Source organism: Fructilactobacillus sp. X7R9C1, from assembly GCF_059901005.1.
The window spans coordinates 1-115343 of record NZ_JBWXVG010000003.1 but is presented as its reverse complement, the minus strand read 5'-3'; the positions used below and the strand labels follow the sequence as shown (position 1 = coordinate 115343).

Annotated in this window: 113 protein-coding genes, 11 tRNA genes and 5 riboswitches (1 of these 129 running past the window's edge); of the genes, 46 read left to right on the top strand and 78 right to left on the bottom strand. The window is 39.7% G+C overall.

The window, feature by feature from the left end; translation table 11 throughout:
- From rpoB to AC6UD0_RS03200, 18 genes are all read right to left on the bottom strand, one after another.
- Positions 1–412, bottom strand: partial view of a DNA-directed RNA polymerase subunit beta gene (gene rpoB / locus AC6UD0_RS03285; RefSeq protein ID WP_500695232.1) — the 5' end (the start) only. Its footprint begins 3227 nt before the window's first position; 412 of the gene's 3639 nt are visible here — the first part of the coding sequence; the start codon lies at positions 410–412; its stop codon lies beyond the left edge, outside the window.
- Between the two features lie 258 nt (positions 413–670).
- A complete protein-coding gene (locus AC6UD0_RS03280) occupies positions 671–3169 on the bottom strand; it encodes an ATP-dependent Clp protease ATP-binding subunit (protein WP_500708144.1) in 2499 nt (832 codons plus the stop codon).
- 47 nt (positions 3170–3216) lie between these two features.
- Positions 3217–3690: a CtsR family transcriptional regulator gene (locus AC6UD0_RS03275; protein WP_500693535.1), complete on the bottom strand. Its 474-nt coding sequence runs from the start codon at positions 3688–3690 to the stop codon at positions 3217–3219.
- Between the two features lie 97 nt (positions 3691–3787).
- Positions 3788–3861 (bottom strand) — tRNA-Pro (locus tag AC6UD0_RS03270).
- A 29-nt stretch (positions 3862–3890) separates the two neighbouring features.
- Positions 3891–3964: transfer RNA gene (locus AC6UD0_RS03265), tRNA-Pro, on the bottom strand.
- Between the two features lie 5 nt (positions 3965–3969).
- A tRNA-Arg gene (locus tag AC6UD0_RS03260) sits at positions 3970–4043 on the bottom strand.
- A 109-nt stretch (positions 4044–4152) separates the two neighbouring features.
- A complete protein-coding gene (gene ppk1 / locus AC6UD0_RS03255; RefSeq protein WP_500708142.1) occupies positions 4153–6357 on the bottom strand; it encodes a polyphosphate kinase 1 in 2205 nt (734 codons plus the stop codon).
- Position 6358: 1 nt separating this feature from the next.
- Entirely contained in the window at positions 6359–7753 is a 1395-nt protein-coding gene (locus AC6UD0_RS03250) for a DUF2252 domain-containing protein (protein ID WP_500708140.1), read from the bottom strand.
- A 204-nt stretch (positions 7754–7957) separates the two neighbouring features.
- Positions 7958–8043: transfer RNA gene (locus tag AC6UD0_RS03245), tRNA-Leu, on the bottom strand.
- A gap of 17 nt (positions 8044–8060) precedes the next feature.
- Positions 8061–8132: transfer RNA gene (locus AC6UD0_RS03240), tRNA-Gly, on the bottom strand.
- Between the two features lie 3 nt (positions 8133–8135).
- Positions 8136–8209: transfer RNA gene (locus AC6UD0_RS03235), tRNA-Thr, on the bottom strand.
- A gap of 10 nt (positions 8210–8219) precedes the next feature.
- Positions 8220–8301 (bottom strand) — tRNA-Leu (locus AC6UD0_RS03230).
- A 21-nt stretch (positions 8302–8322) separates the two neighbouring features.
- Positions 8323–8395, bottom strand: a tRNA-Lys gene (locus tag AC6UD0_RS03225).
- A gap of 3 nt (positions 8396–8398) precedes the next feature.
- Positions 8399–8471: transfer RNA gene (locus AC6UD0_RS03220), tRNA-Val, on the bottom strand.
- Positions 8472–8641: 170 nt separating this feature from the next.
- Positions 8642–9931, bottom strand: a complete 1290-nt coding sequence (gene serS / locus AC6UD0_RS03215) for a serine--tRNA ligase (RefSeq protein WP_500693532.1) — start codon at positions 9929–9931, stop codon at positions 8642–8644.
- A gap of 252 nt (positions 9932–10183) precedes the next feature.
- The gene (locus AC6UD0_RS03210; RefSeq protein ID WP_500693531.1) at positions 10184–10822 is read right to left on the bottom strand and encodes a deoxynucleoside kinase; all 639 of its coding nucleotides are present in this window, start codon (positions 10820–10822) and stop codon (positions 10184–10186) included.
- Positions 10823–10896: 74 nt separating this feature from the next.
- Positions 10897–12372, bottom strand: a complete 1476-nt coding sequence (locus AC6UD0_RS03205) for an amino acid permease (RefSeq protein WP_500693530.1) — start codon at positions 12370–12372, stop codon at positions 10897–10899.
- 106 nt (positions 12373–12478) lie between these two features.
- Positions 12479–12648, bottom strand: a riboswitch (Lysine riboswitch).
- A 63-nt stretch (positions 12649–12711) separates the two neighbouring features.
- Positions 12712–13377: a phosphatase PAP2 family protein gene (locus AC6UD0_RS03200; RefSeq protein WP_500708139.1), complete on the bottom strand. Its 666-nt coding sequence runs from the start codon at positions 13375–13377 to the stop codon at positions 12712–12714.
- A 135-nt stretch (positions 13378–13512) separates the two neighbouring features.
- Here AC6UD0_RS03200 and AC6UD0_RS03195 point away from each other — a divergent pair, with 135 nt between their 5' ends.
- Positions 13513–14364: a sulfite exporter TauE/SafE family protein gene (locus AC6UD0_RS03195; RefSeq protein WP_500693528.1), complete on the top strand. Its 852-nt coding sequence runs from the start codon at positions 13513–13515 to the stop codon at positions 14362–14364.
- Positions 14361–14762: a DUF1634 domain-containing protein gene (locus AC6UD0_RS03190; protein WP_500708138.1), complete on the top strand. Its 402-nt coding sequence runs from the start codon at positions 14361–14363 to the stop codon at positions 14760–14762. Before AC6UD0_RS03195 ends, AC6UD0_RS03190 begins: the two co-directional genes overlap by 4 nt.
- 60 nt (positions 14763–14822) lie before the next feature.
- On the opposite strand, the gene AC6UD0_RS03185 is transcribed toward AC6UD0_RS03190, so the two are convergent.
- Genes AC6UD0_RS03185 through lysA form a run of 7 tightly spaced genes read right to left on the bottom strand, consistent with a single transcriptional unit; the run spans position 14823 to position 21993 of the window.
- Positions 14823–15995, bottom strand: a complete 1173-nt coding sequence (locus AC6UD0_RS03185) for an aminotransferase class I/II-fold pyridoxal phosphate-dependent enzyme (protein WP_500708137.1) — start codon at positions 15993–15995, stop codon at positions 14823–14825.
- A gap of 42 nt (positions 15996–16037) precedes the next feature.
- Positions 16038–17090 carry an aspartate-semialdehyde dehydrogenase gene (locus AC6UD0_RS03180; RefSeq protein ID WP_500700806.1) on the bottom strand — a complete coding sequence of 351 codons (1053 nt, stop codon included), beginning with the start codon at positions 17088–17090 and terminating at the stop codon, positions 16038–16040.
- 14 nt (positions 17091–17104) lie between these two features.
- Positions 17105–17884 (bottom strand): 4-hydroxy-tetrahydrodipicolinate reductase, encoded by a 780-nt coding sequence (dapB, locus tag AC6UD0_RS03175; RefSeq protein WP_500708136.1) that lies wholly within the window; start codon positions 17882–17884, stop codon positions 17105–17107.
- Positions 17877–18773, bottom strand: a complete 897-nt coding sequence (dapA, locus tag AC6UD0_RS03170; protein WP_500708134.1) for a 4-hydroxy-tetrahydrodipicolinate synthase — start codon at positions 18771–18773, stop codon at positions 17877–17879. Before dapA ends, dapB begins: the two co-directional genes overlap by 8 nt.
- A 14-nt stretch (positions 18774–18787) precedes the next feature.
- A complete protein-coding gene (locus tag AC6UD0_RS03165; RefSeq protein WP_500708132.1) occupies positions 18788–19972 on the bottom strand; it encodes an N-acetyldiaminopimelate deacetylase in 1185 nt (394 codons plus the stop codon).
- Positions 19972–20679 (bottom strand): 2,3,4,5-tetrahydropyridine-2,6-dicarboxylate N-acetyltransferase, encoded by a 708-nt coding sequence (gene dapD, locus AC6UD0_RS03160; protein ID WP_500693521.1) that lies wholly within the window; start codon positions 20677–20679, stop codon positions 19972–19974. Before dapD ends, AC6UD0_RS03165 begins: the two co-directional genes overlap by 1 nt.
- 3 nt (positions 20680–20682) lie before the next feature.
- Positions 20683–21993, bottom strand: a complete 1311-nt coding sequence (gene lysA / locus AC6UD0_RS03155; RefSeq protein WP_500708131.1) for a diaminopimelate decarboxylase — start codon at positions 21991–21993, stop codon at positions 20683–20685.
- A 98-nt stretch (positions 21994–22091) separates the two neighbouring features.
- Positions 22092–22265, bottom strand: a riboswitch (Lysine riboswitch).
- Between the two features lie 147 nt (positions 22266–22412).
- Between lysA and AC6UD0_RS03150 the strand changes: the two genes are divergently transcribed.
- A complete protein-coding gene (locus AC6UD0_RS03150) occupies positions 22413–23783 on the top strand; it encodes an aspartate kinase (protein ID WP_500708129.1) in 1371 nt (456 codons plus the stop codon).
- Positions 23784–23794: 11 nt separating this feature from the next.
- Complete coding sequence (gene dapF, locus AC6UD0_RS03145; RefSeq protein ID WP_500708128.1) at positions 23795–24772, top strand: diaminopimelate epimerase; 978 nt, start codon at positions 23795–23797, stop codon at positions 24770–24772.
- Positions 24773–24809: 37 nt separating this feature from the next.
- On the opposite strand, the gene AC6UD0_RS03140 is transcribed toward dapF, so the two are convergent.
- Positions 24810–25268 carry a threonine/serine exporter family protein gene (locus tag AC6UD0_RS03140; RefSeq protein ID WP_500708126.1) on the bottom strand — a complete coding sequence of 153 codons (459 nt, stop codon included), beginning with the start codon at positions 25266–25268 and terminating at the stop codon, positions 24810–24812.
- 8 nt (positions 25269–25276) lie between these two features.
- Positions 25277–26062, bottom strand: coding sequence for a threonine/serine exporter family protein (locus AC6UD0_RS03135; RefSeq protein WP_500693516.1), 786 nt, complete (start codon positions 26060–26062; stop codon positions 25277–25279).
- 152 nt (positions 26063–26214) lie between these two features.
- Between AC6UD0_RS03135 and AC6UD0_RS03130 the strand changes: the two genes are divergently transcribed.
- On the top strand, positions 26215–26565 hold the full coding sequence (locus AC6UD0_RS03130; RefSeq protein WP_500695246.1) for a hypothetical protein: 351 nt from the start codon (positions 26215–26217) through the stop codon (positions 26563–26565).
- Positions 26566–26622: 57 nt separating this feature from the next.
- Here the strand turns inward: AC6UD0_RS03130 and AC6UD0_RS03125 are convergent, their stop codons facing one another.
- The 9 genes from AC6UD0_RS03125 to helD all read right to left on the bottom strand — a co-directional run bounded on the left by AC6UD0_RS03125 (position 26623) and on the right by helD (position 36682).
- A complete protein-coding gene (locus tag AC6UD0_RS03125; RefSeq protein WP_500693514.1) occupies positions 26623–27516 on the bottom strand; it encodes a cation diffusion facilitator family transporter in 894 nt (297 codons plus the stop codon).
- Between the two features lie 22 nt (positions 27517–27538).
- Positions 27539–27979 (bottom strand): nucleoside 2-deoxyribosyltransferase, encoded by a 441-nt coding sequence (locus AC6UD0_RS03120; RefSeq protein WP_500696518.1) that lies wholly within the window; start codon positions 27977–27979, stop codon positions 27539–27541.
- A 21-nt stretch (positions 27980–28000) separates the two neighbouring features.
- Positions 28001–28402 (bottom strand): hypothetical protein, encoded by a 402-nt coding sequence (locus tag AC6UD0_RS03115; protein ID WP_500699251.1) that lies wholly within the window; start codon positions 28400–28402, stop codon positions 28001–28003.
- A gap of 57 nt (positions 28403–28459) precedes the next feature.
- Positions 28460–29344, bottom strand: a complete 885-nt coding sequence (locus AC6UD0_RS03110; RefSeq protein WP_500699250.1) for an RluA family pseudouridine synthase — start codon at positions 29342–29344, stop codon at positions 28460–28462.
- Positions 29345–29398: 54 nt separating this feature from the next.
- Positions 29399–30586 (bottom strand): MFS transporter, encoded by a 1188-nt coding sequence (locus AC6UD0_RS03105; RefSeq protein WP_500693510.1) that lies wholly within the window; start codon positions 30584–30586, stop codon positions 29399–29401.
- A 106-nt stretch (positions 30587–30692) separates the two neighbouring features.
- Positions 30693–32855: a heavy metal translocating P-type ATPase gene (locus AC6UD0_RS03100; RefSeq protein ID WP_500708124.1), complete on the bottom strand. Its 2163-nt coding sequence runs from the start codon at positions 32853–32855 to the stop codon at positions 30693–30695.
- A gap of 14 nt (positions 32856–32869) precedes the next feature.
- Positions 32870–33322 (bottom strand): CopY/TcrY family copper transport repressor, encoded by a 453-nt coding sequence (locus AC6UD0_RS03095; protein WP_500708165.1) that lies wholly within the window; start codon positions 33320–33322, stop codon positions 32870–32872.
- A gap of 134 nt (positions 33323–33456) precedes the next feature.
- Positions 33457–34371, bottom strand: coding sequence for a type I pantothenate kinase (coaA, locus tag AC6UD0_RS03090; protein WP_500695250.1), 915 nt, complete (start codon positions 34369–34371; stop codon positions 33457–33459).
- A 10-nt stretch (positions 34372–34381) separates the two neighbouring features.
- Positions 34382–36682, bottom strand: a complete 2301-nt coding sequence (gene helD / locus AC6UD0_RS03085; RefSeq protein WP_500708123.1) for an RNA polymerase recycling motor HelD — start codon at positions 36680–36682, stop codon at positions 34382–34384.
- Positions 36683–36772: 90 nt separating this feature from the next.
- Between helD and AC6UD0_RS03080 the strand changes: the two genes are divergently transcribed.
- The 4 genes from AC6UD0_RS03080 to AC6UD0_RS03065 all read left to right on the top strand — a co-directional run bounded on the left by AC6UD0_RS03080 (position 36773) and on the right by AC6UD0_RS03065 (position 42372).
- Positions 36773–38638, top strand: a complete 1866-nt coding sequence (locus AC6UD0_RS03080; RefSeq protein ID WP_500708122.1) for a cation:proton antiporter domain-containing protein — start codon at positions 36773–36775, stop codon at positions 38636–38638.
- A gap of 186 nt (positions 38639–38824) precedes the next feature.
- Positions 38825–39481, top strand: a complete 657-nt coding sequence (locus tag AC6UD0_RS03075; RefSeq protein ID WP_500708121.1) for a histidine phosphatase family protein — start codon at positions 38825–38827, stop codon at positions 39479–39481.
- Between the two features lie 10 nt (positions 39482–39491).
- Positions 39492–40754, top strand: coding sequence for a GTPase HflX (gene hflX, locus AC6UD0_RS03070; RefSeq protein WP_500708120.1), 1263 nt, complete (start codon positions 39492–39494; stop codon positions 40752–40754).
- A 271-nt stretch (positions 40755–41025) separates the two neighbouring features.
- Positions 41026–42372 (top strand): APC family permease, encoded by a 1347-nt coding sequence (locus AC6UD0_RS03065; RefSeq protein ID WP_500708119.1) that lies wholly within the window; start codon positions 41026–41028, stop codon positions 42370–42372.
- A 20-nt stretch (positions 42373–42392) separates the two neighbouring features.
- On the opposite strand, the gene AC6UD0_RS03060 is transcribed toward AC6UD0_RS03065, so the two are convergent.
- The 7 genes from AC6UD0_RS03060 to AC6UD0_RS03030 form a co-directional block, all read right to left on the bottom strand.
- A complete protein-coding gene (locus AC6UD0_RS03060) occupies positions 42393–43211 on the bottom strand; it encodes a DUF6681 family protein (RefSeq protein ID WP_500708118.1) in 819 nt (272 codons plus the stop codon).
- Positions 43211–43759: a hypothetical protein gene (locus AC6UD0_RS03055; protein WP_500708116.1), complete on the bottom strand. Its 549-nt coding sequence runs from the start codon at positions 43757–43759 to the stop codon at positions 43211–43213. Before AC6UD0_RS03055 ends, AC6UD0_RS03060 begins: the two co-directional genes overlap by 1 nt.
- A 91-nt stretch (positions 43760–43850) precedes the next feature.
- A complete protein-coding gene (locus tag AC6UD0_RS03050) occupies positions 43851–44420 on the bottom strand; it encodes a guanylate kinase (protein ID WP_500707215.1) in 570 nt (189 codons plus the stop codon).
- The gene (locus AC6UD0_RS03045; protein WP_500707298.1) at positions 44410–44832 is read right to left on the bottom strand and encodes a bis(5'-nucleosyl)-tetraphosphatase; all 423 of its coding nucleotides are present in this window, start codon (positions 44830–44832) and stop codon (positions 44410–44412) included. Before AC6UD0_RS03045 ends, AC6UD0_RS03050 begins: the two co-directional genes overlap by 11 nt.
- 49 nt (positions 44833–44881) lie before the next feature.
- Positions 44882–46021 (bottom strand): cation:proton antiporter, encoded by a 1140-nt coding sequence (locus AC6UD0_RS03040; protein ID WP_500708114.1) that lies wholly within the window; start codon positions 46019–46021, stop codon positions 44882–44884.
- 59 nt (positions 46022–46080) lie between these two features.
- Positions 46081–47748, bottom strand: a complete 1668-nt coding sequence (locus tag AC6UD0_RS03035; protein ID WP_500708113.1) for a glycosyltransferase family 39 protein — start codon at positions 47746–47748, stop codon at positions 46081–46083.
- 114 nt (positions 47749–47862) lie between these two features.
- On the bottom strand, positions 47863–49470 hold the full coding sequence (locus tag AC6UD0_RS03030; protein WP_500708112.1) for an ArnT family glycosyltransferase: 1608 nt from the start codon (positions 49468–49470) through the stop codon (positions 47863–47865).
- Positions 49471–49631: 161 nt separating this feature from the next.
- Here AC6UD0_RS03030 and AC6UD0_RS03025 point away from each other — a divergent pair, with 161 nt between their 5' ends.
- The gene (locus AC6UD0_RS03025) at positions 49632–50546 is read left to right on the top strand and encodes a proline-specific peptidase family protein (protein ID WP_500708111.1); all 915 of its coding nucleotides are present in this window, start codon (positions 49632–49634) and stop codon (positions 50544–50546) included.
- 35 nt (positions 50547–50581) lie between these two features.
- Here AC6UD0_RS03025 and AC6UD0_RS03020 read toward each other — a convergent pair whose 3' ends face one another.
- Positions 50582–52129, bottom strand: a complete 1548-nt coding sequence (locus AC6UD0_RS03020) for an ABC-F family ATP-binding cassette domain-containing protein (RefSeq protein WP_500693494.1) — start codon at positions 52127–52129, stop codon at positions 50582–50584.
- Between the two features lie 118 nt (positions 52130–52247).
- Between AC6UD0_RS03020 and AC6UD0_RS03015 the strand changes: the two genes are divergently transcribed.
- The 8 genes from AC6UD0_RS03015 (at position 52248) to AC6UD0_RS02980 (ending at position 59103) form a co-directional block, all read left to right on the top strand.
- Positions 52248–52628, top strand: a complete 381-nt coding sequence (locus tag AC6UD0_RS03015; RefSeq protein WP_500693493.1) for a VOC family protein — start codon at positions 52248–52250, stop codon at positions 52626–52628.
- 112 nt (positions 52629–52740) lie between these two features.
- Positions 52741–54387 carry an APC family permease gene (locus tag AC6UD0_RS03010; protein WP_500693492.1) on the top strand — a complete coding sequence of 549 codons (1647 nt, stop codon included), beginning with the start codon at positions 52741–52743 and terminating at the stop codon, positions 54385–54387.
- Positions 54388–54467: 80 nt separating this feature from the next.
- Positions 54468–54998 (top strand): hypothetical protein, encoded by a 531-nt coding sequence (locus AC6UD0_RS03005; RefSeq protein ID WP_500696503.1) that lies wholly within the window; start codon positions 54468–54470, stop codon positions 54996–54998.
- A gap of 74 nt (positions 54999–55072) precedes the next feature.
- A complete protein-coding gene (locus tag AC6UD0_RS03000) occupies positions 55073–55582 on the top strand; it encodes a YbhB/YbcL family Raf kinase inhibitor-like protein (RefSeq protein ID WP_500708109.1) in 510 nt (169 codons plus the stop codon).
- 16 nt (positions 55583–55598) lie between these two features.
- Entirely contained in the window at positions 55599–56066 is a 468-nt protein-coding gene (locus AC6UD0_RS02995; protein WP_500693489.1) for a universal stress protein, read from the top strand.
- 162 nt (positions 56067–56228) lie between these two features.
- A complete protein-coding gene (locus AC6UD0_RS02990; RefSeq protein ID WP_500699226.1) occupies positions 56229–57032 on the top strand; it encodes an alpha/beta fold hydrolase in 804 nt (267 codons plus the stop codon).
- Between the two features lie 16 nt (positions 57033–57048).
- Positions 57049–58233, top strand: a complete 1185-nt coding sequence (locus AC6UD0_RS02985; RefSeq protein ID WP_500708107.1) for an O-antigen ligase family protein — start codon at positions 57049–57051, stop codon at positions 58231–58233.
- Between the two features lie 102 nt (positions 58234–58335).
- A complete protein-coding gene (locus AC6UD0_RS02980; protein ID WP_500693486.1) occupies positions 58336–59103 on the top strand; it encodes a flavodoxin family protein in 768 nt (255 codons plus the stop codon).
- A 50-nt stretch (positions 59104–59153) separates the two neighbouring features.
- On the opposite strand, the gene thiM is transcribed toward AC6UD0_RS02980, so the two are convergent.
- The 6 genes from thiM to AC6UD0_RS02950 all read right to left on the bottom strand — a co-directional run bounded on the left by thiM (position 59154) and on the right by AC6UD0_RS02950 (position 63509).
- The gene (gene thiM / locus AC6UD0_RS02975; protein ID WP_500693485.1) at positions 59154–59945 is read right to left on the bottom strand and encodes a hydroxyethylthiazole kinase; all 792 of its coding nucleotides are present in this window, start codon (positions 59943–59945) and stop codon (positions 59154–59156) included.
- A 4-nt stretch (positions 59946–59949) separates the two neighbouring features.
- The gene (gene thiE, locus AC6UD0_RS02970; RefSeq protein WP_500708106.1) at positions 59950–60588 is read right to left on the bottom strand and encodes a thiamine phosphate synthase; all 639 of its coding nucleotides are present in this window, start codon (positions 60586–60588) and stop codon (positions 59950–59952) included.
- A 5-nt stretch (positions 60589–60593) separates the two neighbouring features.
- Complete coding sequence (gene thiD / locus AC6UD0_RS02965) at positions 60594–61400, bottom strand: bifunctional hydroxymethylpyrimidine kinase/phosphomethylpyrimidine kinase (protein WP_500707225.1); 807 nt, start codon at positions 61398–61400, stop codon at positions 60594–60596.
- A 19-nt stretch (positions 61401–61419) separates the two neighbouring features.
- The gene (locus AC6UD0_RS02960; RefSeq protein ID WP_500708105.1) at positions 61420–62061 is read right to left on the bottom strand and encodes a TenA family protein; all 642 of its coding nucleotides are present in this window, start codon (positions 62059–62061) and stop codon (positions 61420–61422) included.
- 64 nt (positions 62062–62125) lie between these two features.
- Positions 62126–62216: riboswitch (TPP riboswitch) on the bottom strand.
- A 45-nt stretch (positions 62217–62261) separates the two neighbouring features.
- Positions 62262–62825: a cysteine hydrolase family protein gene (locus AC6UD0_RS02955; protein ID WP_500708103.1), complete on the bottom strand. Its 564-nt coding sequence runs from the start codon at positions 62823–62825 to the stop codon at positions 62262–62264.
- Between the two features lie 15 nt (positions 62826–62840).
- Entirely contained in the window at positions 62841–63509 is a 669-nt protein-coding gene (locus AC6UD0_RS02950; RefSeq protein ID WP_500700831.1) for an SDR family NAD(P)-dependent oxidoreductase, read from the bottom strand.
- 224 nt (positions 63510–63733) lie between these two features.
- Here AC6UD0_RS02950 and AC6UD0_RS02945 point away from each other — a divergent pair, with 224 nt between their 5' ends.
- Entirely contained in the window at positions 63734–64798 is a 1065-nt protein-coding gene (locus AC6UD0_RS02945) for a DUF4352 domain-containing protein (protein ID WP_500708102.1), read from the top strand.
- Between the two features lie 152 nt (positions 64799–64950).
- Here AC6UD0_RS02945 and AC6UD0_RS02940 read toward each other — a convergent pair.
- The 3 genes from AC6UD0_RS02940 to AC6UD0_RS02930 form a co-directional block, all read right to left on the bottom strand.
- Positions 64951–65022, bottom strand: a tRNA-Arg gene (locus AC6UD0_RS02940).
- Between the two features lie 46 nt (positions 65023–65068).
- Positions 65069–65395 (bottom strand): hypothetical protein, encoded by a 327-nt coding sequence (locus tag AC6UD0_RS02935; RefSeq protein ID WP_500695279.1) that lies wholly within the window; start codon positions 65393–65395, stop codon positions 65069–65071.
- Positions 65396–65452: 57 nt separating this feature from the next.
- Positions 65453–66073, bottom strand: a complete 621-nt coding sequence (locus AC6UD0_RS02930; RefSeq protein ID WP_500695281.1) for an LVIS_2131 family protein — start codon at positions 66071–66073, stop codon at positions 65453–65455.
- An 83-nt stretch (positions 66074–66156) separates the two neighbouring features.
- Positions 66157–66246, top strand: a riboswitch (TPP riboswitch).
- A gap of 63 nt (positions 66247–66309) precedes the next feature.
- Between AC6UD0_RS02930 and AC6UD0_RS02925 the strand changes: the two genes are divergently transcribed.
- The 3 genes from AC6UD0_RS02925 to AC6UD0_RS02915 all read left to right on the top strand — a co-directional run bounded on the left by AC6UD0_RS02925 (position 66310) and on the right by AC6UD0_RS02915 (position 68576).
- Positions 66310–67674, top strand: coding sequence for an ATP-binding cassette domain-containing protein (locus AC6UD0_RS02925; RefSeq protein ID WP_500708101.1), 1365 nt, complete (start codon positions 66310–66312; stop codon positions 67672–67674).
- Complete coding sequence (locus tag AC6UD0_RS02920) at positions 67664–68308, top strand: energy-coupling factor transporter transmembrane component T family protein (RefSeq protein WP_500708100.1); 645 nt, start codon at positions 67664–67666, stop codon at positions 68306–68308. Before AC6UD0_RS02925 ends, AC6UD0_RS02920 begins: the two co-directional genes overlap by 11 nt.
- Positions 68309–68378: 70 nt before the next feature.
- Positions 68379–68576 carry an LBP_cg2779 family protein gene (locus tag AC6UD0_RS02915; protein ID WP_500693476.1) on the top strand — a complete coding sequence of 66 codons (198 nt, stop codon included), beginning with the start codon at positions 68379–68381 and terminating at the stop codon, positions 68574–68576.
- A gap of 32 nt (positions 68577–68608) precedes the next feature.
- Here AC6UD0_RS02915 and AC6UD0_RS02910 read toward each other — a convergent pair whose 3' ends face one another.
- Entirely contained in the window at positions 68609–69766 is a 1158-nt protein-coding gene (locus tag AC6UD0_RS02910) for a hypothetical protein (protein ID WP_500695284.1), read from the bottom strand.
- A gap of 165 nt (positions 69767–69931) precedes the next feature.
- Between AC6UD0_RS02910 and AC6UD0_RS02905 the strand changes: the two genes are divergently transcribed.
- The 11 genes from AC6UD0_RS02905 (at position 69932) to AC6UD0_RS02855 (ending at position 80789) form a co-directional block, all read left to right on the top strand.
- Positions 69932–70276 carry a hypothetical protein gene (locus tag AC6UD0_RS02905; RefSeq protein ID WP_500693474.1) on the top strand — a complete coding sequence of 115 codons (345 nt, stop codon included), beginning with the start codon at positions 69932–69934 and terminating at the stop codon, positions 70274–70276.
- 47 nt (positions 70277–70323) lie between these two features.
- Positions 70324–72693 (top strand): helicase C-terminal domain-containing protein, encoded by a 2370-nt coding sequence (locus tag AC6UD0_RS02900; protein WP_500708163.1) that lies wholly within the window; start codon positions 70324–70326, stop codon positions 72691–72693.
- The gene (locus tag AC6UD0_RS02895) at positions 72690–73187 is read left to right on the top strand and encodes a GNAT family N-acetyltransferase (RefSeq protein ID WP_500708099.1); all 498 of its coding nucleotides are present in this window, start codon (positions 72690–72692) and stop codon (positions 73185–73187) included. The genes AC6UD0_RS02900 and AC6UD0_RS02895 overlap by 4 nt, the downstream gene beginning before the upstream one ends.
- Before the next feature lie 84 nt (positions 73188–73271).
- A complete protein-coding gene (locus AC6UD0_RS02890) occupies positions 73272–73796 on the top strand; it encodes a Fur family transcriptional regulator (protein WP_500699208.1) in 525 nt (174 codons plus the stop codon).
- A gap of 158 nt (positions 73797–73954) precedes the next feature.
- Entirely contained in the window at positions 73955–74644 is a 690-nt protein-coding gene (locus tag AC6UD0_RS02885) for a VIT1/CCC1 transporter family protein (protein ID WP_500696489.1), read from the top strand.
- Positions 74645–74655: 11 nt separating this feature from the next.
- A complete protein-coding gene (locus AC6UD0_RS02880) occupies positions 74656–75360 on the top strand; it encodes a VIT1/CCC1 transporter family protein (protein WP_500708097.1) in 705 nt (234 codons plus the stop codon).
- Between the two features lie 205 nt (positions 75361–75565).
- Complete coding sequence (locus AC6UD0_RS02875) at positions 75566–76774, top strand: quaternary amine ABC transporter ATP-binding protein (protein ID WP_500696488.1); 1209 nt, start codon at positions 75566–75568, stop codon at positions 76772–76774.
- Positions 76774–77655, top strand: coding sequence for an ABC transporter permease (locus AC6UD0_RS02870; protein WP_500693468.1), 882 nt, complete (start codon positions 76774–76776; stop codon positions 77653–77655). The genes AC6UD0_RS02875 and AC6UD0_RS02870 overlap by 1 nt, the downstream gene beginning before the upstream one ends.
- Complete coding sequence (locus tag AC6UD0_RS02865) at positions 77655–78563, top strand: glycine betaine ABC transporter substrate-binding protein (protein WP_500708096.1); 909 nt, start codon at positions 77655–77657, stop codon at positions 78561–78563. Before AC6UD0_RS02870 ends, AC6UD0_RS02865 begins: the two co-directional genes overlap by 1 nt.
- A 91-nt stretch (positions 78564–78654) precedes the next feature.
- Entirely contained in the window at positions 78655–80583 is a 1929-nt protein-coding gene (locus tag AC6UD0_RS02860) for a M13 family metallopeptidase (protein WP_500708095.1), read from the top strand.
- Between the two features lie 38 nt (positions 80584–80621).
- A complete protein-coding gene (locus AC6UD0_RS02855; RefSeq protein WP_010022596.1) occupies positions 80622–80789 on the top strand; it encodes a hypothetical protein in 168 nt (55 codons plus the stop codon).
- A gap of 50 nt (positions 80790–80839) precedes the next feature.
- On the opposite strand, the gene AC6UD0_RS02850 is transcribed toward AC6UD0_RS02855, so the two are convergent.
- The 5 genes from AC6UD0_RS02850 to AC6UD0_RS02830 all read right to left on the bottom strand — a co-directional run bounded on the left by AC6UD0_RS02850 (position 80840) and on the right by AC6UD0_RS02830 (position 87797).
- Complete coding sequence (locus tag AC6UD0_RS02850) at positions 80840–81646, bottom strand: alpha/beta hydrolase (RefSeq protein WP_500693465.1); 807 nt, start codon at positions 81644–81646, stop codon at positions 80840–80842.
- A 134-nt stretch (positions 81647–81780) separates the two neighbouring features.
- Positions 81781–82827 (bottom strand): WxL protein host-binding domain-containing protein, encoded by a 1047-nt coding sequence (locus AC6UD0_RS02845; protein WP_500708094.1) that lies wholly within the window; start codon positions 82825–82827, stop codon positions 81781–81783.
- An 85-nt stretch (positions 82828–82912) separates the two neighbouring features.
- Positions 82913–85906 carry a pectate lyase-like adhesive domain-containing protein gene (locus AC6UD0_RS02840; protein ID WP_500708093.1) on the bottom strand — a complete coding sequence of 998 codons (2994 nt, stop codon included), beginning with the start codon at positions 85904–85906 and terminating at the stop codon, positions 82913–82915.
- 25 nt (positions 85907–85931) lie between these two features.
- Positions 85932–86960, bottom strand: coding sequence for a WxL protein host-binding domain-containing protein (locus tag AC6UD0_RS02835; protein ID WP_500708092.1), 1029 nt, complete (start codon positions 86958–86960; stop codon positions 85932–85934).
- 18 nt (positions 86961–86978) lie between these two features.
- Entirely contained in the window at positions 86979–87797 is an 819-nt protein-coding gene (locus tag AC6UD0_RS02830) for a hypothetical protein (RefSeq protein ID WP_500708091.1), read from the bottom strand.
- Positions 87798–88148: 351 nt separating this feature from the next.
- Here AC6UD0_RS02830 and map point away from each other — a divergent pair, with 351 nt between their 5' ends.
- Entirely contained in the window at positions 88149–88949 is an 801-nt protein-coding gene (map, locus tag AC6UD0_RS02825) for a type I methionyl aminopeptidase (protein ID WP_500695297.1), read from the top strand.
- A 127-nt stretch (positions 88950–89076) separates the two neighbouring features.
- Positions 89077–89679, top strand: a complete 603-nt coding sequence (locus AC6UD0_RS02820) for a matrixin family metalloprotease (protein ID WP_500700847.1) — start codon at positions 89077–89079, stop codon at positions 89677–89679.
- A 45-nt stretch (positions 89680–89724) separates the two neighbouring features.
- Here the strand turns inward: AC6UD0_RS02820 and AC6UD0_RS02815 are convergent, their stop codons facing one another.
- The 5 genes from AC6UD0_RS02815 to AC6UD0_RS02795 form a co-directional block, all read right to left on the bottom strand.
- Positions 89725–90354 carry a DNA-3-methyladenine glycosylase gene (locus AC6UD0_RS02815; protein WP_500708090.1) on the bottom strand — a complete coding sequence of 210 codons (630 nt, stop codon included), beginning with the start codon at positions 90352–90354 and terminating at the stop codon, positions 89725–89727.
- A 38-nt stretch (positions 90355–90392) separates the two neighbouring features.
- The gene (locus AC6UD0_RS02810; protein WP_500693457.1) at positions 90393–90839 is read right to left on the bottom strand and encodes a universal stress protein; all 447 of its coding nucleotides are present in this window, start codon (positions 90837–90839) and stop codon (positions 90393–90395) included.
- A gap of 94 nt (positions 90840–90933) precedes the next feature.
- Positions 90934–92649: a BCCT family transporter gene (locus AC6UD0_RS02805; RefSeq protein ID WP_500708089.1), complete on the bottom strand. Its 1716-nt coding sequence runs from the start codon at positions 92647–92649 to the stop codon at positions 90934–90936.
- A 94-nt stretch (positions 92650–92743) separates the two neighbouring features.
- The gene (locus tag AC6UD0_RS02800) at positions 92744–93301 is read right to left on the bottom strand and encodes a sugar O-acetyltransferase (protein ID WP_500708088.1); all 558 of its coding nucleotides are present in this window, start codon (positions 93299–93301) and stop codon (positions 92744–92746) included.
- A gap of 42 nt (positions 93302–93343) precedes the next feature.
- Positions 93344–94018, bottom strand: coding sequence for a ribonuclease H family protein (locus tag AC6UD0_RS02795; RefSeq protein WP_500708086.1), 675 nt, complete (start codon positions 94016–94018; stop codon positions 93344–93346).
- A gap of 107 nt (positions 94019–94125) precedes the next feature.
- On the opposite strand from AC6UD0_RS02795, the gene AC6UD0_RS02790 reads away from it, so the two are divergent.
- Positions 94126–94566, top strand: coding sequence for a hypothetical protein (locus tag AC6UD0_RS02790; RefSeq protein WP_500693453.1), 441 nt, complete (start codon positions 94126–94128; stop codon positions 94564–94566).
- Between the two features lie 90 nt (positions 94567–94656).
- Here the strand turns inward: AC6UD0_RS02790 and AC6UD0_RS02785 are convergent.
- The 3 genes from AC6UD0_RS02785 to AC6UD0_RS02775 all read right to left on the bottom strand — a co-directional run bounded on the left by AC6UD0_RS02785 (position 94657) and on the right by AC6UD0_RS02775 (position 96291).
- Positions 94657–94730: transfer RNA gene (locus AC6UD0_RS02785), tRNA-Asn, on the bottom strand.
- 125 nt (positions 94731–94855) lie between these two features.
- Positions 94856–95956, bottom strand: coding sequence for an NAD(P)-dependent alcohol dehydrogenase (locus tag AC6UD0_RS02780; protein ID WP_500693452.1), 1101 nt, complete (start codon positions 95954–95956; stop codon positions 94856–94858).
- A 212-nt stretch (positions 95957–96168) separates the two neighbouring features.
- Positions 96169–96291, bottom strand: coding sequence for a hypothetical protein (locus tag AC6UD0_RS02775; protein ID WP_010022570.1), 123 nt, complete (start codon positions 96289–96291; stop codon positions 96169–96171).
- A 110-nt stretch (positions 96292–96401) separates the two neighbouring features.
- On the opposite strand from AC6UD0_RS02775, the gene thiD (AC6UD0_RS02770) reads away from it, so the two are divergent.
- From thiD (AC6UD0_RS02770) to AC6UD0_RS02740, 7 genes are all read left to right on the top strand, one after another.
- Positions 96402–97202, top strand: a complete 801-nt coding sequence (gene thiD / locus AC6UD0_RS02770; RefSeq protein ID WP_500707254.1) for a bifunctional hydroxymethylpyrimidine kinase/phosphomethylpyrimidine kinase — start codon at positions 96402–96404, stop codon at positions 97200–97202.
- 221 nt (positions 97203–97423) lie between these two features.
- Positions 97424–97993 carry a 5' nucleotidase, NT5C type gene (locus AC6UD0_RS02765; protein WP_500708085.1) on the top strand — a complete coding sequence of 190 codons (570 nt, stop codon included), beginning with the start codon at positions 97424–97426 and terminating at the stop codon, positions 97991–97993.
- A 13-nt stretch (positions 97994–98006) separates the two neighbouring features.
- Positions 98007–98885, top strand: a complete 879-nt coding sequence (gene fba, locus AC6UD0_RS02760) for a class II fructose-1,6-bisphosphate aldolase (protein ID WP_500708083.1) — start codon at positions 98007–98009, stop codon at positions 98883–98885.
- Positions 98886–99225: 340 nt separating this feature from the next.
- Positions 99226–100737 (top strand): glycerol kinase GlpK, encoded by a 1512-nt coding sequence (gene glpK, locus AC6UD0_RS02755; protein WP_500708081.1) that lies wholly within the window; start codon positions 99226–99228, stop codon positions 100735–100737.
- Positions 100730–102547, top strand: a complete 1818-nt coding sequence (locus tag AC6UD0_RS02750; RefSeq protein ID WP_500708080.1) for an FAD-dependent oxidoreductase — start codon at positions 100730–100732, stop codon at positions 102545–102547. The genes glpK and AC6UD0_RS02750 overlap by 8 nt, the downstream gene beginning before the upstream one ends.
- Entirely contained in the window at positions 102540–103325 is a 786-nt protein-coding gene (gene tpiA, locus AC6UD0_RS02745; RefSeq protein ID WP_500696475.1) for a triose-phosphate isomerase, read from the top strand. Before AC6UD0_RS02750 ends, tpiA begins: the two co-directional genes overlap by 8 nt.
- Positions 103326–103327: 2 nt before the next feature.
- Positions 103328–104032, top strand: a complete 705-nt coding sequence (locus AC6UD0_RS02740) for an MIP/aquaporin family protein (protein WP_500708078.1) — start codon at positions 103328–103330, stop codon at positions 104030–104032.
- A gap of 115 nt (positions 104033–104147) precedes the next feature.
- On the opposite strand, the gene AC6UD0_RS02735 is transcribed toward AC6UD0_RS02740, so the two are convergent.
- Both AC6UD0_RS02735 and AC6UD0_RS02730 read right to left on the bottom strand, forming a co-directional pair.
- Positions 104148–104327 (bottom strand): hypothetical protein, encoded by a 180-nt coding sequence (locus AC6UD0_RS02735; RefSeq protein ID WP_500708077.1) that lies wholly within the window; start codon positions 104325–104327, stop codon positions 104148–104150.
- 1 nt (position 104328) lies between these two features.
- On the bottom strand, positions 104329–105033 hold the full coding sequence (locus AC6UD0_RS02730) for an NAD(P)H-dependent oxidoreductase (RefSeq protein WP_500708075.1): 705 nt from the start codon (positions 105031–105033) through the stop codon (positions 104329–104331).
- A 202-nt stretch (positions 105034–105235) separates the two neighbouring features.
- Between AC6UD0_RS02730 and AC6UD0_RS02725 the strand changes: the two genes are divergently transcribed.
- Positions 105236–105436, top strand: a complete 201-nt coding sequence (locus AC6UD0_RS02725; RefSeq protein ID WP_010022560.1) for a cold-shock protein — start codon at positions 105236–105238, stop codon at positions 105434–105436.
- Positions 105437–105505: 69 nt separating this feature from the next.
- On the opposite strand, the gene AC6UD0_RS02720 is transcribed toward AC6UD0_RS02725, so the two are convergent.
- From AC6UD0_RS02720 to AC6UD0_RS02710, 3 genes are all read right to left on the bottom strand, one after another.
- Positions 105506–106030: a TetR/AcrR family transcriptional regulator gene (locus tag AC6UD0_RS02720; protein ID WP_500695318.1), complete on the bottom strand. Its 525-nt coding sequence runs from the start codon at positions 106028–106030 to the stop codon at positions 105506–105508.
- 75 nt (positions 106031–106105) lie between these two features.
- Complete coding sequence (locus AC6UD0_RS02715) at positions 106106–106387, bottom strand: hypothetical protein (RefSeq protein ID WP_500693441.1); 282 nt, start codon at positions 106385–106387, stop codon at positions 106106–106108.
- A gap of 71 nt (positions 106388–106458) precedes the next feature.
- Positions 106459–106623 (bottom strand): hypothetical protein, encoded by a 165-nt coding sequence (locus AC6UD0_RS02710; protein ID WP_500693440.1) that lies wholly within the window; start codon positions 106621–106623, stop codon positions 106459–106461.
- Between the two features lie 192 nt (positions 106624–106815).
- Here AC6UD0_RS02710 and AC6UD0_RS02705 point away from each other — a divergent pair, with 192 nt between their 5' ends.
- Complete coding sequence (locus tag AC6UD0_RS02705; RefSeq protein WP_500706265.1) at positions 106816–107847, top strand: YczE/YyaS/YitT family protein; 1032 nt, start codon at positions 106816–106818, stop codon at positions 107845–107847.
- Between the two features lie 67 nt (positions 107848–107914).
- On the opposite strand, the gene AC6UD0_RS02700 is transcribed toward AC6UD0_RS02705, so the two are convergent.
- From AC6UD0_RS02700 to purB, 3 genes are all read right to left on the bottom strand, one after another.
- A complete protein-coding gene (locus tag AC6UD0_RS02700) occupies positions 107915–109300 on the bottom strand; it encodes a class II fumarate hydratase (protein ID WP_500696471.1) in 1386 nt (461 codons plus the stop codon).
- Positions 109301–109333: 33 nt separating this feature from the next.
- The gene (locus AC6UD0_RS02695) at positions 109334–109897 is read right to left on the bottom strand and encodes an ECF transporter S component (protein WP_500693437.1); all 564 of its coding nucleotides are present in this window, start codon (positions 109895–109897) and stop codon (positions 109334–109336) included.
- Between the two features lie 68 nt (positions 109898–109965).
- A riboswitch (TPP riboswitch) is annotated at positions 109966–110056 on the bottom strand.
- Positions 110057–110137: 81 nt separating this feature from the next.
- Positions 110138–111433: an adenylosuccinate lyase gene (purB, locus tag AC6UD0_RS02690; protein WP_500708074.1), complete on the bottom strand. Its 1296-nt coding sequence runs from the start codon at positions 111431–111433 to the stop codon at positions 110138–110140.
- 204 nt (positions 111434–111637) lie between these two features.
- Between purB and AC6UD0_RS02685 the strand changes: the two genes are divergently transcribed.
- Positions 111638–112906, top strand: coding sequence for an adenylosuccinate synthase (locus tag AC6UD0_RS02685; RefSeq protein WP_500708073.1), 1269 nt, complete (start codon positions 111638–111640; stop codon positions 112904–112906).
- Positions 112907–112951: 45 nt separating this feature from the next.
- Here AC6UD0_RS02685 and AC6UD0_RS02680 read toward each other — a convergent pair whose 3' ends face one another.
- From AC6UD0_RS02680 to AC6UD0_RS02670, 3 genes are all read right to left on the bottom strand, one after another.
- Positions 112952–114049 carry a M24 family metallopeptidase gene (locus AC6UD0_RS02680; RefSeq protein WP_500695330.1) on the bottom strand — a complete coding sequence of 366 codons (1098 nt, stop codon included), beginning with the start codon at positions 114047–114049 and terminating at the stop codon, positions 112952–112954.
- A gap of 75 nt (positions 114050–114124) precedes the next feature.
- A complete protein-coding gene (locus AC6UD0_RS02675) occupies positions 114125–114907 on the bottom strand; it encodes a biotin--[acetyl-CoA-carboxylase] ligase (RefSeq protein ID WP_500695332.1) in 783 nt (260 codons plus the stop codon).
- A 3-nt stretch (positions 114908–114910) separates the two neighbouring features.
- Positions 114911–115343 (bottom strand): 4'-phosphopantetheinyl transferase family protein (locus AC6UD0_RS02670; protein ID WP_500708071.1); only part of this gene is annotated, 433 nt, incomplete at its 5' end.

Genomic DNA, 115343 nt, shown 5'->3' with positions numbered 1-115343 from the left:
CGATAACACGCTCTGCACCGTTAATGATGAAAGTTCCTTGGTCAGTCATAAGTGGAAAGTCACCAAAGAAAACATCTTGAGTCTTAATCTCACCGGTTTCATGGTTGGTTAACTTGAGAGTAACGTGTAATGGGGCTGAATAATTTGCCTCATGAGCACGTGCTTCATCAACCGTGTACTTAGGTTCCAATAGTTTATAATCAACGAAATCTAGTGAAAGCTTTCCCTGAAAATCCTCAATTGGCATAATATCTTTAAACATTTGACGCAAACCTTCGTCTAAGAACCAGTTATAAGAATTTGTTTGAATCTCAATCAAATTTGGAAGATCCAATACCTTCTTAATTCTGGAATAACTTCTACGGGTCCTGTGTTTTCCATACTTTACAATGTGTCCTGCCAAGTTATTCACCTCTCCCTAAAATTCCACGAAAAAGAAATGTTACATTTCTGTTACAAAAAGCCATATTGCTGGTTTTTGAGCAAAAAAAATCCAAAAATAAGATCTAAATCTTACTTTTGGTTCTTATAAACGCCATCACGGACAATAGATCGCAACGACTCATTTCAATTCCCAGTTACATACTCTACGTATAATACAAAGAATCAAAGTAAAAGTCAATCAATATGCACAAAAACTCACAGTAAAATTTTACTGTGAGTTTTAACGTTATTTACTTAGAATTTCTTCTTTGGGATTCTTAACTTCACGTCTATTAATCGTAATCTTGTTTTTATGCGCACCGATCGTAATCTGATCACCAGGTTTGAACTTACCCGCTAGTAAGTCTTCACTCAGTGGATCTTCAACCTTATCCTGTAAAGCTCTTCGAATTGGTCTTGCACCATAAGTTGGATTGTAGCCAACTTCAGCAACTAAATCAATGGCAGCTGGAGTCATTCTAACTTTGTAACCCAATCCATTGGCACGATCAATCAGTTCTTGTGACATTAACTTAACGATTCGGTGTAATTCCGACTTAGTCAAGGAATGGAAGATCACCGTATCATCAATTCGGTTCAAGAATTCTGGTTTAAAGAATTTCTTCAACTGTTCTTGAATCGTGGCCTTCATAGCATCGTAGTTATCATCATTACCGGATTTTTCAGCGGCAAATCCAACGGTGTTCTTGTATTGCAGCTCTGTAGCACCAATGTTGGAAGTCATAATGATGACAGTATTTCGAAAGTCTACTTTTCGGCCCTTGGCATCAGTTAAGTACCCATCATCTAGAACTTGAAGTAGCAAGTTAAAGACGTCAGGATGAGCCTTTTCAACTTCATCAAGTAAAACAACTGAATATGGATGCTTTCGAACTTTTTCGGTCAGTTGACCACCTTCATCGTAGCCAACGTAACCAGGTGCAGAACCGACCATTCGGCTAGTCGAATACTTCTCCATGAATTCACTCATGTCAACTCTGATCATGTCATCTTCTGAGCCAAACATTGCTTTTGCCAAATCTTTGGCAAGTTCAGTTTTACCAACTCCAGTTGGACCAAGAAACATGAACGATCCAATGGGACGGTTTGGATCTTTAAGTCCACTTCGTGCCCGACGAATTGCTCTTGCAACCGCTGAGACAGCTTCATCTTGTCCCACAACTCGTTCGTGTAAAATCTTTTCTAAGTTTACTAAACGCTTCTTGTCAGATTGTTTCAAATGAGTAACTGGAATTCCAGTCCATTCGGAAACAATTTGAGCAATGTCTTCAGCATTTTCTTTTAATTGATAATTGTGAGTCTTGTTAGCATCATTTTCTTTAATGCGTTGTTTTTGGGTTAAATTCGCAATCTCTTTTTGTAACTTTTGTTCTTGCTTACGAATTGAAACCGCATCTTCAAAGCGCTGTTCCTCAATGGCTTTGTCCTTATCATTTTTAACGGAACTAAGTTTTGATTCAGCACTTGCCAATTTGTCATCTTTTCCGGTTGAATCCAGTCTAACTTTAGCGGCACCTTCGTCCATCAAGTCAATTGCCTTGTCAGGAAGGTAACGATCACTAATGTAACGACTAGATAAATCAACGGCTGCATTAATGGCATCATCGGTGATTTGAACGTGATGGTGTTCTTCGTATTTGGGACGTAATCCCTTAAGAATCTTACGTGATTCATCCTTACTTGGTTCTTCAACTTCAACCGTTGCAAAACGACGCTCCAATGCTTCATCAGATTCAATGTACTTCTGATATTCATCTAAGGTAGTAGCACCAATAACTTGAACCTGACCACGAGCAAGAGATGGCTTTAAAATATTTGAAGCATCAACTGATCCCTCAGTTCCACCAGCACCAATCAAGGTATGCAACTCATCAATAAAGAGAATGACATTGCCACTATCTTCGACTTCCTTTAAGACCTTTTTTAAACGATCTTCAAATTGGCCACGATACTTAGTGCCAGCAACCAGTGATCCCATGTCTAATTCCATTACCCGCTTATTTTGCATATCCGCAGGAACAGATTTATTCACAATTTTTTCCGCTAAACCTTCAGCAATGGCAGTCTTACCAACACCGGGTTCACCAATTAAAACTGGATTATTTTTAGTTCTTCGGCTTAAAACCTGGATGACACGACGAACTTCAGCGGTGCGTCCAACCACTGGATCGAGCTGATTATCTCGAGCAGCTTTAGTCAAATCACGTGCCAGTGAATCTAAAGTTGGAGTTTCACTTTGTTCTGACTCACCATTCGAATTATTTTCAGAAGCCATATTAGTATCTGCAACCCCCATCTTTCGGATCGTTACTTTTCGGACTTGTTCTGGGCTAACTCCCAAGTTAGTCAAAATTCTTGAAGAGAGCATCGCATCATCACTAGTTAAAGCTAGCAAAATGTGCTCAGTACCCACTTTAGTTGATCCATACTGCTTGGCAATCTTTCCAGCTAAAGCTAAAATTTCTTTCATCTTTGGAGAATACGGCAGATACGTGTTTCCATCGACCTTTAAATTACCGTATCCAGCCAACTGCTCAATTTCTTCTCTAACGTCCGCCTCACTGACGGCAAGTTGTTGGAGAGTTTGATAAGCAATCCCATTCTTCTCAATGGTAAGTGCCAGTAACATGTGTTCGGTTCCGACAGCTTGATGCTGGAAACTCTTAGCTTGTTCTTGGGCAATTACCAAAACGTTTTTTGCACTAGGGGTAAATAAATTATGCATATGCAAATCTCCCTTCATTTCTCTTTAAATCATAATCCATAATCAAACTAACACTCATATTTAAGCCGGTAAAGTAAAGCCTCTAAAACACTCGCTCTAACCTGATATTCCATTGCTTGATCAGGCAGTCTAATTGCCTCTTTCTTTAAAATAGCAGCAATCATGTTCTCCTCTTTCTCGGTAATGACTCCATTAGCATATAAGGTGGTTAAAATTGATTCTTCATCCTTTTCGGAAATTTCATCACCAATTGAATCAATCAAACTGTCTAGGACATCCGAATTATCCATTAAGTTGATTTTTTCAATCCTGATATAACCACCACCACCACGTTTGCTCTCAACTAAATAACCATTACGCAACGTAAAACGTGTCTTAATTACATAGTTAATTTGCGAGGGCACCACGTCAAAATGATTGGCAATGTCTGATCGACGAATCTCGACTCGTTCTTGATCATTATCACCTAGCATATCCTTCAAATAATCTTCAATAATGTCCGATATATTACGGCTTGCCATAAACTCATCTCATCTCTGACTAATGTTGACTATTATTATACAAAGAAGATTTGTAAATTCCAAGTAAATACTCTTGGAAACCAAGGTAATAAAAAAATCGGGAAAACAAGATTCGAACTTGCGACCTCCACGTCCCGAACGTGGCGCTCTACCAAGCTGAGCTATTTCCCGATGCTTAAATATTAAAAAGTATATAAAAATCGGGAAGACAGGATTCGAACCTGCGACCCCCTGGTCCCAAACCAGGTGCTCTACCAAGCTGAGCTACTTCCCGATGAATGCACCTAGTAGGAGTCGAACCTACAACCTTCTGATTCGTAGTCAGACACTCTATCCAATTGCGCTATAGGTGCATATAAGCATTAAACGTTCACATTCATCAGCGAACATATATTATTATACCAGAAGTATCCGATTTTGGAAAAGAAAAATAAAAAAATAACCAGAAACATCTGGTTATTTTCACCACCACAATAGCACGCTCACTACTACGATAATCGTAACGACTAGAATCGAAACATAAAACCACTCGTTTTTTAATTTGGAATCGTTTTTAACGTTAATCCGAATGTCATGACGTTTAGAAACGTGCTTTTTATTATTTAATTTGGGATCATCGATAATCTTTAAGAAGGTCTGTTGGGCGGACTTCCCTTTGGGATGCTTGAATTTAAAGTACTCACCATCAGGCTTTAAAAAACTCCCATCCACATCATCTTGAGCGTAAATGTCGATGATGTTTAAAAGCTGTTGTTTTAGTTTTGGATCGAGAATTGGCGCCGCTAGCTCGACACGGTTATCCATGTTTCTTGTCATTAAATCAGCAGAAGATATCCACAATTTAGAATCATCCTGAGTGAAGAATCCATAAATTCGACTATGTTCCAAAAACTCACCAACAATGCTTGAAACCACGATTTTTTCTTTTTTCCCGCAAATTCCAAGTTTAAGACAGCAAGCTCCTCTAACAACGAGCCTAAATGGTACACCCACTCTAGCTGCATCGTAAATGGCTGAAATCACTTCTACATCAGTCAACGAATTAATCTTTAAGAATACTGCTCCCTTTCCAGTTCTTAAATAGCTTTCTTTAACTTCTTGAATCCCATCAATCACTTGATCCTGGATTTGATGGGGAGATGCCGATAACACTTGATAACTTGGCTGAGCAGCGTCCGGAGCCTGTAAATAATCGAAAAACTTCGCCAAATCCTGAACATAGTCATCCTTACTGGTAAAGAAACTAAGATCGACAAATCCCTTCGCCGTCTGCATGTTGTAGTTTCCCGTTCCAACTTGGATATAACCCCTTGGATGATCGCCATCTTTTGTTAAAACCAAACAAGTTTTGCTGTGAACTTTCATGTCTTTCTTTCCAAAAATAACATGAACGCCAGCATTTTTCAGTTTTTCAGTCACTTTCAAGTTGTTCTTTTCATCAAATCGAGCTCTTAATTCAACCACAACGGTGGTTTTAATTCCCTTTTGAGCGGCTTTTGCTAGTAAATCAACCACTTCAGAGTGTTTGGAAACACGGTACAAGGTTTGTTTAATCGCAACTGTTTTAGGATTTTCGACCGCTTCTTTTAAGAATTGCAAAAACTGACTAAACGAATCATACGGGTACTGGATAAGCAGATCCTTTTGATCCAAGTACGAAAGGATTGAGGCGGAAGTCGGCCAAGTTCGAGGATTAAATTTTGCGTAACAATATTCTGGATAATCAGGTGAATACTTACTGACGATCTCAAATAGATAAGTTAAATCAACCGGACCAGGAATCTTAAAAATAGCATTCTTTTCAATCTTAAACTTATCAATAAAATCGTTTAAGAAATCACTATCGGTATTACCATCAAATTCCTCAACTTCAAATCGAGTTACCTTCCCCTTTTCCCGGTCAACCAGATACTGACGCATCCGAGAAATTGTTTCAAAATTATTATCCTCTTTTTCAACATCTAAGGTGGCATCAAGGTCTCTGGTGACTCTAAAGACGACCGTTCCACTAATTTCTTTTCCATTAAAGAGACGTTTGAGATTATGGTTAATCAAATCTTCAAGTAAGATATACGTGTCAATCCCGTTCGACTTAACCGAAACCAAACGATCAAACTTAGAAGGAATGGGAATAATCCGAATGGCTTTTTTATCATCACCCTTAACCAGGACACCAATTGCAATTTGTTTATTGGAAAGAAATTTTAACCCATAATTTTCATAAAACTCTTTAAAAACGAGTGACGGCTGAATTTTTTGAATAAAATATTGATTGACCTGATCCTTCTGTTTGTCATTCAGTTCTTCATAGGACTCAATTGAACAAATGTCTTTATCGTTTAACTCTTGATTTAATTTATCGTAATCATTGTATTGGATCTTAAAATTCTCGTTATTACGATCATGAATCTGGTCCAGGATCTGGCTATAATGAAGCCCCGACTTTTTTTCAATCCCATTATCACTAAGCTCCATTTGTCCCTGAACGCTTGGAACCCTGACACTATAAAATTCATCTAAATTATTTGACCCAATTGCTAAAAACTTCAGCTTTTCCAAAAACGGAGTGAACGATTCAGTCGCTAAATTAATCACTCTTCGATTAAATAAAGTCCAACTCAAATCTCGGTTATAGCATGAGTCAACGTACTCTTCATTTCTCTTCATGTTATTTCAAATCCTTAATAAACGTATCATAATCAATCTCAACTTGTTTCATGTATTCATTAGCGAACTCAATGAATGACTTTTTGACTTTGTCACTATTTTTTAGGTAACCGATAATCATTGGAAATGTTGGTGATTGACTGTGTGCTCGTGCAAGTAAAATCACACAAACTAACACGTAATCCTTAAAAGCGTCTAAATCCAACTTATTAAGATTTACGGAACCCTTCATATCTTTAAACTGACGAACGTAGTAACTCTTATTACTAGTATTAAACCACCCTAAAAACGGATCCGAGGCAGTTTGAAGAATCAGCTGACAATCAACAATATTTTCACCCAGTGAATCATTTTTATTCATACCAATAACGTTATTTTTATAAATTGGAAGTGCTTGTTTAATCTGCAAAACCAAGTAATTATTGTTAGCGTCCTCTAGTAAAACTAAAAAGCAAAGGGTTCCAACACTTCCCACTCCCACACTGTGTCTTACAATGTCGACAATCTGGAAGTTAGAGAGAAAGAAACGAATATCACTCTTGGTATGATTGTAGTAACGATCGAGTCCATCACTAATTTTTTGATAATCTTTTTTTCCTATGTGAACCGTAACTGGTTCATTATCAATAAAACGCCGCTCCCCGTTTTTCAGAACGGTCGTATACTTTTCCACAGCGTAGTCAGAAGTACTTCTAAGGGCCTTGTTAATACTCTTAGCGGTGATTTTTTGAAACGATTTTTTGAAATGCTTCTCACCGTCTTTTAATGTACCAAAAATCTTAGAAATATTTCTGATGGAATTAGGCAATGTCAGTTTATCCATGGCGGGAATCTCCGTCATTCTGACCAATGCACTACGATATGCTTCCAAGACATCCCTTAAAAACGGATTGACTTCATTTTCGACGTCAAATCCCTGCTGTTTAGCAACAAGTAAGGCGCTTACCAGAAAACGTAATAAGTCATCTTCAAAGTGACCTACGTGAGATTCGTCAAAATCATTTAAATCGAACAAAAGTTGATGCTCTGGAGAACCATAAAAACCAAAGTTGCCAAGGTGAGCATCACCCGCAATTAACAGATTGATGTCACTCATGGGAATGATACCTAAATCATGGTTCATTAGCTCAACGCTTCCCCGATAAAAAGAAAATGGATTTTTGGCCATTCGTTCTCGTTTTAATCCTAGAAGTCCACTAAGTAGCAGTGAATCACGCTCAGTCAAAATTGGTTTAATGTCCCGCTTTCTAGCTTTGAAATTCCGCATGGCTTCTATGTTGGCATCATTACTCATCTTCTCACCAACATGAATTAATTGATCATCATTCATTGAAACGTCATTAAGTAAAGCACTTACGTTATTAAGCCCATAAGGCGATTTTTTCTCGAGTTTCATATCGCTTCTCCTTTATTTGATCAATCATACCGTTATCGTAATTCTAACTTGTCATGTAAATGGAAATCAACTTATTACCCACATCACAACATCAATTTAACTCTATGATAGCGCTGTCGGACCCGTATTTCTACCTTGAATCAATATTTTAAATAAAAAAGAGAGTCCTATTACTAGGACTCTCTTACTGTTTTAAATTTTAAATGCCGGGGACCGGGATCGAACCGGTACGGTCATCACTGACCGCAGGATTTTAAGTCCTGTGCGTCTGCCAATTCCGCCACTCCGGCAGTATGATAACAAAAAAAGCGGAAGACGGGATTCGAACCCGCGACCTCCACCATGGCAAGGTGGCGTTCTACCACTGAACTACTTCCGCATATGCCGACTATAGGATTCGAACCTACGACCTCTTCATTACTAGTGAAGCGCTCTAGCCAACTGAGCTAAGTCGGCGAAAAATCAATGCGGGCGAAGGGATTCGAACCCCCACGTCCTAAGACACTAGAACCTAAATCTAGCGCGTCTGCCAGTTCCGCCACGCCCGCATAATAATGTGTTACTGGCAATGAGCCGTGGCGGGTTCGAACCGCCGACCCTCTGATTAAAAGTCAGATGCTCTACCAACTGAGCTAACGGCTCAAATGGAGGATACAGGGATCGAACCTGTGACCTCCTGCTTGTAAGGCAGATGCTCTCCCAGCTGAGCTAATCCTCCATTGATAGATATCATTGCGATAAAGCGCAACGACAACTATTAAATAATATCATTTTGATGTTTAAGCGTCAAGAACAAATTGGTTACGCTTCAACGATCAATTCTTCTCAAACCAGTCATACAACAAATATTATTATACCGGAATGTCTTATTGATTTCTACTATTTTTGTTAAAATTTTTCATTTTTTACAATCTTCTTCATCCCATGCATATAAGGTTGAAGAACTTCGGGCACATTCACCGTTCCATCTTCATTTTGATAGTTTTCAAGGATAGCTGCAACCGTTCTACCAACGGCTAAGCCAGAACCATTTAACGTATGAACGTACTGCAATTTGCCGTTCTCATCTCTGTACTGAATGTGAGCCCGTCTTGCCTGAAAATCAAGCGTGTTAGAACAACTTGAAATTTCGCGGTACCGATTTTGAGCTGGCATCCATACTTCAAGATCATGAGTTTCAGCGGCAGTGAAGCTCATGTCACTTGACGTTAGCGTGATGACATGATAAGGCAGACCGAGTTTCTGAAGTAATGTCTCTGCTTGATGCGTAATTTCCTTTAAAGCATCCCAAGACTCCTCGGGCTTAGTAAACTGAACCATTTCAACTTTGTTAAACTGATGCAATCGAATTAAGCCCCGGGTATCTTTTCCGGCACTTCCTGCTTCTGATCTAAACGCTGGGGTCAAGGCGGTGAATTTCACTGGTAACTTCTCTTCAGAAATGACTTCGTCGCGATAGAAATTAACCAGTGGAACTTCAGCAGTCGGAATCATGGTCAAGTCACTATCTTTAATCTCAAATCCAGCCTTATTTTCTAGGAATTTAGGAAACTGCCCGGTCCCAAACATTGAATCAGAATTAACCATGTATGGGGGTAAGACTTCGGTGTATCCAGCATCGGTGTTTTGATCCAAATAGAAATTATATACCGCACGTTCTAATTTGGCTCCTGCACCTAGATAGTATACGAAACGACTTCCTGATACCTTAGCACTTCGCTTGAAATCTAAAATATCTAAGTCTTCGCCAATTTCCCAGTGGGGTTTAGGGGTGAAATCAAACTTCCGTGGTTCACCAATTCGTCTTAACTCTTTTGAACCCTCTTCGGTGAGACTAACGGGAACTTCATCAGCAGGAACATTGGGTAAATGAGCCTCAATATCATGTTGTTCGGCTTTGATAGTTTCTAGCTTTTCATCCAGCGCCTTGATCTCTTTTCCAACTTCACGCATTCTGGTAATTTGATCATTTGCGTCCTCTTTATTGCGCTTGAGCTGTGAAATTTTCTCAGATACCTCATTTCGTTCCGCTTTAAGCGACTCACTTTTAACGATTAGATCACGCCGTTCTGAATCTTTTCTAAGTAAATTGTCAATCACTTCGCCAGGCACATTTCGCTCGGCTAGCTTTCCTTTATACCAGTCTGGATTACTTCTAATCAACTTCATATCTAACATTTTAATTTCCTCCCTTAAAAGACACAAAAAGACCCTCGTCATATTGGGACGAAAGTCTTTTCGCGGTACCACCCAAGTTCCAATTAAGGCACTCGATTAATTAATAACGGTAATTGCCGTGCGGGATTGGCCGCCCGAAATACGTGCTGGAATTTTCAAATGACAATTTTCACCAACATTGTCTCTCTGTGATTCTACTTAATGGGCACGTCACGTTTATTTGTTGCGTCAATTATACAATAATCTCTTAAATTATCCTAATACTTCTTGAATTTTGTCAGAAAGTCTCTTTAAAACTTTGTTTCTGGCGTCCGCATCTTCGACAAAATCATACTTATCCCCGTTAATCCTAATCTTGGGAGACAAGTTATAATCCTCGTACCATTTTGAATATCTCTGGTTTAATTCACGATAATATTCATACAAACTACCGTCATTATCGATTTGTTCGTATTTTCTTCCACGCTTCTTAATTCTTTTAAGCATCGTATCAAAAGAAATATCAATATAAATCAGTAGGTCCGGTATTTTCTTATATTTACCGTTAGGGATCGGTTCCATCATGTTCTTTAATAAAGAATCATAAATTTGAACTTCTGTTTCAGTTGCTCGACCAAGGTCAGCATTTAGATGAAACAGTAATGAATCTTCAAAGATTGAACGATCCATCACACTGTACTTATCAGAAGAAGCTTCCTTAATGCTGTCCAAACGTTTATTTAAAAAATAAATCTGAAGCAAAAAAGCATACTTTTTTGGGTCTTTGTAAAACAACGGAAGAATCTTATTATCATCAACGGACTCGTAATAGGCTGGTGAGTTTAATTTTTCAGCCAATAATGTCGTTAACGTGGTCTTCCCTGCTCCAATAGTTCCTGATAATACAATCATTTATTTGATCCCCTTAGACTAATTTAAAGAATTTGCAATTGTAATTGTACCATTTAAAAATCATGAATTTAAGACTAGCTTTCATTCTTTTTAATTTCATCCGTATAATCTTCTGAAGGCGAAACATCCACTTGATCGAGGGGAATGATATGAGTATGATGAACAAATTTGTACCCAAAATACAAGATGATAACCAACGGAACACTCATATACGTGACCGCAATCTCAAATAAGTTGAAGTGAGCAAAAGCACCAATATCTTGACCACAAATAACAACGATACACAGGATTAAAGTGATAATTGGACCAACCGGGAACCAAGTCGCATGGTATTTAAGTTCTGAAACTTTGTGTCCTTGTTTTATAAACGCCCTTCTAAATCGATAATGTGAAAGAGCAATCCCGAACCAAGCAATAAATCCAGTCAACCCGGAAGCAGCCACTAACCACATGTAAATCTTAGATCCAAAGATACTTGTCATAAAAGTCAACAACGAAATCACCATGGTTGCTAGGAGCGCTAACACTGGAATTCCACGCTTAGATACTTTGCCAAAAACTTTTGGAGCATAACCTTCATCGGCCATCGAATACAACATTCGCGTTGAGGCATACATTCCAGAGTTGGCTGAAGAAATCACGGAGGTCAAGATGACCGCGTTCATAATACTTGCAGCTCCAGCTAATCCGGCACGTTCAAACACAATCGTGAACGGACTAATGGCAACATCTGAAGCACTTGATCCCAACAAATCGGGACTAGTATATGGAATAATTGCAGCAATCACAACAATTGCCAGAATATAGAATAAAATGATGCGCCAAAATACTTCATGAATCGCTTTTGGGACCGTTTCCCGTGGGTTTTCTGACTCTCCAGCTGTAATTCCAACTAACTCAGTTCCTTGAAATGAGAATCCAGCAATTACGAAAACACTCAGAATGCCGGGAATCCCGTTTACGAAGGGAGCCTGCTTATAGGTAAAGTTCCTCATTCCAATAAAGTGACCACCCATAATTCCAAAAATGGTCAAAATTCCGACGGCTAGAAAGATAAAAATCGTGATCACTTTGATCAAAGACATCCAGAACTCAGTTTCTCCAAACGCCTTGACGGACAAGATGTTAATCAACAAAATCAGTGACAGAGCCGCTAAACTCCAAATCCAACTCGGAAAATGTGGCAGCCAGAATTGCATGACGATTGCCACCGTACTAACGTCAACCGCCACCGTAATTGCCCAGTTAAACCAGTAGTTCCAACCCATTGCAAACCCTAAAGCCGGATCAACGTACTTAGCTGAATATGTAGCAAATGATCCAGAGACTGGCATATTAGTGGCCATTTCTCCCAAACTAGTCATCAAAAAATAAACCATGATTCCCATACATACATATGCTACTAACGCACCACCGGGACCAGCATTGTGAATTGCTCCACCACTAGTCACAAAAAGACCGGTTCCAATACAACCACCAAGGGCGATCATAGACACATGACGAGACTTTAATCCCCGCTTCACCTGTCCGTTTCCATTTTTTTCAGACATAAATTATCCTCCTAAATAATTAAGAAGAAACCCAATAACAAAACGACAAAGAAAAAGACCCTCTTGAATAACTTCCAAAAGAGTCCACAAATTCTTACTAATCGTAATCTTAGAAAGCTCTCCGTGCAACACACGACAGTCCTTGACTTATTAAATCAAAACCCAACCAATCATTTACCACGTGATCAGTTTCGGCAACTTTCCCTTTCATAAGCCCTCATCGATTAAGTGAATCTCTGGCAAATTACTGATAAAAGTCGCGCCTCTTCTTAGAATTCATATTTCATTATAGGTAAAGTATAAGTGATAAGTTAACGATTATCAATCACTTTCATGAAATTAGTAAATTGTATTCTGAAAAATCTTTGTTGTACTTAGCTCCTTGGCCCACTTTACGTACCCATATTCACAAACTTGAAGCCATGTGTAAGCAATTAAGGCGGCACCAACGGTATCTGAAGGAAAATGGGCATTCAGATAAACCCGTGAGATCATCACTAGGAAAAGAACAATTGCTAAAATAGTTCTAATAATCCATTTAGTTGATTGTCGATTAATCATTGGAACCACTATGATCCACAGGACGCTAATCACTAGAAAAGCTCCTAAAACATGTCCACTAGGATAACTAAAGCCAGTGTCCCCCGGCAAATGCATTGAAGGACGGGGCTTGGCTACGATGTGTTTAATCACAAATCCAATGGCATCTCCACCAAAAACCAGTACCAACGAAAAGAATGCCGGTATTTTATACTTAAACCACCACAACAAAACAGCAATTATAAGTATCCACACAATATCCATCTTGGGACTCGCGACAAAACTAATCATTGAGAAAATGGTTTCTTCAAATGAGGACTGGTACCCTTGAATGGTTCCAATTATCATTGAATCTAAAAAGTCAACGTAGCCAAAACTCATTTTGACTCCAATCGTCAGGATTAACGATAAGAGAAACGCAATTGTTAATTTGTACGGACGACTAACGTCCCTTCCAATCATCATAAATGCCATACCTCCAAGAATTCATATAAAAAAAGTATAACATAATATCGATTAGCCGATTGAGAGAAGCGCCAAAATCGCCGTGATTAGTGTGATATAATTGCACCATGAATTTTACAGATTGGAGTTTTATTAATGATTCATAGCCTTATTATCATGTTACTGGTAGGAGTTTTTGCGGGTGTTCTGGGTTCAATCCTAGGAATCGGTGGTGGGATGATCATTACCCCGGTTTTAACCATCGGATTTAATCTCGACATTAAGTATGCGATTGGTGCAAGTATCATTGCCGTGATTGCTACCAGTTCAGGAGCAACGATCGCCTATCTAAAAGACAACGTCTTAAACTTACGGGTAGCCATGTTTCTAGAAATTGCTACTTCCATTGGGGCCGTTGCCGGTGCTTTACTAACTGGAGTGATCAATCCAATCTTTCTCTACATTTTATTTGGCCTGTTACTCTTCTTTTCCGGTTTAAATATGGTTAAAAAGATTTGGGGTAAACAGGTTCAAACGAATACAACCAGTGAAGATAAAATTGCAAAAGAACTCAAGCTAAATGGTTCTTACTACGATAAAAACCTAAAAAAGCAGATTGACTATAAGGTAACAAACGTTCCAGCTGGTTTAACCGTAATGTTTGGCGCCGGAATTGCCAGTGGCTTACTGGGAATTGGATCCGGTGCCTTTAAGGTAATTGCGATGGATACTTTCATGAAGATGCCACTCAAACCATCGAGTTCCACCAGTAATTTAATGATGGGGGTCACGGCAGCAGCGAGTGCCACCATTTACTTTTTTAACGGATCAATTTTACCTCAGATTGCCGTTCCACTGGCACTCGGAATTATCGTTGGAGCAACCGTCGGGTCACGTGTGATGCAAATCATGCCTTCCAAATTAATTCGAATTATCTTTATTCCAATCCTAATTTACCTCGGCGTTCAAATGATTCTTAAAGGATTTGGGGTGAACTTCTTATCATGAGCACTCAAAATAATGTAAATCAAAGTGAAAAAAATCAAGAAGCTGAAAATATTCGAATCGAAAAACTTATCGGAAAAATCATGCGTATTGGAGTGATTGTTTCTGTCATCATCATGGTCTTTGGACTTTTCTTGTACCTTGTTACCGGAACAACGGGGTTTGGCAGTCACTATTACCTAACCTCCTTTGGTCAACTGCTAAGGGGAATCATTCAATTAAAACCCTATTCCATCATGATGTTAGGCGTTTTTGCTTTGATCCTAACGCCGGTTCTAAGGGTGGTTGTATCAATCTATTCATTCTATAAAGAACACGATAAGATGTACGTCATCATTACTACCATCGTCTTCATCATCTTGATGATTAGTTTTTTCCTTGGAACGTACCTGCATCTTTAAACAATTTTAAACAAAAGCGGAATTAGACAAATGTCTAATTCCGCTTTTTTAATAATTACATTAACTTAAATAATTTTCCATCCGACTTAGCGCTTCCTTTAAATCATCACTAGAAGCAGCGTAGGAAATTCGCACGTGGCCTTTACCAGCATCACCAAACGCTGATCCGGGAATTACCCCAACTTTAGCATTTTGCGCTAAATCCTTGGCAAAACGAATGTCATCATTTCCATAATTTGCTGGAATTTTTACGAAAATATAAAACGCCCCGGTAGGATCAATCGGGTCAAGTCCCATTTTCTTTAAACGTGGAATGGCCTCATTACGATTTTTCTGGTATTCATCTCGCATCGGAAAAGCATCATCCATCCCATTCTTAAGTGCCTCAAGTGCACCATACTGAGCAGGGTCTGATGGTGAAGAAACTAAATAACCATGCATCTTATTAGCCTGAGTGATAAATTCAGCGGGTCCAACCGTGAACCCCAGTCGATAACCAGTCATTGCGTGAGATTTAGACACTCCATTAATTACAATCGTTTGATCAGGTAAATACTCTGCCAGTGAATGATGTTTAATACCATAGGTTAACTCACTATAGATCTCATCGGTGATCACAAAGAGTGAATGTTGTTTCAGAATTGGGACAAGGGCTTTTAACTGCTCTGGTGTGTATTCAACCCCCGTTGGATTATTTGGATAATTTAATATCAACGCTTTAGCACTGGGATGATTTGAGAGTGCCTCATCCAATTCTTTAGGTGTTAAAACAAAATCAGAAGTGGACGTATCGATAAACACGGGTTTCCCACCAGCAAAACGTACTAATGACTCGTATAGGGGATAGAAAGGTGCTGGAATCAAAACCTCATCGCCAGGATTAACCGTGGAAAGAATCGACGAAGCAAGCGCTTCGGTTGCTCCCATATTAACCATTACTTCAGTATTAGGATCATACTTTAAATTATATTTCTTTGCCATAAAGTTGCTGATGGCATCTCTTAAAGATTTGATTCCTTTATGAGGAGAATAATGCGAGTGATTATCTTCAATACTCTTCATCATTGCTTTTTTAACGTGTTCAGGGGTGTTAAATCCTGGTTCTCCCACTGATAGCATAATCAACCCGTCAATATCAGATATCGACTCCGAAAAAGCTCGAATTGCTGATGGTTGCAGTTGAGTTAAATTCTTGTTAAACCGATTTTGCAAGTTTTCATTTAAAGTAGGCATGTTAATCCTCTTCCCTATCATCATCGTCAAGAAATTCAATCATTAAATTAAATCTCTTTTAACTAATTCTTCGCCAATTTCAACCGTATTTAGTGCAGCACCCTTTAATAAATTGTCGGCTACTACCCACATATTATAGGCATCACCATTTTCTTGGTCCGGTCGAACTCTTCCGACATATGTATCTTCTTTGCCAGCAGCGTCGATTGGTTGTGGATAGAGTTGTTTTTTTGGATCATCTTTAAGAGTTACTCCCGGAGCATCATTTAAAATCCTTTGGATCTTTTCACGACTGGCGGCTTTTTCATCCTTGACCGTGAAATAAACTGACTCACCGTGACAAATCTCCACTGGAACTCTGACACAGGTAGCGGTCACCTTAATATCTCCAGAATCCATATCATTCAGCATGATTTTCTTCGTTTCGTGAATCATCTTCCACTCTTCGTGAGTATAACCGTCTTTTTCAAACACATCGATTTGGGGTAAAAGATTAAACGCTAGCGGATAATGTTCCTTTTCACCTTTGACTGGGAAAATGTGAGCATCCATCTTTTTGCCATCAAGGTGTTCTTGCGCTTCATCTTTTAATTCATCAAGTCCACTCTGACCTGCACCTGAAGCAGCTTGATAAGTAGAAACAATAATTTGTTTTAACCCAAACTGCTTTCTAATCGGCTCTAACGCCACTACCATTTGAATAGTGGAACAGTTTGGATTGGCAATGATCCCGTGATGATTCTCTAAAGCATCTGGATTCACTTCTGGCACAACTAAGGGAACATCCGGGTCCATTCGAAACGCACTCGTGTTGTCAACCGCAACAGCACCACGCTTCACGGCTTCTGGTAACAATTTTTTGGAAACCGAACCTCCGGCTGAAGCAAGGACTAAATCAACACCGTTAAATGAGTCGGGAGTGGCCTCTTCAACGGTTAATTCGTCACCTTGATACTCGAGCTTTTTCCCAGCGGATCTTTTAGAAGCCAACAATTTCAGACTTTTAACCGGGATACTTGATTCAGCTAACTTATCCATGAGACGTGTTCCAACGGCGCCAGTGGCACCTAAAATTGCGACATTATACTCTTTCATTACTACTTGCCCCTCTATAAAATATTTTCTAATCCAACAACTAACCCATCTAAACCGTCAACTCTCTCAATGGCAACCCTTAAACCATTCATAAATGAATCACGATCAAAGGAATCTTGACGAATGGTGAGTGCTTCACCATCTCCGCCAAACAGCACCTGTTCATGAGCAACATATCCAGGAAGCCGAACGGAATGAATCGGAACTCCATCATACTCGGCTCCGCGAGCACCTTTTAGGGTTTCGTCGGTTGAAACGGATTCTGGTTGTTTTTTTCTTCCCTCACTGATTAACTTTGCGGTATTAATAGCGGTCCCAGACGGAGCATCCTTTTTATCCTGATGATGCATCTCGATCACCTCAGCATCAGGGAAATATTGAGCTGCCTCTTTAGCAAATTTCATTAACAATACCGCCGAAATTCCAAAGTTAGGGGCAATAATCCCACTCACATTTTCATCGTTCGCTAATTTTTGCAACTCAGCTAGTTGATCATCACTTAACCCACTGGTTCCAATAACCGGATGAATCCCATGATCCAAGGCAAATTTAGTGTTTGGATAAGCTGCTTTTGGAACCGTAAAATCAACCCAAACGTCTACATCTGGTCCCTTAATCTGATCAAAATCGTTATAAACTTTTACGTCTTTTGGTAAATCATAACTTTCAGGACTCAAATCGTTTGCTTTCGGGTCATATACGCCTATCAAATTAAAATCACCATTCTTTTCAATCATCTTAACGGCCTTTTGGCCCATTGAGCCACGAAAGCCTGCTACTAATACTTTAATCATTTAAAATGTCTCCTAAAGAATCAACGTCTAGTGCTTTTGCCAATTCTTTTTTCTCATCTTGATTTAGGGTTGCAATTGGTAAACGACAACCACCCACATTTAAACCATTAGCATTTAAAGCTGCTTTAGTCGGTGATGGTGAAGGATACATAAATAGCGCCTGCATCTTTGGTGTTAACCAACGTTGAAGCTGGCCAGCTGCTTTGTAATCCCCCTGATCTAAATCATCGTACATTCCCCTTAATTGATTACCATAGACATGGGAAGCAACCGAAATCACTCCATCACCACCAAGCATCTTAGTTGCTAGTGCTTGTGGATCTTCACCACTGTAAACCAGAAAATCATCTGGAGTGTTGGAAATGATGTATTCCATATCAGGAAGTGAGCCACACTGCTTAATTCCAGCAATGTTATTGTATTCGGATAATTCCACGACCGTTTCCTTATTCATGTTCACGCCCGTTCGTCCAGGAATGTTATAGATGATGATTGGTTTATCTGAATGATCGGCAACGTACTTAAAGTGTTCCTTCATGCCCCGTTGGTCGGGTTTGTTGTAATAAGGCACAACCACCAAGCCATAATCAATCCCATCTAATTGCATCACTTTCTGGTTAAACTCAGCCGTTTGTCGGGTATTGTTTGAACCAGTCCCTGCAATTACCGGATACTGATCGCCCACAATCTTGCCAAATTCACCGTACAGTTTTAATTTTTCGTCTTCAGATAATGTCGGAGTTTCACCAGTCGTTCCGCCGACCACAAATCCATTGGTCCCCGTATCAACCAAATGTTTAATCAGCTTCTTAAGCCGTGTAATATCAACCTCACCGTCATTGCCAAACGGGGTGACGATGGCCGTTAATAAATCTGCTTTTTCTACCATGATTATGATCTCCCCTATTTTTTTGTTCCTTGTTGCATTCGATAATTCAAAAATCCGATAATGGCTCTACTTCCAATCGCAATTGCCTTTGGATTGGGGGTAAGCGTCGCCTCATGAAGCTGAGACTTTGGGTCACCAATTCCCAACCAAAACATTGTTCCGGGGATTTTTGACAACAAATAACCAAAATCTTCTCCCGTCATTGCGGGCATCGTGTTAATAAAATCAACGTTTTTTTGCTTTTCCATGTAATCAATAAAATTACTGGTTAACTTCGAATTATTCTCGACTGGCAAATAACCGCCCTGATTCAGGTTGAGTTTAACCTGGCAGTCGTAACTCACTGAAATCCCATTAGCGACTTCTTTTAACCGCTTATCAATCAACTCAATCATTTTCTGGGTCAGACCCCGAATCGTTCCTTCAATTCGAGCATGACCAGCGATCACATTTCGAATGGTACCGGCTTCCATTTTTCCAAAGGTAACAACCCCGCCTTCAATCGGATCAACACTCCTTGATACAATCGTCTGAACCTGATTAATAAATTGACTGGCGGCCACAATCATGTCGTTTGCATCCTGCGGATAAGCAGCATGACCACTTTTTCCGATCAAGTCAACGTTGACCTCGGTTGTCCCAGCGAACAGTGTACCCATCCGACAACCGATTGCCCCAACCGGAAGCTGGGGGTTGTCATGTAGACCATAAAATTCATCTGGATGCCACTTCCCGGTAAAAATACCGTCCTCGTATGCCACTTTACCCCCATTTTCACTTTCTTCAGCTGGTTGAAAAAAAACTAACAAATTATCTTGGGGTTGATGAGCAGCATAGTAATTCAGGATACTCAACGCAACCGTCATGTGGATATCATGACCACACGCATGCATCACACCATCATTTTTTGACACAAACGTTAAATTCGTTTTTTCCTTAACTGGTAACGCATCAATATCCGTTCGATATCCAATGGTACGCTTGGGATCAGTTCCATGGACCAGCACCAAAATCGCCGTTGGTAACTTTTCTGGTACATTAACTTCCATGTAGTCCGTTTTAAACTTATCAATGACTTCTTTTAGATATTCATGGGTCTGAAACTCATGCATTGCTAATTCTGGGATTTGGTGAAGATGACGATAAATTTCAAGGAAATCATCGTAACTCAACTTGGTCGGGTTATCTGACACATTCATCACTTCCTTAAGTCGTCTTCAAGTTTAGTCTTAGACTTGGTCTGAGTGTCGATGTCCTTGATCTTTTTAGCAGGAACCCCGGCTACCATGGTATTAGGTTCAACATCATGCAAAACCACTGAGCCAGCAGCAATCACTGCACCCTCACCAACATGAACGCCTTCAATCACAACCGCATTAGCACCAACTAAGACGTTATCGTCAATTCGAACCGGTTTAGCACTAGCTGGTTCAATCACACCGGCCAAAACAGCACCAGCACCGATGTGACAATGCTTTCCAACGATCGCACGACCACCCAGGATGGTCCCCATGTCAATCATAGAATCATCACCAATCTCAGCTCCAATGTTGATTAAAGCTCCCATCATTATGACAACATGCTTTCCAATTGAGACCTGATCACGAATAATAGCACCAGGTTCGATCCGAGCGTCTAGGTTCTTGGTATCAAGTAATGGAACGGCAGAATTTCGTGCATCACTTTCAATTTCATAACTACTGATTAATTTTTTATTCTTTTTAAGAAATTTAGAAACGTTAGCCCAGTCACCAAAAATGACACCAGTTTTGTTAGTGGTAAAATTCTCAATTCCCTTAGGAAATTTGATTTTTCCTAACTTACCTTTCAAATAAACCTTGACTGGGGTCTTTTTGTCTGAGTTAGAAATAAATTTAATGATTGATTGTGCATCTAATTGTGCCATCTTCTAGTTCTCCTTTAATTTCTTATCTAAGTGGATCAGGTCCGCATAACTCTCTCGTTGGACCGCTAATTGTGCTTTCCCATTTTCAACAAACACAACGGCTGGCCGTGGATTTCGATTATAGTTGGAAGCCATTGAGTAGCCATAAGCCCCGGTGTTAAAGATTACAAAAACATCGCCCGGTTTGCTCTTTGGGAGCGGTTGATTCTTAATCAAGATATCACCTGATTCACAGTATTTCCCGGCAATTCGGACGGTTTCAACCGGCTTTCCATCAACATTGCCTGCAAGAGCGCCTTCATAGTCTGCTTCATATAAAGCTGGCCGAATGTTATCACCCATCCCACCATCAACGGAAACGTACGACTTAATCCCGGGGACATCTTTTCTGGAACCAATCGTGTACAAACTATAACCCGCTGACCCGACGATTGAACGGCCCGGTTCAATCCAAATTGATGGAGTTGGTAAATCAGCCTCAGTCGTTTTTTCTTTAATCTCATCCACAATGGCTGAAACGAAGTCCTCTGGGGCGACGGGATGTTCTTCATCGGTGTACTGAATACCAAAACCACCACCAACGTTGATTACTTGCGTCGTGTAATCAAAATCGTCATGCCAGTGCTTCATTACGTCAACAAGTTTATCAGCAGCTCCCACAAAGCCTTTGGGTGAAAAAATCTGAGACCCAATGTGAGCATGGACCCCTTTCATATTCATTCGCTTCTCAGAAAGGACCTTTTGTAAAGCTTCATCAGCTTGTCCTGAGGCCAGATCGAACCCAAACTTACTGTCGACCTGACCCGTTTGGATGTACTCATGAGTATGAGCTGAAATACCAGGGGTAATCCGTAACATCACGTCGATGTTTTTATTTTGCTCTTCTAGCACGTCGTGGAGTAACTCAATTTCGTGGAAATTATCCAACATAATCGTTCCCACTCCGTTTTTGACAGCCATCGTTAGTTCGTCTTTTGATTTATTATTGCCGTGAAAACTGACCCGTTCCATCGGAAAATCAGCTTGAAGCGCGGTGTACAACTCACCACCGGAAACTACGTCAATTCCAGCGTCCTCTTGCTTCACAATTTGATACATTCCAACCGTGGCAAACGCCTTACTAGCATAATTAACCGAGTATTTAACTTTACGGTCTTCAAAAACCCGTTTAAATTTTTCAATTTGACTCTTGATCTTACTAACGTCATAAACCTCTAGGGGTGTTCCATATTCTTTTGCTAAATCACTGGCCTTAATCCCACCAATGTACAAATCATGATTTCTTATATCTTGCTTATCAATAACCGACTTCATCTCGCACCTCTTAAATAATTTATAAAAAAAGATCTTTTTGCTCAGGAGTTGAACAAAAAGATCTAAAAATAATTAATTTGACATTATTTGATCAAATATTCTTGAATAGCTCCCCGCAGAATATCTGCGACAGTCCGCGATTTATTAAATCACGTCCCAGCACCAGTGCCACTACTCTGACAGAGTGCTTCGGCAAACAACCCTTTCACTAACTTCTTCGACGAGTAAATCTCCATTAGCTAATCTTGTTACCTGCAACCTCTATTTAAATTTGTTAAAAATATAACCCATTTTGACCTATTCGTCAATTAATATCATCTAAATTAATAATTATTTCACATATTTTGGGTTCCAAGATTGATAAATTAAAAATTAATGCTACAATTCAACTTAATTAAATTCTTAAGGATGAATAATTCATGAAAGTAACCAAATTCGGCGGAAGCTCACTAGCTAACGGAACCCAATTTCAAAAGGTAATTAATATCATCAAATCAGATCCAGATCGGAAGGCAGTCGTTGTTTCTGCTCCCGGAACTCGCTTCAAAGGTGACGTAAAAGTTACCGACTTATTAATCGAGTACGCTAACAAAGTTCTTGACCATGAAGACTTTTCTGACATTCTTAATCAAATTATTGATCGCTATCAAGAAATTGGTGAATCATTTAACGTTCAGACGAAACAGATTAACCAAATTGTCTCACAGTTAAGAGAATTACCTAATCAATCGTTTCTGGATTCTGCTCATCTAATGAGTACCTTTAAAGCTCAGGGAGAGTACCTCAACGCGCAAATGTTGACGATGATTTTAAACCAACTTAAAATTCCTGCAAGATTTATGGATCCAAAAGAAATTGGTTTTAAAGTCACCGGCGACGTTGCCGATGCGCAAATCAATCCAGTTACCTACGGAAACATCAGAAGATTTCGTGACGTTAAAGAAAAAATGATCTTTCCAGGATTTTTTGGGGTCAATGATGATAATCAAATCGCTACCTTTTCAAGGGGTGGTTCCGATATTACCGGCTCAATCATAGCTCGTGGGCTTCAAGCTGATCTATACGAAAACTTTACCGATGTCAACGCAATCTATTCGGTTGACCCGCGGGTGGTTAAAAACCCGAAAGCTATCGACGTAATGACTTATAGAGAAATGAGAGAACTCTCGTATGCTGGTTTCTCAGTCTTTCATGATGAAGCCATCATTCCAGCAATTCAGGTCGGAATTCCGATCAACGTGAAAAATACATCGGCTCCTGATTTACCCGGAACCTTGATTGTTCCTGAAAATAAATTTCAGCCAACTCGCGTAATTACCGGAGTAGCCAGTGCCAAGCACTTCTCAGCACTGTACATTCATCGCTATCTGCTTAACAAACAAGTGGGTTTTACCCTTAAGATTCTCAAAATTCTGTACAAATACAACGTGTCGTACGAACACATGCCTTCTGGAATTGATGACCTGACCATTATCTTTGATAAGGCCCAACTAAATGACCATATCGTCAAAGAAATTACAAGAGAAATCAAAGATGCCCTTCATCCCGATCAAATTCGTTGGATTAATGACTATGCCATCATCATGATCGTTGGCGAGGGAATGCAGTCTGATAATCAAACCATTGAAAAAATCATTCGGCCCCTAACCGACAATGGCATCTCCATTCACATGATTAATCAAGGAGCTTCCAAGATTTCCGTGATGCTTGGAACTGACATTAAAGATTCAGATAAAGCCGTCAAGCTAATCTACAGAAACTTCTTTGACAACAACCGACTAATTTATTAGGAGACTAAATTATGACTAAATTACTTAAAGTACACGGATCCGAAAATCAATTCTTTATTTTGGATCAAACCGAATTAGACCAAAAACTAACTGACTCGGAACTTAAAAAACTTGCTCAAACCATTTCAGACCCCAAAAATCACATTTTAAACGGCGCCGATGGGGTCCTGGTAGTTGATTCATCAAACCACCCCAATGCACTGGGGAAAATGCGAGTCTTTAACGCCGATGGCAGTGAAGCTTCAATGTGTGGAAACGGACTTCGGACCGTTTCTCGGTACTTGTCACAAAAGTTTGGTCAGGATGCTTTCAAGGTTGAAACCAACGATGCAGATCTAGATGTGACAAAAGAGAGTGACATTGCACCTGGGGTTCCCACCTTTAGTGTCCAGATCTCACCAATTTCATTTGACGCTAAGAGTCTGCCCCTTGAAAATATCAAAACCCCACTGTTAGATCAGCCTGTCAATGATTTCATTTCGGGATTAGATTATTCAGCGGTCGCAGTGCCTAATCCCCACCTCATTAGCTTTATGAGTATGGATCAAGTTAAATCAAACGATTTAGTTAAGCTAGGCAAAATGCTAAACGGAAAAAACAAGTACTTTACGGACGGTGTCAACGTTAGTTTTGCTAACGTTATGGATCAAAATGAACTTTTCGTTCGAACCTTCGAACGGGGTGTAGGTCTTACAAATGCCTGTGGGACTGGAATGACGGCCACTAGTCTAATTTACGAAATCTTAACTCATGATTCGGACTTTGACGAAACCGTCAATATTTATAATCCAGGTGGGATGGTAAAAACTCACATAAAACGCAGTGGGGTTCACTACGATCTTCATTTGATTGGAAATGCGACTTTTACTAATGAGTTAAATATTAGTGAAGGTGACCTAAGAAACGCCAACCTCGATAATATTCAAATCACCGATACCGGTGAGGAGCAGGATTATCAAGACTTTGTCAAACAGCTTCAAACTAACTAAAAACCACATTGGCCGCTTGTCAATGTGGTTTTTACTTTCAATTAAGATAGATTCCTTTCAAAAGATGGGTGATGTGAAAGAACAGTTGAATCGCCAACTCGGCTAGTAAGAACCCAATCGCCAACGCACCTGCAATCATCGCGACTTGCATTAAGTAAACAAACGCTAAGTGCGTGTTGCCCGTTGCAATGTATTTCATAACTTCATACGCCTGTCCACCGGGAACAAGCGGAACTAACGCTGGAATGTTAAAAACGATGATTGGCATTTTTTTGTACCGAGCTGCCAGCATTCCCAAGATCCCAATCGTAAACGCTCCAAAGACGTTTCCACCAACGTAACCACCAAAAATCGAATTGTAGGTTAGGTACACTAAATAGCTGGCAACCCCCACCAATCCACCTAGATTAAGAGCACGCGGTGGCACGTTGATCAAAATTGCAAAACAAAGGGTGGCAACGTAAACTCCAATTATTTTCACTAAAATTTCAATCATAAACACCCCTATCCAAACCACTTCAAAGCAAGTGCCACTCCAAATCCTAAAGCACACGCTCCCATAATGGCTTCCATTGCTCTAGCTGGTCCACTAACAAGGTTGCCAGACATTAAATCTCGGACCGCATTAGTAATTTGGACGCCAGGAACAAGCGGCATCACACTCCCAATAATCATATTATCCACACCACTTCCAAGTCCCAACTTTCGGGCTAGCATGGCTAACATGCCAATTGAAATGGCCGCAGTAAATTCGTTTATAAACTCAACTTTCACGATACGATTCAAATAGTCAAAAATAATCCAACCTAACATCCCAATCAGACAGGTAATAAAGAATACCGAATAATCACCACGAAAAACCACTTCAATGGATCCTGAAAGGACCGCAGCCGCTAACATTTTCATCCAGTACGGAAAATAAGTATCCAGATCACTAACGTGTTGCAATTCTTGATAGAACTGCTCTAACGTTGTCTTGTGTTCCGCAAAGCGTCGCGATAAATCGTTCACAGCCGTGATTTTTCTTAAGTCAAAAGCCCGCTTATCAATCTCAGTAATCTGAGTTTCTGAATTATCATTAACGGAAATCATAATTCCAGTAATCGTAATGTAAGTCTTCAAGTTTGGCATCCCAGCATTTCGTGCGATTCGCTTAATGGTGTCATTAACTCGTGTCATTTCTGACCCATTTTCAATCATGATTTTACCCGCCAACATACAGGTCTTAATGACCAAATCACTATAATTACGAAAACGCGAATCCGGATCCAGTTGATTCTTCCCAAACATGCGACTCACCCCTTTTCTTTAATATTTCTAGCATATCAAAATATAAGTAAAAAATCTCATTGAGTTTTCGTTACAAAAAACTATTTTACGAATGGTATCCAGACAGATATAATTAAATTAGATTTGTAACGGTATCATACAGGAGGAAAAATATGAGTGACAATGTAAAGTTTAGTGATTTAAGTGAGCAGGGCCAAAAAAAGGTTGTTAACGATTTTGTTCCTTTCTACATCAAACTATTTAGGAACAACAACCTGGAAGTTATGAGTACTTTTGACGGTGAATCTGGTGTAATTGCTGATTTAAACCGTGAAATCGTCACTCTGAGTAATAATAGTCCACGAGACGTTGTCGCTGACATCATTGAACTTGACTATGGTGATTTCGCAATCCTTTTAAGTAAATTAAGTCAGACTTACTTTGAAAACGGTAACCCCACCACTGATTGGTCAGAATGGTATGTTAACGAAACCAATAAATTAGATCCAGACAGCACTTTATAGATCACTTTAAAATCACAAAAAAACAGTTTCTTTCTCTAGTAGAAAGAAACTGTTTTTTTATATGTCTTTGCCGTTATCGTAAAATAAATCATCATGTCTTCCCCGGTCAACTTCTGGTTGAATCGTGACATGGTCAATGTGATACTTACTCTTCAATAATTTATTAATCTTATCGTAAATTAATTGGACCTGATCTAAGGGCATATTTTTCATATTAACGTGAGCCGAAAAAACGATGCTGTTTTCATCCACCATCATCGCATGCACGTGGTGAACACCAGTCACCCCATCAATTTTTAATAGATCTTTTTTAATGGCAGCGTAATTCAGTTTGGGTGCACTTTCCATCAAAATCCCCACCGTTTTCCTAATGATGGGCCAACTCTCCCACATAATGTAAAGTGCCACTAGGATGGTCACAATTGGATCCACAATTGTCCAATTCAAGAAAGCAATTAAGATTCCACCAATGATAATTCCAAGCGATGACAACGAATCACTCAACAAGTGGAGGTAGGTGGCTCTCATGTTCAAGTTGTGCTTAGCGCCTTTATTTAACAAAAAAGCAGAAAAGAAGTTGGCCACAGTTCCGACAACTGCAACCACCAGCATTACTGGCCCATTAATTGTTTCTGGATGTGAAATTCGCTTAACAGCTTCAATAATCAAAAAAAGCGAAATTAAAATCAAAAACAATGAATTCAAGAACGCCGAAATAATTTCAGCTCGTTTAAAGCCATAAGTGTTCTGTTTGGTTTGTTGTTTTTTACTTATTCGATGAGCAATATAGCTCAATACAATTGAAATGGAATCCCCCAAATTATGGAAGGCGTCCGAAAGAAGTGACAAACTTCCCGAGAAGATCCCACCCAAAAATTCAAGAATCGTAATGACTGCATTTAATACCGTTACTTCGAAAAATCTCATTCCAGATAATTGATCATTATTCATAATCTTTCTCCTTTAATTCGACTTAAAAAATGTTCCCTGTATAGTGACTCTCTGGCATCTTAGTAAAATCATAAGCCTGGAGTTGCTCGCCGTTTTTCAGGTAAGCATGCAAACTTTCTGAGATCATTAGGTTAAGTGGTTCATCTTTTTGCTGAAAAACCACAACGGGCTTTCCCATTTGAACCCCCGCACCAATCTCATACGCAGTACCACTATCAACATTACTACCACCAAAATCAACCACAGCCACCACTGCTTCAGCTGCTTCTAGATTTTCCATGTCACGATGATAGATCTCGTTCGCCCACGGAAGGGTAAACTGCTCATTTTCAGCGTCCTGATGTTTACGTGGCGAATAAAAATCAGTCACCGTTGGATTTGCCTCTAATGCGTGTTCAACAACTTCAATTCTTTGAATTTGTTCGTTACTAAAAAATGGACTTGCTAAATAAATTTGGGCCATGTTAACTCTCCTATTTTCTGTTTAGTCTTCTACCATTCGCCATTCACCCTCGCCAGCTTTTGAAATTAAATTCAAAAAGTGAAGAGCTTCTTTCGCTTGGTCCTGATCGTGTTTATATAATTCGTTTAATCCGGCACCCGTATTAACTGGTCGTGACAGATCAAACTGACCTTTTTTACCAGACTGACCAGTTGCCATTGCTACCACAATCTCGCCACTATTAACCCTGGTGACAATGAAGAAAATGGTAAAATCATCGTCTTTTTTCATGTAAGCAGGCATTGCCCAAATGTCGTCAGCAATTTGCTGCATCTCATAATCTTTGAACTTATAGTCAAGGTGATTCTTCTCATTCACCGGCTTATTAAGTACAAATATCATTTTATCAAAGGATTTTTCACCTAACTGGATGTTATCTTCCACGGAACATTCTCCTTACTTTACTAACTTTATTGTAGCAAATTTTAAAAAATTTACATACTAATTTTTGGAAATTACCTTTTCCATATCATCAGGCAACTTGGCTTCAAAATTTAACTGCCGTCCTTGAAACGGATCAAAGAAAGAAAGCGTAAAAGCATGTAACGCCTGGCGTTTAATTCCCCGATCAAGTGGACCATGATAAAGTTCATCACCAAGCAGCCGGTGACCAATTGATGTCATGTGAACCCGAATCTGATGGGTACGCCCAGTGTGAAGTTTAATTTCTAATAGTGATGCATCACTTAAGTCTTTTTTAACCCAGTATTCCGTCTGTGCGGCCTTTCCCGACGTAGTCACTTGTCTCGCAAAGTTATCACCAATTCGCCCAATTGGCTGGTCAATGATTCCGTGCTTTTGTGTCATTTTGCCAGAAACGATTGCTAGGTATCGCTTATCAATTTCATGACGATTCAGCTCTTCATTGGCATAACTATTTGCCAAACGATTTTTAGCAACTAAGACCACTCCACTAGTAAACCGATCCAAACGTGTAATAATGTGCGGTCGTAAATTTGCGGCCTCTTCGTTTATTAAATGGCCTTTAATCCGATTCACCAGTGTATCGGATTGGTTGCTTGGGCCTGGAACCGACGTTAACCCAGCTTCTTTATTAACCACTAGCCAATTCTCATCTTCGTAAATTATATTAATTGGTTCAAAACTAACCGCAATTCGTGGATCAGATAATTCATTTGGGAGAAAGACAGAGACGACATCATCAAAGGAAACGTTAACCGATGGCTTGACGGTCTTAGCATTAATCTTAAAAGCATTTTTCGCTCGCTTTAAGTCTGCATACATCCGATGACTAATCCCATGTTGACTCAAAAAGGCCTTGAGCGATATGGGACTAGTATGAGAACTTTTAAAATTAACTTTCATGGTTTTTTGCTCCTTTGACCAAAATAAATAAGGCGATGCATCAAATGCACTGCCCTAATTAAATATTTTTCTGCGTAAAAATTTAATATCCCATACACCAACGGCTCCCATAGCTAGTAGAATAATTCCACAAACTACAAAGGTTAATGCGGGCTTATTGGAACTAAATACCGAATCAATCCCACCTAAAGCAATCGGTGCTAAAAAGATTCCACAATTACTACCAATCAACAAGATGGAAGTGGTTAAGTTCAGAGTTCCTTTGGATGAAATTTCAGTCGCAATGTTTAAAATGTAGGAAACCACAATCGCATCAAGAAAAGTTACTAGGAAAAAGCCAAGCGCCGCACTAAAGAACGAGTGTGATAACCCAATCCATAGCTGACAAAATCCACTAGCAATAATTCCGACGGGCAATAAATATTTCTTCAACTTCATCAGTGCCATACTGAAGACTATACCACCAACTAAGCCAAAGATTGGCGCAATACTGATAACAACCGCTGACTGTTGTGTGGAACCAATCCCGGTTCCTTCAATAAATTCAGCAATTCGAACGGTGGCACCCACATACGTAATTTGATATCCAGCAAGTAGCATGGTCCAGAAAAGAACATCAGTATTAATCTTTGGAAAGTATTTGTTTTTTCGTTCCGCTTGATAATGTTCCACTTTTGGTGGTGACGGAACAAAGAAGAAAAACAAGATGGCAACCGGAAATGCCAAGGTATAAATTAGAAAAGCACTATGCCAACCAAAATCAACCAGTAATGCACCAGCAACGTACGCTGAAATGGCATTACCCAACATCTCAAATCCACTTCTAACTCCCATCAGTTGATTCTTTTCTTTTCCCTTAAAGAAGGTTCCAATCAGACTAACGGCCAGTCCATTCAACAAACCAAGCCCAATTCCAAAAGCAAATCGTGAAATAAGCATTACATAATAATTAGTAACAAAAATAGGAATCACTCCAGCGATTCCGCTGACCAGCAACCCGAGTATAACGGTTCTTTTGGCACCAATCTTTTTAGCAATCCAACTACTTCCAAGCAGGAAGATGATCACTGCTAAAGCTGGCATGGTGGCAATTAACTCAATACTTGAATATGAATGCCCTGGAAATGCACGCTGCCATTGTGGTACTTCCGCTGAAACTGACAGTGATGACGCTAAAACTAACGAAACCGCCAACAACGAAAACTTCATCATCGGGGAATACTTTTTCTTTTGTTGATCCATGAACACCCACCATCCCTTGTTACTTAATTTATTACTTAATGGATCGATTATACAAAAAAAGAGTGGCAAATGAAAGCCACTCTTGCTTAATCGACTAATTAATTGTTTATTCTTTAATCTTTCCCATATGAAGGGTGAAAGCATTCACAGCCACAATGATGGTTGAAGCTGACATAATCAAGGCCCCAACGGCTGGCGAAAGGATAATTCCAATTGGAGCTAAGATCCCAGCAGCAAGTGGCATTGCAATGATATTGTAGCCAGCTCCCCACCAGAGGTTTTCAACCATTTTCCGGTTAGTTGCTCTGGCAAGATCCAAGAAGTCAATGATATCTTCTGGATCACTTCTAACCAAAACAACGTCAGCCGATTCGATGGCAATATCAGTTCCAGCACCGATAGCCACTCCAATGTTAGCACGTGACAAACTGGGAGCGTCATTGATACCATCACCAACCATCATGACATCATTGCCTTTGCTCTGGTACTCTTTAATAATTTCTTCCTTGTTTTGAGGGAGAAGTTCCGAACGGTAATCAATATCACCCAACTGATGAGCAACTCGCTTAGCGGCCAAGTCATTATCACCAGTGAGCATCACAGGAGTAATGTTCATTCTTCTAAGTGCCTTAATTAAGTCAATTGACTTAGGACGAAGAACATCTCCCTGAGCAATCACCCCAAGTACTTTATCATCACTTACCAAGTAACTAATCGAATTGCCCTGACTAGCAAGATTATCAAATTGTTTATGATCGTAGTCCAAGTGATTATCAGTCAGATACTTAGCGGTTACAATCTTATACTCTTTTCCATCAATTTGTCCCGTTAGTCCAACTCCCTGAATGGCTTGGACGTTTTTGGCTGGGACGACGGAAACTTGCTCCTTTTTAGCCTTAGCTAGGATTCCAGCAGCTAAAGGATGACTAGAATTAGCTTCAAGATCAGCAAATTTAGTCAGAAGTTCTTCGTTACTCATATCGGAATCAGAGATTACATCATTGACTTGAAAGACTCCTTCAGTCAGAGTCCCAGTCTTATCCATAAAGACGTAATCCAAACGTTTAACCTCTTCAATTGACTGACGATTTCTGATTAACAGTCCATTCTGAGCGGCAATTGAGGTACTTCTGGCCACAACTAGTGGGATCGCTAATCCTAAAGCGTGAGGACATGCGATAACCAGGACCGTAATCATTCGTTGCAGTCCATAACTTAATCCGCTTAAAATCGTCCAAACGACCAATGCTAAAATTCCAATGATCAGGGCGCCATAGAACAACCAGCGCGAAACCTTGTCAGCTAACGTCTCCGCTTTTGATTTTTCCTTTTGAGCAGCTTGCACCATTTTAATAACTTGAGCTAGGTATCCATCTTTAGCAGTGGCGGTAACTTTGACTTGCATACTACCATCACCGTTGACGGACCCACCAATTACTTTACTTCCCCTTTTCTTAGTCACTGCCTTCGATTCACCAGTTACTAAGGCTTCGTTTACAGCACTAGTTCCAGAATCAACCACGCCGTCAGCTGGAACTTTTTCACCCGGTTGAACCAAAACAATGTCGCCAGCTTTTAACTGGTCTAGTTGAATATCCTTAGTTTCTCCGTTAGATTCAACCAAATGGGCTGTGCTTGGAAGTAGTGCAGCCATCTTTTTAAGCGCATCGCCAGCATTCATGACCGCATCCATTTCAATCCAGTGACCTAGTAGCATAATGACAATCAAGCTTGCTAGTTCCCAGAAGAAATTCATCACATGACCGTTTGGATTAATGAAGGTATTCATAATAAAAGCATACAAACTATAAAAGTACGAAGCTGAAATACCCAGTGTAATCAACGTCATCATTGCTGGAGCATGACTTTTCAACTCATTTTTGGCTCCACTAAAGAATGGTTGGCCACCATAAAAGAACAGAATGGTTGAAAGAATCATTACAATCCAATCAGACCCCGGAAAAGTAATCTGAAACGGCAACTTCATCCCCATAAACGGAGAAAGTAATAAGATGGGAATCGTAATAATCAATGAAATCCAAAAGCGCCGTTTGAAGTTTCCCATGTTCATCATGTGGCCGCCACCCATATCCATTGAACCGTTTCCCATGTTCATAGATCCATGGTCCATTTTCATTTTAGAATTACCCTTCATGTTCATTTGACTATTATCACTGTCTTTGGGGTTCATATTTTTCATATTATGGTTATCATGATTCATATTCATTTTCCCCATTGAATCATGTTTTCCATTGTCCATATCTTTCATTAAAAAGCTCCTTTCTATTGACAATCCATGCCCATATCGCCTGGTAAACAGTTACAATCCACTTTATCGGGGGCGGTTTTTAGCTTTTGTCTCAAAACTTCACCCAACTTGTGAATATCACTCTTACTAATCTTACTTTGGTTAATCAAATCCATAATGGTCTGGCCTTTACGCATGTCGCACATTTGTTCAAAAAGTTCTTCAGCACTTAGATTCATCGCATTCTGTTCGTTAACAGTGGGCGAATAAACGAAATAGCCTCCCTTTTTAGAACGAGTTAACAAACCTTTCTTAACCAATCGACTAAGTAACGTTTTAATCGTTGACTCTTTCCAATCACGTTTTTTCGTAATCGTGTCAATGATTTTTCGTGATGAGCTATCTCCCATCGTCCAAATCAACCGCATAATTTGCCATTCAGCGGACGTAATTTCTTCAATTTTTTTGGTTTGATCCAAATAATTCACCTCCAATTCATGGTTTACATCTGTAAATTCAATATTAATCATAATCTACATCTGTAAACTTTGCAACCATTTAATCTATTTCTCAATAAAAAATCGCTCAATCATTGAATTATAACGATCGAGCGATTTTTATTTTAATATTTCCTAAGATAAACTTTATCAACGATGTGCCCCACACCTTTATGAATAATAAGGTTGGCTCTTTCACGTGTTGGTAAAATGTACTCCTTTAAGTTCGGTAAATTGACGGTTTTCCAAACGTTTCCCGCCATTTTAACCGCCTGTTCTGGCTCCTCTTTTGCGTACTTATAGTAATAATTAGTTGGATCCTGAAAAGCCGTTTTCATTAACTTCTTAAAACGATTAAGGTACCAAGTCTCAATCAGATCTGGATTAGCATCGATATAGATCGAAAAATCAGTAAAATCACCAATATAGAGTTTCTGATGATCAGGAATTTGAAGCGTGTTAATTCCTTCAATGATTAAAATGTCGGGATTAGTGATGACATCATAACGATGAGGAATAATGTCATACGTTTGATGAGAGTAGACTGGTGCTTTTACTTCTTTCACACCAGCCTTAATCTTAACCAAAAATTGAATCAATGATTCCATGTCATAGCTTTCAGGAAACCCTTTACGATCAAGAATGCCCTTTTCTTTTAAGACTTTCGTTGGATACAAAAAACCATCAGTCGTGATTAGTTGCGTCTTCATATCTGGTAATAAATCGGTAAAAAGGTATTGAAGCAGACGCGCTGCGGTTGATTTCCCCACAGCTACACTTCCCGAAATTCCGATGATAAATGGAATTTTAGGCGTTTTACGTTTTAGAAAATCACTTTCAGTAAGCTCCCAATCTTGGTAATGCTTAGAAGCCAGTTCTAATAAGCGTACCAATGGCATGTAAATATCAGAAACATCGTCAAGTGAGATCTGATCATTAAAGGCCTTTAATCTTTCCAAATTAGCCTGTGTAATTGGAGCAGATTCATTTGGATAAAACTGTTTCCATTCATTTTTACTAAATTCATAGAAATCCTTCAACAAAACTCACCTACTTGGTTACTAAATCATACTCATCCTTTGGAACGTCCTTAAACGTTGGTGATAACTCCCCAACTGAAATCACGTCCAGGCGGTGCATAGCACGACTACAAATTGTGTACACTAACTGGTCATCACGCTCCGTTGGATATTCTTCTTTAGAACCATTCCACATTACAACGGCGTCAAACTCAAGTCCCTTAGCTAGATAGGCCGGAACAACAATAACACCCTTGACCAACCGCTGATTTTCGGTTTGAATCAACGTGGATTTAATCCCATCTTTTTTTAGCTCATCATGAACTCGTCGACACTCATCTAACGATTTAGCAATGACGGCCGTGGTATCACTCGCCTGATCATTTACCTGAATCGTATTCTTTAAAACGTTTATTCCATTATTAAAATCTTTGACAACGTTAATTTTAGGAAGTTCGCCACTTCTAGCAAACGACTGGATCGTACTGCCATCTGGGATCAAATGCTTGGTAAAATCAGTGATTTGTTCAGTTGAACGATAAGACTTATTAAGTTCGATTACCTTGGTTTTCTCAGGATCAAACATCGTCTTCATTTCCCGCAAAAGGCTGTTACTACTCTCATGCGTGAAGATCGCTTGGTTGAGGTCTCCCAGTAAAGTAAACTTAGCCCTTGGAAAATTAAACTTGAGGTAAGCCAACTGAAATGGGGTATAGTCTTGAACTTCATCGACAAATAAATAACGCATGTGAATATCAGGACGTTTCCCAGATATTAAATCATACAAATAAAGATAAATTGAAATATCAGCATCACTAATTTTGCCATTCTTTAATCGTTCAATTGATTTTTCAACCCCGTCATTCCATTCTTGTTCATCAATTCCATACTTGCTCAAGTCGGTAATTCGAGAAACGTTTCTGATTAGATTAACGAACTGACGATTGATACTAACAAATCGACCGCGAGTAATGGCCTTTCTAACGTTTCTAAAAGCGTTTTGGACAATCTTTTTAGCCAAAAAGTTATATTCCTTATCGGGATTATCCATACTTTCGCCATATTTAGCGTAAATTGCCTGAAGTTGTTGCTGGTCAAGTCCTTCAATGGTTTCTTCGACCCACTTCTTTTTCATCTCACTCCCAATGTGACGATTTAAAATCTTATTCAGTTCTTCCTTGGTAGCTTCCAAACGATTCCGTAAGTTATAGTTCTCGTTAAAACTGTAGTAAATTTCGCTAATATCTTCCTTTGAAATAAAGACATTATCTTCAAATTTAATGTCTTTAAACTGAAAGTTTTCCTTATTTAAATGGTGGGCGTACGTTCCAACTAGATCAAAGAAATCCAAGCTGTTTTTGAAGTCAACCACCTTTTGTTGGTGTTTTTCATGAGTTTCGACAAAACGTTCACCAATGGTTTCAACCTCCAAGTGGGGAACTCGTCGGTTGGTGTATTGGTAGTACGTCATCTGAACCATATTTTGTTCCCCTAACTCGGGTAGGACTTCATTGATGTAGTCATTAAAAAGTTGGTTGGGGGAAAATAAAATTACCTGTCCAGAATTCAAATTACCACGATAACGATAAAGTAAGTATGCAATTCGTTGCAAAACAGCAGCCGTTTTTCCTGACCCGGCCGCTCCTTGAACAAAAAGCAAATCAGAATCAGTATCACGAATGATCTGGTTCTGCTCTTTTTGAATCGTGGTAACGATGCTCTTCATTTTGGTATCAGACTGATGACTGAGATTTTCTAGAAGTAAGTTGTCTCCAAGGGCTTCGTCTGTATCAAAGATGGTTTCAATCTTACCGTTCTTAATCTCAATCTGTCGCTTTAACTTGACGTCAACCTTTTGGGGACCAGCCGGTGAATCATACGTCATTTCACCAATTCCACTATCATAGTAAATACTGGAAATAGGTGCCCGCCAGTCGTACACCAGATAATCGTCAGGATTATCGGTAAATGACGCTAGGCCAATGTAAATGGTTTCAGTGTGTTTCTCGCCTTCTTCGTGAAAATCAATTCGAGCAAAGTAGGGATTTTGATCCAGCCGTTTTAGCGTATCAAGATCCCTTGCGGCGTTCTTCCAGCGATTCTCACGTTCCGAAAGTAATTGCTGTTGCTGTCTAACCGAGACACCCGTCTCCATCTGTCCACTATATGTACTTGTCTTTAAACGAACATCGTTAAAAAAGTTCTTTTGGATTTCCGATTGGTCACCCTTCGCTTTTTTAATTTTTTTAGCAGCATCGACCTCTGCCATTTCAATTTTGCTTTCAACAAAATCAAGGTGTTTCTGTTCTTCATCTTTAATTGAATTTTCCAACGGATAATCCCTCCTGCTTGCTAAACTTGATTAAATATTCTAACATATTAACTCAACTGAACAAAATATATAAACCAAGGTGATCGTAATATGGACTCAATCTCATTAGTAATTGTTCTACTTGCGGCCCTAATAACTCCATTAGTGATGGCACGATTCCACATTTCAATGCTGCCAACCGCAGTCGTTGAAATTTTAGTTGGAATCATATTAGGACCCAGTTTATTCAACATCGTTTCCGACTCAAACATTTTATCCATTCTTTCCAAGATTGGTGTGATCGTTCTGCTGTTTTTGAGTGGAATGGAAATCGATTTTTCCTTATTTAAACCCAAAAACAAAAATCCCAGTGAACTAGAAAAAAAATCAAGCAAAACTGCTCCACGATTTTCATCCGTTCAACTAGCCTTTATGGGGTATGCAACGGTTATCATTCTAGCATTAATCCTAGGATACTTCTGTAAACTAACTGGACTATTCAGTGACTTCTGGTTAGCTTCAATCTTGTTTGCTACCATTTCACTTGGCGTGGTCATAGCAGCCTTAAAGGAAAAAGACGTCACTGGAAGCGCCTTTGGCCAAACCATTCTGTTAATTGCTGCCCTTGGTGAAGTTTTACCGATCTTTGCCCTGACGATCTACGCCTCGGTATTTGGATCCGACAGTAAGTCACTATGGCTCATCCTGATTCTATTTGTGGTAGCGGGCTTTTTATTGTGGTGGTTTAAACGTTTCTTCAAGGTTTCAGACCAAATCAATAAATCAACCACTCAGATTGACATTCGGCTAGCTTTCTTCATCATTGTTTTATTATCAACGATTGCCGTCTTTGTTGGATCAGAGGACATCTTAGGGGCATTCATCGGTGGAATGGTCTATAAATTACTACAACCATCCGAAACCACGAAAGATCGATTGGATTCAATCGGATATGGGCTCTTCATTCCAGTCTTCTTTATCATGAGTGGTGTTGGTTTGAATGTCAAAGAGTTGCTGTCAAACCCAGCGACTTTGGTTCTAATCCCTGTTTTCTTTGCTAGTTACATCATCGCGAAGTTGGGACTTTATCCCATCTTTAGGTTACGTTTCAATAAGCAAAACTCACTGGCTGGAATGGCCCTTCCGAGTGCAACCATCACCATGGTTCTGGCAATCCTCCAAGTTGCTAAGGGGATGAAAGTGATCACATCTCAACAATCGGGGGCATTTTTGCTTGCAGCGATTATCACCTGTATCATTGGCCCACTGGTCTTTAACAAGGCCTTTAAAGTCGAACCAGAAACCTATCCTAAGATTAAGGTTAATTTCTTTGGGGTTAACTTAACTACCATCCCAGTCGCTCAACAACTTTCAAGTGGGTGGTACGACGTTAACGTATACACTGATAATCAGGAGCACTACCGCTCCTATAACAGTCAAGCTAACGTTCATCTTGTTTCTAAGCTTGACCCAAGATTTTTAATTGACAACGGCTATTTTGACTGCGATATCGTCGTCATGGCCTACTTTGATTCAGAGAAAAGTTACGAGTTGGCCAAGTCAGCTAAAAAGTACGGTGTCAAACGGGTTATCGCTCGTTTTGAAAATCGCGATGTCCTTGATAAGCATCAAGATGAACTCCTTTCTCTAGGAGTTGAGATATATAACAACCTTGCCGTCAACATTGCCATGCTAAGAGAGTTGATTGAGGTCCCGTCAACATTTAAGATGATTGAATCTAACGAATCAGTTCTCCATGAAGTTAAACTAACTAATCCGAGTTTGGCTAACATAGCAGTCAAAGACCTTCCCTTTAGTAGTGACATTACCATTAACGAAATCTTTCGCGACCATAAACTACTTCACCCGACCGGTGAGACGATCCTAAGATTAGGTGATCAAATTATTTTCTCCGCCCAAAAGGGAACTGGAATTCAAATCAGAAGTGATTTTAACCCGGAAGCATCACAAAATTAGATTAATTAATCCACTGACTAAGATGATGTCAGTGGATTTTTTATCTGGTTCATGATGATTTACGCAAAACAATATAATGATTATTTCAAATGATTACTAAATTATACCAATTCCACCCGTCCCGTTTATCTTGGACGTTAAAATATGCTAGAATTAAGCAACTAGTGAATCAGGGGGGAAATAAAAATGACTTCAATCAATTTATATTTTGTCAGACACGGCCAAACATATTTGAATCGTTACCATCGTTTACAGGGATGGGCAGACTCAGCTTTAACCGATAAGGGAATCACCGATGCAATCGATGCTGGAAAACACCTTAATAATGTTGATTTCAACAAGGCATATAGTAGTGATACCAAAAGGGCCCGTGACACCGCGGAACTAATCCTAAAAGAAAATCCATCAGGAATAGTTGAACCGATCGAAATGGAAAACCTCAGAGAAGAGAATTTTGGATATTTTGAGGGAAATGACATGGGACAAGTTTGGCACATCATTGGGGGGCCATCTGGCGCTGATTCATACAGTCAAATGATCGCCACTTATACGATGGAAAAGACCCGCGACATGATTGCTGACGCCGATCCATACGGGGATGCCGAAAATGATTCACAGTTTTGGAAACGAGTTCAAACTGGGCTGGACGAAATCGTTAACAACGCTGAAGATGGTGATGATATTCTCATTACTGCTCATGGAACTCTCATTCGAAGCATCGTTAGTCGTTTTAGTGACATCGATATTAGTGAACCCATTCAGAATGGCAGCGTCACTAAAGTTGATTATAAAGATGGCGATTATATTATCAAATACTATAACAACATTTCAGATCCAGTCTAAAGGAGTATAAATGATCGACAACTTTACTGATGTAATTACAATTGGTTTAGATTTAAATGATGCTAATTTTCAGTACTCAATGGAGGAACTTAACAACTTAGTCACCGCGAACAACATGCATAGCGTTGAAACTGTGACCCAAAAGTTGGATCACCCTGATCCAGCAACCTACTTCGGCAAAGGTAAGGTTGAATTTCTAGAACAACTCGTCAAAACGTCTGAGACAGACATCATTGTGGCAAACGATGAACTCAGTCCTAGTCAAATTCGAAACCTTGAAAAATTAACCAACGCTAAAATCATTGACCGAACTGGGCTAATTTTGGAGATCTTCGCCAATCGAGCTCGTTCTCGTGAAGCCAAGTTGCAGGTCCAATTGGCCAAACTAAACTATCAACTCCCAAGGCTTCGTACTAGTGCTAGTCAACGATTAGACCAACAGTCTGCTGGTGGCGGACTAGCTAACCGTGGTGCTGGTGAAACCCAAATTGAATTGAATCGTCGAACCATTCAACATCAAATCACGCACGTTCGTCACGAATTAAAGGAAATTGACAAATCATACGACACTCAAAGTAAAAAGCGCAAACAAAACGATTTGAAAACCATTGCTCTTGTTGGTTACACCAACGCGGGCAAATCCACGATTATGAATCAGCTGGTAAAACGATTTGGTGAAAACGAGGAGAAAGAAGTTACCGTTAAAAACATGCTATTTGCCACCTTGGACACCAGCGTGCGAAAGATTGAGCTACCAAACCATAAACGTTTCCTTGCAACCGACACGGTTGGTTTTGTCAGTCAACTTCCCCACCAACTGATTCAAGCCTTTAAATCAACTTTAAAAGAGGCCAGTAATGCTGATCTTTTGGTACAGGTGGTTGATTACTCCGATCCCAACCAAGAACTAATGATGCAAACTACTGAAAAGACTTTAAGAGAAATTGGCGTTCCCGACATTAACATGATTAAGGTCTTTAATAAGGCTGATAAGAGTGGAGAAAATTATCCCGTTCGTGAAGGCAATAACATCATCATGTCAGCTCTTGACCCTGATTCAATTAATTTATTAATTGACATAATTTCTCAAAACTTGTTTAAAGATTACGTCAAAAAGACGTACCTCATCCCTTTCAATAGTGGCCAAGTAGTTTCGGACCTAAATGAAAACGAAACGGTCTATCAGACTGATTACACCGATCAGGGAACGAGGTTGAAAGTTGAACTTCCTGAAACATCGGCCAAAAAATACCAAAAATACGAAGTTAATTAATAAAATTACATTGACATTTAATATGGATCGCGGTTAAATGGTCCTATACTAATTTAAGAGAACAATATTTAAAGAAACCGCCCAAGAGAAGCCGACGTTATTCTGGAAGTTGGCTGACTAATCTTTATTTAACCACCTCTTAAAACACATTAATACACAACAAAAAGCGCTCTGAAAATTTCAGAGAATTTTGGGTGGAACCGCGCAAATTTGCGTCCCTGACATTTAGTTGTCAGGGACTTTTTTTTATTCTCAAAGGGAGGAATTTTATATGAAGAAACCAAAAGAAGAGTCCAATGTAAAGTTAAACCGTTCTTTAGGAATTTGGTCCGCACTCTCACTTGTAGTTGGAACCATCATCGGAGTTGGAATATTTGTTAGACAAGCTGCCGTTCTAAACGATGCAGGATCAGCAAATGGTGCCATGCTGGCTTGGCTAGCCGGGGGACTTCTGACTTTAGCCGCGGGACTTTCAATTGCCGAGATTGCCTCGCAAATTCCAGAAACCGGTGGACTATATGCATACATGGAAGTCATTTATAACAAGTTTTGGGGCTTTTTATCTGGATGGATGCAGATTATTGTTTATGGTCCCGCAATGATCGCTTCACTTGGAGCTTATCTTGCCATCCTATTAGGTGACTTTTTCCATATTTCACCAGAATGGAACATTCCGATAGCTATCATTGCAGTTGTTGCGGTTGGTCTATTAAATACCTTTCCCAATCGATTTGGGGCTGCTTTTTCAATTATTACCACAATTTGTAAGCTCGTCCCAGTCGCAGCGCTTATTATCTTCGGACTTTTCTTTGGTCACGCCGATGCTTTTACTCAAAGTATTAGTGACGTCCACTCCTCAGTTGGTGGTTTTGGAGTTGCCATGTTAGCCACTCTATTTGCCTTTGACGGGTGGATCCTAGTTGCTAACCTTGGTGGAGAAATCAAAAATCCTAAAAAGATGCTACCACGCGCTATTACCTTCGGAATTTTAATTGTCATTGCCATTTATATGCTAGTTTCATACGGTGTTTTAAAAAGCATTGGTCCCGAGAAAATTCATGATCTTGGAACAAATGCCATTCCATACATGGCTAACAAAGATTTTGGAATGATTGGTGGGAAGATTTTAAGTATCGGTATCATCATTTCAATCATCGGTTGCATGAACGGAAAAATCATGACCTTTCCCCGTATCATGTATGCCATGGCGAAAGAAAATCAACTTCCGTTCTCTAAGCAGTTAGCTTACCTCAATCCAAAGACCAGAACGCCAGTGGTATCAATTGCTGCTGTTCTGATCATTGTAATTATCATGATCTGTTTCTTTGATGCCGACCGGCTCTCAGAACTATGTATCTTTACCGTCTATTGTTTTTACGTGATGGCGTTCTTCGGCGTTTTCATCCTTAGAAAACGTCACCCCGACCGAAAGCGAGTTTTCTCAGTTCCACTATATCCATTTACACCAATCGTAGCTATTTTGGCATCCCTTTTCGTAATCTGTTCAGAAATTGGATCAGACTTCATTGGGGTCGTTTGCTCACTGGGAATCGTTGCACTCGGGATTCCAATCTATTACTTTGAAGTTACTCTCAAAAGAAATAAGGTTAAAAAATAAGAGATCTCAAATGAGATCTCTTATTTTTTCTGATATGCAATTTTAATCTGAACCGCATAGTCGTCAGCTCCATCAATTAAGCCGGCTCGACCAGAAGTCTTGTATTTTCCTCCAACCAAAAAGGCTTCGGCTAGATACAACTTGACTTTATTCTTATCGATTTTTTGAATATCTTCAAAACCAGCCTTAACAATGTGGCCCACGGGTTCACAATTAACCTGATTCATTCCGGCATAGACTTCATACTTTCCGTTTTCTTCTCTTAAATCAAAGTAAGGAATTAACACTCCATCACCCAAAGCGTAGACGCGATGCTTAGGATTAGCTTTAATTTCGGAAAGAAGCGCCCGATCGCCTAATCCATTGTAGTCATCACTTGCAATTTTTTTGGTAATCATGGTATCGGCTAACTGATGAACGTTATGTCGCTCACTAATTGTCGATTCCAATTTAGCTGGCATCGTTTTTCTTTCATCAAATAAACCGTTTGCCGGAATATTACGATAACGACGATTTTCACTACGAGCCTCGGTTTGCTGATCAGTTTCCTTGGGCTGAATGTGCAAGACCTTATTAATGACCGGGGTAACATCAAACTTCGCCCGTTTTTTAGTAAAGTAATACATGATGTTTAGGTACAAGAAGTACGCTAAAATCAAGACAACTAAGAAGACCAGAAACCCCCTAATCATAAAGCCATTTACAACAAAACGGTAGGCAACGTACAAAAGGTAAAAGTCGCCTAGAATCCCTAAAATTACGTAAATTCGGCTTTTAGTGTTTGTTTCAATCGTTATATATCCAAGATAATGATTAATAATATCTAGAAAACTAAACATTAATGTTCACCCCCAGGATTAGTCGTATTGGCTTGAGTATTATTCTGAGTATTGTTAGAAGTAGTCCCCGTACCATTATTAGAATTGCCGTTATTCCCGGTATTCTGACTTGATTTTTCGGCATTTCCACCGTTATTATCAGTTGTCTTTTGATTGTTATTACCAGTCTCCGAATTATTTCCATTCGTGCTGGTCGAATTATTTTGCTCCTGTCCACCAGAAGTTGTTTTACCTTGTTCATTATTTGGTGACTTACTATTGCCATCGTTATTGTTATTATTCATATTATCTTGTTTAGTCCCAGAACTATTGGATTCATTTTTACTATTATCGTCATTAGAATTCGAGTTCTGGTTCTTAGTACCCTTATTGTTATCATCATTCTTCTTAAAGTCAAAAATAGAACGTTTCTGGCTTTGATGGGTAGTGACTTTAGCACCCTCGTGGGTATTGGTTGCTTTATTAACAACAATATTGGTGGCTCCTAACGCTAAACAAATTGAAATAATGGCAAATGGAGTAAGAAATGGTGGTACTCGATTTGGCATTTAATCATCCTCTCAACGTATATTCTCTTTTGTGAAACTTAATTATTGCACTTAAAAGTAAAGAATTTATTCCAGTCGATAAAAGATTTCTTTAAAGTTGTCTTTTTAAATTTAGTACAATTTGATCAATCTGATTCTTAGTTTGACTCCATTTCTCATTATCAATCACAATTGACCGATTTTTTAAAGCAGCTGGAAGCTTTAAATCACGCGCGTCTTCTTTACTTTCCATTCGAACTTGAATCTGAGCCAGAGTATCCCCGCGATCAATCATGCGCTTTTTAAGCTCAGCCGGATCTTTAACTTTCAAAAAAATGACAACCGCTTCTACTCCTAATCGATCCTTGTACGTAATGGCACCTTTCGTGTCTAACACAATTGAAACAATGGAAGACTTTAAAAAAGCACGGTCTAACCCTTCGTATGATGATCCATAACAGTGCCCCGAATATCTTACTGATTCTAAAAGATGAAGTTTTTTAAAACTTGTCGGTGATTCAAAATAATAATCCACTCCATCTTGCTCTTGATCCCGTGGTGCTCTGGTCGTATGGGTAATCACCTTAGGAATTCCATACTTTTTCATTAAATAATCCGAGATGGTGGTCTTACCAGTGCCAGCGGCTCCAGTAATCACAATTACAAATCGTTTATTTGACATAGTGGTCCTCAATGTATTCATTGGCCTTTTTAAGTGGTGGAAGTAAGTTATCGTATGTGACTAACTTCAAAGCTTCTTCGTAGGTGCACCAACGATCTTCACTAATCTCTTCCTTCTGTCTGGTAACCGAAGTGTCAACCGGAACCTCCGTCACAAAGAAAGTTACCACTTTGTGGTGGCCATTCTTCATGTCATACTCGACCTTTACATCAAAACCATCATCAATTTCAGCATGAATTCCCGTTTCTTCTCTTAATTCACGTTTAGCGGCCTGTTGTAATGTCTCGTTTCCCTCGACGTGCCCCTTGGGATATCCCCAAAAATCACTAGTTGCACTTTTTAAAAGTAAATATAGTGGTTGATTTTCCTTAAGTTGAAAAACAATCGTTCCACCGTCAATTTCATTAATCATAAAAATGCCCCATTTATTTGTTTCTTTCATTGTACCAAAAAATCAAAAACTACACTGATTTAATACTGAACTTAAGCATAATTGGTGAAAGAATCGTCGAAAGTACAATTACCATAATAATTTCGGAGTACAGTTCAGAAGCAAGCAGATGACTAGCTAGTCCAATCTGAGCGACAATGAGAGCCATTTCACCTCTTGATACCATTCCGGCACCCACTACGTTGGCATCTTTTAGGGTCAATCCAGTTAATTTCGCTCCAATTCCACACCCAATCCATTTGGTAAGAACCGCTAAGATCGTCATTACTACAACAATCAACCACGTGCTAGAGAGCCCCTTAAAACTCATCTCCATCCCAATTGCGGCAAAAAAGATTGGAATAAAGAAGGAATAACCAATTCGATTAGCACTTTGAATCACCTGATCATGAAGCGGCGTACGTCCAATTGCAATTCCAGCAAAGAAAGCCCCTAACACCGTGCTCAGATTGGCCGCTTCTGCCAGATATGCCATGATCAAACAAATGCTAATCCCCATAATCGACACGGCTGAATTGGCAGGAAGAAGGTCGGCTAACCGCATGAGCCAAGGTGCAATCCATTTAATGACAACAAAAATCAATCCAAAAAACAAGATTTGAAACGTAAACAGGACAAACAAATTTTTAGATCCTGATTCCGTCCCAAACACACTGGAAAAAACACTCAACAAAATAATTGAAATCACATCGTCAACTACCGCGGCCCCTAAAATGGTTGCTCCCGCGACCGATTTCAACTTGCCAAACTCCTGAAGCACTTCGACACTAATGGATACTGAAGTAGCCGAAAAGATCACTCCCCAAAAGAGCGCTCTTTCAATTCCTTGGCCTAGTAGTTGACCATAAAGGGTAAAAGCGACCACCGGTAAAATGACCCCACAGATAGCAACGCTAACGGCCGGCTTTAAGTACTTCTTGACCAACTCGAAATCACATTCTAATCCCGCAATAAACATCAAAAAGATGACCCCAATTTCGGATCCAACCGAAACCAGGTGATTTAAACTGACTAGGTGCAAAACCGCGGGTCCAATTAATAAGCCGGCTAAAATCTCTCCTACCACCGCCGGCATCCCAATCCTTTGACTTAAAACTCCTAAAATCAACGTTGAAAGTAAAATCAATCCAATTGTTGCTAAATATTCCATATAACCTCCGTTATCCCTCAAAAAAAGCAGAGTTTGCCAATTTGACAAACTCCACTAATTTAATAAAACTTATGTTCTTTTATCATTTTCTTTGCATTGGGGTTAGGCTTGGACCTAGCTTCAAACAAGTAGTAAGTAGCACGTCTTTCCTCAAACATTTGGGCATGACTACTACGCAATTTGTAATTTCTAATTAGCGCATCACGTCCACCCTTTCTAGAACCACTGCTCATGTACTTGTACAACTCAGCATTACTCTTGTTGCTTGTATTATCAACCCTAATTACCAACCATTGAACTTGTTTCTTTCGAACCACCTTGTTAGCTGATCTCATCATTTTAGGATAAGCGCGGCTAGGAATATTATTACGTTCGAAGAAGTAATGAGTTGGATATGCACCAGAACTGGTGTAAAAACCATTTTCTAAACGACTGTAAGTTAAAAGGGTCGGCGTTCCCTTACTTTCGTCTCTAATAATCTTTCCAAACGAAACTTGAGCAGGCTGTTGGTACTCACCTTTCTTAGGATTAAGAGTAACGTATAAGTTTTGGGGATGCAACTTCGAGTAAATAAAGTTATTGTTTGATCCAAGGACAAAGGTTAAGGCCATACATAGCGTTACGAAAACAAACGTCCAAGGGAGAGCGAGCTTTCTGTTAGATTCAAAGTGTCTGATAAAAAACACCAGTACAAAGATAGTTGTCACCATGATAAATGGGAAATAAGCTAATTGATAGTACTGATAGATTTTACCAAAGGTGTGACCGTAAACGGCTACAATCGCATTTACAATCATCATGAACAAGAAAAGCGACTTTGAAATTCCATCTTTAAAGATTTCATGGTCAAATAAAACATAGATTAAGCCCAAGAGACCAAAGACCACTGTGATCGGATACTGCGTCAGAAACTTCATAAAGAATCCAGTTGCCATCAGAATCTTAGTTGGTACAATTCCCGATGAACCGTAAACGGTCATGTTAATGGTAAAGTAAACGTGGATAAAGGACTTAAAACTCCCTGTTACTAAGAAATAAATCAACCATGGAATAAGTGCGATTAAGAAGCTGAGTCCACTAAAGAAAATCAATCGCCACATTTCGTTAAAGCGACGATGGTAAACGTAGAAGACAAACATAAAGACATAAAATCCAATCCATGGACCAAGTAAAGTGTACTTCGAAAAGAAGACCACTCCGACCATGAATCCCTGAATCATCCATTCCCACCATTTGATATCAAAATCATTTTGACAAGCCTTTAAAGCAACATAAATCAAATATAAAACGGCCGGGAACACGAAGAATTCAACCGAACCACCATAGTCATAAAATGGCTGAAGCACGGAAAAAACTGGCATGAACAATGAAATTACAAATGACCAATTTTGTGACAAGTATAATCTAGCAATCTTGTAAGACATGGTCATAATAATAATCATCGCAATAATCTCAAACGGTACCATCCCAACAAGCGATCGTTTTGTGATCAGTGAGGCTAGTCCGTAAAGCAAATAAACAAATGGCCCCTTTTGCTCAAAAACATCCTTATATGGAATGATTCCGTGAAACATTGCTTTACCGACAGTGAAAAAATTATTACTGTCGGGTGAGGTATCAAAATAATAGAACGGTGAAGCAAATGACAAAAGTAGAATTATGATAATACTCATTACTACAAACGTTAAACCAAATAAATAAGGTTTAGTTTTTAGTTTTTTTAACATACATTGTTCTTCCAATCATTAAGAATTTAAGCTCACACTCAATAATAAAAGCAATTATACCACATTCCTCCACTCAAACGCGGAGACGCCAGACTTCATAACCTTATTTTAAGATTATGCTTTTCTTTTTAGTAACCAATATACTGACTTCCGATTATTGGGAGCCTTTTGTTCATGAGTGGATACGACCCGATAATTCTCTAACAGGGTTTTGGATGCTGGCCTAGTAGAATCGTGTCTGCCAAAGTATGTTTTGATTGAATCAGCTTGATTGGTCTTTACGACAATCCATTCAACCGCCTTCTTTTTAACAACTTTATTTTGTGACTCGACCATTTTAGGGTTCTTATCATACGAGATATTGTTGATCTGGAAATAATACTGCGTGGGAAGTGCTCCTGAGACCGTATACATGCCAAGATCAAGATATCCGTAGTTGAGAAGGGTTGGAGTTCCCTTACTCTCTTTTCTAATAATTTTGCCAAACTTCTTTTGCGCGGTCTGCGGATCACTAGGATCCAGCGTTTCCTGATTGTTATTCGGAAATAATTTTGATTTTTGAAAATTACCGTTAACCCCCATGGTAAAGAACAGGACTAAAAGCGTCATCAAAATAAACGTCGAAATAAGTCGCTTACTAGGCAATGTAACTTGCTTATAATTTAGTCCTTTAGCAATTAAAACGACCAACGTTACAAGAACGTATGGCATAAACGCTAATTGGTAATAGACGTATAGGGTGTCTGGAGTATAGCTGTAAACAGCAAAAAAAGCACTCACAAACATCATGCACAAAAAAATATTCTTTTCCGCCCCATGGTTAAAGACGACAAAAAGAATTAACGGAATTGCACCCAAAACAAAGAGTTGCGGTTTATCAATTAAAAATTCACTAAAAATGGCTAGTGAGCCAGCAATCTTCGTGAAAATTCCACCATTAGCTGAGGTGCTATAAACCGTCATGTTGGAAACAAAATAAACGTCGTAAAAGGCTTTAAACGAGTTAGTAACGAGAAAATAAATTCCCCATGGTACAATTGCGGCCAAAAAACCAACGCCACTTGAAAGGATCATCTTAAAAAGACTACTAAACTTTCTATGGTACAAATAAACCAGCGCAAAAATAATGTAAAAAGCAATCCAAGTGCCCAACAGCGTGTATTTAGATAAAAAAACCACCCCAACTAGGAATCCCTGAACTAACCAGTTCACGTTACTAATCGCAAAATGATTGTGGCATGCTTTAAAAGTTAAATAAATGGCCGATAAAATCATCGGAAAGACGAATTCTTCCGCCAGGCCACCATAGGTAAAATACTCTTGAAACATTAAGAAAAAGGGCGTTATAAGTGCCAAAATTGAAGCAGTTGGTTTACTAACGTATAAATGAGCGGTTTTAAAAACCAAAAATAACGAGGTTGCTAACGCAATTATTTCTGCTATGGTAATTCCAATAATCGAATAGTGACTGATTAAATAAGCGAGCCCATAAAGCAGATAAACGTATGGCCCTTTTTGCTCAAAAACATCCTTGTACGGAACTAGTCCGTGCATCATACCCTTGCCGACCGTAAAGAAACAGTTAACGTCGGGCGAATAATCAAAATAATAAAGTGGGGATGCGTAACTAAACATCCCAATAAAGATTAAGGCTACGACCACAAAAGCCAAAAAATAACAAACGTTTACATTTTTAATGAAACGTTTTATACGGAACTCCATTTCCGATCCTACTCCTTTTTAAACCGTTCCCATTATATCCTAGAATAATTGTTATGTACACGTTTGAACGTGTATCACACGGGTACGTTGATTCTTTCACACTTTTTTTACCATTTTAAAGTGTTATCATAATAATTAAACTAATTAGGTAGGTGAATGTTATGAAACAAGGAACTAAAATCATTACATTAGATAATGGTTACCACCTATGGACTAACACTCAAGGGACCGGAGACATTCATCTTCTCGCCCTTCATGGTGGTCCGGGTGGAACACATGAATACTGGGAGAACACTGCGGAACAACTGAAAAAACAAGGACTAAACGTCCAAGTTCACATGTACGATCAATTAGGTTCGTGGTACTCCGACACTCCCGATTTTGATGATCCGAAGGTAGCTAACAAGGTTTTAACATACGACTACTTCCTTGACGAGGTTGAAGAGGTTAGACAAAAACTCGGAATCGATAAATTTTATTTGATTGGTCAATCTTGGGGTGGTGCTTTAGTTCAGATGTACGCCGCTAAATATGGTAATCACCTGAAAGGTGCCATTATTTCTTCAATGGTTGATCGGATCGGGGACTACACTGACCATTTAGCTCAAATTAGAGAAAAAGCGCTCACCCCCGAACAATTAGCGTACATGAAAAAATGCGAAGCAAATAACGATTACGATAACGATAAGTATCAGGAACTGGTCGAACTCTTAAATCGGGAATATGTGGATCGAAAGCAACCACCTGCAATTGCCCACGTCGTTGATACCATGAGCAAACCGATCTATAACGCCTTTCAGGGTGATAACGAATTTGTCATCACTGGAAAGTTAAAAGACTGGAACTTTACTGATCATTTAAAGGACATCAAAGTTCCAACACTGGTCACTTTTGGTGAACACGAAACCATGCCAATGGAAACCGGAAAACGAATGGCTAAAATGATTCCAAACGCTCAATTCGTTTCAACCCCAAACGGTGGTCATCACCACATGATTGATAATGCCCCCGTCTACTACGACCATTTGGCCAACTTCATTAGACAAGTTGAAAATGGAACTTTCAACCAAAAATAAGCAAACGAAAAGACACTTCAAAATGAAGTGCCTTTTTATTTTTGGTTTAAACTTAATTTTTCGACATCAATGGTCTTGTCAACCAATCCATCATAAAAACTGGCTTCATGACTAACAATGATGGCATTCCCAGGAAATTTAATAATTGCCCGTTTTAAAGCATTTTTAGTCTCGTCATCCAGGTGATTAGTCGGTTCATCCATGATTAAGAAATTGCTTTTTACAAATTCCATCAAAGCCAATTTGACCTTAGTTTGTTCTCCCCCAGAAAGCTCACCAATTGGTTTCATGGCGTTAGCAGCGTCGAGTCCACAGCGACCCAGCTGGGAACGAATCTCCTTCTGTGTCAACTTGGGATACTTGTCCTGAATGATTTGTAAGGGTGTCATCTTACTATTCGGCCAGATCAAGTCTTGACTGAAATAGTTAACCTTCGCGGATGGAGAAAAGTTAGCCTTTCCCCCTTTTGCCGGAATTTGTCCGAGGATTGATTTAATTAAGGTTGACTTTCCAACCCCATTAAAACCCTGAAGCCCAACTTTCTGATCAGTATTAACGGAAAAGGTAACTGGCTTAAGTAACGGTTGATCGTAACCAACTGACAGTTGGTCAACCACTAGTGCGTTCTGGGATCCAGTATCAGCATACGGAAAGTCAAAAGAAGCTTGAATGTTACTTGAAGGTGGCTCAATCACATCCATTCGTTTTAACATCTTTTCCCGTGATTTAGCCATATTGGAATGACTTCCGGCCTTGTTTTTCTGAATAAAAGTTTTGGCCTTGGAGATCTCTTCTTGTTGTTTCTCGTACTCCCGCTGCTGGGTCATTTCTTTTTCGTCTTTTTGTCTCATGGCGGACTTGAAGTCACCACGGTACTTAGTGACCTTCCCAAACGCAACGTTCACGATACAATTCGTTACTTTTTCTAGAAAGTCGTAGTCATGGGAAATGATCATCGCTGCCCCATCAAAACTATTTAAATAATCTTCCAACCAATTAATGTGAGCGGTATCCAGATAGTTAGTCGGTTCATCAAGCAAAATTACATCGGGATGCTCCAGAATTAATTTCGCTAAAATAATCTTAGAGCGTTGTCCCCCGCTCATTTCAGAAATGGTTTGATCTCTTCCAATGTCGTCAAGACCCAATCCATTAATCACCTGCTCAACTTCAGTGTCAATATCATAAAAATTACGAGATTCAAGTTGTTCTTGGATTCTTCCCGCTTGTTCAAGTAACTTTTCGTCCATATTGTCGGCATATTTTACGTACAAATCGCTCATATGCTGATTCATGTTGTAGAGGTCTGAAAAGGCAGTATGCAAAAAATCAATCAGTGTCATTCCCTTTGGAATATTAACGTACTGATCTAGGTAACCAACTTTGGTCCCCTTTTGCCATTTGATGTCACCAGATAAAGGCAATTGCTTATTGGTCAAAATCTTAATCAAAGTTGATTTTCCAACCCCATTTTGGCCCACAATTCCCATGTGCTCACCTTTATTTAGCTGAAATGTAGCATCCGAGTACAGGTCTTTGTCGGCAAAACTCATACTTAGATTAGATACACTTAATAACGCCATTATATAATTCCCTCCATTATTTCATAACCTATACCGTAACACCGAATCGCAATCAACGTCAATCAGGTGAATTTGAGTGGTATAATTGTATGTACATTTTTAAAAAAGAGGAGTGCCTATGAAAATCAAAGATATTGATCACATCACCCTATTGGTAAATGACATCGAGAAATCGATGCGCTTTTATCATGAGGTTTTAGACTTACCAGTTGTGATCGAAACTGATTCTAGAATTGAATTTCAGCTGGGTCACCAACGACTCGTTTGTGTCACAAACAAGGAAGATAACGTTAAACCAGAAAATCCAACTCCTGGTTCTACCAGTTTCAGCGTGGTTGCAAGGGATCCACTTGACTCAATCCAGTCACATTTAGCCAACTACTTTATTGAAGTAGTTGCAGGACCGATCGAAAGTCAGGGACATAACGGTAAAATGAATTCACTATTTATCAATGATCCAGATAAAAATTTGATTGAAATTAGAGAGTATCAACGATAGGAATGAAAGGGAATACAACCCGGCTAAAATCCCCATCAAATAGTGTTTTTCAATTTTACAACCATAATCATTTTTGTTATATTCGTCGAATACGCAAAAAGAAAGGATACTTATGAAAAAAGAAAATTCGAAGGACAATTCAAATCAAAATGTTACTAAACCAAAAATGAGCCTTTTCAGTGTCACGATGCTGGCACTAAGCTCCATCATTGGTTCAGGATGGTTATTCGGTGCCTGGGAGGGTGCTAAAACCGCTGGTCCAGCTGCCATCATTTCGTGGATCATCGGTGCCGTTGTGATTGGTGCAATTGCGTTTAACTACATCGAATTAGGAACCATGTTCCCAGAAAGCGGAGGAATGAGTAAGTATGCTCAGTATACCCACGGACCGCTTCTAGGATTCATCTCATCATGGTCTAATTGGGTCTCACTTGTAACGTTGCTTCCAATTGAAGCGGTCGCTGCCGTTCAATACATGAGTTCATGGCCTTGGTCATGGGCCAACTGGACTCACGGGTTTTACGCCAATGGCACGGTTACTACCGAAGGGTTATTCGTCGTTTTTCTCTTCATCTTAGTGTTCACCTTGTTAAACTACTGGTCAGTCAACTTACTGACTCGTTTCACTACTTTGACTTCAATTTTTAAAATTGTAGTTCCTGTTCTTACCATTATTATGCTACTTGCTTCTGGTTTTCATCCCGGAAACTTTAACAACGTTCAAACTGGTGGGTTTTTCCCATACGGAACGGCTCCAATCTTTGCGGCTACCACCGTATCTGGAATCATCTTCTCTTATAATGCTTTTCAAACGGTTATAAACGTTGGTGATGAGATTACCAATCCTAAGAAAAACATCTGGCGGGGAATCGTTATTTCACTTTTAATCAGTATCATCATTTACGTTATGTTACAGTTCACTTTCGTTGGTGTTATTGACCCGTCAACTTTAGCCAAATACGGTTGGCATGGTCTTAATTTCAGTTCACCATTTGCTGATTTAGCCATTATGTTGAACTTGAACTGGCTAGTAATTCTACTCTATTTAGATGCCTTCGTTTCACCCTTTGGCACCGGAGTATCATTTGTTGCTTCAACTAGTCGGACACTAGCAGCAATGACCGAAAATGGTCATATGCCAAAGTTTTTAGGTAAGATTAACCAAAAATGGGGAACTCCTAGAATCGCAATGATCGTAAACTGGATTGTCAGTTGTATCTTGGTATCAGTGTTCAGAAACTGGGCTGTTTTAGCCAGTGTTATCTCAACGTCAACCTTAATTGCATATTTGACTGGTCCAGTTACCCTTGGATCATTACGTCTCCACGCTCCTCACTTCAAACGTCCAGTCAAAATTAGTTTTGCTGGAATCATGGCACCACTTGCCTTTGTTCTTGCTAGTTTGGCAATCTATTGGGCAATGTGGCCTACTACCATTGAAGTCATCCTTGTTATTATGCTGGGGCTGCCGTTTTACTTCTTCTACGAAAACAAAAACGGCTGGAAAAATACCCTGACCAAGTTCCGTGGCGGAGCTTGGATGGTCGCCTATTTAATCTTTATGTCAGCGTTTTCGTATATCGGATCCGCACCATTCGGTGGTCAAAACTGGATTCATTACCCATATGATTTTATCGTAATTATTGTAGTTGCATTACTGTTCTTCTACTGGGGTGTCTTTAGTTATCAGCGCACTGGTAACATGCTTAACGCTAAAAGCGTCAATGAACAGGTCGATGATGATCAGGTCAACCATTAGTTAAGTTAATGCAAAATCATAAGGATTTTGTTATAATGCGTATGCATCTTGTTTTTCTTGAAATGGATGGAGGGATTCTTATGAATAGTCAAGATCCAGATTCGAGATACGAACGTTATGACTTTAATGCCGCAAATGGTCCAAAGCACCAAAAGAAAAACTTTAAGGCTTGGCCATGGGTTTTAGGACTAGTAGTAATCGTGATCCTGCTAGTCTTTGGAATTCACTTTCTGACAAGCGGCAGTGGGAATCGGATGAATGGATCCTCCACAAGTCAACAGAGTAGCAGAGCTATTCAATCAGAAAAGAAAGCAAAACACTTTAATAAGGCGGAACAAGCCACGACCAACAAGGAAGCGTCAGTAAACAGGGACCAACAAGCACCAACAAATCAAAGTGGGTCACAATCATCAAACGGAAATAATTCCAATGGAAACAACTCAACGAGTGATTCTAGTTCGATGTTTGCTACACCAAAATCATTTGACTCGGTTCAAGACGCTAAAAACTATGCACATGCTACTCAAAGCAGTTGGTTAGCAGCTGGTTACTCTAACTTTACAATTGAGCGGAATGGTCAGGGCTTTTACACCTTGCAATTTGTTAAATAAGGAACTATTTATAGTTCCTTATTTTTTTATATTCAAATGAATTTGGTATAATGAAGTGTATAGGAGGCACTATTATGAAAATTAATACTCCACTTCAAAATGGATTTTTACCTGATAAGTATACTAAATACGCTGACCCAGATGAAATGTTAGATGGTAATCCAATCATTTCATTCCCGATCAAAATCTCTGATGTCCCAAAAAACGCAAAGTCACTAGTAGTTATCCTACTGGACGACGATTCAATCCCAGTTTGTGGTTTTACTTACATTCATTGGGTGGCTGCTAACATTGATCCAAATATATCTGAAATACCAGAAAATGCTAGCCAAGATCAATCAATTAACATGACTTTGGGGAAAAATAGTTTAGCTGGTGGACTAGTACACGTTACTGATTCAAAATTAAATCAACACTACATTGGTCCTACTCCTCCCGATAAACCACACGATTATCAGTTGCATGTTTACGCCTTGGATCAAAAACTAGATTTAACCAACGGCTTTTGGCTTAATGAACTAAAGAAAAAAATGGCAGGACACGTCCTTGCCAGTGCCGAACAAATTTTACCAGTGAAAAACTAAAACGGAGGCTTTCATAATGCTAAATGGATACAAACACATTCTAGTACCAGTTGATGGATCAAAAGAAGCAGAGGCTGCTTTATACAAGGCGGCAGCGGTAGCACAAAGAAATAAAGGCCGAATTGACGTCTTAAACGTGATTAACACCACTAATTATGGATACAGCCTAGGAGTTGTTGATGGCAGTGTTATCACCCAAATCGTTAATGAAGAACTTAACTATTTAAAGGATTTAGTTAAGAAAGTCAAGGACCAAACTGGCATTGACGATATTCATATTCATGCTCGGTTTGGAAGTCCTAGAGAAGTAATTACTTACGAATTTCCCAAGGACCATCAAACCGATCTAATTATGATGGGAGCGACTGGTAAGGGTCGCTTGTACCGCATGCTTGAGGGTTCAGTTGCCGGATACGTTAACTCACATGCCGCCTGTGATGTGATTATTGTTAGAACCAACATGGAGAATACCCCAATCAAATAGTTAAGACTTATTTAAACAAAATAGCTAAGCCCTTGCGCTTGGCTATTTTTTATTGCCTTTTAAAGATCAATTCATTTCAACCATCTAGCTGAATCACGTTAATTGTTATATGATGTTAGATGTTAGTGTACAAATTTAAAATAATTAAAAGGAATGTTTGCAATGCACATCAAAAAAAGAAAACACACCAAATCATTCATTGCCCTCTTTATCGTTATCGTGATCGCCATCTTCGCCGGTGGCGGTTATTATTATTGGCATAATCATGGTAGTTTTCTCAGTAAATTAGACGTTAATCAAAGCGATACCGCTACTGTGTTCATTCCCGGACTAGGTGGAAATAACATCACGACTGGTTACATGGTTGACACCCTAAATCGTTACCACCTAGCAACCAAAACCTTACAACTGTACGTGAAAAAGGATGGTACCGTTAAGACCACTAAGCAGTTCCATAAGTTTGGTGCTGATAACCCGACCGTCCAAATTGTCTTTCAGGACAATCATCATCCCTATTTTCAATCAACTCAAATGCCAAACGTAATGCGCTATCTGTACAAGAAGTACAACGTTCGTTCAGTTAACATGATTGGGCATTCGTCTGGTGGAAACATTATTTACTATTACCTAGCTCACTATCCCAATCTCAAAAACGTTCCAAAGGTTAAAAAATTCATCTCGCTTGCAACGAACTATGCTCCAAACGATCCCGACGTAAAGAACCTACCAAAAGACCTTCAGATTCTTAATCTAGTTGGCGATATGAACCATTCTGGAACGGATGGCGAAGTTACAATGAAAAGTGAAATCCCAATGAAGAATCTTGTGACTGGCTACGTCAAAAGTTACAAGCTCTACGTATATCACGGAAACAGTTCCCAAGCTCAGCACACAATGCTTCACGAGAACCCATCCATCGTTAAGATCATCGCAGAATACTTCTTCACCGATAAGATGACCCAATAATTGGAGAATTTAATTAATGGCTTTAACCAATAAAAATCATTTATATCAGCTCGTGTACGTGCTAAGTTACGTTGTTTTTCTGGCGTCGTCAGTAATCCTTTTGAACAGTCAATTTAATAACGTATATTCCGCTAAAAGTTTCTTGCAATGGCAAATCGCAGGGGTAATCACGTTAGTTGTCATTGGAATCCAAATCGTACTATTACTTACCAGGAGACATAACCCTAAACAGTGGACAATTATCATAATCATGGCAATCATCTTTATCTTGTCATATCTTTTTCATTTAAATGTGATTACCAGTACCCTATTTTTATTGTTCTTATTCATGGCCAACGCTGACTTACTAAATCAAGATGCGTTTGCGACCATCGACCTTGCAACTAAGCTCGTTGTTCTATTCGTAATTTCGGCCTTTTTGATTTTACACGTCTTTCCACCACAAAATGCCATTTCATTTACCAGAAGATCATCCACTAGGTATGCAATTGGATTCACTCATCCAAACGTCTTAAGTGGTTTCATCTTAAGCATCTTCTGTTCGGCCCTCTTGCTAATACAAAATAGTCGAAAAAAACTGATGTACTTCGTATATGCCTTTATTTTCGTTAGTTACTTAATTATTGCCTACCTGACTGGTTCACGCGGATTTATGGTTGCTGGAGCTATCCTAGTACTTGGATTCGCTTTGAGCTTTGCTCATAAAATCACTCACCTACTACCAAAAATCACTTGGATCCTGGTTTCATTGACTTTCGTAGTAGGAATCGGCATGGTCGCTTGGGGTTCATCACTGCCATTATTCAACGTGTTGAATCGTGCCCTTTCCGGTCGTCCCGGACAACAGTTAACCGTCATTCAATATTTCTATTCGCCAAAGCTAATTGGACAAAATATGCCCCTGTTGGGTGCCCGATCAAACTTGTGGGTCGATAACACGTTCTTGTTCATCTTATTAAGTACCGGTTTCATTGGTTTAATGTTGCTACTGGCATTGTTTCTTGCTAGTGCTTACAAGGCTAAACAGGACGATAACTATTTCCTTTGTGTGATTTTAATTGCCCTTGCTGTTCAAGGCATCATTGAAACGCAACTTACTAATGCTTACATGTTTGCACCATTTATTTACGCTTTTGCACGAGTAATCCAGCCAGATCATCTTCATCAGCAGGCAATTGGGAGACACGTTAAAACCACATAATCAAAACCCATCATTAATGATGGGTTTTTTAATTGATATTAGTTTCACAAAAATATAACATGAAATAGAAAGAATTAATTAATTTCAAAGGAGGTCATAAATTTGCGTTATCTAGCATTTTTAGGATCACAAAGTAAGGATGGCTTGACTGCTAAGTACCTTAACGCAGTTATTTCAGGTCTTCCAAAGGATGCGCAGGTTGAGACATTATTTCTGCAAGATTATGACATCAAACCAGATAATCTCAAAAACCCCAATCCAACGCTTGACATGATTGAAAAGAAAATGGAAGAAGCGGACGTCTGGATCATCGCATCCCCGACGTACTTTGCTGATTTATCAGGAGTTACCAAAAATCTATTCGATTGCATGCGTCACCGAATGGTTAAAATGAACAGTATTGGTGATACCTTGCCCGGTAAGTTTAAAAACAAACACTACCTAAGTCTGACTACTTGCTTTCTCTCCTCATTTCAAAACTTCTTTACCGGCATTACCGATCAAACCTTTCGGACCATTGATAAGATCATGACCGCAGCTGGTCTAATCAAACTTGGAGAGGTTATTGGAACACATACCTGGGGAAGTAAGGGAATTCCTGACCCTAAAAAAATTGAACTGTGTAAACGGTGGGGACAAAAGATTGCCAACAAGCCACGAAAGGATGATAGTACTTTGAAACGTTATATCGAATTATTTTGTATGATTGCAGTAATGTCACTAGTGACAATGTTAATTGAAGGATTAGTTTTTGGACTGAAATTTAACGGAGAATTTTGGCTCTTCTACGTAGCATTTGTGGTTATTTTCTATGTTCTTCTAGCAATCCTCCTTCACTTCTTTACGTTCTTAAGACATCGTCGTCGTTAAACTTAAAACTAAATAAAAGCGACCAATTGTTAACAATTGGTCGCTTTTTTCTAATCATCGCTTTTTTCAATTTTAATTGTATCGGAAAGATGATGGTCATCCAGTCGGTACAAATTATTGAAGAATTCGACTTCAAATGACGCCGGCTCATCCGGATATTTTTGCTCCGCCAGTTCACCAGCAATGCCAACCATAGCCGTCCCTAGTGCAATTTCATGAACACTTTGATGGTGAGCGGCAACCACGCCAATGACACCATCTAAAACATCTCCAGATCCAACGTTGATTGCTAATTCATGACTGCCGTTGTGGACCACATACGTTTCCTCCCCATTCGAAATTACGTCGTCAACTCCTGAAATGACAACCGTGGAATGAAATTGTTTAGCAGCCATTTTAGCAACCTGAACGCGATCACCATTACCGTCAGCAGCATCAATTCCACGACTGCCCCAGTCAATTCCGGCAATAAAGGCAATCTCACCAACGTTGCCACGCAAGACATCAATATTAATTTCACTACTAATCTTCTTAAAAACTTCCGTTCTTAATTCTGAGGCACTCACAGCGACTGGATCAACCACCACCGGCAAACGACGATTATTAGCTGCTTGACCAGCAATTATATCTAATTTAATACTATCATCGTTCATCGTCCCCAGGTTTAGGACCAAACTGTTAGCAATTGCCACCAAGTCATGACCCTCATTTGAAGAGTCACACATAATTGGTGAGCCACCAACATAACTAATTGCATCCGCTACTTTCTGTGGGGTCACCATGTTAGGAATGTCCAAAACAACGGGATTTTCCCTTCTAATTTCTTCTAAAATCGACGTCATACTATCATTTCCTCTCTAGTTTGCTAATTGTCTTTTCAACGTTAGTGCTGTCCATAATTGCTGATATTACCGCAATTCCAGCGTTTGAAACCTGATAAATTGACTGACAGTTACTTGCATTAATTCCACCAATCGCAACTACAGGTAAAGATACTTGTCGTTGTAGTTGAACTAAACCAGAAACGCCAATCGGTGACTCGGCATCCGCTTTACTAGTGGTCGGAAAAATTGGTCCAATTCCTAAATAATCAATGCCAGTGAGAGGTTCACTACGTTTTAACTCTTCTTTGGTACTGATCGACAATCCAACTATCATTTCTGGATTATCACGAATCACCTTTTGCACGCTCTCATCACTTTGACCAACGTGGATCCCGTCCGCATTAATCTGATTAGCCAAATCCACGTCATCGTCCACAATTAGTGGAGTATGATGTTTAGTGGTTAAATGACGAAGTTTCTTTCCCATCTCAATCCTTTTCAAACCCGTAAGTGAACCTACACCCTTTTCACGGTACTGAAAAGCTGTAACACCAGCATCTAAAGCTTGGTCAATGTGATCCAAAAATTCAGTTTCAGAACCAGCAAAATTTTGGGTACCCGCCACCAGGTATATTTGCAGCATTTTTTTATTAAATTGCATATTTATTACTCCCACATTCCGTGATTTAGGGGCCCGTGTCCATGACCAATAATCAACGGTTTTCTGATAATTTTATCCAGATAATCTTTCCCAAAGCGAATGGCAGTTTCAATACTTTCACCACGAGCTAAAGCCGCGACAATTGCTGAAGAAAGCGTGTCCCCCGTACCATGAGTCCGAACCGTATTCACCCGCTTCGTAATCAACCAAAAATCAGATCCATCTTGTAAAAGAACATAGTCCTTTACGATCTTATCGGTATCATGTCCGCCTTTAATCATGACATTTTTAGCACCAGCAATTTGAATTTTTCGCGCTGCCCTTTTGATTGCTTCACCGGAAGTAATGGACTGATTCGTAATCTTTTCCGCTTCAGGTAAGTTTGGTGTTACTAAATCGGCCAATGGGATCAGTTCGTTAATCAAGGTTTTAATGGCGCCGGCTTCAAGTAGCACTGACCCTCCCTTGGCTACCATAACAGGATCAACAACAATTTGGCCCAACTTGTACTTTTTAATGTTATCTGCCACTAAATGAACGTGTTCTTCGTCAAACAAAGCCCCGGTCTTAGTTGCTTTAATATCAAAATCATCGCAAACGGAAGCAAACTGCTCATCAATAATCTTTTTTGGAAGTGGATACGTATCTTGAACACCAAGGGTGTTTTGTGCCGTCACTCCCACTACCACGTTGGTGCTAAACACCTGACAAGCCTGCATCGTTTTAATATCAGCTTCCATCCCTGCTCCACCACCAGAATCAGTCCCAGCAATTGTTAAAGCTTCTGGATATTGATTTATTTCACTACTCATAGTTCCCTCCTAAAAAGTTCTAAGCGTTATACATTTTGTTCCAAAAATCCAATTCATAATGACAACTATTCTGAAAAACTTGATTTGCGACGGCCCTTTCGTTTGGATGAATTTCCGCCTGGAGATCAATAAAAGCAAAAATTTGTTTTACCTCATCTGCATCAGCGTAGAATTTGATCCAGTCACTAAATGGATTATTAATAAGGTTGGTTTTATTTAGTTCAGTAGCAACTACATAGTAAGTCCAAATACACGGTGCGAGCACGCTCAATCCAACTAGAATGGACTTAGTGCTCACGGCTTCACGCATACTTTCAACGTAATCCTTGGTAACGTTGAACATGCGGGTATCTTGAAGCTCATCATCAGTCACTTTTGCAATTTTTAACATGACCTCGTGCGGTGTGCTTTCGTTTTTAATCCCGGCAACGCAACCTGCCAAAAATCTTTTCAAATTCACATCACTTGTTTCAGTCTGAATTTGTTGAAACTGTTTAACGTAACCGTCTAAATACATTTCATCTTGTTGAACGTAGTTAATTAGCGCCTCTTCTGGTACTTTACCGCTTTTAATTCCCCTAACATAATCACAATTCATGATTTGATTCATTATTGTTGTCGCATTACTTATCAATTCATCGGTAAATTTATTTGTAATCAACTACTAACATCTCCTACACAAAAAGGCTCCTCATCAATGATGAGGAGCCTTCAATTATATTCTTAACTAAAGATCGCACGATTCCTTTCGCAGGTATTAACCAGTTCAAGTTCAATGGGTATAGTCTCAGCCACTTGGCACCCCCTCATACAGTTATTCAATTGAGTTTATTATATGCTTTAAAATTAGGCGTGCCAATTTTAATGAACGATTTGTGCGCCCAAAACGGTCTTGAAATGATTCATCGCAAACTTCTGACCCAAATCGGAAAAAGTTGCCACCCCACTTTTATGAATAACCAAGTTGTAAGCAAGGTTATATCCAGCAATTGCGGTGTGCAAGACACAAATGTCGGTGCAGACACCCACCAGATGGAGAGTTTTAACGTTTCGTTCTCTCAATCTAAGATCCAGATCGGTGCCAGCAAACGCACTGTACCTGGTTTTATCCATTTGCCAAACGTTATCTAACTTTTGATTCTCATCAAACCATTTTCCAACCTTCCCATATAGCTCACGACCCCAGGTCCCTCGCACGTTATGAGTTGGGTACAACTTCGTCTCAGGACTGTATGGATCATCCTTTTTATGAACATCAGTTGGAAATATAACAAACTGACCATCATTTTTGAATTTTTCAGCCAAGTCGCTAATTGATTGGTCTAACGCTTGAGCTGGCTTCCCGGCGGTCAAAGACCCCTGATCATCAACAAAGTCATTGGTGTAATCAATGATTAAAAGCGCACTTTTCTCTTTATCAGCCATTTTTAATCTTCTTTCTTAAAAATCTGACGGCTTCTCGGGATATTTAATTTCCTTTTCAGAGCGATCTTCAGCGGCTTTCACGTATACTTTGGCAACATTATCAGGCTGCATCTCTTCACTACTACCAGATAGTCCCTGAATGGTAATCAAACCGACGTAGATATTATCATCTTGAACCGCATCATGAAGTGAAAAGGCGTAATCACTTAAAGCTGCTTTAGTAGCTGCTAAAGTGACATTGCCTTTGGTAGGATGAAAGGCAGCTCCACCACCAGTAATCAGAATGTTCCGGTTTTCCTTTTGATCGTCTGAAAGACCAACGAACTGACGGGTGATGGTAACGGCACCAAAGACGTTGGTATTGTACATTTCTTTAACTTGGTCTAGTGGTAATGAGAATGGTGTATCTAAAGTCTTGTCACCCACGTTATAAACCATGGTCTGAGGAATCCCGTATGCCATTTTAATCTTACTAAATACGTTTGTTACCTGAGCTGGATCGGTAACATCAGCAACAATAAAATCAGCTTTAATCCCCTCTTGATCCAAATCTTTAACAAACTGCTTTAACTGAGCAGCATCTCGAGCCACCATAATCGGTGTCTTGCCAGCTTCACCAAACTTTTTGGCAATTGAAAAGCCAAATCCTTTTCCAACTCCAAAAATTACTACACTTTCACTCATAAAATTCCCTCCTAAAGTTGATTCAATAAAAGTTTACCACCATTTGAGGAAACAAACCTTTTTAATGTTTGTGCTTAGTTTTAAAGCTTCTTTTAATAATCTTAACTAAATGTTAACATATTATACATGTTACAAATTAGAATAATTAGAATAATATGTACAAAAGTCCAAATACTGATGACTATAAAAGCTGAATACTTAAATTCTTTATAGGAGGTTTCTTTATGAAACTAAAATTAAACGTTTGGATAGGAATTGACGATATTATAAATGCAATTGTACTATTTTGTGCAATGTTCCTAATAATTGGCAGTTCTTTCGCAGATGCATTTGGTGGTACACAATCTCTTGGAACTACTGCAGTTATACTTAATCTTTTTGCAGTAATAGGACTAATTCTACATATCGTCCAATTACAGCAAAATCGTCGCTGGGGTAATTCAATTGTCTCCCCAATACTAGGAATTATTGGAAATGCAATTTATTTCGTTACACCACTTCTCTCAATTGTTTCTGTAGTTCTTTTAATCATTTCAGCAGTATTTGCTTTCATGCAAAAAATTGTTAAGCCTACACAAACCCCATTAAGAAAAGTCTGGTATAAAGTTTGGTGGGAATATGTAGCAATTATTATATCTATCATCGCATTCTTTTTAGTGTCTAAAGCACAGACAGGATCTGATGATCATGCCTCAAATAACGTAAACCAACATATTAGTAAAGAAATCAATAAAAACACAAACGCGACCATCTCTAAAAAGCAAAATAATAATTTGATTCATTTTGATGGGGATAAAATCGTCACTCCTAAGGGTGTCGTACAAGTAATTAAAGAAGCAACTGGGGACACTACTGATGGAAAAACTGGAGTTATTTTTATGTATAAAATTACTAATAACTCAAACCAACCATTATCACCAAACCAGATTTTAGAAGATAATCAAATTAATGTATATCAGTCACTAAACGATTCAAAAAAACCTGCTGATTCAAGTCAAGCACTTGATTTTAATTCCCTGATGAATTCCAGCGATGATAATGCTAACAACATCACTGAATCAATTGATAACGATAACGATAATTGGAGTAAAATTAAGATTAACCCTCATAAAAGCATAACAATGAGTGATGGAAATGTCTGGAAAGTCCAAGATGACAAAACTCCATTAATTTTGTCCGTTGGTGATAGCATTCAAAATGTTGATAGTAGTAAAATTAATAAGAACAAAAACTCTTATACAATTCCATCATCACTAGAAAAGATTTCAATTAATCAATGGAATGGGTGATCATTTAAACACAAAAGGAGCCCCACTACTAAAAGTAGTGAGGCTCCTTTGCGACTTAATCTCCGTTAACTAAGTATACCAGTTTTAATAATTTTGTCAGCCCTTACATTTGCTTTCTATAGGTGTTTTGAAAATAACCGGCAAATAATATATGCGCCCCCCGAGAGTCGAACTCGGATCATGAGGACCGAAATCTCATGTGCTATCCATTACACTAAGGGCGCTTAACAAATACTATGCTATCGATAAACACAGTAAATTGCAAGTAAATTATTCATTTGCGACCTTATTTGCGCTTGCTTCAAGGTCCAACTCTAACTTTAGCGAATTATCCTTAAAGTCGTCAATTAAACTTTGTCCTTTAGAAACGTATTTTCCAACCGTTTTCCCAGTGATGCTAACAAATTCAATTGTCTTATCATCAACCACTTTTACAGAGTCATAATGGCCTTCTTCCGCCGCATCTAGATAGGCTTGAGCTAATTCCTCGACGTTATCAAGGATCAGCTCATCCAGTGTAATCGTTTTGCCCTCTTTTTTTAGTTCGTCTAACAAATTTTTAATTTCATCCATTGTCTCTGGAATTTTTTCACTCATTTTAAACACCTCAATTTAAACAAAACCACCGATACGTGCTTATCGGTGGTTAGTTAATTATTTTTCTTTTTGCACAAATGTCTTGTTTGGAACTCTGATTAAGATGAATTGGTTAGCATCCTTACCAGCATGCATCCCCAAACCGTTCCAAAAGTTTCCTTTGTATCTCAGGGTAACCACCTTGGCCCACGCATTTTGAAAATGCTCGTCATTTAACTTGATGTTTTTATGCTTCAACTTGTAACTACGGCCAGTGACTTCAGCGTTTCCACGCGTAGTAACTACCTGAGCATTCGTACTTGGCAGTTGATACTTAATGTTCTTTAGCCAGAACGAATACTGCTGGATCGGTCCTCTATTACCTTCAACCTTTACGTAGTAGGAGCCATTCTTATCACTTTGAATAATCAATGGTTCGACTTGAGACGTCGTAATCACGTTTCGATTATTGGTTTTAGTAATATTTCTGAAGAAAGTCGTATATACCATCAAAGTCAGCAGCAAAACAAAAAAAACAATTTCGCCAATTGATATCAAAAAATTACGCCATTCAAAAGTTTTTTTATCCTCGATAATCATCTTAATTCGTCGTGATCGAATATTTTTAATCATAAAGATCAACACGATTAACACAACTATCCATGCAACTACACCTATAAGATTCCACCATGAATTCATGAAAGTATCCTCCGCTTCATTTTCCTATCTTCCCTATTCTAATTGAAAATTGATTTTTATGCCATCTTTGATATACTAAGTTTAATTAAACATAGGGGTGCCGAGTGGCTGAGATTATACCCGTTGAACCTGACTTGGACAATGCCAGCGCAGGGAAGATAAGATTGAGCTTAGATACATCAGCTGGACGTTCTCGCACTCGCGCTTGAAACGTCTTTTTTTATGGAGAATAATCAATGATAACAATTAAAAATCTATCATTTTCATATCCTGAGCAGGATAAAATTCTAAATCAGGTCAATTTAAATTTTGAACCAAATAGCATCAATCTCCTGTTTGGTCCCACTGGTAGTGGAAAAACCACCCTCTTAAAACTAATTGCTCAATTGTATCCAAAATATAGCAAAGGCCAACTAACCGGAAAAATTGACATGGATGAAAAACCAGCCATGTTATTTCAGGATCCAAACCATCAGTTTGCGATGAAGACCGTCAAAGAAGAACTCATTTTTGCCCTTGGCAACCTTCACGTTGACCCTGTTAAAATGCCCAACCGGATTGACTCTGCTTTAAAGTTTTGTGGTATTAGTGAACTTAAAAATCGGGCCATTACCACCTTGTCGGGTGGCGAAAAGCAAAAAGTTGCCTTAGCCGTGACAGTTGCGATGAAACGTCCCGTCCTTTTACTGGACGAACCATTTAGTAACGTTGATGTTGATAGCAAAAAAGACATCATCGAACGATTGATTCAATTAAAAGAAAAAAACAATCGGACCATCATTATCTCTGACCACAATCTTTCTGACTATCTCGACGTGGCTGATCATTTCTTTAACGTCCAAGCTGGCTCAGTTCAAGCCGTTACGGCTGACCAGATTAAAAATGAACTTGTAAACGACCCTAAAGAAGAGATCCACTACAAGATTATGTCAAATAACGATCCCGTGATTAATTTATTAAATTTTTCCATGACGAACGGCAATCAAAATCTGATTGAACCAGAAAACATTGACCTGTATCCCGGAATCACTTACCTAAATGGGAAGAATGGAAGCGGAAAGTCCACCTTCTTTAAGGCGCTGTCTCGCCTCCATTCGTACAACGGGGTCGTCAAAATTATGAATCATAACATTAAAAAGTCTTCACTTCCCTCTCTCATGAAGTCCGAAAACTTGATTTTCCAAAATTCAGAAGACCAATTTTTAACCATCACGCTTAAAGACGAACTGACTCTAGCCAAGAAAAATGCCATCACCAAACAATGGACTGATGACCGAATTAACGACCTCTTAAAGGCCCTGCACCTTGATCATCTTTTGGATCGGGTTGTCTACTCACTAAGTGGTGGGCAAAAGAAGAAACTCCAGATCGTGATTATGTTGATTCGGGATGCACCCATCCTAATGCTTGACGAACCATTCGCTGGTCTTGACCAAAAATCAACCGTCATTATTTCGCGGATCCTTGAGAACGAGGCTAAAAACGGAAAAACCATTATTTTTGCTTCCCATCAACGGACTGACCTCGTCGAAAATGCTGATTTCTTTATTGAACTTGCCAATCATCGATTAACTTACAAGGAGGATGTTCATGAATCCTAGTCTAAAATTCGTTCTGGTATTGATCATTGCCCTAGAAGTTTCTTTCACTACCAGTATCGTTGGTAACAGTGTGCTAATCGTCTGTGGACTCGCCTATCTCATAGTGAAACACGTAAACTTCAAGCATCTGTTATGGATCCTTCTGATTGCCTTCATTCCTGCGGTCGGATTACTGATCTCCCAGATTTTATACGCTAAAAGCACGCACGCGGGAATCCTATTATTTACTCGGATCTACGTTTACATCGTCTATGGAGCGGCCTTCACGTTAACCACTAAATTATACGAACTGGTTAATTCGTTAGAGCAAAATCTCCGGCTCCCAAGTAAATTTGTTTATGGGGCAATGGCGGCTTTCAACCTTCTACCAGAAATTCAAGCCGAAGTTAACAAGATTAAAACTGCTAGTTTGATGCGGGGAGTTAAATTACACTGGTGGTCACCGACCCTATACTTTAAAGCCATTTTATCAGCAATTCGCTGGTCAGAAAACTTAGCTCAAGGAATGGAATCACATGGTTTTGTCGAAGGTCAGCCACGAACTTTTTATCAGACCATTAAAATCACAAAGGTGGACTGGCTCGTCTTTGTTTTTAACGTCATCTTACTTCAAGTAGTTCTGCTTCTGCTCTAGTATTCTTTGTCTCAAATAAATAAATTAATGTATAATAGAGTCAAGTAAGCGAAGTAGAGGAGGAAGCAAAATGAAAATTGGAGAAGAATTTAGTCAGGTAGCAACCGATCTAATTAAATTCCAAGAAAAACATGACATCCCTGACAACCAAATGGCCGTTGACCTACACATGACGGTGGAGAGATTTCATGCCATCAAGAGTATGCAAATTCAGCCTACTCAGGATGAAGTAAAAATAATTAAGCAGTTTATTGTTCATAACAAATAAAAACGATGACTTTTATAAGAGCCATCGTTTTTTTATCCGATTTGTTGCTCAATTAGATATGAGTCAAGGTAGCCAAAAGCAATCTCGTCAATATCTCCGAGATTAATGAGTTGATTATTCACGACGAATAATTTTGCTTTGTCAACGATTTGAACGGTTATCTGACCATGCTCGTACTTCACGGGAAATCCGAGGTAAGATTGGCCGTCATTCATTTTTATTCTAACCACCCGTTGAAATTTGATGGCCATTTGAATCGTGGCTTCAAATAGATTAATCGTCGAATCAAAACTTCGATCATTATTTAACACGGGTTGAACGAAGACCCCATTAGCCGAATTGATGGACACGAAGTGATTAATTAGCCGCAAATAATCACTTTTAATCACTAATTTATCAATCTCATCAATCTTAATGAGTTCATATCCACCAAATCGTCCCATCATATCAACCAACGAAAACATAACGGAATCAGAATTAACCGCTTTCACCTGACCAATGAAAAACAAATCAGAATGAATCTTCGGTATCATCACAATTCTTCTCCCTGTTTCCATGGCCGAGTACAAGTTGGCTTCAATGGCTAATTGTCCGTCGATGACTTTCGGGGCAATGTGTTTGGCAAATAAAACTGACTTAGAATCCGTTAATAACTTTAACTCGGTTCCAAGAAACTCAACCGAACGAACCAACGGTTTAATGATGGTCTTATGGGTCACATTTTCGTTGTCGAATTTATCAACAACGGAAAGGGAAAATTCAAAGTCCGACAATGAATTAATGAACCCTTCAACGGAATTGCCGTCTTGAGTTACCACCATCACCGCTTGTTGGTCGACAAATGAATTGCCCAAAATCTGGGTCAACAGATCATTTTTAGAATTAAGCTTCATTACTTCCTGCTTAGTTCCGTTCAGTTTTAATTGACGAGACATTCGGATACGTCCCTCCATCTTGGTGAGGTCCTCACTTTGAAAGTCAATATCATCGATATCTCCGTAAACAACGTAGACCAGTCCGTTAGCAAGCCCGTAATCATCGTACGTGATCAAAATTGCACCGGCAGCATCAAGGGCAACGACCACGCCAGTATAGAAGACCGTTGTATTTTGCTGGGTCAAATTTACCAATAAATTGTTATTCATCGAATACTTCAAGTCCTTAACAACTTGATTAACTGAATTATCCAAACAATCACCCGCTTCTCTAATAACATCAGTTTAATCTTATCACATGTATGGATTCGACCAAGTTTAGTGCGCTTATCATAACATAAATTTTGCGTTCTTTTTAAGCTTTCACTTTCTATTTTCATTTATTGGGCGAATGCTTTAAACTAATAGTGAGGTGAAAATATGTCGAAGAAGAAAATAGAACGTAAACAACGCCAAAACATCATCATTGATATGAATGATTTTATCATAAAATATGCCGCTACAATGTTAGGTGAAAACAAAACTAATCTAGCTCAGCAAGTCTATGAAGCCGGAAAAAACGACGTCAAAGGATTAGATAAATTATTTAACGATGCTGGCTACGGACGAAGAGAACAATACGAAGACATTGCTGAAGGATATGTTTGTAATTTCTATCACGTAATGCCAGATCAAACAAAAACTGAGGTTGATCGGCTAACCAAAGAGGCAATGAATTACTTAGGATCTCATGCAAACGAGTTCAATCGTTGGCGTGAAGAATAAAACAACTTCGTTTGAAGTTGTTTTTTTATTGAAAAAAGGAGGTGGAAATAGTGAACAAAGTTGGAGTCAGAGATCTCGTTGAATTTTTACTTCGAAGCGGAGATCTAAATAGTAGTCTTAGTAGTCTGAACACGGCTCAAGCTGGCACTAAAATCCACCGGAAAATTCAAAAGAAACGTCCTAACAACTATGAAAGGGAATACTATCTAGAAAAGAAAGTCCAGGTTAATCAGACTGATTTTTTGGTTCACGGTCGTGCCGATGGTGTCATCATGAGTGATAAATCAGCCACAATCGAAGAAATCAAAACCTCTGACATTGAGTTTAACGATATTCCAGAAAACAAAATGATTCTTTACTGGGGACAAGTAAAGGCATATGCCTATTTGCTGATGACAAAAAATCCCTCCATTACGTCGGTCACCATGCGACTGACGTACGTCCAAACCCCCGAGGAAGAAATTACGCAAAAGGAACGTTCCATTACATACGAAGATTCCAAACGTTTCTTTGACAACTTAATTCACGAATTTGGGGAATGGCTTGAACTTAAAGACCAGTTAAATGAAGAAAAAAGAATCACTGCCAAAAAAGTTCAATTTCCCTTCCCAACGTATCGAAGGGGTCAACATGAACTGGCAGCTGCGGTGTATAAGACCGTCGCTTCTAACCGCCACTTGTTTGCAGAAGCTCCCACTGGAACCGGTAAAACCATCTCAACCCTCTTTCCTACCATCAAAGCCATGGGAAATGATCTCATTTCAAAGGTGTTCTACTTAACGGCTAAACAAAGTACTCGACGAGTTGCTGAAGACGCCATTAATCTCATGAGTAATCATGGATTACGACTTCGAAGCATTACCCTTACCGCTAAGGACAAGATTACGTTTGATGATGAACGTGACAAATCACCAGAGGATAATCCCTATATGCTTGGCTACTATGATCGCTTAAAACCAGCCCTAAAGGATATTTTAAAAAATAATCACCAGATCACGCGTGACGTGGTGGAAAAGTACGCAAAAAAATACACACTTGATCCCTTTGAATTCTCGCTTGATATCAGCCTTTTTTGTGACGTTATCATCGGTGACTACAATTACTTATTTGATCCACAGGTTCACCTTCAACGCTTCTTTGAGGTGCAAGACTATCAGAATTTTTACTTGATTGATGAGGCCCATAACCTAGTCGATCGTTCTCGTGACATGTACTCAACCGAACTATCATCTGAACCATTAGAAAAAGTTATCAAGCTTCTATCAAAGAACAAGGAACAAAACGCAAAGGTCTTAACCAAGTTACGATCACTCAAACGTCAATTTAATGTAATTGCCAAACCACTAAAGGAAGATCATAAATTCGAAGTCGCACTCGATGATCCACTGGATAAATTTACAAAAGCGGTTACTAACCTAGTCAAGGTTCTCCGGAAGTGGATCGCAAAACAAGACGACGGTGATGACCTGGACTTGGTGCTTGATTTTTTCTTTCAGTGTACGGGATACCTCAAAATCAACGAGTACTATGGTCCAAATTACAAAACGAGAATCCTCATCAATGGTAAGAATACGACTGTTCGTCTCTTCTGTATGGATCCAAGTCACAATCTAGCCGAGACCCTTAACCTTGGTGGCGGAGCAGTGTTGTTTTCGGCCACCCTCTCACCGATGAACTACTATGCCAAGGTTCTCGGTGACGAAGACAATAGTTTGAAGTATCAACTGCCCTCCCCATTTCCAAAAGCAAACCAGAATATCATCATCACTTCTTACATCAATACTACATTTCAAAAACGTGACCAAAGCATCTCTAAGATTGTTGATACCATCAACAAAATGATCAGCGGGAAAGCCGGCAACTACCTGATCTTTGTTCCATCAGGAGTGTACCTAGAAAAAATCTACGATGAATTTAACAGACAACACCCCACGGTTAAAACAATCAAACAAGAAGCTGGCATGAATGAAGCAGCGCGTTCCAGCTTTATCAATCAATTCAATCAACCAAACGACCATCCTGTTGTCGGATTTGCCCTTCTTGGTGGCATCTTTTCGGAGGGAATTGACCTGGTCGGTGATAAATTAATTGGAGTTGGGATTGTCGGGGTTGGACTTCCGGGACTTAACCCAGAAACCAACCTGATTCGGGACTACTTTGATGCAGAAAATGGTCACGGATTTGAATATGCTTATCAACTACCGGGCTTAAACAACGTTTTTCAGGCTGCCGGACGTCTCATCCGTGGTAAACATGATCAGGGAATCGTTGTATTAATGGATCAAAGATTTACCCAGAAAAAGTACACAAACCTTTATCCTCAACAATGGAAAAATTATCAGATTGCTCACAACCCTCATGAACTCGAGCATGACATCAAACAATTTTGGAATAATATAAAGGAGAAAAAACCATGACGAAACTTGAAAGTTACCACCCAATTTTTACCGCTCACCTTGAAATGGATTGGCTGACTACCATGAATCTTGGCGAAATAACCTCACTCTTAAATGGTCGCACAATTGCCAATGTTCGCCTGGATGGTGAGTATAACCCCACTAGAACAGCCGATCTAGTTAATCTTGACATGCGTAAAATCATGAAATCTCAGGCTCTGATTTGGGGAGTGTTGGACAAAAACACTCATACTCTACTCGGAATCTTTGCCATCAGTAATTTAGAAAATAACCAACCCCAGTTTTACTTTATCTTTGAGGTCGGAATTGCTCCGGATCTAATTTCCGAATTATTAAATCACATGATCAAGTTTACTTTTCAAGAATTAAAACAGCCAAACATCTCTATTCTATTAAATAATAATCAGCATAATCTTATAGGTATAATAAAAAGATTAGGTTTCTCTCAAGTAGTCCGATCCCCGAAATCCGCTAGATTTCAATTATTTCAGTGATTTCAGTTGAATTGTGTTCCATAAGCTACTAGAATGATTATTGAAATAAAAGAGTAACATTATAATGTATGGGAGTGCATATTTATGAATGAAAAAGAGAAGAAAGAAGCGTATGGGAAAGCCATGGACATTCTTAAAAGTAACAATGTCCGAATTACCCCGCAACGACAAATTATTTTAAAGTACCTTATCGATCACAATAACCATCCTTCAGTTGAGACCATCTTCCATTTTTTGGAAGAAACCTTTCCCAACCTAAGTATGGCAACTGTTTACAATAACTTACGTTTATTTAAAAAGCTTAGAATCGTGATTGAATTGCCAAATCCAGATGGTGGATATCGCTATGACTTTTACAGTCATCCCCATTTTCACGCCATTTGTGATACCTGTGGAAAAATTATTGATATTGATGATCCAAAGTTCAAGCAAATTGATAAAGACTTACAGGACGCAACCAAACAGGTTGGATTTGATCCATCAGTTTCAAACGTTGAAGTTCATGGAATTTGTAAAGAATGTCAAGCAAAGGAAAAGGACCAACAGAGTCAAAACAAGAGCAACAACCAAAAAGTTGTTGAAATGTCCAAAACTTCATCAAAGGACTAATTAAAAAACTAATTTTATTTCAAAAATCGATCACCATGACATTTGTTCATGGTGCTTTTTTTATGCCTAATTTCTCTTTCGTGTTTACTATGTCAAGTTATTGCGGTAAAATAGTAGTTGAGCTAGATTATAATCATTATAAACTGGAGGAGTCAGTTATGTCAAAAATGAAAACATCGCTTGCCCAGAAAATCAACGTTTTGCGGGCTAGTGTTATGGGTGCCAATGATGGGATCCTATCGGTTGCTGGAATTGTCCTCGGGGTCGCTGGTGCATCAACTAGTAATTGGGCAATTCTAATTTCAGGTTTAGCGGGAATGCTTGCCGGAACGGTATCCATGACGATGGGAGAATACGTCTCGGTTAACACCCAGAAAGATTCACAACGTCAGGCAATTGATCTTGTTAAACAAGGCCTTAAAAATCATTATGATGACGAGTTTAACTACGTTAAAAATAAGTACCTTAAAACCGGAATGGCAAACGCCCTGGCTGAAAGAGCAACTTCCGAAATGATGCAAAAGGATCCCCTCACTACCGTGGTTCGTGAAAAATATTCATTTGATCGAAATGATTTCACTAATCCTTATGCCGCTGCCATCGCATCTATGATCTCGTTTCCAACTGGATCAATTCTTCCCCTGGTAACTATTTTCGTTGCACCAGCGCAATATCGCGTGCTTGGGACCTACATTGCCATCGTCTTGGCACTTTCAATCACCGGATACGTTGCTGCCATTCTTGGAAACGCTAACCGGACTAAGTCACTGATACGAAACGTCATTTCGGGGTTAGTAACCATGACCGTTGCCTACCTTGTTGGTCGTTTAGTCGGATTAGCATTTTAGGAGGTAAGCAGATGCGTCTTCATTTAAAGAAACAACTAAAAGATAATAACGACAATACCATGGATGAGAAATTGAACAATCTCCGTGCCGGCGTTCTTGGATCAAATGATGGAATTCTCACTGTCGTTGGAGTCCTTTTTTCAGTTGCTGTAGCTACTACGAATCCCCTCACCATTTTCATTGCCGGACTATCGGATCTGCTTGCCTGTGCCTTTTCAATGGCAGGAGGAGAGTATGCTTCAGTAAGTTCCCAACGTGACACTGAGGAAGCGGCCGTTAAAACCGAAAGCAAGCTTTTAAAAACCAATTTCGATGATGAAATGGCAAGTGTCGTTCAATTTTACATGAGCCGTGGGGTTAGTAAAGAAACGGCAACTGAAATTGCAAAGGATCTATTATCAAAAAAACCGCTTGAAACGGTAGTGAGCGTCAAATATGACCTTCAGTTAGGGAAATATCTAAGTCCGTGGAGTGCCGCTTTCTCGTCGCTGTGTTCTGCTGCACTTGGTGGAATTCTCCCACTACTTGCCATGACGCTGCTTCCCGTCGGACTTCAGTGGCCTGGAACTATCATCGCTGTCATCATTGCTGTAGCTATCACCGGATTCTTAAGTGCCGAACTTGGGAATGGTCTGGTGAAGATTGCGGTAATTAGAAACGTCATCGTGGGAATCATTACCATGATCATTCACTATGGGATCGGACAATTCTTCTAACACATTTCTCATCTTTTAACATTAATTTTAAAATAAAATTACATTACGAGAACCTACATCAGAGTAAGGACATAGAACCCGTAAAAACCGGTGTGCCGCGCTTTATAAATGGTAGAAAAGTTGACATATACGGTTGTACTTGTTAAGTTGGTTAATGTAGATATTTTTACTTTAATTGTCAGTGTTAATCGAAAGGAGGAGTTCTGTGGCTCAAAATAATAATGAAAAAATCAAAGTTGATCACATCACTAAAATCTTTGGTCCTCATATTAAAAAAGCACAAGAACTTTTATCTAAGGGAGAAGATAAGGCTCAAATTCTTGAAGAAACTGGTAGTACAGTTGGAGTTGATAATGCTAACTTCTCAATTAAAAACAACGAAATTTTCGTTATCATGGGACTATCTGGTTCGGGTAAGTCAACCATGTTAAGAATGTTTAATCGCTTGATTGACCCTACTTCTGGATCCATCTACTTAGATGGAGAAGACATCATGAAGTTTGATAAGAAACAATTACTTAACCTTCGTCGTAAAAAAATGAGTATGGTATTTCAAGGTTTTGGCTTACTTCCTAACCGTACCATCCTTGAAAATGCTGCTTTTGGACTTGAAGTTCAAGACGTTGACAAAGAAGAACGTGAAAAAAAGGCCCACGAATCACTAGAGATGGTGGGTCTTCACGGATACGACGATAGTTATCCAACTGAACTATCTGGTGGAATGCAACAACGAGTTGGTTTAGCACGTGCCATCACTAATGATCCTGATATTCTTTTGATGGACGAAGCTTTCTCAGCTCTTGATCCATTGAATCGGCGGGAAATGCAGAATGAATTATTGGAACTACAACGGAAGTTGCATAAAACCATTATCTTTATCAGTCATGACCTAAATGAAGCACTAAGAGTTGGTGATCGGATCATGATGATGCACGATGGCGACGTCATTCAGGTTGATACACCAGAAGACTTACTTGATCATCCTAAAAATGATTACGTTAAGAAATTCATCGAAAACGTTGATCGTTCTAAGATTCTTACCGCATACAACGTCATGGTTAAGCCAAATACCGTTAATATCGAAAAAGACGGTCCTAAGTTAGCCCTTCGTCGGATGAAGGAAGACCAAATCTCAAGTATCTTTGTTGTTGATTCACAAGACCACTTCGTTGGAATTGTCGACGCTGATGACGTCAACGAAATGATTGATAAACACGAAAAAGATCTTCACATCGCATTAAAAACAAATGTTCCAACTACTGCTCCAAGTACACCAATCGGTGACTTGTTCAATGCCATCTCTAAATCACCAATCCCATACGCGGTGGTTGATGACGAAAAACATCTGAAGGGTATTATTTTAAGAAGTGCCGTTCTTGATGCCATGGCTACGAAGAAAGGAGGAGATAACTAATGAATAGTTTGTTATCTATCGCTAGCATTGGTGCAATTCCCATTGCCAAGTGGGTCAATGACTTTTTTGCTTGGTTAACTGGATTTGCTGGTTTCTTTAATGCAATTACGCTTTTCTTAAATACCGTTATGAACGGAATCCAATGGGTTTTTGACATTATCCCAATTTGGTTGTTTATTGTCATTATCCTACTTGGAACCTGGTTCTTATTTCGCAAAACAAAACACTGGGGCTTCATGCTCTTTGAACTTCTTGGCTTCCTTTTAATCTGGAACCAAGGATACTGGCGGGACATGACTCAAACTTTGGACTTGGTTCTGACAACCTGCCTTTTAATCGTCATCATTGGAGTTCCACTTGGAACCTGGATGGCTAAAAGTAAAATTGTGGAAACTATTGTGAGTCCAATCATGTCATTTCTTCAAACCATGCCAGCTTTCGTTTACTTGATCCCTGCCGTTGCTTTATTCGGAATCGGTCAAGTTCCTGGTGTATTTGCTTCCGTAATCTTCTCAATTCCACCAATCGTCAACATGACCAACCTTGGAATTAGACAAGTCCCAAGTGAATACCTTGAAGTATCGGAATCATTTGGTTGTACCGCATGGCAAAAACTCTTCAAAGTTCAGTTCCCACTAGCAAAACCAACCGTTATGTCAGGGATTAACCAGGGAATCATGCTTGCCCTCTCAATGGTAGTTATTGCTTCAATGATCGGTACAATGGGGCTTGGAGAAGCCGTTTACTTTGCCGTTGGTAGAAATGATGTTGGTACTGGTTTTGCAGCGGGTATCGCAATCGTTATTCTTGCCATTGTTCTTGATAAAATCAGTAAAGGCCTTGGTGGTGCCAATAAAGCTGATGCAAGAGCAAATAAATAATGAATAAAAAATTTACAAAATGGATTCTAGGAATCACTTCCGCGTTACTTTTAGCGGTAACTCTAACCGCATGTAGTGTAAATCCACCAAAGTACAATCCCAACGCTAAAGTTGGACCACAAGTTAACTACACAATAACTGGAATTGATTCCGGAGCCGGAATCATGTCATCAACCACCAAGGCGCTAAACACTTATGGACTTAAGAAGGAAAAATGGCAACTTCAAGCTAGTTCTACTGCTGCCATGCTTTCATCTCTTGATAAAGCGCTCAAGTACAAACAACCAATCGTAATTACTGGTTGGACCCCGCACTGGATGTTTCAAAAGTATCCCATCAAGTTCTTAAAAGATCCAAAGAACGCTTATGGTAAGGGTGAACACATTCAAACTATCATCCACAAGGGATTTGAAAAGAAAAATCCTGGAGCAACAAAACTTCTCAGACAATTCCACTGGAACGACGAATTAATGAGTGAAGTCATGTTTAAGATTGATAAGGGTGAAAATGCTGAAAAAGCCTCAAAAGAATTCATCAATAAACACCCCGAACTAGTTAAACAGTGGCTTAACGGTGTTCCTGAGGGACACGGTCAACCCGTTAAACTGGTCCTCGTTTCCTGGGATTCCGAATTGTCATCATCCAACGTGGTTGCTCAACTGCTACGGATGAAGGGTTATAAACCAACCCTTTCAGCAATGGAAGCTCAACCAATGTGGACGGCCCTTTCAACTGGATCGGCCGATGCTTCAACTGCTGGTTGGTTGCCAACAACGATGGCACCGATGTACAAGAAGTACAAAAACAACGTTGAAATCGTTGGTACCAGTATTGACAAGGCTAAAGTTGGCTTAGCTGTTCCGAAGTACATGAAGAACGTTAACTCAATTGAAGACCTAAATAAATAAATAATCGAAAAAAATGAGTCTCATGAACAACATTCATGGGACTTTTTTGATACCATTTAATTATGAGAAAAAATTCGAAAGGACAATGACTATGACTAACAAAGAATTTCCAATTGATAAGTCGGAACTAAAAACCGACTTCTATGACGCCATTAATGGAGCATGGATTAAACAAGCAACCATCCCGTCTGATCACTCTTCAACCGGTGGTTTCATGGATCTAGTTGATGATATCGACAAGACCTTAATGAAGGATTCAGCCGACCTATCAAGTGGTCAATTAACCGCTAAAACCCCCGAACTCGAAGAATACAAAAAGTTCTATAACATGACTAATAACTTCAAAAAGCGTGATGAAGATGGCGTTAAGCCTTTAAAGCCAGTCCTTGACCGAATCAGTAATCTGGAAAATTACAATGATTTAAACGATCAGCTCCCCGATTGGATCCTTTCTGGACTCCCAACCCCATTTTCATTGGGACTTGATCCTGACATGAAGAATGCGAAAGTGAACGCCCTCTTTGCGAGTGGACCTTCCCTTTTTATGCCAGATAAAACTTACTACGAAAAAGATAATGAAGCGGCCAAAACCTTAATGCCAATCTTCATTCAAATGACCACCAAGTTATTTGAAATGGCTGGATATAGTGAGAACGACAGTCAAAAGATCGTTGAAAATGCGGTTGAATTTGATCGCTTAATCGCCCCAAACGTCAAGTCAGCTGAAGAAGCTGCTGACTACAGTAAAATGTACAACCCAGAAAGTACCGACGAATTAGCTCGGTCAACCAATGCCTTGAACCTAAAGGAAGCCATTAACCAATTAGTGGGTACCCTTCCTGAAAAGATCATCGTCACCGAACCCCAATTCTTTAGTAATCTTTCCGAACTTTTAACTTCATCTCACTTCCAGCTTATGAAGGACTGGATGCTTGTGAAGACACTTAATGGGTACAGTGGCGCTCTCTCAGACGAATTCCGGGTAGTTGGTGGGACCTATAGTAGATCGCTCTCAGGCAAGAAGGAAGCCACTAATAAAAAGAAGGCCGCCTACTACCTTGCATCAGGAACTTTTGATCAAGTGGTTGGTGACTACTACGGTAAAAAATACTTTGGTGAAAAAGCCAAAGCTGACGTTCATCAAATGGTTGATAGTATGATCGACGTATATAAAAACCGACTTTCAAACAACCAATGGTTAAGCGACGACACTAAGAAGATGGCAACTAAAAAGCTTTCTACCCTTGGAGTTCAAGTCGGATATCCTGATGAACTAGATCCGCTTTACAAGAAATTTCACGTTACCGAGGAAAAAGATGGTGGCACGGTTTTAAGTAACCTACTTAACTTTGAAAAAATTGCCAACCAAGACGAATTCTCAAAGTGGAACAAACCAGTGGAAAGAGAACGTTGGGAAATGAGTGCCAACACCGTGAATGCTTACTATCATCCCTTTAAAAACATCATTGTCTTCCCGGCCGCCATTCTACAAGCACCATTTTACAGTTTAGATCAACCCGAAAGCGCTAATTATGGCGGAATCGGAGCGGTTATGGCTCATGAAATTTCACACGCCTTTGACAATAATGGCTCTTTATTCGACCAGTATGGTAACCTGAATAATTGGTGGACCAAGTCCGATCACGAACACTTCTCCAAGTTAGCCCAGAAAATGATTGACGAATTCAACGGCATTCCATTTGCGGGTGGTAAAGTTAACGGTAACCTGACCGTCTCAGAGAATATCGCTGATGCGGGTGGTCTTAGCTGTGCTGAAGAAGCCGCTAAAAATGGTGATGACACTGACTTATACCAGTTCTTTACCAACTGGGGTCGGATTTGGCGAATGAAAGCCACCCCAGAATACCAGAATCTATTACTATCAATTGACGTGCATGCACCTGCTCCACTTCGAGCATCTGTTCAAGTTAAGAATCTTGATGACTTTTACACAACTTTTGACGTAACCGCCAAAGATCAGATGTACTTAAAACCTGATAAACGAGTTCAAATCTGGTAGGATGTAAGTGAAAAATAGAACAGATGGGAGTGCATAATATGAAACTTACTGATTATATCGATAAACAAATTCAATTCTTAGACCAACAATTACAAGATGCTAAAGACAAGAGTGAAGTTAAGGGTCAATACCTCATTGAATCAAAGATTAACGAACTTCAAGCATTAAGCCGTGCCGTTGAAAAAGGTGTCGTTAACCAACTCTAATTAAAACAAAAGCGAGATCACATTAATTTGTGATCTCGCTTTTTGTTTGATTATTCAGCGAACAGGAATCTTTCAATAATTCTTGAAGCCATCTGATTGTTTAATAACTTACTGTGTTGACCTGATCTTCCGCTTACTTTAATTTCCTGATAGTCAGAGCCCGGGACAAGCTTTCTTAATTCACGAGCAGACGAAGTAGTAACTCGTCCGTCAGATTTATTTGTCTTGCTCAATTGTCCGTAAACGTTGAGAACACTCACACCCTTCGGAAAACTCTTAGAAGCATCCTTTAATTCACTAACTTTCGGGTAGCGATGGTTCATAACATCAGTTACCGGCATGATGCCCTTGTATGGTCCACCAATTGATATGAACTTGGTCAGTCGCATATGATTCGATTCTTGACCATATGCCACGGCGTTCTGATAAATCGTTAGACTCCCAGAACCAAATCCTAAAGCATTATATTGTTGATAATGGTACTTATGATTTAAATGAACGAGAATCTCATTCAGCCACTTCGCCTGAATTACCGTGGAAGCAGTATTGTCGGTAAAGTTGACCTTGATAATCGGATACTTAGCGTGTACATTTCCGTTAGGATGGTAATAAATCTTACCGTCCGGATAAACATTAATCTTCATGGCATACTCGCCGCCCTCACGACTAGAAGTAACCGTCAGGTGGTTAGCAGCCTTGGAAGTTTTATTTAGGTCTGATACAAATAAAATGGGGGTGTGTTCGCCACGCTTTACACCATCAACGTTGATCCCAAATTCAATAAAAAGAAAACCAGCCACAACAATGGCAATTCCAATCGCAAATAAAAAAATGTTTTTCTTTGCTGCTTTTTCCAAAAAATCACTCTTCCTTTGTTCATAAATTAGGAATCCCAGTGACACAAAAATCCCGCACAAAAAATCCGGAACACGCAAGCACCGGTTTCCAAATAATAATACACAATTGTGTATGAAACATAGTCTTATTAGATTTATAGCTCATCTTGTTTTCTTCCGGCAAAAAAGAAATAAAGACAGATACCAATGATACCCAACAACAATATTAACATAACCAACCAGAAGATGCTCTTTGAAACCGCTTTATTTATTGAATGAGTCGCTGAAATTGGGTTATTGACAGTAAACCCACGCGTAAAGTTCCAGACCTTAGTTCCCTTAAATTGAGGATCATTAGAAATCATTTTTAAGTGAAGCAAATAGCGTCCGTTCGGTAATTGGTTAGCGGACTTAGGAACCAGGTAATTAAACGAACTATTAGGCGCGATTACGGCATCAAAAGTTGTATGTGAGTCTAAAGCATTCATACTGTTAATCGGTGTAACGTCAGTCTTAATCTTGGTTTTTCCAAGCACCGCCGCCCTGTCATTTGATAACTTGACTTCCATCAAATTAGGATTACTAGCATTCAGCATCTTAATCCCATTCATTTTGATGTTAGCAGGTTGTTTTCCGTGTTTTAACTGAATTCCAACCGAATATGAATACAGTGAATTGACTGGTGATGACGACTGGTTGCCATTATCTTCGACAACGTAAAGGCCACCAAGAATGGTTCCCTTGAAGTCTTGAAATCGCCTGTCATTCGGAACATTTAGATTTAAAACAACGGTTTGCTTTTGTTGCGGTTGAAGTGAAATCGACTGATCGGAAGTTTTAGCAAAAGTTACCAACTTCTCAATCGGAAATTGACGGTTATTAGTTTTCTCTTTATTAGCGTAACTAATCGTAGGAGCTCCAGAAGTAGTAGCGGGATTAACTCCCAATTTAACCTTTAATGGCATGTTAGTGCTTCGGTTAATCAATTTGATTTTTAGCTGTTGTTTCATCCCAGGAGTTGCCTTAATATCGAAATAATCAGCCCTTTTTTGTTGGCCTTTCACATCTTTAATCTGAGGAAGAACTTCCAGTGGGACCTGATTTTGTGTATCGGCCTGGGTAAAAACACTTCCAAGTAAGAAGAAAAGAACAAAAGCACCGAGTGCAACCATCATCACCATTAATCTTTGAACTACTTTCATTATAACGCCACTCCAATTTCCAAGTTTAATCATTCATTACGCACAAAAGACGACAACAATTCTTAAATTATCATCGTCTTAATCATTAGTCGCCCTCAGAAGGCCCGTGAGACAAGTTCCAAGTCAGCGTTCCACTAGAGTTCTGTGAATTGCCACCGAGACCCGCTTTATTATCCTTTAAAACTTCTTCATCTAGGTTCAATTTAATGTTATCCAAATTCCAAAATGTCTGATAGGTTGAATTATCTAAACTCACATCATTACTTGAGACAATCGGGGTTTCCTGTCCATTAAAGTTGACGAGGTCGGAAAGATTGTTTCCCGTTTTATTCCACTGCGTAAGTCCCATGCCACTTGGGGTACTTAATTCTTGGAGAAAACCATCACCAAGTGGGGACCCACCCAAAAGTAACGATGCATCATTTAACAGGTTTCCTTGATTATCATTTGCTGTAGCCGTAACCGATAAGTTCCAACCGTCATCATTTATTTCGCTACCAACAGAATTAGTAAACTGGGTAAAGATCCCTGGCTTCGAACTATTTGGATTGTAAGCTAACGAAGTTCCCTGCTCAGAAATTGGAACCGCCAAATGACCATTAATCGGTGACGCATTCCCACCGTTCATGTTAAATTGCATGCTTTGAGGAACTGCGTCGAGTCTTAACATTGCCGGATCATTATTGTCAGCAGGGTTGTTAGCTCCCGCAACTTGGTCACCCGGATCGACAATTTGTGGAAAGCCATTGTCATCCTGTGTTTGCGGTTGATATGGATTAATCACCCCTGGGCTATTAACACCGTCAACTGGTTCTGGGGTCTCCTTCGTGTAAAACCAGCTGGAATCATTATATCCAGCGGCAAAAGCCGTAATGGTTTCGTTCGCAGTCAGGTAGGTTTGCTGTCCGTTCTTTTTAGGCAACGTATAATTGAAGTGCCCGTTAGAATCAGTCTTAGCGACGTACTCCCTTTTGGAAATATTATCAGGAGCTTTGGGTTGAAACATTGGATATCCAAAGGCGTAACCATCATTTGGGATACTATCGTTGTTACCAACATTGGGTTGGATATTCGGATCACCAGTTAAACTAACATATGCATTTGCATAGGGAGCACCGTTGTCATCCGTGACGGTTCCGTCAATCTGGTACGAGTACTTCGAATCCCTTGCATCATTTAATGAATGGTCAAACTGCAGGTTACCTTCAGACTGGGAAGTCCCCACCTTTAAACGAGAGTATTGATATGGATCAAACGAAGTGGGTTGAAAGGTATCATTTGGATATGACCAGCCACTAGCCGGTGATTGTTCCCAACTCCACTGAGGCGAACCGTCATTATCAGAATTAGTTAAGTTCCAAGCTGAGAATGGTTGATTAGCACCAAACTCAATTTGTCCGCTCCCGGTTGTACGACCGCGATTAACCGAAATAATTGGTTCGTTAACCGGATGACTATAATTACTCATCCGCAGATCGCCATACCCTAGTTTACGTAAATCAACGTTCCCAGTTAGCGACTGAATTGCCATTCTTGAGTCATTATTTTGAACATTTTTATCAATGTTTAAGGTTGGCTGTTGATCAGAACCTGGGTCAAGTCCAGCAACCTGATTAGGAGCAAAGGTAATGTCACCGTTAGCAAATATGCCCGGACGATTAGTTGCTGGGCTTCCGTAACCATGATTACTATTGACCGTTAGGGTTGAACTCCCAATATTAATTCCAGATTGAGCACTACTATTTGCTCGATTATAAGAAGTGATGGCCGTATGACCAGGCGTCATATCAATATTAACCTTGGAGTAATTACCAATACTAAAGTCATTTTGGTTATTTCCACGCCCCAGATCAAATCCAGAAGTTTGACCTGAACTGTTGCTATTACCACCACCAACTGAGTTTTTAGCGGTCGCATCCATATCGACATTGACATTGTTACCAATCGCAATCTGACCCAGATTAAAGGGTTGACCAGTATTAGGATTAGTGGGAACATTTTGAATCCGCTGATCCCATCGTTCGTCTCCCCAGTCACCAATTTCAAAATTAGGAAGAGAAGAATTGTTATTACTGGTGGTTTTAACGTTAGTTGGATTGGAACTGTCATTACTGTCGGCAATCCACAATGCACATGCTTCCATCAGTTGTTGACCACCAAAGGAAATATTAGTATTAGTTCGCCCCATCGCTGAATACCGATTAACCTGGTTCAACCGGATTTGGCCCTTTAAAACGTCTAATCCACCATAGTTAACAAACGGTTGGGAACCAGTATACGAATAATTGGTGTAAGTTTGTACATCACCATGAATTCCACCGTTGCTATCACAAAACATCCCATAATAATTACCACCATACACGTTCAAGTTGTTAACCTGAACGTCTGGAAACTGGGATGTCCCATTCGAATTGCTTCTATTATTTCCATGCCAATCAAAACTATTACCGCCTAAATCAACCGTTGGACCATTAACGTGTTGATCGTCCGGATTACTATTAGAAGCGGTAACTTGTCCGTCGACCACCAGATTGCCACTTAGACGAGAAGCAGCCTGGACCTGTCGCATTCCGGTATCAGGAGCGGCAAAATCATTTGCAATTAAAATATGATCGACGTTTGAATTCTGGATGGCCGCAACAAAACTACTCCAGTCGCCCACCGAGACAGTCGATAAATCAGCCGTTTTAATTTGCGCAGCCGACAACTTGGTGGCTGGCACGTACTTACCCGCCTTAAAATCACTTTCGTCATTCTGACTTTCTTGCATTAATTGTGTGTACTTACCATTCTTTTGGTCCATATCATGGTTACTTAAGGTTTTTGTCTTCTGGTCGTTTCCAGATGACGCCTGATCCGGATTATCACTATTTGAACTTGTCTTTTTAAACGAACTACTTTGACTAGCAGAATGAGCATGACTAGCTGATGAACTAGCTGTTTGAGGATTACTTTCGGCCTTTACTGAAGCAGAACGATTTGAACTCGTTGTATATAAGAATAGGATCGTACAAGCCACTATAAATAATATGGTCACCCTACCGAGAATTACTCGTTGGATCCATTTATCCTTTTTCACCGTTCATTCCTCCCCAATTTAAAAATTACACCTTGTGTTTTCGATGATTAAATATTACTAGAGATGCCAAAATTGTGACAATCAGGCCTAACGCAGTTATAATTCCGATCATAATCAAGAGTGTTCGATCTGAAAATGTCCTGATGTAGTCAACCAGACTAACGATAAATTCCCTTTGTAATTTAACGTGACTAGGTGATTCATTAACTGAATTCTTACCACTGAGATTAACGGTGGCAACGTACCTACCGGGCAATAATTGTTTATTTAGTGGTTGTTTGATCGCAAATTCACTGTTGGGCGCAACCTGACCCCTTCTAATCTTGGTACTTGTCATAATTCGGTTCAGCGTCACGTTCTTCAACGTTGCATTAGCCTTCACGTCATCTAACATGGCCGGTTTTTTATTTACTAGTCCAAAAGTAAACATTGCATGCTTGACGGCATCCTTCTTGAGATCGTTTTTGGTTGCCTCAATCTCACTACCTTGCGGTTTCCCTTTTCTAACCTCAATCGGGATGGTGTAAGAAAATTGATTATTAATCTCACCTTTAACTGCCGGCGCATCTTGTGTAAAAGTCACTGCGCCAAGAATTTCGCCATTAAAGTCGCGAAACTTATCATTATTTAGGTTAAGGGACATTTTCACGATCCGAGTTTGCCTGGGAGCTAACTGAAAATCACGATCACTTAACTCATTAAATGAGACCACTTGGCGCATGTTAACGGGTAATCCACGAAACTGACTTTGATTATTATTAAAAAATAACGCCAACTTAGATGATGTAGACGCAGAATCAACTCGGGTGCTAATCTGACAAGCGTTGGTTTTACTTAAGTTAGTTAACGAGACAGCAATTGGATAATCACGTGCTTGGTTAGTTATAATCTGGTAGTATGAATTATCATGTGATACATGATAATTGTCATCAATCTTGACCTGGATTGGGGCCGTACTGCTCATACTAGCAGCCGAAGTCGTCAAAGTGGCCAAGACTACCACCATAAATAAAGCAATCAGCGTGATTAATAGTGCTTTAACGAACTTTTTCATAATTAGTGTCCTAACTTTTTAGTGAACCTGAGGAGCATAATTCCAATCAATTGTGCCGTTGTATTCATTATCTTGACTAGGGACTTTATCATAGCCAGTAAAACTATTACTATTAAACGGAACTTCCAGGCGGAAATCTCCTAACGTCCATGCTAATTCATACACGCCAAACGAACCAACCGGAGTCATTGACTGATCAGCGGGGCCATTATTAGTATTCGACAACATTACCGGAGCATCTGCATCAGTCGTAATGGTGGTCGTTCCAATGTTGTCTGGTGACGCTGGTTGTGAGATATTATTGTACACAGCATCCCCAATGTCATATTGAAACAGTTGGGTATTCTTTAATTCAATGTACGCTCCGGGAAGGGCATCTCCATCACCGTTAACAAACCCGTTTCCATTCCCATCGGCTTCAAGCGTGGCCTTTAACTCCATTGGTCCGGTATCACCAAAGTCATGAACTTGGACAAACACAAAGTTATTCTGACTTCCATCTTTAGACGTGCTAGAGCCACTTGAAGTTAACGGACTATCCGCAAAATGTGGGTCACTGAGAGCCTGAAAGGTTAAATCTTTGGGGACATAATCGACGGCATCTTGATCATTATTCTCACCAGCCGCTCCATTAGCACCAATGTTGGAATTTTCACTTGGGGTAAAGGGATTGATGATTGGAACATTAAATCTTCCCTGCACGTTTAGGCCCACGTTGGTATCATTATTTTGGGAGTAATCAACTAACCCATCGGCTCTTACAACTCTGGAAAATAGGCACACTAACAAAACCATGCTGCATAGAAAAAGCCCTACATATTTAACTTTTGCTACCAAACTCGTCGCCTCTTTTATCTCAAAGAATAAAAAGTAATCTTCTTTAACAACAACTTGTTAACTAAACCAGATATCTTGCTTCATATTTTAGAATAATTATTAATTTATCACTTAATTAATTGATATTGTAACACGATCCCCATCAATCTTTAAATTTTATAAAAATAAATGTGATGTTCTTTCACAAAGACGTCGGTTAATTTATGATTAGAAATAATAGGCCCAGTAGTGATATATTAGAGGTGTGAGATTTTAACTAAACTTGGTAATTAAAAATCATTTTTATGCTTTATTTAATTTTAATTATGGAAGAAAAAACAATTTATCCAACTAATAAAAGGAGATATTCACTTGATTACTTTAAAATCGGATCGTGAAATTAAAAAAATGGCCGAGTCTGGTGCAGTGCTAGCCGGTGTCCACAATGGTTTGAAAAAAATCATTAAGCCGGGTGTCGATACTTGGGAAATTGAAGAATTCGCTGACAAGTACATTACCGACCACGGGGCTACTCCATCAGAGAAGGGCTTTGACGGATATAACTACGGGACTTGCATCTCAATCAACAATGAAGTTGCCCATGGAATCCCGCGTCGGGGCTTAAAATTAAAGGAAGGCGACATTGTCAAAGTTGACATGTGTGTCAATAAAGACGGTTTTGAAAGTGACTCCTGCTGGTCATACGCGGTTGGTGAAGTCTCACCTAAGATCAAGAAACTCATGGAAGTTACTAAAAAGGGACTTTACCTTGGCATTGACCAAGCTCAAGTTGGTAATCGAATTGGAGACATTGGTGCTGCCATTCAACACTACGTTGAAGACGAAAACCATATGGGTGATGTCCGAGAATTAATTGGACATGGCATCCAGCCTTCCATTCATGAGGATCCAGCTGTTCCAGCTTATGGGGTTGCCGGTCATGGAATGCGTCTCAGACCGGGCATGACCATTACCATTGAACCAATGGTTAACCTCGGTACTTGGAAAATCAAAGATGACTATGATAAAAAAGACGATTGGACCTATTACGTTAGCCAAGATGGTTCATACTCAGCTCAATACGAACACACCTTAGCAATCACCGAAGATGGTCCTAAAATTCTCACTTCTCAGGATCACGTTGCTGACGCTAAATACATGTTCAAAAAATAAAAGTAATGAAAATGGATCCGAAATCATTAAGAATTTCGGACCCATTTCTTTTTTGTTCTCCATTCTGTTTCGCTATGCTAAGATGGATTTGTTTCAGACTAAATCAGGGATGAAAGGTGGACCAAAAATGAAAAAATCAATCAAAATTGTGGGAACCCTAATGGTATTATTAGTTTCAATGATTGCCTTTAGTTCTTTCACGAGCTCGACCACTGAAGCTGATCAGAAAGTTGACCCTAACATTGGTTTTCGTTATGAACACCCCACCGCCAAATACTATATTCGGAGAGGAACTCCCCAATCGTACCAAACTATCATTGAACAAGCTGCCAGAAACTGGAATAAAACGCATGCTTTTACCTGGATTCGTTCCAAAACCAAAGTTCCGACAACCATTGGTACTACCAATAGTAATACTGGATTCTGGAAGGGCAATCGGTACGCTGGAGTTACTTTGAATCTCACTAAAACCGTCAACGTTAAAAATCACACTTATCAGTCAGGTGCCAAAATCACGCTCAATCCGCGGGTAATGAGCAACATGGAATACACTTACAAACAGCAATTGCTAACAACCGAACACGAATTTGGTCATGCAATGGGACTTAAGCACAATCACGCTCAAGAAAGTATCATGTTCCCAAATGACACCTACTATAATTCACTTGATCCTAATCAGATTGGTCTTAGTGACATTCATGGTTTAAAAAACCTGTACAATGAAAAATAAAACAATTTTAAAGGGATGCTACTTTCATAAAGTAGCATCCCTTCCTTATTTCCATCCGTATGTTTTTAAATCCATATCACGCTTAGGTATCTTAGACACATAAGGGTTCCCTTTAACGTAGAAACGATACGGCTTGTCCGTCCAAGTTCCTCGGTCACTAACCCCAATTCGTCCCGATTCGACCACTTCTTTTGGGACTTTCACATGATCAATGTCTAAGTCAAGGGCGGTGTTACCAAGCTCAATCAAGTTCATATCCTTGTCATAAATCCCCAAGGCATCCATTAATTTTCCCGGGCCATTAGTCAATTCAAAACCATTTTTCTTACGATTTTGTTTCATCAAGTCAATCCCTTGATAAGGTTCGATTCCACGAATCAAAATTCCCTCTGGTACGTCCTTAGCCTGAGCAGCAACGTCCAAACAAAGTCGACCATGAATGGAGTAGATATAAATCGTGCCAGGAACACCATACAAGGCTTCGTTCGATGGGTTCCTTTTCCCCTGATAGGCATGCGCTGCTGAATCTCTTTGTCCCAGGTAGGCTTCCGCTTCGGTAACGTATCCGCTCATCAACCCCTTTGGAGAATGATAAACCAGTAACGTTCCAAGCATCTTTTTAGTAATCTCATCGGTGGTACCTTCATTAAAAAAATCTCTTAACTTATCTGACAAAACCCTTACCTACCCTACCTATTATTAAAAACTTTAGACTAACGAATGATAATAGTTGAAATTTTAGACTGCTTAACCAGTTTAACACTAATACTACGATTACCGTGTTCACCGGTCGCATCAGCTCCACAAATTAAGAGATCTGCCTTAAACTTGGGAGCAATGGCATCCAAGATTTCATCGTCAATGTTCCCACCAACCGAAATAATGGGAGTTACGTCCTCCACGCCAGCGTCACTTGCTCGATCGGTGTAATTACCAACCACTTCTCGTAAATGATCCCGTTTTGCTTCGATTTTACTTGGTGTTAAAGAATCATAAATATTAATATCATTATTTTCTAACACCGAGCAAATTCCAAGTGCCGCATGAAACTTAATGGCAATAGTAACTGCGTAACGAAAAGCCCGTTGCGTTGACTTACTATCGTCGGGATCAACTGTCAATAAAATCCTTTCAAATGTCAATGGTTTAAATTTTTCCATTGTCTTCATCCCCTTTCAATAACATCATATCATTAATTTTATGATTTTTAATAAAAAAATAATCAGTAGCAACCCACTGATTATTATTAACTCATTATTCTTTATTAGGATCAGGTAGCGACGCTTCACCAGCACCATTTTGAGCGTCTTCAATACTTTTTACCATTTTTTTAGCATGAATACGACGCATCTTTTCCTTTTTTTGTTTAATTCTTAGATTGTCCATTGCTTTATTTTTAAGCACGATTCCTTCATCATTTTTAACCATGTGGTAAATCGATATCAATATCATGATACATACGAACATTAATGGAAATCCAGCAATCGCACAGAATGTCTGGATGGTGCTAAATCCTCCGACAACTACTAGTCCAAACGAGAATAAGACAAAGACAACAACCCATGTCATTCGGTTAAACTGGGTTGGTTCCTGTCCCTCCTTTAATCCTAAACTTGTAAATGAAGAAACAATGAAAGCTGAGGACGAGATGGTCGTCGCCAGAAAGATAAAACACGAAATACAGTAAACGACAAAAACAATTACCTTAAAGGGCAAACTGGATAATACAGCAGTAATGACAGCAGCCTGCCCCTGCGTATTCAAAATATGAACCAAGTTAATCTGTCCGGTCCTTTGTAACCATAATGAATAGCCACCAAGAATTGCATAAAAACTTAAACATCCTACTGAACCGTAACCAAGCATTCCAATCAAAGTGGAACGAATGGTTCGTCCTTTAGAAATACGAGCAATAAACAGTCCCATGACCGGCATGTATGACAGCCACCAGCCCCAGTAGAAAATCGTTTCCAGTTTGGCAACGTCCGCAGTTCCATTGGGAATGGTATTAGTCGACATGGAAACAAACTTATCAGCCAAGAGTCCCAAACTGTTGGTCTCTGAACTTAAGATATAAATAGTTGGCCCAACTAACAGGACAAAGGCTAAGAAAATAATGGCTGTCCAAATATGAGCATCACTCAAACGATCAATTCCACCATTTAATCCCTTATAAACGGTCCAGGCAAAGATCACAAATAGCACCGCAAAGAGCGCAGTTTTAAGTTCCAAATTATCTGGAATCCCTAATAAACGACTTAAAACGTTAGAAATAATGGGAATTTCCATTCCAACCGATGATCCAACACCACCCATAATTCCAAAGACAACCAGAAAATCAACTAACTGTCTGGTGTAATACTTCCACCTAGCCTCACCTTGAATAAAATCAATGGCAGAGCTAAGGCGTTGTACCTTGCCGTGTTTAACAAATAGAATATAAGCAATGGCAATCGTGGCCGGAGCAAACATCATCCATGCCATTGGTCCCCAGTTAAACTGACCAAACATGTGCGCATAATTATAAGCACTCTGTGAAAATGGTTTAGCCCCAAAGGGAGGATGCTGCAAGTATCGAAGCGGATCCACCATACTCAACATTAAAATGCTGGCATCAATTGCGGTCGCAAAGACCATGCTGCCCCACTGCAAATCACTATACTCTGGTTTGGAGTGGGGCTCACCCAAGCGGATAGCACCATACTTTGAAAAGATTAACCACATAAAAAATAAGAAGTTAATTATGTAAACCACCATATAGGCCCATCCCATTTGATTAGTGATCCAATTTAAGGCTACCGCTAGTACCCCTTGCAACTTGGAACCACCAATAATCAGAATGATTGAACCAATTCCAAAAATTAATAAGGTTGGAATAAAGACGAATTTATCAATATTAAATTTTTTAAAAATAAAGAAATCCCTCCAAACGCTTTTTTCACAACAAAAAACGCCATGTATGGTGCTCATAGAGCCACTTGCATAGCGTTGTAAAGGTCACACAAATGATAATTACTTATCTTTCACTATCATTATACACAACTAAGATAATAAGTAAAATTCACTAATTATTGTCAATCTTTTTTAATACTTGAGCTGGATTGCCGACTAAAACCACATCGTCTCCAAACGATTTGGTGACAACAGCTCCAGCACCAACCACCACATTGTTTCCAAGGGTCACGCCGGGAACAATGGTTACATGACCACCAAACCAGGCATTATCACCAATTGTAATTGGGGCCGCCATTTCAACATCTGCAACCCGTTCCTTAGCATTCAAAGGATGGACGTTTGTATAAAGTCCACAATTAGGACCTATGTAACAATTTTTACCAAATGTGATTGGAGCCGTATCAAGCAGCGTTAATCCGTAGTTAGCGTAAAAGTTGTCCTCGATGTAAATATTAAAGCCATAATCAAACTCCATCCCAGTCTCAACAAAGAATCTTGGTCCGCTCTTTTTTAACAATGATTGAATTAGTTGGTTCCGCCTCTCATTATTAGGGGTATTATTAGCCTCCTGCAACTGCTTTCGACAAAGGATCCTTCGACTAATCAGTTCTTTATCAAATTGATTATAAGATTCTCCCTTAGTCATTTTTTCTCTTTCACTCGTCATTGAATCACTCCTTTTAGGTCTTAACCTTATTATTAGGAAAATTTACATTTTGTCCATAGTCTGATTCAATTTCTCGTCCACGAAGACGTTTCCTTTATTTGTGGCGTGACCCTTCGTCCAACCAAATTGGATGTTAGGAAACTGATTCAATAAATCATCCAATTGTTGCCAGAGTTCCTTATTTTTAAGTTCTCCGCCACTACGTTTCCATCCGCGCTTTTTCCACCCGTCAATCCAGTGTTTAGTAATGGCGTTTAAAACGTATCTTGAATCGCTGACAACCCCAACACTCTGGTCGTTAAGCTGATGATCAAACAACCATTTCAAAGCTTTCACGAGTGCCATAATCTCCATTCTATTATTAGTCACCCCATACTCACCGCCTGAATCAACGTGCTGACCGGTCGGAGCATCAATTAGGTATGCCCACGCCGCCTTATCGTTTGATTTGACGTGACCACCAGCAACATTACCGTGATTTCTGGAACCACCATCGGTAAATACAATGATGGTTGGGCGTTTACCTACTTTACTTTCCACCGGATGGTTTTCAAATTGAACCCCATATAAGTACGCACCAGCTTCTCTTTTAGTTGCAAAACTTTTATACTCAGCTCCCGAAAATCCATCAACTTGCTTTTTAGTGAGTTCCCACGTTGGATAAATTCCAGGGTGTCTCCCCTGCTTTACCGCGTAATACTTCTTATTCTTTGCCATTTTAGCTCCATTTGAATTAAAATCTTAATTAATTATTACATTTAATCATATCGTTTTGCATTTTGTAATATTTATGCGAAAATAACATACAGGAGGGGATTCATACAATGGCTGACATAGCTGCAAAATTAATTACAGTTGATCAAGCGTTAGCAATGCTCAAGGACCGTCATGCTCAAAAAAATGAACGTTTTCCCAAGTTAATGACTCCCGGTAAGTACATTCTACCAGATTACTTCTTAACTAGAAAAAGGGAAGCGTTTAAGATTAGAAAGCATACTTTCTTAAAGCGGCGCTCCCGCTCATACGTTGCTTTCGATTCAGAGAATGGTCAGACGCTTTGGTTGCACAATTTCCCTAGTCTATCAGAAGCATTATTCTGGTTAGATACCGGCCTTAAACCAGCCGATTCTGATTCAGGATCTTCATTCAAAGAATGGAAACAAGAGCATGCAAAAGAAATTGAAGGCATGAAAGACCAGCTTAGACAAATGCCAAAACCTAAAAAAAGTAAACCAAAAAAAGCTAAAAAGGGTAAAAAGCATTAATATCAAAAGTCCCGAGTTGAATTTGGGTTTTTGATTAACTAATTTCACAAAAAAGCACCGCTCAATCAAATGAGGGGTGCTTTTTTGTAGCTGCTGTGGCTGGGATCGAACCAGCGACATCTTCATTAACAGTGAAGCGTTTCTACCAACTGAACTACACAGCAATAATGAATTACTTAATTTGTTGTTCACAAGTATACACAGTTATTAATTAACTGTCTACTGTTTTATCAAATTATTTTAAATAAAAAAAGTTCTGCGCTAAAGAAACGCAGAACTCAAGTTTAATCTATTTTCGCAGCTGCTCGTTTGGGTAAATGATAACCTTCAAAGAGTTCGATTTATCCGTTCTTGATTTTTCAAGAGCCGCTTTCGTTTCATCTAGTGGATAAAAGTTAGTTAATAGATTATCAACCTTATCAGTGTTTTTAGCTAAAATCTTTAATCCAGTCTTGTAGTTGTTACAGTATCTAAAGATCCCCATAATGGTGGTTTCATGGTCAGTCATGAACGGAACATCCAGTGGCGTTTGGTCGGTTGTTGGGACACCAATGTAGGCGACTTTGCCACCCCGCTTCAGCGCGTGAAGTGAAGTTTGTTCACCTGGAACTGATCCTGAAGCGTCAATGGCGTAATCAACGCCCGTTCCATTTGTGATGGTCTTAACTTCGTCTAAAACATCCGCATTTTTAATGTTAATTGCATGAGTAGCTCCCAGCTTCTTGGCGGTATCAAGTCGGAGTTGCTCGGTATCACTAACAATGATGGTGTCAGCACCATGGGCCTTTGCGGCTAAGATCGCAAGCAATCCAACTGGTCCCATCCCTGAAATCAAAATAGTAGATCCCACGTCAACTCCCAATTTCTGAGTGGCATGAACGCCAACTGATAGTGGCTCATTTAGAGTCGCCTCTTCATAAGAAACGTTTTCAGGAATGTGATAAACAAAGTCTTGTGGATAAACGATGAATTGAGTTAAATCACCATCAACTGGCGGGGTCGCCATGAATTGCATGTTAGGACAGAGGTTATAATGACCGGTTCGACAAGCCTCACAATGACCACAGGGAACGCCCGGTTCCATTGCGACTCGATCACCACGTTTAAAGTCGGTTACTTGATCACCCACTGCTACAATCACACCAGAACTTTCATGTCCTAAGATTAAGGGTTTTTTAACCACAAAATCACCAATATGTCCTTGGTCATAGTAGTGAACATCTGAACCACAGATTCCAACTGCCACAACTTTAATCAAAACATCGGTTGGACCCATTTTCTTTAACTTAGTGTCCTTCATATCAATATCAAACATTTTTTCTAAGACCGCACTTTTAGTGGTCTTAGGCATATTATTTTTGTCATAGTCGGGAATTTTTACATCAGTCATGATTTTCAGTCTCCTTTATTAAGAACTCATTTACAAAAATCATTTTAGGTTAGAAACCTACAACTCCCATTTTTATCATCCCATTCCCATAATTTTCACCATCATTATCACACCTTGCTCAGTGGTTATCAATAAAAAAGCACAAAAAAATAGACCACTAATTATCAAAATAAATCAATAATCAGACGTCTAGTAAAAGTTAATTAGTTCAATTATTTAGCAGGTTTTTGTTTCAAAAACTTTTGTAAGTCTGCTACTTCTTTTTGTTTTGCTTTACGTTTTTTAGTGTCGATCGGACGACGACCTTGGACACCATTTGGATGACAAATTCTCATGATGAAAAACTCCTTCCAATTAAGTCTAATTCCTTAAATACATCAGCTCTTAGTATTATAATACATGGAACAGGTAAAAATCAAATCAAACTAGAATGGAGACGCAAAAAATGGCTAAAGATTATCCACAAGCAGTAACGATTGCTGGAAGCGATAGCGACGGTAGTGCTGGCGTCCAAGCTGATTTAAACACTTTCTTTGCCCGTCGGGTCTATGGGGCATCGATTATCACAGCATGTGTATCGGGTAATTCATATGGGATTCACGATAGTGTTAACATGCCGACTAGTTTTATTGACCAGGAATTTAAAGACCTCGGTGATGATTTTCACATCTTGGCTGCTAAAACTGGCATGTTATCAGACGCTAACATCATTAATACAGTCGTAAAAGATTATCAGCTCTATGACTTTGGCCCCCTCGTGGTTGATCCAGTAATCACCACCAAATTTGGTACCATGCTTTTAGAAGCGGATGCTTTTGACGCCATGAAAAACCAACTGGTTCCCATGGCAACCGTCCTCACGCCGAACTTTTTTGAAGCGCAAAAGTTGACTGGTTTAGACGTTGACGATCCCAACTTTATGGCAAAGTCAGCTCAAGCCATGCAGGACATGGGTGCTAGTAACGTAATTGTCAAGGGACGTCATGATGACCCTAGTCAGACCAAGGTTTCTGACTACGTTTTACTTGAAGACGGCAAACATTTTAATATCGACGGCCCTTATTTTACCACCGACCGTAAAAATGGAACTGGTGATACTCTTTCAGCTGGCATTACCGCTGAACTGGCAAAGGGACACACCGTTTCCGATTCCATTAAGATTGCCAAACAATACGTTGATGGCGCAATCGAAGACGAGATCCAAGTTGGTCATAAATATGGTCCAATCAATCATTGGGCAAGATAATTTAGGAATTAATATTTGTAAGACGCAAATTCATTACTTAAGGGATGAGTTTGGGTCTTTTTTTGGATTGAGCTCAATTTTCATTTGAGGCAAATTAATCATAATGTGGTATGTTCTAATTATCCAAGCTTAAATAATTTTGATTATTAATTTATTGATCAAAAAGGAAAGGAATCTTATGTTTCATGAAAGCAAACAAACCAATAAAATTATTTTTAGACATGGATAACGTGTTAGTTAATACCATCCCTGTTCTAAACCAACGGGCGAAATCATTACCAACCGGAGCTCGTCCTGATCGGATCCCCGGCATCTTTAAGGATCTTGATCCGACCGAAAATGCGATTGAAAGTGTTAATCAATTAAAAAAATATTATGATTTGTACATCCTCACTACTGCTCCGTGGAGCAATCCAAGTGCTTGGCAGGATAAGGTAGCGTGGATTCAACGCTACTTTGGTCAAGAAAAAGGAAGCCCCTTTTACAAAAAAATCACAATGACTCACGATAAGAGTCTCGTTCACTACGTTGGTGGAATTCTGATCGATGATCGTCCGTATCATGGTGCCAGTGCTTGGAACGACACCAAAACCAACAGTGTGTGGATCCAATACGGATTTGATAAACGATTGACTTGGAAAGATGATCTAGTTCCATTCTTGATTAAAATTGCCCAATATGGCAATCAAACTAACCAGTTGATTGATGTCGTCAATCAGGCTAATGATCAAAATCCAAAATACGTCGTCCACGGAAATGTAAGTACGTTTCAAAAAGAAAATTGGGAATAAGGGAGAAAATAAAATGATTACAAACAGTACTGAAATGTTAGATAAAGCTCGAAAAGAACACTATGCCGTTCCGGCATTCAACGTCAACAACCTCGAATGGGCGAAAGCCATCTTAGAAGCATGTGAAGAAGCCAAGTCACCGGTCATTATGCAGGTTACTTCTGGTGCGGCCAACTACATGGGCAGTTTTAGATTAGCCTATGATTTGATCGTGGATATGCACAATGCACTAAACATCACCGTACCGGTCTCAATCCATCTCGATCACGGAAACTACTACGACTCCATTAAAACCCTTGGAATCAAGTTCACTTCAATCATGTTTGACGGGTCTGCCCTCCCGTTAGACGAAAACCTTGAAAAAACCAAGACCCTAATTAAGTTATCACACGCAGAAGACGTTAGTGTCGAAGCTGAAGTCGGAACCATTGGTGGTGAAGAGGACGGAGTAATTGCTGATGGTGAAATTGCACCAGTTGATTCAGCCGTCAAAATGGCCGAGACTGGCGTAGACATGCTGGCAGTTGGCATCGGTAATATCCACGGTAAGTATCCAAAGGATTGGAAGGGTCTCAACTTTGCTCATCTAAAAAAGATCGACCAAGCCCTTTATGATAATACGGGAAAGCAAATCCCATTGGTTCTCCATGGCGGCTCTGGAATTCCTGATGACCAAATCAAAAAGGCTATTCAATTAGGAATCTCTAAGATCAACGTCAATACTGAGGGACAATTAGCTTTCCACCAAGCAATGCGTGACTATGTCCACTCTGATAAAGACCTCGAAGGAAAAAATTATGACCCCCGAATCTTCTTAAAGGCTGGAACCAACGCGCTTAAAAACATGTGCCTAGACCGGATTAGAGTCTTTGGATCAGAAAACAAAGCCTAATTCATACCCGTTATCAAAATAATTAATCCATCTGGATTCACATTTATCTAAAAATGTGAATCCTTTTTTTATTCCATCAGTTCATTCATCAACTACATATAATAAAATGAATAAAGTTTAACGAACGTTAACCCACGTGATTACTCATTTTCCTACTCAAAGCCGGATATTATCCAGGATGTTTTTATTGTGAAATTTGATATTGGTAGTATACTAACCGTTAAAGAAAACGTTTTCTTTAGTTTATGAATGCTGTCATCAAGCGAATCCTAGGAAAATGGCGCATTTAATAATTATGTGAAATATGGTTTATTTGTGAAAGTAAGAAGTGATAGACAAAATGAAAAAATATATTTTAGTAATTGACGAAGGAACCACCAGTGTTCGCGCTATCATTTACGATAAAAACGCAAACGTGGTATCTAGCGATCAAAAAGAATTAACCATGTATTTCCCGGAACCCGGTTGGGTGGAACAGGATGCTAACGAAATTTGGTTAACCGCCCAAGCCGTGATGGCAACCGCCATTATCAAGGGCCGGATTAATCCGAATGAGATCGCTAGTATCGGAATTACTAATCAACGAGAAACCACCGTAATTTGGGACAAAGAAAGTGGATTGCCCATTTCTAAGGCCATTGTGTGGCAATCACGTCAAACTGCCCCAATAGCCAAAACAATGATTGATGCCGGGTATAAAAGCATGGTGCAAAAGAAAACCGGCTTAATTATCGATGCGTATTTTTCTGCCACTAAAATCAGATACATCTTGGATCAAGTCTCTGGTGCCCAGGAACGAGCCGAAAATGGTGAACTTCTGTTTGGTACGATCGACAGTTGGTTACTTTGGAAACTAACGGGCGGTGAAGTTCATGCGACCGATTATTCGAACGTTTCTCGAACCATGCTATATAACATCGAAAATCTCGACTGGGATCCTGAATTACTGAACATTCTCAATATTCCTAAAGTCATGCTTCCAGAAGTCAAGGACTCATCGGGAGTCTTTGGTAAGAGTCTGCCGGAAAACTTTTTTGGTGCTTCGGTTCCCATCTCTGGAATCGCAGGTGATCAACAGGCCGCTCTGTTTGGTCACTTAGCGGTTAATTCCGGTGATGTTAAAAACACATATGGCACCGGTTCCTTTATTGTGATGAATACGGGAAAAAAGCCCAAATACTCACACAACGGCTTATTAACCACGATTGGTTATGGAATTGGTGGTCAAATTACCTACGCTTTGGAGGGATCCGTGTTTATTGCTGGTTCCGCCATCCAGTGGCTAAGGGATCGCATGCAGTTAGTTAAAACGGCTCCCGATACCGAAAATCTAGCCAACAAGTCTAATAATCACAACGAGGTTTATGTCGTCCCAGCATTCACTGGATTAGGTGCTCCGTACTGGAATCCAGACGCGCGTGGTGCGGTCTTCGGTTTATCACGTGGAACCACCAAAAATGACTTTGTTAAGGCAACGTTACAGTCCATTGCCTATCAAAGTCGGGACGTTGTTGGTGCCATGGTAAATGATACTAATATGCCAGTCACCAACCTCCATGTTGATGGGGGAGCCTCGTTAAATAACTATTTAATGCAATTTCAATCCGATCTCTTAGAGACCTCAGTCGTGCGATCAAAAGACATTGAAATGACAGGACGTGGTGCCGCCTATTTAGCGGGACTAGCCATTGGATTCTGGAAGAATATTGATGAACTAAAAAAACTTCAGCCTGAGCCAACCATCTTCAATCCCAACATGGAAAAAGACGAAGCAGAAAGCTTATATTTGGGCTGGAAACAAGCAGTTAAGGCAACTGAATCATTTAAGCCTCAGGAGAATGAAAATGAATAACTTTTCGTATAAAAACCGAAATCAAGATATTGATCAACTTAAAAATGATGATTTTGACGTCACAATCATTGGCGGTGGCATCACTGGAGCAGGCATTGCCGTTCAGGCCGCTGCTTCGGGTCTCAAAACCGCTTTAATTGATATGCAGGATTTTGCTGAAGGAACCAGTAGTCGTTCGACCAAACTCGTTCATGGTGGAATTCGATACCTCAAGACTTTTGATATTGACGTCGTAAACGACACCGTCAAGGAACGAGCCATTGTACAACACATTGCTCCACACATCCCTCGTCCTTCTAAAATGCTACTGCCACTTTACGATAATAAGGATGACACCTTCACCCCGTTAAGCGCAGAAGTCGCCATGGCCATTTACGATCGTTTAGCCAACGTTTCAAAAGACAGTCCCTTTGCACACCAAACACTGTCAAAAGCGGATGCAGAGAAAAAATTACCCAACCTAAACCACAATCATTTAGTTGGGATGGGAGTCTATCTTGATTACAAAAATAACGATGCGCGCCTCACAATCGAAAACATTAAACAAGCAGTCAGTGATGGTGCCGTTGCCGTTAGTCACGTTAAAGCAGTCAACATCGAAAACGATCACAATCAAAAGATTGTAAACGTGATTGATAGAGAAGATAACACCGAATTTCCAATTAAATCCAAAATCGTCATCAATGCGGCAGGCCCTTGGTACGATGGCATTGTTAAAATGTTTGATTACGATCATAAGCAAAAAATCAGACCTACCAAGGGAGTTCACTTAGTAGTTGATCAAAGCAAACTTAAGGTGCCCCTCCCCGTTTACTTAGACTCTGGGTTAGACGACGGTCGGATGATTTTTATCATCCCAAGATTTGGAAAAACTTACTTTGGAACGACGGACACGGATTACGATGATGATTACAGCAACCCAACCGTTAATCAAAAAGATGTTGACTATCTCTTAAAGGCCGTTAACCAACACTTCCCAAACGCTAACTTAACGACTAACGATATAGAAGCAAGCTGGGCTGGCATTCGTCCTTTGATTGAATCCGGTGATTATAACGGGAATACCACGCACAAAAACTTAAATGACGACGATCTGCACCACTTAGACACTAAAATCAATCAATACTTTAACCAACAGATTGACCACAACGACGTTAACAATTACGTTCATTCGGTAGTTTCAAACGACCAAAGTGCTTCAAGTGTTTCACGTGGATTTGAAATCAAACTGGTCGACGGTGTCATCAACGTCTCTGGCGGTAAATTAACTGATTACCGGCTAATGGGCGAAGACACGATGAAACTCGTCAAAAAAGAACTGGAACAAAAATTTGATCAACCTGTTTCATTAATTGACTCTAAAAATTACCAAATCTCTGGTGGCCACTTCGATTCAAACGACGTTAACGGCAACATTAAAAGTTATGCTGCCACCTTAGTCAACCGCGGCTTAAGCACCAAGGAAGCCATGGCGATTGCCAACCTGTTTGGATCAAACACTCCCTTAATCGCTAACTACGTTGCCAGTGGCGTCACTGCGCCAGGTTTAACCTTGGCAGAAACAAGTGTTCTTCACTACTCAATCGATCACGAAATGATCAGTCGCCCGATCGACTTCTTACTTAGAAGAACGAACTACCTCCTATTTGATTCTGAGAAAACCGATCAAATCGAGAGGCCGGTCATCGATGAAATGAGCCGCCAATTAGGCTGGGATCGAGCAACTAAAGAAAACATGACCAGGGAATACTTTAAGATCCGCCATCAGTCTCAATTAAAGAAACTAAAGGAGGCTAGTCTCAATGAGTAATCGAATTCCACTTATTTTAGCAAATTGGAAAATGAACAAAACCAGCAAAGATATTGAGGACTTCTTAAAATCATTAGAAGGTAAGTTGCCTGATAAAAACCTCGTTCAAGTTGGCATTGCGGCTCAAAACGTCTACCTTTATAAAATGGTTCAGTTCATTCAATCCCAAAAAGAGCCCATCGAAGTTTTTGCCGAAAATTTGCACTGGGCCGACGAAGGTCCGTACACCGGAGAAACGTCCCCGGTTGCATTATCAGACCTTGGAATCAATGGTTCTATAATTGGTCACTATGAACGCCGCAAGATGTTTAAAGAAACGAACGGTACAATTGGATTAAAAATCATGGGCAGCTTTCGCAATCACCTCACTCCGGTAGTGGCAATCTCAGAAGATACCTCAACCTATAATCCTGATGATCTGGAGATGTCACCCTTAACCGAAATTGCCGTTTCATTTGCTGGCATCAACAAAAAGGATGCTGAACATTTAGTCATTGCATACGAACCATCGTGGTCCATCGGTGCTGCTAAAACAGCCTCATTAGCGGAGATTGAACATGCAGCACGGGTGATTCGCACCTCCCTTAAGATTATTTTCGGAAATGACACTGCCGAAAAGATCAGGATTCAATACGGTGGAGCAGTCACCCCAGAAAATGCCAAAGCCATTTTTTCATTACCAAATATCGACGGACTGCTGATTGGAAGAGCCTCATTATCTTCAGATACCTTTCTTAAAATCATCAATGACGTGGCCGAAGTTCAAAGAGGAACCTAATAATGAAATTAAAAATCTTTGGTGAACTGGTTGGGACTGCCTTATTAATCTATTTAGGAACAGGCCTCATCATTTTCAGCGGACCGTACGCTGACCAGTTAGGTCCGTCGGTTGGGTGGGGTCTCACCTTATCCATTCTGGTTTATGCCACTGGACCACTTTCAGGAGCTCATCTAAATCCAGCCGTAACTCTTACCATGTATTTAACTAAAAGAATGCCCGGAAAAGAGGCGATTATTTATGTAATTAGTCAACTAGTCGGCGGTCTCTTAGGTGAAATTTGTGTCGTTTTAACCTACGTCTCACTGCTTAACAAGACTGGTGAAAGTTGGAACAAGGAAGTTAGTACTAATTATTTAGGTGGAACGGTCTTCCCCCACATCTCCGCTCCAATTGCTTTCTTCACCGAAGTTCTACTGACCACCACTTTGTTAATTGTGATCCTAGTTTTAAACCATTCTAGGACGAACATGTATGCCATTCAGTCACCAATTGCCGTCGGCTTTACCATCTTTGTTCTGGTAATTGTTGGTGGGAAGTTAACCGGCGCTTCAATGAATCCCGTCCGGTCGTTGTTCCCCGCTATTTTTGCTGGTGGATTAGCATTGAAGTCACTGTGGCTTTATCTAACAGCACCGCTTGTCGGTTCGGTTCTGGCAGCCTTAATAAACCAATACATTATTTCAGACCGAAGCGAACGAATTTAGTATTATAAATAAAAAAGCTCCCAAACCGGAGCTTTTAAATCAAACACTACCCACAGGGGCTCGTCTTTAACGACGGGTCCCCTTTTGTTGTCAATACCATCAAAGTAAAGAGTTCTTACCATTTTTCGGGACTCCAACTTCTCCCATCAATCTCATTTTCAGCCTGCTCATTTCTTTTGGCCTGTTCTTTAACTAACTGTTTACATCCATATAACAGTGAACGATTAATAAATGACGTCTGGGTCTTAATTAATTCATCAATCTTATTAGTCGTCCATTCTTCGTTATCATCCATATTAGTCTTCCTCCTGATTCCGAATTAGGTTAATTTGTTCCTTTAAGTCATTTAAATTATCTTGACTGGTTTCCACTTCTTTAATAATTAAATCCAGATCCTGCTTATGTGATTTCATACTTCCAGTTGCCAATTTCTTTAGTTGAAAAGCCATCCACGTCTCACGTTCGTTAAAGTTAAAGGGATACTTAGCTGTCAAATACATCTGGTAGTCAACAAGCAACTTTTTTTTCTCATCATCCGACATGTACCCGAATTGCGAAATCACAAGTGGTTTCATAAACTTCATACCCGCTTGTCTAGCAAGGGCTTCGTATGGTGTCATAATTTGAGAAATACTAAAGGATTGACTAGCACCCACCGCAAACGATGATTTAGGGTAGCCCACACTCGTCACGATTCCGAGTTTCTTGCCCTTTAAACGGCCATCTTCATTAGCGTACGTGTAGGCCCGACTTAAGACCTCATCCTCCCAAACTTTAAGCGATGAGGGGGCACTATACCAATAAAGTGGAAACTGAAAAATGATCCGATCAGCCTTATTTAAGAGGTCACGCTCAGCTTGCACGTCAATTGGATCACTTCCATATATTTCATCTAAACAGTGCCATGTAACATCGGCTAAATCAGCTTGACTGGTTCTTAGAAATTCCTGGGTAATTGAGTCCTGAAACTTGGGGTGTGAAACGATTATTAATGTTTTCATGCCTTCATCTTCTTTTAATTGATTAATATAAGTCTATCATATTGACATCAGTAGAATTTATGTTATATTTAAATAGATGTGTGAATGGTTTCGAGTTTCTAAGGTTTCTTGTTTTGTATTATTATGAAATGACTTCCTTTTAAGATTCAAACTAAGCAACACTGAAAAATTTATTGCGCTATGCGCTAGGAGGTTTCATATTATGAAACAAGGTACTGTTAAATGGTTTAACGCTGACAAGGGTTATGGTTTTATTACTACTGATGATGGTGATGTATTCGTACATTACTCAGCTATCAACAAGGATGGCTTCAAGACCCTTGACGAAGGCGAAAAGGTTACTTTGGACGTTGAAGAAGGAGACCGTGGTCCCCAAGCTGCTAACGTTACTCCAATGGACTAATTTTAGCCAAACAAAAAGAGTTCTGCGATCGCAGAGCTCTTTTTTTATACATATTTTTAAATTAAAAAATTAGTTAACCTTAAAGTTCATGTACTTCGATGCAAAGATGACCAATTCTTCAACGGGCTCTTCCATCCCGTCTTCTGTCCACGTTAGTAAAACTTCAGTTAAACCACCTGAAATCAACGCAATTAGCATTTTCGATGAATTGGCGCGCAACTCTAATATATCGTCGTCAACCAAATTCGTAATGTATTTTTTTAAGATTTTAAGTAACAAATAAGACAGATCATTATCAACGATTACATCCATCATCCGCTTATTCTCTTTAATAATCGTAAAGAAAGTCGTTGCTAGGCCGTTAAAATTAGAGACCTTTTGCGCTAATAAACGATTAATAAAGGTTGAAAAGGTCTCCTGAAATTGACCAACGATGACGTCTTCCTTGGTATGGAAGTTACGATAAAACGTCATCCGGGAAACCCCAACATGTTTGGAAATGTCTTTCACCGTAATTTCTTGATAAGACTTAGTTTGGAGCATCTCAAACGTTCCTTCAATTATTCTCTTTTTGGCTGTTTCTTTTTTTGCCATATTTTCACCATTCGACCATAAACACGAGAGATTAACTTGGCAAATAAATAAGCGTGAAGAATGTTCTCCTCACACTTATTTATTTTTTAACGAGTCAAGTTGCGTTTGCAATTCATGATACTGATTTGATAATTCCATATATTCAGTACTCATTTTATTATATTTATTTTCATACTGAGTAGCTCGATCTAGAGCATTTTTTAATTCGTCTTGAAACTGGACCACCTGTGACTTCAAATCACTAGTGCTCTTATCTGAAATGTCAGTACCACTTGTCAAAGCTTGAATTTTACTTTTAAGCTCTTTATTACGAGCCAATAAATCTTTGACCTGTTGTTTCAAATCTGAATCAACCATTATACTCACTTCCTAGACAATTGCATTTTAGTTGAAACCGCAGCACCTTGCAATTAAATTACTAAAATTTACTAAGTTAACGGTTTCAAGATGGGTGCAATCATTGCTCTGGCTGATTTACTCAATTGAAGTTTCTTATTGTGCATTAGCTGATGAACTCGAAAAAGGTTATTTTCACGCTGTTGCCAGTCTTTGACTGGTAGAGCGCCTTGCTTGTTTAATACTTTAATATTCATAAGCAATCCCTCCAAATACAAAATCAACTTAAATGATTAGTTCAAGTTAACAAGAATTATAATACATATTTCAAAATTAGTCATCTCTTGTAATTTATTGCCCGTATCAATACGTTTGTGCCGCCCAGCCCTTACAATCCTGTATGCAATAAGTTATAATACAAATATCAAATTAAGAAGGAAGTCTATTCAATGAGTAATTCTACCCAATCAGGCAATACTGCCGCACCACAAATGACTTGGTACGGTAAAACATTTAATATATTACTTAAAGTTTTAATGTCGTTTGTTGGTATCACCATGTTATCACTTGGTGCCACGTTACTTCGATCAAGCAAGATTTTAGGTCTTGATCCTTTTACTGCCGTTAATATTGGTATGTCAAACCATCTGCACATGTCACTTGGTTTGTATCAGTTGCTGGCTAACCTGGTAATCTTCGTGTTTGTCTTGTTCCTTGACCGTCACATGATCGGAATTGGAACCATCATGAACATGGTGTTAGTTGGATTTGAGATTCAAATTTTCACTCAATTTTACCAACAAATCTTCCCGTCGGGGATTAACTTCTTCGTAATCGTTGCTAATGCCTTCTTGGGACTAATCCTATTTACGGCTGGTAGTTCAATCTACATGGCTCCTAATCTGGGTGTTGCCCCCTATGATGCCATTGCTCCAATCGTATCATCACGACTACACATCAAGTACAAGACGGCTCGTGTGATCCAAGATATCCTCTTCTTGATTGCCGCTGTCCTTGCTGGTGGCCCCGTTGGATTTGCATCAATCATCGTTGCCTTCTTTGCCGGTCCACTAATTTCCTACTGGAACAAACACATTAGTGACCCCATTGTTAACGGAATTGACGACTTCAGTGAACAGCCAACGGTTAAACACGCCGCTAGCACGATTTCTAAGGCGACGTTATCTGGGTACCATTATCTAACCCATGCTTATAACGCCACTTTAAACGTTCAGATGAACTTATCCGGGTACACTAATCAACAGTTAGGGACTCGTCTTCACGACGCCCAAACGAACATGGAAGACTCACAGAAGGCTTACAATGCTTACCGGACCCAGTACAGAATGTTGATGGCAGAAATGATGAAACGAAGCAAAAACGGTAACGTTAATCCACAATCAACTGGTAGTCCTGCTGATGGTGCTCCTCAAGATTCAAAAGATTCTGATGCCAATAACTCCAATGATTCCAAAAAGTAATTAAATAAAAAAGGTCCAGCAATAACGGAGACGTTAGTTGCTGGACCTTTTTTATTTATAATCTTGATCATTGTTCGCGCTTATAATTAGTCATTTTTAATGGCTCAACCCATTTATCAAAGTTATCACCAGTGACGTATCCTGAATCAATGGCCGCCTGTCTAAGATTCGTCTTTCCCTTTAAAGCGGCATTGGCAATTTCAGCTGCTCGATGATAGCCAATGTGTGGCGACAATGCCGTCACCGTCATCAAAGAATTATGGACCAACTCCTCCATGCGATCTTGGTTGACTTCAATCCCTTTGACCATCAAGTCCGTAAAGTGGCTTAAGATGCCTGTCAGTGACTGAACGGAATCAAGAAAACAGGATATGATAATTGGCTTATAGACATTCATTTCAAAGTTTCCCTGGGTGTTAGCAACTTCGATGGTCGTATCATTTCCCATGATGCGCGCTACTACCATATCCATGGCTTCACCCTGAGTCGGGTTCACCTTGCCAGGCATAATCGATGACCCAGGTTCATTAGCGGGAATTTTAATCTCACCGTAACCAGCTCTAGGACCACTCGCTAGAAATTTAATGTCATTGGCAATTTTCATCAGATCAGTTGCAAGCGTCCGCACAGCCCCATGCGTCATGGTAATGGCCGAATGGGAAGCTAATCCATAAAATTTATTTTCAACTTCAAACGGCTCATGATACTTATTACCCAGGGTTTGAACCATTTCCTTATCAAAGTCTTCCGTCGTATTAAGGCCGGTTCCTACTGCGGTTCCACCAATTGGTAGACCCAGTAGTGACTTCGAATTGTCCCTCACAAAATCAAGGTCGTGTTGAATGGTGCTAGCCCATCCCGACACTTCCTGTCCAAACGTCATTGGAGTGGCGTCCTGTAAATGAGTGCGCCCAATCTTAACCACATCCCAATACTTTTTCTGTAAGTGATGCATAACATCAATTAAGTGCCCCAACTCTGGTAACAGCTGATTGATGGCAACCAGACTTGCAATGTTCATTGCCGTTGGAAACGTATCATTTGAACTCTGGGAATGATTAACATCATCATTTGGTAAAACATTAATCTTTGGATTAATCTGATTAGCAACGTGGGCAATCACCTCGTTCACGTTCATGTTAGTCTGAGTTCCCGATCCAGTTTGGTAAATGTGTAACGGGAAGTTTTGCATTAATTGATTATCGGAAAGACTCAATAGTTTTTGGGCACCCTGCTCAATCAACTCACCCTTTTTTCGATCGATGGTGTCTTGTTTGATGCTCACCTCGGCGGCACTGGCTTTAATGTTTATGAGAGCGCGAATTACCAATACTGGTAACTTGGGACCGACAGGAAAATTATGCCGGCTCCGCTCGGTTTGAGCACCCCACAAAGCATCCTTTGGCACCTTGACGTCTCCAAGCGTGTCACTTTCAATTCGATAATCAGACATTTTGTCATCCCCTAATTAAATATTGGGTACGACTTATCTGCTTAAGACCTGACTTTTTTCTAGTAAACGACTGATGAAATAAGTCAGCACTCCACTGAATAAGAAGACCGATACAAGCCGGGTTAGAAACAGTAGGAGTAAAAATCCAAAATGATAATTTGCGTATCCACTTTTGATCATATCCCAAGCAAACGTAATTACCGTGGTGGTAATCGTCGTACTTATGATTCCTAACCAATCATAATGCTTATATCCCAATACGGCAAATCCTAACTCAGACGATAGTCCTTGAATTAAGCCGGATAACAAATCAGCAATTCCCCACTGACTGCCAAGGATCATCTCGACGAAGGCTCCCAGTAACTCACCAAGGGTAGCGGAAAATGGGATGCGAATGATAAACGCTGCTAACGGTCCAGCAAGCGTCCATAATCCAAAGGTGGCTTCGTTTGCAAACGGCTGCAATCCAAATGGTGTCAGTGCCGCAGCTAAGATATTATAGAGAAATGAAGTTCCCCAAAAAATCACTCCACAAAAAGCACCAATCAATGTAACTAAAATAATGTCCTTTAAATGCCATTCTCTCAAAATTTTCATGTGATCTCCTCCAATAAAAAAAGTTCCTGGATCTACCCCGGGAACTTCAACACATGATTAAAAATGACACTTGTAGTGTAGTCGGATCCCTTCGCAGGTCTTAACCTGATCAGGTTCAATGGGTATTATCTCAGCCTTTCGGCACCCCAGAATCATATAATTCACTTTAATAATATACTGATTGAATGGTAAAAGCAATCAAAATCAAAATGGAGATGCATTAATGCAACTCCATTTAACCTATTCTAATCCGACCCGTTTGAAAATATCATCAACGTGTCTAAGGTGGTAATGATAATCAAACGCATCGTTAATCTCTTGGTCAGACAACCGTTCATTAATCTGATCGTTAGCTTTAACTAACTTTTCAAATGACTCGTGGTTCTCCCATGACTGAGCCGTCAGTGGTTGAACTAAGTCGTAAGCCGCTTCCCGACTCATCCCTTTATCAATTAATTTCAGCATTACTCGTTGACTGTAAATTAGGCCATAAGTTAGATTCATATTTTCCTTCATTCGTTTCGGGAAAACATCTAAGTTTGAAAGAATATTATTGAAACGATGAAGCATGTAATCTAAGAGCGTGGTACTCTCTGGTAGAATAATTCGCTCAGCCGAAGAATGGGAAATATCACGTTCATGCCACAAAGAAACGTTCTCGTAGGCAGTGGTGATTAGTCCACGCATGGTTCTGGCCAATCCACAAATGTTTTCTGATCCAATTGGGTTCCGCTTATGTGGCATTGCCGAAGAACCCTTTTGACCAGGATTAAAATGCTCTTCTACTTCATGAATCTCAGAACGTTGCAAACCACGAATCTCCGTTGCAAAATTTTCAAGACTAGTGGCAATCAATGCCAAAGTGGCGATATATTCGGCATGTAAATCACGAGGTAAGACTTGACTAGTGATTTCTTGGGCACGTAGCCCTAACTTATCGCATACGTAAGCCTCTACCTGAGGGTCAATGTTAGCAAATGTCCCAACGGCTCCAGAAATTTTCCCGGCTTCCACTTCGGCAGCTGCTTCGTTAAATCGTTTTAGGTTTCGTTTCATTTCTGAATACCAACGTGCCATCTTCAAGCCAAAAGTCATTGGTTCCGCCTGAACCCCATGGGTTCTTCCGATTTCAACCGTATCCTTATATTTTAAGGCTTTCTGCTTAATGGTATCCATTAAAGTTAAAATATCCTGACGAAGAATCTCGTCAGCCTGCTTTAGTCTAAGTCCCTGAGCGGTATCGACAACATCAGTACTAGTAACGCCGTAATGGATCCACTTTTTTTCGGGGCCAAGCGACTCCGAAACATCGCGAGTAAAAGCCACCACATCATGGTGAGTTTCCGATTCAATCTGTGCAATGCGGTCCACGTCAAAGGTCGCGTTTCTTTTAATGGCAATAATGTCAGCATCTGGAATCTTACCTAACTTATTCCATGCTTCATCAATCGCAATCTCAACTTCAAGCCATGTCTGATACTGATTCTGCTTACTCCAAATTCGCTTCATTGGTGCTCTTGTATAACGCTCAATCATTTCATTCACCTCATTATAATTACAGGATAATCTTACATAATGTTTTCTTTTCAGTCAAATCAACGCCACTACTACTTTATTATAATTCTAATATTCAATAAAACACGAACATTATTTTTAACAATATTTTGAACGTTCTTGATTTTTCCATATGTGATTGGTAAACTGTTCTTGGTCAAAAAATTCATTTACGAGGTGCTATTTATGTCTGTAACAGTTGTTGTTGGTAGTCAATGGGGCGATGAGGGCAAAGGAAAGATTGTCGATACCCTAAGTGCTGACGCAGATATCATTGCTAGATATCAGGGCGGTGACAATGCTGGTCACACCATTGTGTATCACAATCAAAATTTTCACGTTCAACTTGTTCCGTCCGGAATTTTCTATTCTGACAAGTTGGCAGTAATTGGAAACGGCGTTGTTTTGAACCCCAAGTCACTATTTAAAGAAGTCGACTATCTAAACGAACATGGTGTTTCTACCGACAACCTCCGTGTATCATCTCGTGCTCAAGTCATCATGCCATACCATCCTCTTTTTGATAAGCTTCAAGAGGAACACAAACATCATAAGATCGGGACGACTCAAAAGGGAATTGGGCCTGCTTACATGGACAAGGTTGCTAGGGTCGGAATTCGGGTGGCCGATTTAATTGATCCAGTAACTTTCAATAAGCGTTTGAAAGACGTCTTGGCTGAAAAGAACGAAATTTTGGTTAAACTATACGACCATGAGCCCCTTAATTTTGAAGAAATCTATAATGAATACGTCCAGTTAGGGAAACGATTAAAACCATACGTAACCGAAACCTCCGTTCTTTTAAACAATGAAATCGATCATAACAAAAACGTCCTGTTTGAAGGTGCTCAGGGCATTATGTTAGACGTTGACCATGGAACCTATCCTTACGTCACTTCCTCGAACCCCGTTGCCGGCGGCGCTGCCGTTGGTGCGGGAATTGGACCCAGCAAGATTGATCGGGTCATTGGAACTTGTAAAGCCTATACTTCACGTGTCGGTGAGGGACCATTTCCAACGGAACTACTAGACGAGACCGGTAACTACATCAGAGAAACCGCCCATGAGTACGGGGTTGTGACCAAGCGTCCCAGACGAATCGGTTGGTTTGACAGCGTTGCCTTAAGACACGCTCGTCGTGTTTCTGGTCTAACCCACCTAGCCTTAAACTGTCTGGATGTTTTAGACGGATTAAAAGAAATTAAGATTTGTACCGCATATGAACTAGATGGTAAGAAAATCACTTATTACCCCGCTAACTTGGATATCTTGGACAAGTGCAAACCGGTCTACGAAACGCTCCAGGGATGGAACGAGGATATCACTAATTGTGATACCTACGACAAGCTTCCTAAAAACGCCCAAAAGTTTCTTGACCGGGTTTCAGAACTTGTAGGTATCCCGTTAGTCACTTTCTCAACTGGTCCCAAGCGAGAACAGACCCATCAAATGTAAAAAATAAGACCCTGGATAAAATCCCGGGTCTTTTTATGTCAACTCTTATACATAGCGTAATTCTTTGGATGTGTGAGTAAATGGTTCATTTCCATCCTTGGTTAGGTGAATGCAATCTTCAATTCGAACTCCGGCTATTCCAGGAATGTAGATACCAGGTTCAATTGAAAAGCACATGCCTTCCTTTAAAATCATCTTATTGCCCTCCATGATTGAAGGGAATTCATGCTCACCCATCCCCATACCGTGGCCTAAACGGTGGATGAAGTATTTACCATAACCAGCCTTGTCAATGATATCTCTTGCAACCGCATCCAGGTCTTCGGCCCGAATACCTGGTTTAGCGGCAGATTGGGCAGCTAACTGAGCTTCCAAACAAACGTCATAAATCTCTTTTTGTTTGGCCGGAATTTTATCACCAACAGCGACCGTCCGGGAAGCATCAGAGATGTAGCCATTATGAACCGTTCCTAAATCAAATAATAACAGGTTATCGTTCTTAATCTTGTTCATGTCAGTAGCACCATGTGGTTCCGCCGCGTGAGGTCCAGTCTGAACCAGAGTATCAAAACTCATGTTCATAACCCCTCTGATTTTTTCCTGGTACTCAATCTCAGCAGCCACTTCTGCCTCCGTTTTACCGGCTTTAGCGGTCTCAAAACCAACTTGAAAAGCAAAGTCGGCTTCTTTTCCAGCAGCGTCTAACTGTTCAATCTCATATGGCGTCTTAATTACCCGCAGTTCACTAACTTCTGGAGCCACGTTAGTGCTAAAGTCAGCCTTCGGAAATTCAGCTTGAAGCTGTTGATAACGACTAATGACCAAGTTGTCGTCTTCAATCCCAAATCGCTTGGGATCAGGAGTTACATCACGAATGTGCTTGGCGATCAGTTTAAAGGGATCTTCATGGTCTAAGTAACCATAAACGGGATACTTCCATCCTGACTCCTTTATGGCTTCCACTTCGAGTTCTGGTGCAAACAGAAATGGTTCCGCATCAGGAAAAATAAAAAGTGCCAACACCCGTTCAACGGGATCACTACCAAAACCAGTAAAGTACTTAATATCCTCAAAATTACTGATGTAAGCAACATCAAGCTTCTTTTGGTTAACGTAGTCTCTCATTTCATTTAATTTAACCATAATAAGACCTCCTGAATTTGTTGCTAATTTTAGCATACAATTAAATTTAATCAACACAAAAAGAGAAACCTAACATCAATCGTCAGATTTCATCTTCCTAATATGTCTGGTCACATTCGGATCCAGGTTTAACGTTTGCTGGTCCCGTGTCTTTAACAAAAGGTGCCCACGTTCGTCGATTCCTGCTAATTTCCCAGTGATTTCATTATCATGATTGATCAGGGAAACTTGTTCGTTAAGCCACAGCAGCCGCTTAGTATATTGATTAATAATCCGATCATCGTCCCACTCGCGATAGACCTCGTACAAATGGTCATAAACCGAAGCAATTAACTGGTTCCTTTTAAGTGGTGGTACCACGTTTAAACTCCCCACCATTTGGTCACCATTACGTGAAAACGGCATGATCCCAATATCGAGGCCAATGCCCATGATAAAGTTCTCGGGCTCGTTATCTTCGTTACTCTGAATTTCAGTTAAAATCCCACAGACCTTACTGTCATCGTGATACACGTCATTCACCCATTTTAATTGAGTATCGATGTTGTAGACCAGTTTAATAGCGTCCGTAACGGCAATGCCAATTCCAAGCGTTAAGATACCTGGATTATCAAGATACCTTGGTTGGGCCTGAAACACCACCGTAAAATAAACGCCGTTGTTTGCAGGAGAATAAAAATGATGGCCATTTTGGCCTTTCCCCTTCGTCTGTTCGTTAGCAATGATCATGCCAGGACGATGCCAAACCTCCACTTGAGCCTCTTCGTTAGTCGACGGCAATTGGTCATAAACCTCGATTTGATCAATGGGATTACTAATTAAGCTATGAATTACGCGTGCATTTAAAATATCGTTCATGATTTATTCACTCACCTGGGTAGCAAGTGTCCCAATGTACTTCCATCCCACGTCCAAAAAGTTAATCTGGTACAAATCATCGTTTCTTCTAGCACTTTCCATGTGAGGTAATGAAACCTCAACGGACTTGGGTTTTCCGATCAATCCGACTCCTTGAAGTTTTAAGACCGCTTCCTTGATGGTCCATAATCTTAAGGCTTGTTCACCTTGCCGTTCGCCCTTTAAATTCTTTAAGTAATTAAGTTCCGCTGGGGTGAAAGCCTTGGTAATCCTGGTGTAGTCATAAGGACGAATCTGTTCTAAGTCAACTCCAATTGGTTGATCAGAAATTACCACCAAAACCGCGTCATGAGAGTGAGCAATGTTAAAATGATAGCCATTTGGTACAAAATAGGGTTTCCCGTAATGTCCAAAATCAATGTCAACGTTTTTAATG

Excerpts from the sequence above, each read along its gene's own strand:
- AC6UD0_RS03060 (WP_500708118.1), bottom strand. The coding sequence starts at position 43,211 with ATGTTTAGTTTTCTAGATATTATTAATCATTATCTTGGATATATAACG.
- AC6UD0_RS02905 (WP_500693474.1), top strand. The coding sequence starts at position 69,932 with ATGTCGAAGAAGAAAATAGAACGTAAACAACGCCAAAACATCATCATT.
- AC6UD0_RS03005 (WP_500696503.1), top strand. The coding sequence starts at position 54,468 with ATGAATAGTCAAGATCCAGATTCGAGATACGAACGTTATGACTTTAAT.
- AC6UD0_RS02680 (WP_500695330.1), bottom strand. The coding sequence starts at position 114,049 with ATGGTTAAATTAAATGAAATGAGAGACTACGTTAACCAAAAGAAGCTT.
- AC6UD0_RS03050 (WP_500707215.1), bottom strand. The coding sequence starts at position 44,420 with ATGTCAAATAAACGATTTGTAATTGTGATTACTGGAGCCGCTGGCACT.
- AC6UD0_RS02790 (WP_500693453.1), top strand. The coding sequence starts at position 94,126 with ATGGCTGACATAGCTGCAAAATTAATTACAGTTGATCAAGCGTTAGCA.
- AC6UD0_RS03080 (WP_500708122.1), top strand. The coding sequence starts at position 36,773 with ATGGACTCAATCTCATTAGTAATTGTTCTACTTGCGGCCCTAATAACT.
- AC6UD0_RS02985 (WP_500708107.1), top strand. The coding sequence starts at position 57,049 with ATGGCTTTAACCAATAAAAATCATTTATATCAGCTCGTGTACGTGCTA.
- AC6UD0_RS02845 (WP_500708094.1), bottom strand. The coding sequence starts at position 82,827 with ATGAAAGTAGTTCAAAGATTAATGGTGATGATGGTTGCACTCGGTGCT.
- AC6UD0_RS03250 (WP_500708140.1), bottom strand. The coding sequence starts at position 7,753 with ATGAAACTCGAGAAAAAATCGCCTTATGGGCTTAATAACGTAAGTGCT.
- AC6UD0_RS03065 (WP_500708119.1), top strand. The coding sequence starts at position 41,026 with ATGAAGAAACCAAAAGAAGAGTCCAATGTAAAGTTAAACCGTTCTTTA.
- AC6UD0_RS02855 (WP_010022596.1), top strand. The coding sequence starts at position 80,622 with ATGAAACTTACTGATTATATCGATAAACAAATTCAATTCTTAGACCAA.
- thiD (WP_500707225.1), bottom strand. The coding sequence starts at position 61,400 with ATGAGTAGTGAAATAAATCAATATCCAGAAGCTTTAACAATTGCTGGG.
- AC6UD0_RS03120 (WP_500696518.1), bottom strand. The coding sequence starts at position 27,979 with ATGGCCCAAATTTATTTAGCAAGTCCATTTTTTAGTAACGAACAAATT.
- dapD (WP_500693521.1), bottom strand. The coding sequence starts at position 20,679 with ATGGCACAATTAGATGCACAATCAATCATTAAATTTATTTCTAACTCA.
- AC6UD0_RS03195 (WP_500693528.1), top strand. The coding sequence starts at position 13,513 with ATGATTCATAGCCTTATTATCATGTTACTGGTAGGAGTTTTTGCGGGT.
- AC6UD0_RS02795 (WP_500708086.1), bottom strand. The coding sequence starts at position 94,018 with ATGGCAAAGAATAAGAAGTATTACGCGGTAAAGCAGGGGAGACACCCT.
- AC6UD0_RS02880 (WP_500708097.1), top strand. The coding sequence starts at position 74,656 with ATGCGTCTTCATTTAAAGAAACAACTAAAAGATAATAACGACAATACC.
- AC6UD0_RS02725 (WP_010022560.1), top strand. The coding sequence starts at position 105,236 with ATGAAACAAGGTACTGTTAAATGGTTTAACGCTGACAAGGGTTATGGT.
- AC6UD0_RS02950 (WP_500700831.1), bottom strand. The coding sequence starts at position 63,509 with ATGAGTGAAAGTGTAGTAATTTTTGGAGTTGGAAAAGGATTTGGCTTT.
- AC6UD0_RS02955 (WP_500708103.1), bottom strand. The coding sequence starts at position 62,825 with ATGGCTGATAAAGAGAAAAGTGCGCTTTTAATCATTGATTACACCAAT.
- AC6UD0_RS02710 (WP_500693440.1), bottom strand. The coding sequence starts at position 106,623 with ATGAATATTAAAGTATTAAACAAGCAAGGCGCTCTACCAGTCAAAGAC.
- AC6UD0_RS02810 (WP_500693457.1), bottom strand. The coding sequence starts at position 90,839 with ATGGAAAAATTTAAACCATTGACATTTGAAAGGATTTTATTGACAGTT.
- AC6UD0_RS03150 (WP_500708129.1), top strand. The coding sequence starts at position 22,413 with ATGAAAGTAACCAAATTCGGCGGAAGCTCACTAGCTAACGGAACCCAA.
- thiD (WP_500707254.1), top strand. The coding sequence starts at position 96,402 with ATGGCTAAAGATTATCCACAAGCAGTAACGATTGCTGGAAGCGATAGC.
- AC6UD0_RS03055 (WP_500708116.1), bottom strand. The coding sequence starts at position 43,759 with ATGCCAAATCGAGTACCACCATTTCTTACTCCATTTGCCATTATTTCA.
- AC6UD0_RS03200 (WP_500708139.1), bottom strand. The coding sequence starts at position 13,377 with ATGATGATTGGAAGGGACGTTAGTCGTCCGTACAAATTAACAATTGCG.
- AC6UD0_RS02930 (WP_500695281.1), bottom strand. The coding sequence starts at position 66,073 with ATGAATTCATGGTGGAATCTTATAGGTGTAGTTGCATGGATAGTTGTG.
- AC6UD0_RS02685 (WP_500708073.1), top strand. The coding sequence starts at position 111,638 with ATGTCTGTAACAGTTGTTGTTGGTAGTCAATGGGGCGATGAGGGCAAA.
- AC6UD0_RS02925 (WP_500708101.1), top strand. The coding sequence starts at position 66,310 with ATGATAACAATTAAAAATCTATCATTTTCATATCCTGAGCAGGATAAA.
- lysA (WP_500708131.1), bottom strand. The coding sequence starts at position 21,993 with ATGAAGTCGGTTATTGATAAGCAAGATATAAGAAATCATGATTTGTAC.
- AC6UD0_RS03180 (WP_500700806.1), bottom strand. The coding sequence starts at position 17,090 with ATGAAAGAGTATAATGTCGCAATTTTAGGTGCCACTGGCGCCGTTGGA.
- AC6UD0_RS03105 (WP_500693510.1), bottom strand. The coding sequence starts at position 30,586 with ATGGATCAACAAAAGAAAAAGTATTCCCCGATGATGAAGTTTTCGTTG.
- AC6UD0_RS03165 (WP_500708132.1), bottom strand. The coding sequence starts at position 19,972 with ATGAATGTGTCAGATAACCCGACCAAGTTGAGTTACGATGATTTCCTT.
- AC6UD0_RS02865 (WP_500708096.1), top strand. The coding sequence starts at position 77,655 with ATGAATAAAAAATTTACAAAATGGATTCTAGGAATCACTTCCGCGTTA.
- hflX (WP_500708120.1), top strand. The coding sequence starts at position 39,492 with ATGATCGACAACTTTACTGATGTAATTACAATTGGTTTAGATTTAAAT.
- AC6UD0_RS02870 (WP_500693468.1), top strand. The coding sequence starts at position 76,774 with ATGAATAGTTTGTTATCTATCGCTAGCATTGGTGCAATTCCCATTGCC.
- AC6UD0_RS03130 (WP_500695246.1), top strand. The coding sequence starts at position 26,215 with ATGAGTGACAATGTAAAGTTTAGTGATTTAAGTGAGCAGGGCCAAAAA.
- AC6UD0_RS03190 (WP_500708138.1), top strand. The coding sequence starts at position 14,361 with ATGAGCACTCAAAATAATGTAAATCAAAGTGAAAAAAATCAAGAAGCT.
- purB (WP_500708074.1), bottom strand. The coding sequence starts at position 111,433 with ATGATTGAGCGTTATACAAGAGCACCAATGAAGCGAATTTGGAGTAAG.
- AC6UD0_RS03185 (WP_500708137.1), bottom strand. The coding sequence starts at position 15,995 with ATGCCTACTTTAAATGAAAACTTGCAAAATCGGTTTAACAAGAATTTA.
- AC6UD0_RS03075 (WP_500708121.1), top strand. The coding sequence starts at position 38,825 with ATGACTTCAATCAATTTATATTTTGTCAGACACGGCCAAACATATTTG.
- AC6UD0_RS03110 (WP_500699250.1), bottom strand. The coding sequence starts at position 29,344 with ATGAAAGTTAATTTTAAAAGTTCTCATACTAGTCCCATATCGCTCAAG.
- AC6UD0_RS02750 (WP_500708080.1), top strand. The coding sequence starts at position 100,730 with ATGAATAACTTTTCGTATAAAAACCGAAATCAAGATATTGATCAACTT.
- AC6UD0_RS02890 (WP_500699208.1), top strand. The coding sequence starts at position 73,272 with ATGAATGAAAAAGAGAAGAAAGAAGCGTATGGGAAAGCCATGGACATT.
- dapB (WP_500708136.1), bottom strand. The coding sequence starts at position 17,884 with ATGATTAAAGTATTAGTAGCAGGCTTTCGTGGCTCAATGGGCCAAAAG.
- dapF (WP_500708128.1), top strand. The coding sequence starts at position 23,795 with ATGACTAAATTACTTAAAGTACACGGATCCGAAAATCAATTCTTTATT.
- AC6UD0_RS02995 (WP_500693489.1), top strand. The coding sequence starts at position 55,599 with ATGCTAAATGGATACAAACACATTCTAGTACCAGTTGATGGATCAAAA.
- AC6UD0_RS03100 (WP_500708124.1), bottom strand. The coding sequence starts at position 32,855 with ATGAAAGATATGGACAATGGAAAACATGATTCAATGGGGAAAATGAAT.
- AC6UD0_RS03275 (WP_500693535.1), bottom strand. The coding sequence starts at position 3,690 with ATGGCAAGCCGTAATATATCGGACATTATTGAAGATTATTTGAAGGAT.
- AC6UD0_RS03030 (WP_500708112.1), bottom strand. The coding sequence starts at position 49,470 with ATGGAGTTCCGTATAAAACGTTTCATTAAAAATGTAAACGTTTGTTAT.
- AC6UD0_RS03015 (WP_500693493.1), top strand. The coding sequence starts at position 52,248 with ATGAAAATCAAAGATATTGATCACATCACCCTATTGGTAAATGACATC.
- AC6UD0_RS02775 (WP_010022570.1), bottom strand. The coding sequence starts at position 96,291 with ATGAGAATTTGTCATCCAAATGGTGTCCAAGGTCGTCGTCCGATCGAC.
- fba (WP_500708083.1), top strand. The coding sequence starts at position 98,007 with ATGATTACAAACAGTACTGAAATGTTAGATAAAGCTCGAAAAGAACAC.
- thiE (WP_500708106.1), bottom strand. The coding sequence starts at position 60,588 with ATGCAATTTAATAAAAAAATGCTGCAAATATACCTGGTGGCGGGTACC.
- AC6UD0_RS02935 (WP_500695279.1), bottom strand. The coding sequence starts at position 65,395 with ATGAGTGAAAAAATTCCAGAGACAATGGATGAAATTAAAAATTTGTTA.
- AC6UD0_RS02805 (WP_500708089.1), bottom strand. The coding sequence starts at position 92,649 with ATGAGCACCATACATGGCGTTTTTTGTTGTGAAAAAAGCGTTTGGAGG.
- AC6UD0_RS02695 (WP_500693437.1), bottom strand. The coding sequence starts at position 109,897 with ATGAAAATTTTGAGAGAATGGCATTTAAAGGACATTATTTTAGTTACA.
- AC6UD0_RS03035 (WP_500708113.1), bottom strand. The coding sequence starts at position 47,748 with ATGTTAAAAAAACTAAAAACTAAACCTTATTTATTTGGTTTAACGTTT.
- AC6UD0_RS02945 (WP_500708102.1), top strand. The coding sequence starts at position 63,734 with ATGAAACTAAAATTAAACGTTTGGATAGGAATTGACGATATTATAAAT.
- AC6UD0_RS02765 (WP_500708085.1), top strand. The coding sequence starts at position 97,424 with ATGGATAACGTGTTAGTTAATACCATCCCTGTTCTAAACCAACGGGCG.
- dapA (WP_500708134.1), bottom strand. The coding sequence starts at position 18,773 with ATGGTAGAAAAAGCAGATTTATTAACGGCCATCGTCACCCCGTTTGGC.
- AC6UD0_RS02915 (WP_500693476.1), top strand. The coding sequence starts at position 68,379 with ATGAAAATTGGAGAAGAATTTAGTCAGGTAGCAACCGATCTAATTAAA.
- AC6UD0_RS03125 (WP_500693514.1), bottom strand. The coding sequence starts at position 27,516 with ATGAATAATGATCAATTATCTGGAATGAGATTTTTCGAAGTAACGGTA.
- AC6UD0_RS02835 (WP_500708092.1), bottom strand. The coding sequence starts at position 86,960 with ATGAAAAAGTTCGTTAAAGCACTATTAATCACGCTGATTGCTTTATTT.
- AC6UD0_RS03210 (WP_500693531.1), bottom strand. The coding sequence starts at position 10,822 with ATGATTGTATTATCAGGAACTATTGGAGCAGGGAAGACCACGTTAACG.
- AC6UD0_RS03020 (WP_500693494.1), bottom strand. The coding sequence starts at position 52,129 with ATGGCGTTATTAAGTGTATCTAATCTAAGTATGAGTTTTGCCGACAAA.
- AC6UD0_RS03135 (WP_500693516.1), bottom strand. The coding sequence starts at position 26,062 with ATGTTTGGGAAGAATCAACTGGATCCGGATTCGCGTTTTCGTAATTAT.
- AC6UD0_RS02700 (WP_500696471.1), bottom strand. The coding sequence starts at position 109,300 with ATGTCTGATTATCGAATTGAAAGTGACACGCTTGGAGACGTCAAGGTG.
- AC6UD0_RS02735 (WP_500708077.1), bottom strand. The coding sequence starts at position 104,327 with ATGGATGATAACGAAGAATGGACGACTAATAAGATTGATGAATTAATT.
- AC6UD0_RS03040 (WP_500708114.1), bottom strand. The coding sequence starts at position 46,021 with ATGGAATATTTAGCAACAATTGGATTGATTTTACTTTCAACGTTGATT.
- AC6UD0_RS02720 (WP_500695318.1), bottom strand. The coding sequence starts at position 106,030 with ATGGCAAAAAAAGAAACAGCCAAAAAGAGAATAATTGAAGGAACGTTT.
- AC6UD0_RS03045 (WP_500707298.1), bottom strand. The coding sequence starts at position 44,832 with ATGATTAATGAAATTGACGGTGGAACGATTGTTTTTCAACTTAAGGAA.
- AC6UD0_RS03205 (WP_500693530.1), bottom strand. The coding sequence starts at position 12,372 with ATGTCTGAAAAAAATGGAAACGGACAGGTGAAGCGGGGATTAAAGTCT.
- ppk1 (WP_500708142.1), bottom strand. The coding sequence starts at position 6,357 with ATGAAGAGAAATGAAGAGTACGTTGACTCATGCTATAACCGAGATTTG.
- AC6UD0_RS03000 (WP_500708109.1), top strand. The coding sequence starts at position 55,073 with ATGAAAATTAATACTCCACTTCAAAATGGATTTTTACCTGATAAGTAT.
- AC6UD0_RS02920 (WP_500708100.1), top strand. The coding sequence starts at position 67,664 with ATGAATCCTAGTCTAAAATTCGTTCTGGTATTGATCATTGCCCTAGAA.
- AC6UD0_RS02705 (WP_500706265.1), top strand. The coding sequence starts at position 106,816 with ATGAGTAATTCTACCCAATCAGGCAATACTGCCGCACCACAAATGACT.
- AC6UD0_RS02895 (WP_500708099.1), top strand. The coding sequence starts at position 72,690 with ATGACGAAACTTGAAAGTTACCACCCAATTTTTACCGCTCACCTTGAA.
- AC6UD0_RS03025 (WP_500708111.1), top strand. The coding sequence starts at position 49,632 with ATGAAACAAGGAACTAAAATCATTACATTAGATAATGGTTACCACCTA.
- AC6UD0_RS03010 (WP_500693492.1), top strand. The coding sequence starts at position 52,741 with ATGAAAAAAGAAAATTCGAAGGACAATTCAAATCAAAATGTTACTAAA.
- AC6UD0_RS02990 (WP_500699226.1), top strand. The coding sequence starts at position 56,229 with ATGCACATCAAAAAAAGAAAACACACCAAATCATTCATTGCCCTCTTT.
- AC6UD0_RS02740 (WP_500708078.1), top strand. The coding sequence starts at position 103,328 with ATGAAATTAAAAATCTTTGGTGAACTGGTTGGGACTGCCTTATTAATC.
- AC6UD0_RS02675 (WP_500695332.1), bottom strand. The coding sequence starts at position 114,907 with ATGAACGATATTTTAAATGCACGCGTAATTCATAGCTTAATTAGTAAT.
- AC6UD0_RS02860 (WP_500708095.1), top strand. The coding sequence starts at position 78,655 with ATGACTAACAAAGAATTTCCAATTGATAAGTCGGAACTAAAAACCGAC.
- AC6UD0_RS02885 (WP_500696489.1), top strand. The coding sequence starts at position 73,955 with ATGTCAAAAATGAAAACATCGCTTGCCCAGAAAATCAACGTTTTGCGG.
- AC6UD0_RS02730 (WP_500708075.1), bottom strand. The coding sequence starts at position 105,033 with ATGAAAACATTAATAATCGTTTCACACCCCAAGTTTCAGGACTCAATT.
- tpiA (WP_500696475.1), top strand. The coding sequence starts at position 102,540 with ATGAGTAATCGAATTCCACTTATTTTAGCAAATTGGAAAATGAACAAA.
- AC6UD0_RS02780 (WP_500693452.1), bottom strand. The coding sequence starts at position 95,956 with ATGACTGATGTAAAAATTCCCGACTATGACAAAAATAATATGCCTAAG.
- AC6UD0_RS02820 (WP_500700847.1), top strand. The coding sequence starts at position 89,077 with ATGAAAAAATCAATCAAAATTGTGGGAACCCTAATGGTATTATTAGTT.
- AC6UD0_RS02715 (WP_500693441.1), bottom strand. The coding sequence starts at position 106,387 with ATGGTTGATTCAGATTTGAAACAACAGGTCAAAGATTTATTGGCTCGT.
- glpK (WP_500708081.1), top strand. The coding sequence starts at position 99,226 with ATGAAAAAATATATTTTAGTAATTGACGAAGGAACCACCAGTGTTCGC.
- serS (WP_500693532.1), bottom strand. The coding sequence starts at position 9,931 with ATGTTAGATATGAAGTTGATTAGAAGTAATCCAGACTGGTATAAAGGA.
- AC6UD0_RS03280 (WP_500708144.1), bottom strand. The coding sequence starts at position 3,169 with ATGCATAATTTATTTACCCCTAGTGCAAAAAACGTTTTGGTAATTGCC.
- thiM (WP_500693485.1), bottom strand. The coding sequence starts at position 59,945 with ATGACGTCGATTTTAGAAGAAATTAGAAGGGAAAATCCCGTTGTTTTG.
- AC6UD0_RS03140 (WP_500708126.1), bottom strand. The coding sequence starts at position 25,268 with ATGATTGAAATTTTAGTGAAAATAATTGGAGTTTACGTTGCCACCCTT.
- AC6UD0_RS02800 (WP_500708088.1), bottom strand. The coding sequence starts at position 93,301 with ATGACGAGTGAAAGAGAAAAAATGACTAAGGGAGAATCTTATAATCAA.